This window comes from Sphingobacterium sp. JB170 (genome assembly GCF_900163865.1).
Taxonomy (GTDB): Bacteria; Bacteroidota; Bacteroidia; order Sphingobacteriales; family Sphingobacteriaceae; genus Sphingobacterium.
The window spans coordinates 57,672-173,014 of sequence record NZ_FUKU01000067.1; the positions used below are offsets into that span (position 1 = coordinate 57,672).

At 42.8% G+C, this 115,343-nt stretch carries 105 protein-coding genes, 7 tRNA genes, 1 pseudogene and 1 riboswitch (2 of these 114 cut by a window edge); of the genes and pseudogenes, 67 read left to right on the forward strand and 46 right to left on the reverse strand.

Features of this window, described 5'->3' with window-relative positions; all coding sequences use genetic code 11:
* Window positions 1-1,290, forward strand: partial view of a prolyl oligopeptidase family serine peptidase gene (locus tag FM107_RS17155; RefSeq protein ID WP_086949714.1) — the end only. It extends 1,518 nt beyond the left edge of the window; 1,290 of the gene's 2,808 nt are visible here — the last part of the coding sequence; its start codon lies off the left edge, out of view; its stop codon occupies window positions 1,288-1,290.
* A 104-nt stretch (window positions 1,291-1,394) separates the two neighbouring features.
* Here the strand turns inward: FM107_RS17155 and FM107_RS17160 are convergent, their stop codons facing one another.
* Window positions 1,395-4,250 carry a pitrilysin family protein gene (locus FM107_RS17160; RefSeq protein WP_086949715.1) on the reverse strand — a complete coding sequence of 952 codons (2,856 nt, stop codon included), beginning with the start codon at window positions 4,248-4,250 and terminating at the stop codon, window positions 1,395-1,397.
* A 125-nt stretch (window positions 4,251-4,375) separates the two neighbouring features.
* Between FM107_RS17160 and xerD the strand changes: the two genes are divergently transcribed.
* From xerD to FM107_RS20065, 5 genes are all read left to right on the forward strand, one after another.
* On the forward strand, window positions 4,376-5,269 hold the full coding sequence (gene xerD / locus FM107_RS17165) for a site-specific tyrosine recombinase XerD (protein ID WP_086949716.1): 894 nt from the start codon (window positions 4,376-4,378) through the stop codon (window positions 5,267-5,269).
* Window positions 5,270-5,414: 145 nt separating this feature from the next.
* Window positions 5,415-6,338, forward strand: a complete 924-nt coding sequence (locus tag FM107_RS17170) for an OmpA family protein (protein ID WP_086949717.1) — start codon at window positions 5,415-5,417, stop codon at window positions 6,336-6,338.
* Window positions 6,339-6,808: 470 nt separating this feature from the next.
* Window positions 6,809-6,964, forward strand: a complete 156-nt coding sequence (locus tag FM107_RS19605; RefSeq protein WP_179204535.1) for a hypothetical protein — start codon at window positions 6,809-6,811, stop codon at window positions 6,962-6,964.
* 143 nt (window positions 6,965-7,107) lie between these two features.
* Entirely contained in the window at window positions 7,108-7,749 is a 642-nt protein-coding gene (locus FM107_RS17175) for a DNA alkylation repair protein (protein WP_086949718.1), read from the forward strand.
* A gap of 67 nt (window positions 7,750-7,816) precedes the next feature.
* Window positions 7,817-7,951, forward strand: a complete 135-nt coding sequence (locus FM107_RS20065) for a hypothetical protein (protein ID WP_256959611.1) — start codon at window positions 7,817-7,819, stop codon at window positions 7,949-7,951.
* Window positions 7,952-8,512: 561 nt separating this feature from the next.
* Here the strand turns inward: FM107_RS20065 and nhaA are convergent.
* From nhaA to FM107_RS17210, 6 genes are all read right to left on the reverse strand, one after another.
* A complete protein-coding gene (gene nhaA / locus FM107_RS17185) occupies window positions 8,513-9,691 on the reverse strand; it encodes a Na+/H+ antiporter NhaA (RefSeq protein WP_086949719.1) in 1,179 nt (392 codons plus the stop codon).
* Window positions 9,692-9,820: 129 nt separating this feature from the next.
* Window positions 9,821-9,892: transfer RNA gene (locus tag FM107_RS17190), tRNA-Arg, on the reverse strand.
* 114 nt (window positions 9,893-10,006) lie between these two features.
* Window positions 10,007-10,633 (reverse strand): hypothetical protein, encoded by a 627-nt coding sequence (locus tag FM107_RS17195; protein ID WP_086949720.1) that lies wholly within the window; start codon window positions 10,631-10,633, stop codon window positions 10,007-10,009.
* A 14-nt stretch (window positions 10,634-10,647) separates the two neighbouring features.
* Window positions 10,648-12,969, reverse strand: a complete 2,322-nt coding sequence (locus tag FM107_RS17200) for a TonB-dependent receptor (RefSeq protein WP_086949721.1) — start codon at window positions 12,967-12,969, stop codon at window positions 10,648-10,650.
* 39 nt (window positions 12,970-13,008) lie between these two features.
* The gene (locus FM107_RS17205) at window positions 13,009-13,317 is read right to left on the reverse strand and encodes a hypothetical protein (RefSeq protein ID WP_143559521.1); all 309 of its coding nucleotides are present in this window, start codon (window positions 13,315-13,317) and stop codon (window positions 13,009-13,011) included.
* A gap of 189 nt (window positions 13,318-13,506) precedes the next feature.
* Window positions 13,507-14,532, reverse strand: a complete 1,026-nt coding sequence (locus FM107_RS17210; RefSeq protein WP_143559522.1) for an endonuclease/exonuclease/phosphatase family protein — start codon at window positions 14,530-14,532, stop codon at window positions 13,507-13,509.
* 169 nt (window positions 14,533-14,701) lie between these two features.
* On the opposite strand from FM107_RS17210, the gene FM107_RS17215 reads away from it, so the two are divergent.
* The 5 genes from FM107_RS17215 to FM107_RS17240 all read left to right on the forward strand — a co-directional run bounded on the left by FM107_RS17215 (window position 14,702) and on the right by FM107_RS17240 (window position 19,035).
* A complete protein-coding gene (locus tag FM107_RS17215) occupies window positions 14,702-15,877 on the forward strand; it encodes a glycosyltransferase family 1 protein (protein WP_086949724.1) in 1,176 nt (391 codons plus the stop codon).
* Window positions 15,871-16,890 (forward strand): lysylphosphatidylglycerol synthase transmembrane domain-containing protein, encoded by a 1,020-nt coding sequence (locus FM107_RS17220; RefSeq protein WP_086949725.1) that lies wholly within the window; start codon window positions 15,871-15,873, stop codon window positions 16,888-16,890. The genes FM107_RS17215 and FM107_RS17220 overlap by 7 nt, the downstream gene beginning before the upstream one ends.
* Window positions 16,871-18,082, forward strand: coding sequence for a glycosyltransferase family 4 protein (locus FM107_RS17225; protein WP_086949726.1), 1,212 nt, complete (start codon window positions 16,871-16,873; stop codon window positions 18,080-18,082). The genes FM107_RS17220 and FM107_RS17225 overlap by 20 nt, the downstream gene beginning before the upstream one ends.
* A gap of 251 nt (window positions 18,083-18,333) precedes the next feature.
* A tRNA-Arg gene (locus FM107_RS17235) sits at window positions 18,334-18,407 on the forward strand.
* Between the two features lie 543 nt (window positions 18,408-18,950).
* Window positions 18,951-19,035, forward strand: a tRNA-Ser gene (locus tag FM107_RS17240).
* Here FM107_RS17240 and FM107_RS17245 read toward each other — a convergent pair.
* The 3 genes from FM107_RS17245 to FM107_RS17255 are packed head-to-tail and all read right to left on the reverse strand — an operon-like array spanning window position 19,001 to window position 20,740.
* Window positions 19,001-19,900 carry a recombinase family protein gene (locus FM107_RS17245; protein WP_086949728.1) on the reverse strand — a complete coding sequence of 300 codons (900 nt, stop codon included), beginning with the start codon at window positions 19,898-19,900 and terminating at the stop codon, window positions 19,001-19,003. The genes FM107_RS17240 and FM107_RS17245 overlap by 35 nt on opposite strands.
* A 20-nt stretch (window positions 19,901-19,920) precedes the next feature.
* On the reverse strand, window positions 19,921-20,544 hold the full coding sequence (locus tag FM107_RS17250; RefSeq protein ID WP_086949729.1) for a recombinase family protein: 624 nt from the start codon (window positions 20,542-20,544) through the stop codon (window positions 19,921-19,923).
* Window positions 20,495-20,740: a hypothetical protein gene (locus FM107_RS17255; protein WP_218779037.1), complete on the reverse strand. Its 246-nt coding sequence runs from the start codon at window positions 20,738-20,740 to the stop codon at window positions 20,495-20,497. Before FM107_RS17255 ends, FM107_RS17250 begins: the two co-directional genes overlap by 50 nt.
* A 325-nt stretch (window positions 20,741-21,065) precedes the next feature.
* Between FM107_RS17255 and FM107_RS17265 the strand changes: the two genes are divergently transcribed.
* The 9 genes and pseudogenes from FM107_RS17265 (at window position 21,066) to FM107_RS17315 (ending at window position 27,131) form a co-directional block, all read left to right on the forward strand.
* A complete protein-coding gene (locus FM107_RS17265) occupies window positions 21,066-21,902 on the forward strand; it encodes a sigma-70 family RNA polymerase sigma factor (protein ID WP_086949731.1) in 837 nt (278 codons plus the stop codon).
* A 72-nt stretch (window positions 21,903-21,974) separates the two neighbouring features.
* Window positions 21,975-22,319, forward strand: coding sequence for a YciI family protein (locus tag FM107_RS17270; RefSeq protein ID WP_086949732.1), 345 nt, complete (start codon window positions 21,975-21,977; stop codon window positions 22,317-22,319).
* A 46-nt stretch (window positions 22,320-22,365) separates the two neighbouring features.
* A pseudogene (locus tag FM107_RS17275) lies at window positions 22,366-22,686 on the forward strand (relaxase); the annotation flags it as partial.
* A gap of 160 nt (window positions 22,687-22,846) precedes the next feature.
* Window positions 22,847-23,647: an AraC family transcriptional regulator gene (locus FM107_RS17280; protein ID WP_143559523.1), complete on the forward strand. Its 801-nt coding sequence runs from the start codon at window positions 22,847-22,849 to the stop codon at window positions 23,645-23,647.
* 9 nt (window positions 23,648-23,656) lie between these two features.
* Window positions 23,657-24,241, forward strand: a complete 585-nt coding sequence (locus tag FM107_RS17285; RefSeq protein WP_086949734.1) for a Crp/Fnr family transcriptional regulator — start codon at window positions 23,657-23,659, stop codon at window positions 24,239-24,241.
* 455 nt (window positions 24,242-24,696) lie between these two features.
* Window positions 24,697-25,161 carry a hypothetical protein gene (locus tag FM107_RS17295; RefSeq protein ID WP_086949736.1) on the forward strand — a complete coding sequence of 155 codons (465 nt, stop codon included), beginning with the start codon at window positions 24,697-24,699 and terminating at the stop codon, window positions 25,159-25,161.
* 72 nt (window positions 25,162-25,233) lie between these two features.
* Window positions 25,234-25,737: a DUF1772 domain-containing protein gene (locus tag FM107_RS17300; RefSeq protein WP_086949737.1), complete on the forward strand. Its 504-nt coding sequence runs from the start codon at window positions 25,234-25,236 to the stop codon at window positions 25,735-25,737.
* A 16-nt stretch (window positions 25,738-25,753) separates the two neighbouring features.
* On the forward strand, window positions 25,754-26,386 hold the full coding sequence (locus FM107_RS17305) for an NAD(P)-dependent oxidoreductase (RefSeq protein ID WP_086949738.1): 633 nt from the start codon (window positions 25,754-25,756) through the stop codon (window positions 26,384-26,386).
* Window positions 26,387-26,888: 502 nt separating this feature from the next.
* Complete coding sequence (locus FM107_RS17315) at window positions 26,889-27,131, forward strand: ATP-binding protein (RefSeq protein ID WP_086949740.1); 243 nt, start codon at window positions 26,889-26,891, stop codon at window positions 27,129-27,131.
* Between the two features lie 404 nt (window positions 27,132-27,535).
* Here the strand turns inward: FM107_RS17315 and FM107_RS17320 are convergent, their stop codons facing one another.
* Both FM107_RS17320 and FM107_RS17325 read right to left on the reverse strand, forming a co-directional pair.
* On the reverse strand, window positions 27,536-28,024 hold the full coding sequence (locus FM107_RS17320; RefSeq protein WP_086949741.1) for a GNAT family N-acetyltransferase: 489 nt from the start codon (window positions 28,022-28,024) through the stop codon (window positions 27,536-27,538).
* A 479-nt stretch (window positions 28,025-28,503) separates the two neighbouring features.
* The gene (locus FM107_RS17325) at window positions 28,504-29,241 is read right to left on the reverse strand and encodes a hypothetical protein (protein WP_179204536.1); all 738 of its coding nucleotides are present in this window, start codon (window positions 29,239-29,241) and stop codon (window positions 28,504-28,506) included.
* Window positions 29,242-29,383: 142 nt separating this feature from the next.
* Here FM107_RS17325 and FM107_RS17330 point away from each other — a divergent pair, with 142 nt between their 5' ends.
* The 8 genes from FM107_RS17330 (at window position 29,384) to FM107_RS17365 (ending at window position 42,928) form a co-directional block, all read left to right on the forward strand.
* Window positions 29,384-29,575: a hypothetical protein gene (locus FM107_RS17330; RefSeq protein ID WP_086949742.1), complete on the forward strand. Its 192-nt coding sequence runs from the start codon at window positions 29,384-29,386 to the stop codon at window positions 29,573-29,575.
* Between the two features lie 125 nt (window positions 29,576-29,700).
* Entirely contained in the window at window positions 29,701-32,562 is a 2,862-nt protein-coding gene (locus tag FM107_RS17335; RefSeq protein WP_086949743.1) for a triple tyrosine motif-containing protein, read from the forward strand.
* Window positions 32,563-33,000: 438 nt separating this feature from the next.
* The gene (locus FM107_RS17340; RefSeq protein WP_086949744.1) at window positions 33,001-36,102 is read left to right on the forward strand and encodes a TonB-dependent receptor; all 3,102 of its coding nucleotides are present in this window, start codon (window positions 33,001-33,003) and stop codon (window positions 36,100-36,102) included.
* A gap of 19 nt (window positions 36,103-36,121) precedes the next feature.
* Window positions 36,122-37,546, forward strand: coding sequence for a RagB/SusD family nutrient uptake outer membrane protein (locus FM107_RS17345; protein WP_086949832.1), 1,425 nt, complete (start codon window positions 36,122-36,124; stop codon window positions 37,544-37,546).
* Between the two features lie 129 nt (window positions 37,547-37,675).
* On the forward strand, window positions 37,676-39,049 hold the full coding sequence (locus FM107_RS17350) for a glucoamylase family protein (RefSeq protein ID WP_086949745.1): 1,374 nt from the start codon (window positions 37,676-37,678) through the stop codon (window positions 39,047-39,049).
* Window positions 39,050-39,118: 69 nt separating this feature from the next.
* Window positions 39,119-41,401, forward strand: a complete 2,283-nt coding sequence (gene bglX / locus FM107_RS17355) for a beta-glucosidase BglX (RefSeq protein WP_086949746.1) — start codon at window positions 39,119-39,121, stop codon at window positions 41,399-41,401.
* Window positions 41,402-41,571: 170 nt separating this feature from the next.
* Complete coding sequence (locus FM107_RS17360; RefSeq protein ID WP_086949833.1) at window positions 41,572-42,096, forward strand: YceI family protein; 525 nt, start codon at window positions 41,572-41,574, stop codon at window positions 42,094-42,096.
* 307 nt (window positions 42,097-42,403) lie between these two features.
* Window positions 42,404-42,928 (forward strand): YceI family protein, encoded by a 525-nt coding sequence (locus FM107_RS17365; protein ID WP_086949747.1) that lies wholly within the window; start codon window positions 42,404-42,406, stop codon window positions 42,926-42,928.
* Window positions 42,929-43,043: 115 nt separating this feature from the next.
* Here the strand turns inward: FM107_RS17365 and FM107_RS17370 are convergent, their stop codons facing one another.
* From FM107_RS17370 to FM107_RS17385, 4 genes are all read right to left on the reverse strand, one after another.
* A complete protein-coding gene (locus tag FM107_RS17370) occupies window positions 43,044-43,757 on the reverse strand; it encodes a pirin family protein (RefSeq protein WP_086949748.1) in 714 nt (237 codons plus the stop codon).
* Between the two features lie 77 nt (window positions 43,758-43,834).
* Entirely contained in the window at window positions 43,835-44,740 is a 906-nt protein-coding gene (locus FM107_RS17375; RefSeq protein ID WP_086949749.1) for an aldo/keto reductase, read from the reverse strand.
* The gene (locus FM107_RS17380) at window positions 44,727-45,413 is read right to left on the reverse strand and encodes an FKBP-type peptidyl-prolyl cis-trans isomerase (protein WP_086949750.1); all 687 of its coding nucleotides are present in this window, start codon (window positions 45,411-45,413) and stop codon (window positions 44,727-44,729) included. Before FM107_RS17380 ends, FM107_RS17375 begins: the two co-directional genes overlap by 14 nt.
* Complete coding sequence (locus FM107_RS17385) at window positions 45,410-46,396, reverse strand: glycosyltransferase family protein (protein ID WP_086949751.1); 987 nt, start codon at window positions 46,394-46,396, stop codon at window positions 45,410-45,412. The genes FM107_RS17380 and FM107_RS17385 overlap by 4 nt, the downstream gene beginning before the upstream one ends.
* Before the next feature lie 207 nt (window positions 46,397-46,603).
* Between FM107_RS17385 and FM107_RS17390 the strand changes: the two genes are divergently transcribed.
* The 11 genes from FM107_RS17390 (at window position 46,604) to FM107_RS17440 (ending at window position 57,066) form a co-directional block, all read left to right on the forward strand.
* Entirely contained in the window at window positions 46,604-48,463 is a 1,860-nt protein-coding gene (locus tag FM107_RS17390) for a TonB-dependent siderophore receptor (protein ID WP_086949752.1), read from the forward strand.
* Between the two features lie 232 nt (window positions 48,464-48,695).
* Complete coding sequence (locus tag FM107_RS17395) at window positions 48,696-49,226, forward strand: hypothetical protein (protein ID WP_086949753.1); 531 nt, start codon at window positions 48,696-48,698, stop codon at window positions 49,224-49,226.
* 3 nt (window positions 49,227-49,229) lie between these two features.
* A complete protein-coding gene (locus tag FM107_RS17400; RefSeq protein WP_086949754.1) occupies window positions 49,230-50,183 on the forward strand; it encodes a DUF4407 domain-containing protein in 954 nt (317 codons plus the stop codon).
* A 39-nt stretch (window positions 50,184-50,222) separates the two neighbouring features.
* The gene (locus FM107_RS17405) at window positions 50,223-50,528 is read left to right on the forward strand and encodes a DUF4342 domain-containing protein (RefSeq protein ID WP_086949755.1); all 306 of its coding nucleotides are present in this window, start codon (window positions 50,223-50,225) and stop codon (window positions 50,526-50,528) included.
* Window positions 50,529-50,601: 73 nt separating this feature from the next.
* Window positions 50,602-51,147, forward strand: coding sequence for an NADPH-dependent FMN reductase (locus FM107_RS17410; protein WP_086949756.1), 546 nt, complete (start codon window positions 50,602-50,604; stop codon window positions 51,145-51,147).
* A 216-nt stretch (window positions 51,148-51,363) separates the two neighbouring features.
* Window positions 51,364-52,146: an N-formylglutamate amidohydrolase gene (locus tag FM107_RS17415; RefSeq protein ID WP_086949757.1), complete on the forward strand. Its 783-nt coding sequence runs from the start codon at window positions 51,364-51,366 to the stop codon at window positions 52,144-52,146.
* Complete coding sequence (locus tag FM107_RS17420) at window positions 52,133-53,971, forward strand: flavohemoglobin expression-modulating QEGLA motif protein (protein ID WP_086949758.1); 1,839 nt, start codon at window positions 52,133-52,135, stop codon at window positions 53,969-53,971. Before FM107_RS17415 ends, FM107_RS17420 begins: the two co-directional genes overlap by 14 nt.
* Window positions 53,972-53,980: 9 nt before the next feature.
* Window positions 53,981-55,009: a glutathione synthetase gene (locus tag FM107_RS17425; protein WP_086949759.1), complete on the forward strand. Its 1,029-nt coding sequence runs from the start codon at window positions 53,981-53,983 to the stop codon at window positions 55,007-55,009.
* A 125-nt stretch (window positions 55,010-55,134) separates the two neighbouring features.
* A complete protein-coding gene (locus tag FM107_RS17430; protein ID WP_086949760.1) occupies window positions 55,135-55,530 on the forward strand; it encodes a MauE/DoxX family redox-associated membrane protein in 396 nt (131 codons plus the stop codon).
* A gap of 73 nt (window positions 55,531-55,603) precedes the next feature.
* Window positions 55,604-55,996: a barstar family protein gene (locus FM107_RS17435; RefSeq protein ID WP_086949761.1), complete on the forward strand. Its 393-nt coding sequence runs from the start codon at window positions 55,604-55,606 to the stop codon at window positions 55,994-55,996.
* Between the two features lie 182 nt (window positions 55,997-56,178).
* Window positions 56,179-57,066 (forward strand): dienelactone hydrolase family protein, encoded by an 888-nt coding sequence (locus FM107_RS17440; RefSeq protein WP_086949762.1) that lies wholly within the window; start codon window positions 56,179-56,181, stop codon window positions 57,064-57,066.
* Window positions 57,067-57,138: 72 nt separating this feature from the next.
* Here the strand turns inward: FM107_RS17440 and FM107_RS17445 are convergent, their stop codons facing one another.
* From FM107_RS17445 to FM107_RS17460, 4 genes are all read right to left on the reverse strand, one after another.
* On the reverse strand, window positions 57,139-57,645 hold the full coding sequence (locus FM107_RS17445; protein WP_086949763.1) for a thioredoxin family protein: 507 nt from the start codon (window positions 57,643-57,645) through the stop codon (window positions 57,139-57,141).
* A 59-nt stretch (window positions 57,646-57,704) separates the two neighbouring features.
* The gene (gene ggpS, locus FM107_RS17450) at window positions 57,705-59,978 is read right to left on the reverse strand and encodes a glucosylglycerol-phosphate synthase (protein ID WP_256959615.1); all 2,274 of its coding nucleotides are present in this window, start codon (window positions 59,976-59,978) and stop codon (window positions 57,705-57,707) included.
* The gene (locus tag FM107_RS17455) at window positions 59,975-60,964 is read right to left on the reverse strand and encodes an NAD(P)H-dependent glycerol-3-phosphate dehydrogenase (protein WP_086949764.1); all 990 of its coding nucleotides are present in this window, start codon (window positions 60,962-60,964) and stop codon (window positions 59,975-59,977) included. The genes ggpS and FM107_RS17455 overlap by 4 nt, the downstream gene beginning before the upstream one ends.
* 290 nt (window positions 60,965-61,254) lie before the next feature.
* A complete protein-coding gene (locus FM107_RS17460; RefSeq protein WP_086949765.1) occupies window positions 61,255-61,698 on the reverse strand; it encodes a hypothetical protein in 444 nt (147 codons plus the stop codon).
* Window positions 61,699-61,829: 131 nt separating this feature from the next.
* Window positions 61,830-61,926, forward strand: a riboswitch (TPP riboswitch).
* Window positions 61,927-61,994: 68 nt separating this feature from the next.
* Between FM107_RS17460 and thiS the strand changes: the two genes are divergently transcribed.
* The 8 genes from thiS (at window position 61,995) to thiD (ending at window position 68,624) form a co-directional block, all read left to right on the forward strand.
* The gene (gene thiS, locus FM107_RS17465; protein WP_086949766.1) at window positions 61,995-62,207 is read left to right on the forward strand and encodes a sulfur carrier protein ThiS; all 213 of its coding nucleotides are present in this window, start codon (window positions 61,995-61,997) and stop codon (window positions 62,205-62,207) included.
* A gap of 22 nt (window positions 62,208-62,229) precedes the next feature.
* Window positions 62,230-64,053, forward strand: coding sequence for a phosphomethylpyrimidine synthase ThiC (gene thiC, locus FM107_RS17470; RefSeq protein WP_086949767.1), 1,824 nt, complete (start codon window positions 62,230-62,232; stop codon window positions 64,051-64,053).
* Window positions 64,031-64,672, forward strand: coding sequence for a thiamine phosphate synthase (locus tag FM107_RS17475; protein WP_086949768.1), 642 nt, complete (start codon window positions 64,031-64,033; stop codon window positions 64,670-64,672). Before thiC ends, FM107_RS17475 begins: the two co-directional genes overlap by 23 nt.
* Before the next feature lie 3 nt (window positions 64,673-64,675).
* On the forward strand, window positions 64,676-65,308 hold the full coding sequence (locus FM107_RS17480; RefSeq protein ID WP_086949769.1) for a thiamine phosphate synthase: 633 nt from the start codon (window positions 64,676-64,678) through the stop codon (window positions 65,306-65,308).
* Window positions 65,301-66,074 (forward strand): thiazole synthase, encoded by a 774-nt coding sequence (locus FM107_RS17485; protein WP_086949835.1) that lies wholly within the window; start codon window positions 65,301-65,303, stop codon window positions 66,072-66,074. Before FM107_RS17480 ends, FM107_RS17485 begins: the two co-directional genes overlap by 8 nt.
* The gene (gene thiH / locus FM107_RS17490; protein ID WP_086949770.1) at window positions 66,075-67,208 is read left to right on the forward strand and encodes a 2-iminoacetate synthase ThiH; all 1,134 of its coding nucleotides are present in this window, start codon (window positions 66,075-66,077) and stop codon (window positions 67,206-67,208) included. It abuts the gene before it with no gap.
* 167 nt (window positions 67,209-67,375) lie between these two features.
* The gene (locus FM107_RS17495; RefSeq protein WP_086949771.1) at window positions 67,376-67,777 is read left to right on the forward strand and encodes a hypothetical protein; all 402 of its coding nucleotides are present in this window, start codon (window positions 67,376-67,378) and stop codon (window positions 67,775-67,777) included.
* A complete protein-coding gene (gene thiD / locus FM107_RS17500) occupies window positions 67,770-68,624 on the forward strand; it encodes a bifunctional hydroxymethylpyrimidine kinase/phosphomethylpyrimidine kinase (protein WP_086949772.1) in 855 nt (284 codons plus the stop codon). The genes FM107_RS17495 and thiD overlap by 8 nt, the downstream gene beginning before the upstream one ends.
* A 50-nt stretch (window positions 68,625-68,674) precedes the next feature.
* On the opposite strand, the gene FM107_RS17505 is transcribed toward thiD, so the two are convergent.
* Together FM107_RS17505 and FM107_RS17510 are read right to left on the reverse strand one after the other, a co-directional pair.
* The gene (locus tag FM107_RS17505; protein WP_086949773.1) at window positions 68,675-69,190 is read right to left on the reverse strand and encodes an OmpA family protein; all 516 of its coding nucleotides are present in this window, start codon (window positions 69,188-69,190) and stop codon (window positions 68,675-68,677) included.
* Between the two features lie 69 nt (window positions 69,191-69,259).
* Window positions 69,260-71,470 (reverse strand): glucoamylase family protein, encoded by a 2,211-nt coding sequence (locus tag FM107_RS17510; protein ID WP_086949774.1) that lies wholly within the window; start codon window positions 71,468-71,470, stop codon window positions 69,260-69,262.
* Window positions 71,471-71,653: 183 nt separating this feature from the next.
* Here FM107_RS17510 and FM107_RS17515 point away from each other — a divergent pair.
* Both FM107_RS17515 and FM107_RS17520 read left to right on the forward strand, forming a co-directional pair.
* A tRNA-Gly gene (locus FM107_RS17515) sits at window positions 71,654-71,726 on the forward strand.
* Between the two features lie 5 nt (window positions 71,727-71,731).
* A tRNA-Leu gene (locus FM107_RS17520) sits at window positions 71,732-71,816 on the forward strand.
* A 600-nt stretch (window positions 71,817-72,416) separates the two neighbouring features.
* On the opposite strand, the gene FM107_RS17525 is transcribed toward FM107_RS17520, so the two are convergent.
* Both FM107_RS17525 and FM107_RS17535 read right to left on the reverse strand, forming a co-directional pair.
* Window positions 72,417-72,857: a hypothetical protein gene (locus FM107_RS17525; RefSeq protein ID WP_086949775.1), complete on the reverse strand. Its 441-nt coding sequence runs from the start codon at window positions 72,855-72,857 to the stop codon at window positions 72,417-72,419.
* 401 nt (window positions 72,858-73,258) lie between these two features.
* Window positions 73,259-74,275 (reverse strand): LLM class flavin-dependent oxidoreductase, encoded by a 1,017-nt coding sequence (locus FM107_RS17535; protein WP_086949776.1) that lies wholly within the window; start codon window positions 74,273-74,275, stop codon window positions 73,259-73,261.
* Between the two features lie 114 nt (window positions 74,276-74,389).
* Here FM107_RS17535 and FM107_RS17540 point away from each other — a divergent pair, with 114 nt between their 5' ends.
* Window positions 74,390-74,767, forward strand: a complete 378-nt coding sequence (locus FM107_RS17540) for a helix-turn-helix domain-containing protein (RefSeq protein WP_086949777.1) — start codon at window positions 74,390-74,392, stop codon at window positions 74,765-74,767.
* A 355-nt stretch (window positions 74,768-75,122) separates the two neighbouring features.
* Here the strand turns inward: FM107_RS17540 and FM107_RS19610 are convergent, their stop codons facing one another.
* Window positions 75,123-75,278: a hypothetical protein gene (locus tag FM107_RS19610; protein ID WP_179204537.1), complete on the reverse strand. Its 156-nt coding sequence runs from the start codon at window positions 75,276-75,278 to the stop codon at window positions 75,123-75,125.
* Window positions 75,279-75,521: 243 nt separating this feature from the next.
* Between FM107_RS19610 and FM107_RS19425 the strand changes: the two genes are divergently transcribed.
* The 10 genes from FM107_RS19425 to FM107_RS17585 all read left to right on the forward strand — a co-directional run bounded on the left by FM107_RS19425 (window position 75,522) and on the right by FM107_RS17585 (window position 90,923).
* Window positions 75,522-75,719, forward strand: coding sequence for a hypothetical protein (locus FM107_RS19425; RefSeq protein WP_143559524.1), 198 nt, complete (start codon window positions 75,522-75,524; stop codon window positions 75,717-75,719).
* A gap of 420 nt (window positions 75,720-76,139) precedes the next feature.
* Complete coding sequence (locus tag FM107_RS17545; protein WP_086949778.1) at window positions 76,140-79,250, forward strand: TonB-dependent receptor; 3,111 nt, start codon at window positions 76,140-76,142, stop codon at window positions 79,248-79,250.
* A 27-nt stretch (window positions 79,251-79,277) separates the two neighbouring features.
* Complete coding sequence (locus FM107_RS17550) at window positions 79,278-80,768, forward strand: RagB/SusD family nutrient uptake outer membrane protein (RefSeq protein WP_086949836.1); 1,491 nt, start codon at window positions 79,278-79,280, stop codon at window positions 80,766-80,768.
* A gap of 299 nt (window positions 80,769-81,067) precedes the next feature.
* Complete coding sequence (locus FM107_RS17555; RefSeq protein WP_086949779.1) at window positions 81,068-82,234, forward strand: Pycsar system effector family protein; 1,167 nt, start codon at window positions 81,068-81,070, stop codon at window positions 82,232-82,234.
* Window positions 82,235-82,245: 11 nt separating this feature from the next.
* Entirely contained in the window at window positions 82,246-83,106 is an 861-nt protein-coding gene (locus FM107_RS17560) for an SdiA-regulated domain-containing protein (RefSeq protein ID WP_086949780.1), read from the forward strand.
* Window positions 83,103-84,206 carry a metallophosphoesterase gene (locus tag FM107_RS17565; RefSeq protein ID WP_086949781.1) on the forward strand — a complete coding sequence of 368 codons (1,104 nt, stop codon included), beginning with the start codon at window positions 83,103-83,105 and terminating at the stop codon, window positions 84,204-84,206. Before FM107_RS17560 ends, FM107_RS17565 begins: the two co-directional genes overlap by 4 nt.
* A gap of 12 nt (window positions 84,207-84,218) precedes the next feature.
* Complete coding sequence (locus tag FM107_RS17570) at window positions 84,219-85,592, forward strand: hypothetical protein (RefSeq protein WP_086949782.1); 1,374 nt, start codon at window positions 84,219-84,221, stop codon at window positions 85,590-85,592.
* The gene (locus FM107_RS17575; protein WP_143559525.1) at window positions 85,517-86,539 is read left to right on the forward strand and encodes a hypothetical protein; all 1,023 of its coding nucleotides are present in this window, start codon (window positions 85,517-85,519) and stop codon (window positions 86,537-86,539) included. The genes FM107_RS17570 and FM107_RS17575 overlap by 76 nt, the downstream gene beginning before the upstream one ends.
* Before the next feature lie 9 nt (window positions 86,540-86,548).
* Window positions 86,549-89,113, forward strand: a complete 2,565-nt coding sequence (locus tag FM107_RS17580) for a BamA/TamA family outer membrane protein (RefSeq protein WP_086949837.1) — start codon at window positions 86,549-86,551, stop codon at window positions 89,111-89,113.
* Between the two features lie 292 nt (window positions 89,114-89,405).
* Window positions 89,406-90,923: an arylsulfatase gene (locus FM107_RS17585; RefSeq protein WP_086949784.1), complete on the forward strand. Its 1,518-nt coding sequence runs from the start codon at window positions 89,406-89,408 to the stop codon at window positions 90,921-90,923.
* Between the two features lie 600 nt (window positions 90,924-91,523).
* Here the strand turns inward: FM107_RS17585 and FM107_RS17590 are convergent.
* Window positions 91,524-91,790 (reverse strand): hypothetical protein, encoded by a 267-nt coding sequence (locus FM107_RS17590; RefSeq protein WP_086949785.1) that lies wholly within the window; start codon window positions 91,788-91,790, stop codon window positions 91,524-91,526.
* A gap of 133 nt (window positions 91,791-91,923) precedes the next feature.
* Here FM107_RS17590 and FM107_RS17595 point away from each other — a divergent pair, with 133 nt between their 5' ends.
* A complete protein-coding gene (locus FM107_RS17595; RefSeq protein WP_086949786.1) occupies window positions 91,924-92,643 on the forward strand; it encodes an acyl-[acyl-carrier-protein] thioesterase in 720 nt (239 codons plus the stop codon).
* 95 nt (window positions 92,644-92,738) lie between these two features.
* On the opposite strand, the gene FM107_RS17600 is transcribed toward FM107_RS17595, so the two are convergent.
* From FM107_RS17600 to FM107_RS17640, 9 genes are all read right to left on the reverse strand, one after another.
* Window positions 92,739-93,305, reverse strand: a complete 567-nt coding sequence (locus FM107_RS17600; protein WP_086949787.1) for a gluconate 2-dehydrogenase subunit 3 family protein — start codon at window positions 93,303-93,305, stop codon at window positions 92,739-92,741.
* A gap of 15 nt (window positions 93,306-93,320) precedes the next feature.
* Window positions 93,321-94,748: a Gfo/Idh/MocA family protein gene (locus FM107_RS17605; protein WP_086949788.1), complete on the reverse strand. Its 1,428-nt coding sequence runs from the start codon at window positions 94,746-94,748 to the stop codon at window positions 93,321-93,323.
* A gap of 38 nt (window positions 94,749-94,786) precedes the next feature.
* Window positions 94,787-96,469, reverse strand: a complete 1,683-nt coding sequence (locus FM107_RS17610) for a GMC oxidoreductase (RefSeq protein WP_086949789.1) — start codon at window positions 96,467-96,469, stop codon at window positions 94,787-94,789.
* A 24-nt stretch (window positions 96,470-96,493) separates the two neighbouring features.
* On the reverse strand, window positions 96,494-97,741 hold the full coding sequence (locus FM107_RS17615; protein WP_086949790.1) for an MFS transporter: 1,248 nt from the start codon (window positions 97,739-97,741) through the stop codon (window positions 96,494-96,496).
* A gap of 88 nt (window positions 97,742-97,829) precedes the next feature.
* Window positions 97,830-98,741 carry a hydroxypyruvate isomerase family protein gene (locus FM107_RS17620; RefSeq protein ID WP_086949791.1) on the reverse strand — a complete coding sequence of 304 codons (912 nt, stop codon included), beginning with the start codon at window positions 98,739-98,741 and terminating at the stop codon, window positions 97,830-97,832.
* 11 nt (window positions 98,742-98,752) lie between these two features.
* Entirely contained in the window at window positions 98,753-99,739 is a 987-nt protein-coding gene (locus FM107_RS17625) for an FAD:protein FMN transferase (RefSeq protein ID WP_256959618.1), read from the reverse strand.
* Window positions 99,740-99,743: 4 nt separating this feature from the next.
* Window positions 99,744-101,057, reverse strand: a complete 1,314-nt coding sequence (locus tag FM107_RS17630) for a Gfo/Idh/MocA family protein (RefSeq protein ID WP_086949792.1) — start codon at window positions 101,055-101,057, stop codon at window positions 99,744-99,746.
* Between the two features lie 30 nt (window positions 101,058-101,087).
* Window positions 101,088-102,071 carry an SUMF1/EgtB/PvdO family nonheme iron enzyme gene (locus FM107_RS17635; RefSeq protein ID WP_086949793.1) on the reverse strand — a complete coding sequence of 328 codons (984 nt, stop codon included), beginning with the start codon at window positions 102,069-102,071 and terminating at the stop codon, window positions 101,088-101,090.
* Window positions 102,072-102,153: 82 nt separating this feature from the next.
* Window positions 102,154-103,065: an AEC family transporter gene (locus FM107_RS17640; protein WP_086949794.1), complete on the reverse strand. Its 912-nt coding sequence runs from the start codon at window positions 103,063-103,065 to the stop codon at window positions 102,154-102,156.
* 122 nt (window positions 103,066-103,187) lie between these two features.
* Between FM107_RS17640 and FM107_RS17645 the strand changes: the two genes are divergently transcribed.
* Entirely contained in the window at window positions 103,188-104,324 is a 1,137-nt protein-coding gene (locus tag FM107_RS17645) for an acyloxyacyl hydrolase (RefSeq protein WP_256959619.1), read from the forward strand.
* A gap of 79 nt (window positions 104,325-104,403) precedes the next feature.
* Here the strand turns inward: FM107_RS17645 and FM107_RS17650 are convergent, their stop codons facing one another.
* The 4 genes from FM107_RS17650 to FM107_RS17665 form a co-directional block, all read right to left on the reverse strand.
* Window positions 104,404-105,006 carry a hypothetical protein gene (locus tag FM107_RS17650; RefSeq protein WP_086949795.1) on the reverse strand — a complete coding sequence of 201 codons (603 nt, stop codon included), beginning with the start codon at window positions 105,004-105,006 and terminating at the stop codon, window positions 104,404-104,406.
* A 5-nt stretch (window positions 105,007-105,011) separates the two neighbouring features.
* Window positions 105,012-105,764: a hypothetical protein gene (locus FM107_RS17655; RefSeq protein ID WP_086949796.1), complete on the reverse strand. Its 753-nt coding sequence runs from the start codon at window positions 105,762-105,764 to the stop codon at window positions 105,012-105,014.
* Window positions 105,765-105,845: 81 nt separating this feature from the next.
* Entirely contained in the window at window positions 105,846-106,679 is an 834-nt protein-coding gene (pyrF, locus tag FM107_RS17660; protein WP_086949840.1) for an orotidine-5'-phosphate decarboxylase, read from the reverse strand.
* A gap of 113 nt (window positions 106,680-106,792) precedes the next feature.
* Window positions 106,793-107,536 (reverse strand): RluA family pseudouridine synthase, encoded by a 744-nt coding sequence (locus FM107_RS17665; RefSeq protein ID WP_086949797.1) that lies wholly within the window; start codon window positions 107,534-107,536, stop codon window positions 106,793-106,795.
* A 113-nt stretch (window positions 107,537-107,649) separates the two neighbouring features.
* On the opposite strand from FM107_RS17665, the gene panB reads away from it, so the two are divergent.
* The gene (panB, locus tag FM107_RS17670; protein WP_086949798.1) at window positions 107,650-108,465 is read left to right on the forward strand and encodes a 3-methyl-2-oxobutanoate hydroxymethyltransferase; all 816 of its coding nucleotides are present in this window, start codon (window positions 107,650-107,652) and stop codon (window positions 108,463-108,465) included.
* Window positions 108,466-108,475: 10 nt separating this feature from the next.
* A complete protein-coding gene (locus FM107_RS17675; RefSeq protein WP_143559526.1) occupies window positions 108,476-109,081 on the forward strand; it encodes a hypothetical protein in 606 nt (201 codons plus the stop codon).
* Between the two features lie 66 nt (window positions 109,082-109,147).
* Here FM107_RS17675 and obgE read toward each other — a convergent pair whose 3' ends face one another.
* The 5 genes from obgE to FM107_RS17700 all read right to left on the reverse strand — a co-directional run bounded on the left by obgE (window position 109,148) and on the right by FM107_RS17700 (window position 111,896).
* Window positions 109,148-110,146 carry a GTPase ObgE gene (gene obgE, locus FM107_RS17680; protein WP_086949800.1) on the reverse strand — a complete coding sequence of 333 codons (999 nt, stop codon included), beginning with the start codon at window positions 110,144-110,146 and terminating at the stop codon, window positions 109,148-109,150.
* A 20-nt stretch (window positions 110,147-110,166) separates the two neighbouring features.
* Window positions 110,167-110,736, reverse strand: coding sequence for an adenylate kinase (locus FM107_RS17685; protein ID WP_086949801.1), 570 nt, complete (start codon window positions 110,734-110,736; stop codon window positions 110,167-110,169).
* 72 nt (window positions 110,737-110,808) lie between these two features.
* A tRNA-Arg gene (locus FM107_RS17690) sits at window positions 110,809-110,882 on the reverse strand.
* A 320-nt stretch (window positions 110,883-111,202) separates the two neighbouring features.
* Entirely contained in the window at window positions 111,203-111,652 is a 450-nt protein-coding gene (locus FM107_RS17695) for a KTSC domain-containing protein (RefSeq protein ID WP_086949802.1), read from the reverse strand.
* Window positions 111,653-111,822: 170 nt separating this feature from the next.
* Window positions 111,823-111,896: transfer RNA gene (locus FM107_RS17700), tRNA-Arg, on the reverse strand.
* A 532-nt stretch (window positions 111,897-112,428) separates the two neighbouring features.
* Here FM107_RS17700 and FM107_RS17705 point away from each other — a divergent pair.
* A complete protein-coding gene (locus tag FM107_RS17705; RefSeq protein ID WP_086949803.1) occupies window positions 112,429-113,256 on the forward strand; it encodes an alpha/beta fold hydrolase in 828 nt (275 codons plus the stop codon).
* Between the two features lie 188 nt (window positions 113,257-113,444).
* On the opposite strand, the gene FM107_RS17710 is transcribed toward FM107_RS17705, so the two are convergent.
* Entirely contained in the window at window positions 113,445-113,822 is a 378-nt protein-coding gene (locus tag FM107_RS17710; RefSeq protein WP_143559527.1) for a hypothetical protein, read from the reverse strand.
* Between the two features lie 132 nt (window positions 113,823-113,954).
* Here FM107_RS17710 and FM107_RS17715 point away from each other — a divergent pair, with 132 nt between their 5' ends.
* The gene (locus tag FM107_RS17715) at window positions 113,955-114,560 is read left to right on the forward strand and encodes a TetR/AcrR family transcriptional regulator (protein WP_179204538.1); all 606 of its coding nucleotides are present in this window, start codon (window positions 113,955-113,957) and stop codon (window positions 114,558-114,560) included.
* A 1-nt stretch (window position 114,561) separates the two neighbouring features.
* Complete coding sequence (locus tag FM107_RS17720) at window positions 114,562-115,194, forward strand: NAD(P)H-dependent oxidoreductase (protein WP_086949806.1); 633 nt, start codon at window positions 114,562-114,564, stop codon at window positions 115,192-115,194.
* Between the two features lie 82 nt (window positions 115,195-115,276).
* On the opposite strand, the gene FM107_RS17725 is transcribed toward FM107_RS17720, so the two are convergent.
* Window positions 115,277-115,343 carry the 3' end of an aminoacyl-histidine dipeptidase gene (locus FM107_RS17725; RefSeq protein ID WP_086949807.1) on the reverse strand. Its footprint extends 1,397 nt past the window's final position, so the window shows 67 of its 1,464 coding nt (coding positions 1,398-1,464); the start codon falls outside the window, past its right edge; it ends in the stop codon at window positions 115,277-115,279.

The window sequence follows — 115,343 nt, forward strand, 5'->3', positions numbered from 1 at the left end:
ATCTACGTGAACGACCGATATGACATCTGGAAATTCAGCCTTGATGGTCGTAAGAAGTCTATTCTTACCCAGTCCCATGGACGGCAGCAGCAAATCGTTTATCGTCTGCAAGAGCTTTATAAGAATGACGACCCTCGTATCACTCAAACGCTCATCAGCGAGCGTGAGCCTATTTTCCTAAATGGCTTTAACGAAGAAACGAAATACCAAGGACTGTACCGTCTGAATGGCCGCCGCATCAAAGAGCTTTGGTCTACACCACACAGTTACAGCATGGTTTCGGCGGACAAGAACCTAAAGAAAGTCATCTTCACGCGCGAAGACTATCAACACGCTCCAGATCTTTATGTTTCACAAAACTTCAAAGACCAAACACGGCTAACACATATTAATGCCCAGCAAGAGGACTATAACTGGGGAACTGCCGAACTTATTTCCTGGACAACACCCAACGGATTCCCGTCCCAGGGTATACTCTACAAGCCTGAAGATTTCGATCCAAACAAAAAATATCCGATAATCGCATATTTCTACGAAACGCTCTCAGATGGGCTGTATAAGTATCAGGCTCCTGCGCCAACCCCTTCTCGACTAAACATCCCTTATTTCGTTAGTAATGGCTACCTCGTATTTGCACCAGACATCCACTACCAAACAGGGTACCCAGGAAAAGCAGCCGAAGAGTTTGTCAATTCGGGCATGCACTATTTGGCACGCAACAACAGTTGGGTAGACTCCACTAAGATGGGAATCCAAGGGCAAAGTTGGGGCGGATACCAAGTGGCCCACCTTATCACACGCACAGATATGTATACCGCGGCATGGGCGGGCGCACCGGTTGTCAACATGACATCGGCATATGGAGGGATTCGCTGGGGATCTGGTATGTCCCGCCAATTTCAGTATGAACGTACGCAGAGCCGTATCGGAAAACCACTCTGGGACGCCAAGGAGCTCTACCTGGAAAACTCCCCACTCTTTTACATGGATAAAGTAAATACCCCCGTGGCGATCATGCACAACGACAACGATGGCGCCGTGCCTTGGTACCAAGGTATCGAATTCTTCACCGCCCTGCGCAGGTTAAGTAAACCGGTGTGGCTTCTAAACTACAATGGCGATAACCACAACTTGATGCTAAGGCAAAACAGAAAAGATATACAGATCCGTGAAGCTCAGTTTTTTGACCACTTCCTCAAAGGAGAGCCAGCAGCAGACTGGATATCACGCGGTGTTAAAGCGATCGACAAAGGGATCGATTGGGGATTAAACATTTCGCAGCCCGAATAAAGAACGATCCTCGTTAAGTGATATATACTAATAAAACAATGCCCCTTGCGCTAACTTCACTTACGTTAGAACAAGGGGCATTTTTATGCGTACGCTAGGAACCACTACTTCGCTTGGTCGGGAAGCAAAATAAATTCAAAGCGACGGCTATCTTGGAGATACTTGGCAGCTACCCCTTTAACCGATTCTATAGTTACCTTATCGAGCTCCTGCAAATAGCGTGTGATGTATGTTGGATCCTTCTGGTTCATATAAGCACTCGATATCTGCCCTAACCAAAAGCCATTTTCCTTCAACGAGAGTTCCAACTGCCGTCTCTCCTCAATCTTGAATTTCTCAATATCGGTTGCGAGCGGACCGTTCTTTTGCACCTTACTGATCTCGTCCAAGGTCGAGGCAATAAGACTTTCATATTTATCTACGCCTGTTCCAAATTGGACGCTAAAGCTGAAACGACCTTTAGGAAACTTACTCATCGAGGCGCGTGCTCCCGTACCATAAACACCACTCTCATCCTCGCGTAAACGCTCGATAAGTTTAATAGAAAGCACGCTCTCGAGTGCCTTCATATTTAAGTTTTCCTGTTCGTTATAGTTAAAATCACCGTAATAAGTAATCACGACTGAAGCCTTATCCTCCTTACCTTTATGGACAATTTTCTCAAACCCTTCTCCAGGTTCATAAATGCCTAAATCCTTCGCTTGCTCGCTACGACTTAAATTGGGTAGCGAAGCGATATACTGCTCCAAATACGGTTTTATCTCGTCAATATTGAACGAACCGACAATGGTGAAAACAAAATCGGAAGCATCGGCAAAACGCTCTTTATAAATTGCAAGAGCCCGCGCCTGGTCTACCTTATCATAATCGGCCACGTCGAAAGACTTGCGCCGTATGTTACCACCGTAAAGAGCATCGGTTACCTCCTTGCTAAACACAAAACTCGGGTCGTCCTCTCTATTGGCGCGCATCGATTTATTTTTGGACATCGTGCTTTGAAAAATATCATCCTCAATTCTAGGAGCCGTAAAATAAGCGTGGATCATTTCGAAGGCAGTTTTCAATCCCGATTTATCCGTATAGCCACTCAATCCTTCGTTACGCTCACCTAAATAAGGACTGATATTCACATTCTTCCCCGATAGATATTTCTGCAGCTCGATGGTCGAAAGTTGTCCCACACCACTGCTGTTGACAAGCGTTCCTGCTTGTGCGGCGGAATAATAATCTGCATCAGGATAAAGAGAGGTTCCCCCCGCGCTGAAAGCATTAATCAATATTTGATCGTTTTTAAAACTCGTCGGCTTGAGAATTACCTTCGCCCCATTGCTAAGGGTGAGCTCAGTTGCCTCAATGGCCTCGATAGCTTTACTTGAGCTGATACTGCCCGTTTGTGGTTCGGCTTCTAATAGCGGCAGCTCGGACACTTTATCGTCGTAAGGAGTGATTTCCTCCGATTCGACCTCCTTAAACCAGCCGTTTACTGCCTGTTCATCAGGTAAAGAGTCTTTTTCATTATCAGGTGCCATGATCACAATATCACGGTTGGTATCCCGGTAATACTCTTTACCAATCGCTTCCACCTCTTTTAGAGTTAATGTCGGTAATAGTTGTTTATAAAGCCTATACGTATCTTCATCACTTAATGCCGCCGCCTCATTTAAAAAATGCCCAAGATATCTATCTACATAGCTACTCGATTTTTTCTTGTCGCGCTCAATGTACGATGTTTCTACGCCCTTGTCAATTGTCGCAATAGCGCGCGCAAACTCGGTATCGGCAAACCCGTGACGCTCCACACGTTCAAGCTCCTGCACCAAGGCCTTAAACCCCGTTTCAAAAGCCTTAGGCTTAGCTACGAAGAAGGCATCAAATGTCTCGAGGCTACCAATAAACTCGCCAATTGAGACGCCTGCCTGAACATATGGCGAAGTAGCAGATTGGCCGAGCTCGCTGAGACGCGCATTAACCATCGAGTTGTATACCACTTTGAGAAGACTCGTGCGTAGGTCGCCGACCGTTTTCACCTTCTTCTCGGGGTGCTTGACCGTAATCTGTCCTATGGTGTAAGTCATCTCCGGATCTGTTATCGCGATAAACTGATTTTTATCCAACAGAGGTACTTTATATTCCTCACGATTGGGTGAGTTCGCAGGTGCATTTAAATCGGCAAACAAGCGCTTCACCTCCGCCTCCATAGCCACTACGTCAATATCGCCAACAATTATAATCGACTGCAAATCCGGACGGTACCAATCGGTATGAAAATCGCGTAAAGCGTCGTACGGAAAATTAGTGATGCTCTCTTTGGTCCCAATCGGTAAGCGTTTTGCATATCGCGAATTATTAAGCATCACCGGAAGAAATTGATCACGCATACGCTGCATAGCCCCACGACCGCCGCGCATTTCCTCTAGCACAATGCCGCGCTCTTTATCAATCTCCTGTTCACTTAACAGCGCATCTTGCGCCCAATCGCGCATCACCTGCAAACCGTTCGTGAGCAACTCCGGGTCGTCAGAGGGGATCGGTAACTGATACACCGTTTGATCGAAACCTGTATACGCGTTCAAGTCGCTTCCAAATCGCACTCCTGCCTTTTGCAGGTAATCAACAAGCTCGTTTTTTGGAAAATGTTTCAATCCATTGAAGTTCATGTGCTCCATAAAATGGGCTAAGCCGAGCTGTTCCTCGGTCTCGAGGACCGATCCAACCTTCGTCGCTAGATACATAGTCACGCGGTCTTTAGGTTCGACGTTCTTTCGGATATAATACTGGAAACCATTATCTAATTCCCCCCTTTTAACCTCTTGATCAAAAGGAAGCTGCGTGTCCCAAGCGGATGTATCGGTTTGTAAAAATAGCGACGAATTAACATCCATACCCATCGTGCTGGCATGACTGATCTGCATCAACGCTGGAAGCAGAAAAGCCAATGTTAGAGGTTTTATGACTTTCATTATTAGGTGTAATTTAAAATCTGCGATAAACCTACAAAAATTTCATTACAGACTGAAAAACACCACGTATTTTAACTTATTTTAAGTAGCACGCAAACAAACAGAAATTCGGTATCTTTACAGCAATGAACTGGGAGAACGCCAAACGAGACTTTAAACGCTACCTTCAACTTGAACGTAACCTATCGCCCAATTCTATTCATGCCTATTTAAATGATGTGCATAAGCTCGAGGTATACTGCGGTTACAAGGACATCGCAATCTCACAAATAAACACCCGCATTTTGCAGCTATTCCTGATATATATGAGTGAATTTGGCATTTCAGCACATACCCAGGCGCGCCTACTATCGGGACTTAAAACATTTTTCGGTTTCCTGCAAATCGAATACGATCGCAAAGATAACCCTGCCGAGCTCATCGAGTCTCCACGATTATCGCGTAAAATTCCCGGTGTGCTCAGCCTAATTGAGATCGAAGCTCTCATCGACGCAATTGACCTTTCTACGAACGAAGGTATGCGCAACAAAGCGATCATTGAGATGCTCTACGGATCTGGCCTGCGAGTGTCGGAACTGGTAGGATTAAAAATATCAAACCTCTTTCTAGATGTAGAATTCATTAAAGTGGAAGGTAAAGGTAGTAAAGAGCGCCTCGTGCCCATCGGGCAGCAAGCCATGAAGTTTTTAAACATTTATCTCGAGCAGATACGGCCCCATATTCAGGTACAACATGGACATGAAGATTTCGTCTTTTTAAATCGCCGAGGCAAACAGCTCACGCGCGTGATGATTTTCATCATCATTAAAGATCTAGCAAGAAAATCTGGCCTGCAAAAAAGCATTAGCCCACATACTTTTCGGCATTCGTTTGCCTCTCACCTAATTGAAGGTGGAGCAGATCTGCGGGCTGTACAAGATATGCTCGGCCATGAAAGCATTACCACGACCGAAATTTACACACATGTCGATAAAGAATATTTACAATCTATTATCACTCAATTCCACCCGCGTTCTTAACGAAAACACTCCAAATAAACAACAACCATAAACCACTACAACACAAGTAACTACAACTTAAAATCCACTTGTTTAACATTAATTAATGACCTATCATAAATGCTTAGGCATAACTTTTGCATCTGCTTGAATAAATTACTATCGTATGATACAAAGAAAAATATTAGTCATGGGACTTTTCGTGTCGGGTTTACTACTTGCAAGCTGTGGAGGAAAGAAGAAATTTGCCGCTTTGCAGACCCAACATCAAGAACTGGCCTCTAAATACCAAGAAAGTCAGATGGAGCTGACAGAGGCACGTGCAACGATAACAAGCTTGGAACAGCAGCTTGAGCAAGAACGTAAAAACAACGAGTCACTTAAAGAGGCTCTCACGCGCTTGCAAGGAACGCTCGATGCAAGTATTAATTCAAGTGCGCAAGGGAATGTTAACATTTCCAAATTAGTAGACGAGATTAATGCATCGAACAAATACATCCAACATCTGGTGAACACCAAAGCAAAAAGTGATTCGCTTAATATGGTGCTAACAAACAACTTGACACGCTCGCTTAGCCGAGAAGAATTACAAGATGTGGACGTACAGGTATTAAAAGGTGTCGTTTATATTTCACTCTCGGACAATATGCTTTATAAGTCTGGTAGCTACGAGATTTCGGATCGTGCTGGGGAAACCTTAAGCAAAATCGCGAAAATCATTCAAGACTACAGAGACTATGACGTGTTGATCGAAGGTAATACCGATACTGATCCTATTACGCAGAAAAATATCCGTAACAACTGGGACTTAAGTACTCTACGTGCTTCATCAGTTGTACAGGCTTTACAAATGCAGTATGGCATCGATCCGCAACGTTTAACCGCGGGTGGACGTGGCGAATTCAATCCAATTGCCGAAAACAGCACGCCTGAGGGGAAAGCGCGCAACAGACGTACGCAGATTATCATTACACCGAAACTAGATCAGTTTATGGATCTTATTGATAAAGCGCCGGAGTCTTCAGAAGAAGCAGATAGTGGAATGACAGAAGGTACAACGCAACCGCTCGAAACAAATACAAGTTTCTAAGCTAACACGTACCGTTAAACTTAATAAGGGGCTGTCTCGCAAAAGGTAGCCCCTTATTTTATGCATTTAAAACTCCAATAATAAATGAAGAAAACTCCTGTTCGAATTATGTTATTACTACATCACCATATAATACATTCTTGTAGTTTGCCGATTTGGCTTTGTCGGATACAGCATCTGCACTATCCAACTTTATTTTCAAGGAAAAAACATATTTTTTATCCGCAAAAATCGCTTACTTCGGACGTATCAAATGAAAGACGTAAAATGCCAATAGAATAAAAATAAACAAACTAACCAAAATTAACGTCCCCTCATAATTTGGAGAAATAGTTCAGAATTGCTAAATTAAATGTTTGTGCTTCTAAAGCCATCTACTTCACTGATACCGAGTTTCGCCAGCGGTCATTGATAGGAACCTTCCGCGTGCGAGAACAAATAGATTTAATAACAAAGAAAATAATTAGAAAATGGAATTTTCACCATTCAATAAAATTGTTAAACTTTTTCTTCAAGGTATGGACATGGAAGAAAATGCAAAACCAAAACAAGCACTCCAGCTATTTTTGCAAGGATGGAACGCGGCGACAAACGACTTTAAAAAATATCTTACCGAAACAGCTTAGATCACCTATACGCTAGCACGCGCCGGTGCTTCGGAAGAAAGGAAAGTGCTATATTTAAAGACGGCTATTCGTAGGAAGTTAGTTAACTCTCTGCCTGCTTATCGCCGATAACGATTACACGAAAACACAAATAAATAACCGAAATGAAACTTTCATCAAAAGCAGAAAACATACTTAGTCAGATAACTGACAAGACGACCAAACTTGGTGAATTGCGAACAATTGCTAAGATCATCAAAAAAGACCACCTGTTGGCGTTAGAGCTTTGGTCATCCAATCAATTTTTTGCACGACAATTGGCAATCTTGATTTTGGACAAAAAACTCCTAACCGAAGAAGTGATTGATAATTTAATCAGTGACATTAACCTACACAAAGGTAATGAGAAACTTCAACTCACTGATTGGCTAATGGCAAATCAACTCACCAAAGACAAAAAGACAATTGGTTTAATGGACAGTTGGGATAACAGTCAATCTCCACTAAAAAGACGAATTTACTGGTATTATCAAGCTCGTTTGCGGTGGACCGGACAAACACCAGACAAAAGTGAAATACTGCTTTCTAAAATTGAAAATAGAATTGAAAAAGAAGAACCAGAAGTACAATGGGCAATGAATTTCACGGCAGGTTGGATTGGAGTTTATGAGAAAAAGCATCGAAATCGTTGTATCGCACTCGGAGAAAAAACCGGTTTGTACAAAGACAAAATGGTATCAAAAGGGTGTACACCAGAATATTTACCCGAATTCATCGCGATCGAAACAAATAAACGAAATTTATAAATTTGAGAACAAAACGATTGACAAGATCGGCTGCTTGTAACAACATGTATTTTAAATATCAAAAATTATGTTGACAGAAATCTATTCAAAACTTCCAATGCGTGACAAAGTCCTAACCAAAGCCATTTATCTGAACAAACTAGATTTCATAGAATTTGGAGATTATGGTGATGATTTTATAGTCCGGAAAGACAACGTATAAATTCATTTATTTGAATTTAAAGGACTTAACCAAAAAAAAACTATGGACAAGTTTATATCAGAACTGACGACATAGACGAACTTTATAAATCATTTCTGGAAAATGAAGCACGTATTCATCCAAATGGGCATTTAGAAATCAAGGCTTGGGGACAAAAGGAATTTGTATTACTTGATCCCGATAACAATTTGCTATCATTTGAGCAGAATATTTTAGAAATTGGGCGGTAATCCATCACCGAGATAGCCTCCCGTAAACTCGGGTTATCAACACTGGAAGGATTATATTCTATCTATCGTAAGCTACCCAATGACATCATATAACAATACCTGATGTCAGAACGCTCGCTGAACACACGTCGATAGTCCACCCACTTTTAGGTCTTCAACCAACGAACAATTTCTCTTTTTTCCCTAAACTCAGACGAACAAAGCTACGGCGAGACCATGTACGGATTAGTATGTACTGTTTAGTAGCATGTATTCGGTCGGTGATTTCGTACGATCACCGATTGACCTTGGTTGTAATTCGACCATTGACATTTACAAATCCAGCGACAAGCTAATTTTTCGCGCGCTTTGTATGCAATGCATTCAAGAACAAATAGCCCGAAACACCTGCTATTAGAGATCCTACTAGAATCGCTAATTTCGCTTCCTCAATATGCAATGCATCGCTAAAAGATAACAACGAAACAAAAATCGACATCGTGAAGCCAATACCACCCAGCATTCCCACACCAATGATATGATTCCAGTTCGCAAGTTCCGGTAATTTAGCAAGTCCTGACTTGACGCAGATATAACAAGTAGCTAGGATACCGAGGGTCTTACCAACAACAAGCCCAACAATGATACCCAGCCCCATATTAGAGGTGAGGCCACCAATCATCTCACTTTGAAACGTGATATTGGTGTTCACCAGTGCAAAGATTGGTACGATAATGAAGTTCACTGGTCTAGCTAAAAGATGTTCCAGCTTTTCCAGTGGCGACTCTGTCGCATCTGGCGTCGTAGGAAGTGTCATCGCTACAAGCACCCCTGCAATGGTCGCGTGAATACCCGAATGATGGATAAAATACCATATAAATAAACCGGGAAGTAGATACATCCACAATGATTTTACCCCAAAACGGTTGAATAGCAATAGTAACGCAAAAATTGCTCCCGCATAAAGAAGATAGGTTGTATGCAAATCGGTCGAATAAAAGAAGGCGATAACAAGGATCGCTAACAAATCATCGACAATTGCTAAAGCAGCGAGAAATATCTTCAGACTAGTCGGAACCCTATTTCCGAGCATACTAATTACCGCAAGGGCAAACGCGATATCAGTAGCCATTGGAATACCCCACCCATGCTGGGTCTCCAAACCAAAATTAAAACCAACGTAAATGATGGCGGGCACGACCGCACCACCCACGGCTGCGAGAATCGGCAGCGCCGCTTGACGGGGCGAGGAAAGCTCTCCTTCCACAAGTTCACGCTTAATTTCCAGACCTACTAGAAGGAAAAAGATTGCCATTAACCCGTCATTAACCCAAAGGGCTACGGAGTATTTCAAATGGATGGATTCGTTTTCAAATCCAACAACGGTTTCCAATAGATTATTAAACGGTACTGCAAGTGGCGTGTTCGCTATTATCAGCGAAATAAGAAGACATGAAAATAGAATAATACCGCCACCAGTAGATGAATTAAGAAACTCTTTAAAAGTTTTCAGATTGATCAATTGAGCCATGCTGCGAAGATATTGAAAAATGTTTATTTAGAAGGCACGAAATTGGTATAGATGTAAATAATATGAAGCCACAACGGCAAAGGATACAATGCTAAAAGAGGTTTCAGCAGTGCTGAAACCTCTTTTTAGTGTCCCCGGCGGGGGTCGAACCCACATCTTCAGAACCGGAATCTGAAATTCTATCCATTGAACTACGGAGACCTCGGCTGCAAAAATAACACTTTTTACCTTACTTCACGTGCTTATTACAAAATAATATTCGCGCGTGCCGAAGGATAAAACTGGGCGCTATTTTAACCTACTGAAAACAACTACTTAATGCCCGTGACCATCTTCTGTAAGGTGTATTTCGAATTTAAGATCAAGGTCATTGTCGCCTGTAAACTTCGTATAATCTTCATTGTTCCAGTCCTGCGCACGGATACCTTCTTTGACTCCCGGGTTCAAATGGCGCATCACATAACGCAAAGCAAACGTATCGGCATGTTCAAGCACTGTTAAGTACCCTGTCACGCCCACATTTACCGTGTTTCCGTTTGCATCAACGTCGGCATATTTGTAATCTAGCGTCCCTGTTGGGGCACCCAAAATAAACGCCTGATGCTGGTCAGCACGGGAGACAAACGTTTGCTCCGTCGGGCGTCCGGCGAAATCGGTCGCAAGTAAATGTACACGATAGCTTTCGCCGACCTCCAGATGGTAATGTTCACCTACTGGTGGCAGAAGCGTTGCGCCATCGAATACAATCTTGATTTCTTCGGCACCCTCGACATCTTCGTAATTTACCTGCCCGTCTTGATCAATAGCTTGCACCGGAGTAAATACGAGCGTCGCACCACCGACCTCTTCCTGGTCAACTTCAGCAATGGGATCATCTTTCGAGCACGAAAAATTAGTTAATATTATACTACAAGTAAATAAACCTAAAATAAACTTTTTCATATTGTTATACGTTTTTAAAATTGAAAAGAAAATTTGATATTAATGTTGCGTCCCATTTGGTGAGCAAAGTAGCGAAACCTGTCCATGTAATCTTTATAACTCGTATTTAATAAATTATTAACCGACGCTACCACGATTAAAGACCGGTGCTGCCGGGTAATAAATTGCTTGCTCGCGATTACATCGAATAAATGGTAACCTGCTGGCGGCGCTGCATAATCGGTTTCTGGCTGGTATCTCGTTTGCCGCCTAACTGCACGATGCGATAGCTTCAGGTACGAACCCACCTGTTGCTCCGTAGCGTATTGCCAACGGAGGCCATGACTTAGCCGATCAGCAGGAATATATGGTAAATAGCTGTCCAGTTCCGTGTTTTTTGCGCGAACCATTGAAGCTGATAATTCATAGCGAAATACCTCGCTTAAGTCATAGCTTGCCATAAAATCAGCCCCGTAAAAGAATGCGTCATGCTGCTGGTAGGAGAATAATGGAAAAGTACCCCGTATAGTCTGACGGACAGAGTCAGGATCGGGCTGCGCGTAGATATAGCCGCTTAGAAACTGTCCATAGACTTCTAGACTCGCTCGTAAACGATCGGACTGCCACAACAACGTGTTTAACCACTTTATCCCTTTCTCACTTTTAAGATCCTTATCACCCACTTCATATGTGGCGCTCCCGTGATGTAGCCCATCGCTGTAAAGCTCGTTCACCGACGGCGCCCGCCAGGCCAGCCCCAGATTACTTTTCCAATTGACTTTATCACTTAAATGATAAAGTATCCCTATAGATCCCGAAACATTATGAAATGTGCGTGAATCAGTTAATAAATATTGCGTAAGGTCTCCCTCCTGTAGGTTATCCCGCTGATAACGGTACCCCGCAATGTCTAAATACTTATAATCATAACGCGCCCCCACTTCTGCATGTAGCCGGCCGATATGAAACTGGTGGATTCCGAAAAGACCGAAGGAGTAACTATCGTAATTGGGGATAATTGGCGTGGTACCTGTTCCTGGCGTGTTGTTATTAACCTGCATCATCCCCTGCACGCCGAGTGTACTTTTGTCGTTTTGAACAGAAAAATCTAGACTGTGCGTGGTCAACACCATATCGGCCATCGGCAGATCATCCGACTCTACGCGGCGCATATCGTATTCCCGTCGATGATTGCGCTGCAGGCCATACTGCGCTGAAAACGATCTTCCTTTTGTTAGCCGGCGCTTCCAGCTGAATTTAGCCAAATCATGACCTACACGTTGACTAGGTGCATTGATACCATATTGGAAGTCGTACGATTCAAAAGGGCGCCCGTTGGCGATACGCGCCTGAATATCTTCTATCGTGCTGACATGTGCTCCTTGAAAAATACCCATTTCGGTGCCGAAATGGCTATAGTACAATTCTAAATCATCCCTTTCTCGCTTATACTGTAGCATACCCGCGTAGTTAAACTCCTGAACGCCGGTATTGCCTAAATAATAGTCTGCCGTTTTATAATTACCGAGTTTCTTACCACTAGCCTCCACGCGCCAGGCGAGTCCAGAGAACGCACTTACCAACCCCTCAAGTCGACCGTGCGTCGCGCCCCCACGACCGTTGGTTTGTCCTGTGAGGTCGACCCGACCACTAAGAGCCCTCTCGGTATTAATGTCTTCGGGAGAAACAACAACAACGCCACCGAGTGCGTCCGCACCATAACGAACGCCTTGTGCACCTTTAATAACCTGAAAACGGTCGGCAAGAAAAGGATCGATCTCTGGCGCGTGTTCCGCGCCCCATTGCTGACCTTCTTGGCGAATGCCATTGTTTAGAATAAGAATCCTGTTGCTGTGCATTCCGTTTATAACCGGTTTTACGATATGAGCCCCATTACTCAGCGTAGATACACCTACTATTCGACTCAAAGACTGGGCAAAGTTCTCGCCCTTACTTTCCTGTTTTTGCTGAACGGACAAACGATGGGTATTGACCGATAATGATCCCGATTTTTCGCCCATAATCTCTACATCTTTAATATGTATGGGATCATCTTGTAGAGTAACACGTAATGTGGTGTCTCCAAAGACACGGTAAGTCAAGGTGACCGAAGTATAGCCTATATATCGGAACTCCAGTGCTAGATCGCCAGTACAAACCTGGGATATCCTAAAAGCACCACGCCGATCGGAGACGATTTGTTCCCCAGCTTGTGGTGTTATAATAACCCCTTGGAGTGGATTTCCATCAGAGGAGTAAACATGTCCTTTAATCTGTAAAGTACATCCCTGTTGTCCTTTCGAGGTCATTCCATAAAAAAGAAATACCGAAAGAAACAGTATACGCCATTTTCGCATCTATACTCTGTAATAAAATAATTGTATTGTGTGTTGAATCTACGCTAATAATATCGTCGCGAAAGGAGGCGCTCGACCGTTGCGTATCCAAAGAAGGGGCCGAATAGATTGGACAACTACTGCTGTTTCACCAAGAGAATAAACAGCGTGTTCACCGGCGTGTGGCAGATAGCTGCTAAAGCAGAACTCATCGGTTAATTGATGAGCGACAAACCAGCATAATGCACATACTTCATGGTGATCGGTCGAATCTGCAGGATGCTGCGTGCATTTCTCGTCTTTCAGGTGTTGCAAATCATGCGTATATTGCAATGCGCTAGTTAGCGTCAAGCTAACTAAACTTATCATTACAAATATATACCGCAAAACCTGTCCCACCATAAAGAACCCCAAAGATAGGGTAAATGCAATATTATTGCAAATAAAAAAGACCTGCGCCGGGGAGACTCAAGTCTTAGTTTTGTTAAAATAGCTTAACACCCAACAGTATAGACCGTAATTAATTTATACTCTTGTAGAAAAACACTACAACCATTACTATAGTTGAGCCGTGCTAAGCTTTTTCGACAGTTGACTTTTTCGCCAACCAAGGTTCAAAGAAACGGCACAATGGTCAGAAAGGGCCTGCCCCTGTCCGTTTTGAAACTGCCGATTTTCAACTTTATACGAGCGTGGAGTAAATTCTATTTCTGAACTACCGCGAAAGAATATCTTATCAATACTCTCACAGGTATCTGTTAATGTCAACTTTTCGCTAGGCGTGAAATCTTCGATGACCGCCGGAGTCACGCCTTGCTTCTGCAGCACGACCCATGCATCCTGCAAACCCAATGGCTCATAGAATAACGGTAGTTCGTCCCAGTGGGCAGCATAATGGGCATTAAAATCCCCCATCACTATAACCGCCTGCTTATCGGAGTACTTCTGGATATAGCGCCCCAACTGCAGAAGATTATTGTTTCGCGCCTGCGCAGCTTGTTCATTGTCTGCGGCCGTTGCATGGATGTTGTATACGTCAACAAAGATATCCTGTGCGATTTCTAAGCGCGTATACAAAAATCCCTTGGCCGCAAAACAGTCCGCACCGTGGCAATCGGTCCAAGGCACGCGATCTGCCTTTAACACCGGGTATTTAGATAATACATTTAATCCATCGCCAAACGGAATACCAGTTTTCTCCCTTGTTCGATAGCGATGCATATTCCCTCCATTATAAAGCTCCCGGTGGTAATAAAAATCTTCCTGCACGTTTACAATATCGTATGCATTGATGCGCGTTGAGATTGCCTTCATGCTTGCCACGCGGCGACTTGGCGCGGAAGAAATTATTTCTGGAAGTCCTGCAACGTTATAAGTTAACAACGATAGCTCACCGGATGTTGCCGCTACCAGATCATAGCCGAATGTACCCTGGAAAACTGGAGTAATACTGGCCGAGTGACTCCATTTTATAGAATGCGCAAATAAGGCTACTATCCCCAGAACGGCTAATGGACCGGTCAATTTCTTCGGTTGCTTCCAGATAACTTGTGCGTGCATCAGCTTTAAATTCTTGTTACTCAAAGCTAACGCCTTAATATTACCCCTATATCAATTGTAAATTAATCTTTAGTGACGGATATATAAAATAAACATCCTACAACCTATCATACTTAACGAAACGTTAATAACCTGATTACTTGCACACAACATATTTTTTCTACTTTAGCAGAAGTAACATAAACGACAGTGTATGATAAAAGTCGCTTTTTTCGCGGAAATACTAATTGAAGACTTTGATGGCGCTTCAAGAACAATGTTTCAGATTATTAACAGAATCAACCCCGCTCATTTTAGTTATTTATTTATACATGGAAAAGGCCCCACACGCTTAAATGAACATAAAGCGGTGTGCATACCGACCTTGAATTCCGTACTTAGCAAAGAATATAGCATTAGTGTTCCCGCATTCGGCAAGGAGCAACTTAATAAGACGCTTAATAACTTTCAACCGGACGTCATTCATATCTCGACTCCTTCGTTACTCGGCTTTTTCGCATTGCGGTATGCCCAAAAGCATAACATTCCCGTAATTTCAATTTACCATACGAATTTCATATCGTACGTGCCTTACTACTTCCGAAAGTTCTCTGCACTAATAAATCCAATCCAGCGCTGGATGCGTGGAACGCTGACGAAATTCTACAATGCGTGCGACCAAGTGTATGTTCCTTCGCAAAGTATGATCCTGCAGCTAAAAAGCTTTGGGGTGGAAGACACGAAAATCAATCTTTGGCAACGTGGAATAGATCTGAACGTCTTCAACCCCAAAAAGCGAGACAAAAGCCGTATCCAACAGCGTACCGGTAACAATAAACCAAATGTACTATTTACGAGCCGTCTTGTTTGGGAAAAAAATTTAGAGACCCTAATAGCCATATATACGCGGTTGCAAAAGCAAGATATCGACCATAATTTCATCATCGCCGGTGATGGTCCTGCAAGAATCGAAATGGAGCGGCTCATGCCTGATGCTATTTTCTTGGGAAGACTCGATCATCAGGAACTAGCGACCGTATATGCCTCATCCGATGTTTTCGTATTTACATCCACCTCGGAGACGTATGGAAATGTCGTGGTTGAAGCGATGGCCTCGGGCCTACCGTGCGTAATAGCGGATGCTGGTGGAAGCGCAGACCTTATCAACCATAGGCACACCGGATATAAATGTAGCGCAAATAACGCGGAAGATTACGCAATACATATCAAACTGCTTTTAGCCGACCCCGAGTTGCACCACGTTATTCGAAGTGCTTCACTTCAGCAAGCACAGTCCTTGGACTGGCAAAAGCTCACAGAAAAGTATTTCCAAGATATCCAGCGTTTAGCGCAGCAAACGAGCAGAGATTTAATCTGGGCCGCATGCTAAACCGCCCGCTATCGCGCTGGTTAAAGTTGGTAATAATCCTGGGAATTCTCATTCCGATTTTAATATTTGTAGGATATACAGATTTCCAGCTCGTACGGATCGAACTCTCGAAAATCGGGTTTAACTTTTTTATTTTACTAGTTAGCACCTTTATCGCCTACGTACTGGGTACTTTAGGCTGGTGGGTTTGCCTTGGCAATGAACGGCATGCGATCAAAATTCGACAACTTTTCGCTATCCGACAAGTCGGCGAGACAGTAGGTCTATATAACCCGGCGAGTGTCGTTGGTGGCGACCTACTTAAAGCGAAGTTGCTATCCTCCCACGGCGTAACCAGACGAAAAGCAACCGAATCGGTCGCCGTTTCCCGTCTGAGCGCGATGATCTCCCAAGTCGTGCTCTTAATTATTTCCGCAATATGGTTATTAATACGCCAAGGCGAAAAAATAGCGACCGTCACAACCATTGCTTTAGTCATTCTGATCACCCTTCTACTTGCAGTCAGCCTCATTACAATTCGATTGCTCAATAAAAAAACGACTAGTGAAAAGCTGCAGAATCCAAATAATACAACCCTATTTCAAAATTTGCAAACACGCATTCGTAAACTACTCGGACAGTGTCAACAATTCTATCAACATCAGAACCGCGCGTTTTGGATGTCATTCGGACTCTATTTTCTTCACTGGATAGCGGGCAGCATGGAATTTTACCTCATTATGCATTTCACCGGATATGATATCACACTCATGCATGGCGTTCTTATGGATATGGGGGTAGTCATAATTAAAAGCATTGCGGGCTTCATTCCTGGTCAGATAGGAATTGAGGAACTCGCAAACCAACTTGTACTTCTGGCAGTCGGAATCGGTACAGGATCTCTGTGGATCACTGTTTCGGTTCTCCGCAGAGCACGGCAGTTATGCTGGCTCGCCCTGAGCGCACTTTTGTACCTGACGATACCAAAAAAAATAAAAACAAACGTTTCAATAAATGGAAATTCTATTTGTTAGCCATAAATACCCTCCAGCAATTGGGGGGATGGAAAACCAAAGTTATGCGCTTATCACCGGAATGGCCCAACATGCGAAGGTTCATAAGATCATTTATACTGCCAATGAAAGCCACTTCCAATTTTTCAGAAAGCTTAACAACAGGATCTTACAAATGGTCAATTTACACCCCGACATCGAAATCATTCATTTTAACGACGGTCTGATCGCAAGTGTTAGCCTGCTTCATAGCGGATACACGCATATCAAACGGGTAGTTACAGTTCACGGGCTCGACGTTGTTTTTCCGTTATGGATATACCAGCGTTTAGTTGTACCTCAGTTCAATAGCTTTGATCATATCATTGCGGTGAGCCAGGCAACCGCGCGGGCACTTAGAGAAAGAAAAATCCATCCTGAAAAGATATCAGTCATTAATAACGGTATCGATCACGGATTAAACGGTGAAACCACCGACGATCAGTGGACAAACTTCAAGAGCAAATACAGCGTTCCAAATGAAACAAAAGTTTTGCTAATGCTGGGCCGGGCAGTGAAACGAAAAGGCTTTTCCTGGTTTATATCCCAGGTGTTACCGTTATTATCGCCGAACATCTTTGTCGTCATAGCCGGCCCCTTTGCACAAAAACCAACAAAAACAGATCGTCAACTTCGCCTTCTACCTCGCTGGCTCGCTAACCTTTATATGTTATTTATGGGCTATCCCTCGGATCAGCAGGATCTGCGTACCCTACTTAGATCCCCGGGAATACGCCAACGAGCTGTACACTTAGGGAAACTACCAATCGAGGACCTAAAGATACTTTTAAGTTCAGCCAGCATATTCCTCATGCCGAACATTCCTGTAACAGGCGACATGGAAGGTTTCGGCTTGGTTTGCCTTGAAGCGAGCATCGCTGGATCAACCGTTCTCGCTTCGGATATTGAAGGAATAGCGGATGCAATTATCGATAAAAAAAATGGTCATCTAGTTCCTTCAGCCGATCCGGGCGCGTGGAAACGAAAGATCGAAGATATACTACAAGACGAGAATACGGGCTTTCACGACCGAACCCGATTCCGCAAATATACAATCGAGAATTACAGCTGGCTGAAGATGACAGCACAATATGCCTCGGTATTTGAAACACTTCTTGTTAAAAACAAATTTCCTTCGCGCAATGAGAATATCCTTGAAGCTGACCACCCATAAATAATTTCAGTTAAACATCGCTTAATGGTCGTTCTAGCGGCAGCACAGGGTGGTTCTTCGATCACCGTCCGTATTAACGGGAGTAATCTCCTTGCAAATCCTATCGTCGATTTCCAATTCCATCCGATAGTGAATCACAAGATGCTAAAATATATGTTTGTACTGCAATCAGTTATTCTATATGCTCCAAAAAAAGAGTTTTTTATTTTGCATAGTTGCACTAAATAGCTACTTTTGTAGCACAAAATGACGCGCCAATAGCTCAGCTGGATAGAGCAACGGTTTTCTAAACCGTAGGTCTCAGGTTCGAACCCTGATTGGCGTACTGAGAACCCCTTTTTTAAACAAAAAGGGGTTTTTTATGTTTAGCACAGACCATTTTAAATGTTACATTTTAAGGGGAGACTTGGTGTAATGATTTGTATAGTTAGAACATCATCCAAGTTTGCTTCACAACCGACGTTTAGACTTTTAAATATTAAATAATAAAACTTCTCAAAATCCAAGTCTTTTATTCAAAAAGCGTAGTCAGGTTGTCACCGATAAACTCCTAATCAGCCACCCTAAGCGATCAGTACAATAGGAGCTGGCGATTCACTAACATCAGATTTTCTCTTACGCAAAAGACAGAAAACAAGAATTACAACCTATTGCATTGGCAGACACACTCGAACAATAAAGCACGGGGCCATCTATAGTTGCCCGCTCGATAAATTATTCTTCGCACCCCCGGCAAGTACTCAAAAATATAAAAAAGCGAAGGGTTCACTACTCTTATATTCAAGACACTAACGAACAACAACAATCTCATTCCGAAGAAATGTAAAATAAAATTTTGAAGAAATAAGAAAATTCGTACTTTTGTCGCGGAGAGTTGGCAGAGTGGTCGAATGCGGCGGTCTTGAAAACCGTTAACTGTCACAGGTTCGGGGGTTCGAATCCCTCACTCTCCGCTGAGAGGATCTTCATCAAGAAGACCCTCTTTTTTTCGTATATAAACAATCCTTTTTCTTTCATTTTCAGATGGTTAGGCGACAATAAACCGAACATGGTAGGTGTTCGATAGATGCCGTTTTCATAGTACAGATTGCTGTCGAACACCCTGTTCACAAATTCCCTTTTTTGCAGGGTGTTCGACTTGGAATAAACATGACGCAAATCCGTTAAAAGGTTCAGATTATCTTCCAAGATGCTGAACGCCTTGCTTTGGTCGTTACTCAACCTTTCGATTGCCCCTGTGAGGTTCAGTATTTCGTTATTGTATATCGAATACCAACGGTCATAGGTATCTTTATTGATTTCGTTCTTTATCCATTTCTCCTCGACAGAAAACAGTTTTTCCTCGACTTGCTGCAATTGGGTTTTCTTTTCGATTACCTTTTTACGGTTGCCCTCCATTTCCAAATCGAGGGAGCTTTTGGTCACTGTCCTGATGTTCCTTAGCCTTACACTCGGCAGGCCCATCAGCTCACAGGCTTCCAAAAATTGATTGTGGGCTTTTATTGCACTGATATTATTGTGTTTGGAATGCCTGCACTTGTAGTAATAGAAATACTTGCCCGATTTGCCCCTTGACGGTGCACACGATAAGGGGTTTCCGCAATGGCACTTCAATACGCCACGCAATGGGATTTCGTCATCGGTGACCGTCCTTGTTTTTTCGGGGCGTTTCATTTTCTCCTGTACCATCATCCACGTAGTCTTGTCAATGATAGGTTCGTGGATGCCGTCAAACAATCCACCTGCGTAGTCCTTGTAGGTTTCCACTTTCAGCAAGCCTGCATAGGTCGGGTTTTTAAGCACCCGTTCGATAGCCATATTACCCTTTGTCGGAAAGCCTAACCGCCCCGTTCCTTTATCAGATAAAGCGGTGTATTTCTCAAATAAGCATCGTAGATGAACCGTACTATCTTGGCTTCGGTTTCCTCTACAACCAATCGTCGGTCTTTTCGTTCGTCTTCTTTTCTATACCCAAAAGGTGCGTTCTTGTAAACATATCTTCCCTCTTTAGCTTTTGCGGTATAGATACCGCCCTTGACCTTGATACTCCTGTTGATGTTATCCTCTTCGGCAAGCAACAACTGCAATCCTGAACGGAAGAAACTCCCGGGCGTTTCATAATCAAAGGTAATGCCCTCGGTCACGCTTACCACCTGTATGCTGTATTTCTGTTGCAGGAGCTTGACCATGCTCATCGCTTCCCCTGCATCACGGCTGAAACGGTCGAGTTGGTCTACTAAAAGGTAATCTACCGTCCTGTGGTGCTTGGTTATGAACTCCCCCAGCTTGATGAAGTCGGGTCGGTCGAATGTCCGTGCGCTCTTGCCCCTATCAACAAAGGTATCCACCAGTTCGACATCATTGAATTTAAGCCATTGGTCGGTATAGAGTTCTTGTCTTTCGATTGAACCGTTACTCTGTCCGAGTTGACTGAACCGCAGGTATCTTATCGCTCTTTTCATAGTATTCCCTTAACGTTGCTGACACAATAATCTCAATGATTAAATTCACAAATTTCTCCTCTTTTTCACGCTCCCTTTGCACGTTAATTTCCAAAATGGTCTTATCGATTTCGGGAGTTTCCTTGTTTCTATCACTGTTTTCCATCGCTATACTCCTTTGCGTTAATAAAAAAATGAAGCTGATTATCTGCTTCATTTTTAAAACTACCCTGAAAAGAGAGTCGACCTTCCAATGTTGTAGTCAAAGGGTTGCATTTGGCGTTCAGATGCTAAATACTCAGTTTGGGATTATTATGTTTTGGGCGCGTCCCTTTGCATTTTTGCCAACGCTTAACAGCCAACGCAAAAAATGTAAGCGGGTCGGGCTATCCGCTACAAGTCTTCGCTCCGTTGCACTTCATTGTGGGCTTTCCGCTTCTATCCCTCACGCAAACCGAAACGCAAAAACAATACAGTTGAAAAATTTTCTCAAAACCTGTCACATTATTACCTTTGAAATTGTCTAACTCTAAAATCAACAAATGAACGATTTAAACACATTGAACAAAAAACTATTTCCTTATGCTTACAACATTTTGGGAAATATTGACGATTGCCAAGACGTAATTCAAGACGTTTTAATAAAATTCAATGCAAAAGAGGTCAGTTCAATTTCTAATCCAAATGCGTATCTGATTAAATCGGTCATCAACCAAGCCATAAACCTAAAAAAGAAAAACAACAGAGAAAGGCAACATAAAATTGTGTTACCCGAACCCATCGTTACCAATCAAGGCGAAAGCAAAATTGAATTAGACGAAATACTTAACTATTCAATGTTCGTTTTACTCGATACTTTGAATACCAAAGAAAGAGCCGTTTTTTTACTCAAAGAAGCGTTTGATTACGAACACGATGAAATCGCTGAAATATTAGAAACTTCGGTAGAAAATTCTCGACAAATCCTCACAAGAGCCAAAAAGAAACTGAAATTGCGGAAACCCGAAATCGCAACTTCATCTGCAAAAGACCGAAAATATTTAGAAAAATATGTGTCCGCAATCCGTAAAGGCGATGTAAAAACGTTGGAGCAAATGCTATCTGATGAAGTGCAGGTTTTGGCAGATGCAGGAAATAAATTACAGGTCATTGCTGAACTGACTTCGGGAATTGACGACACCATTAACCTGATGACCTACGTTTATGAAAATCATCAAAAAGACCTTGAAATCAAAATCGAAGAAATCAATCATCAATCTGCATTATTGTTTTATAGAGGTACAACCTTGATAAACTGTCAGATATTTGAGCTAAACCCATACGGAAAAATCACAAGTATTTTTTCTGTCGTTGACCCCGAGAAATTGATGAAAATTTAAAAACTTCTCTACTTTCTGTCACGTTCCGAAATTTGAAATTGTCTTACAAGAAATAATTAAATTTTATAGACAATGAAAGAATTTGTATTGATTTTCAGATTAAAAGACATTTCCGATTTCAGACCAACACCTGAACAAATGCAGGAACGTATGAATTGGTTAACAGGAATTGCGTCACAAAGCAAATTGGTGGACAAAGGCAACACGCTTTTGCCATTTGCAGGAAGTGCAAAAATCGTAAAGTCCAACAAGGAAGTAACTGACGGAGTTTACACCGAAAACAAAGAATTTGTTAGCGGTTATGTTGTAGTAAAATCCGAGACCATTGATGAAGCGGTCGAAATCGCAAAAGCTAATCCGATTTTTGACCAAGTAGGCGGAAATATTGAAATAAGGGAAGTTTTGAAAAGAGATTAGCATTTAACAAAACAACAAATCAAGCCCCGAAAAAAAACGGGGCTTTTTAACATTTATTGACCACGAAAGCCGTACCGTTTGGAATGGTTCGGCTGTAGTAGATAGAAACTTGTCGGCAAATATGTTTAACGATTGGTCGAACAACGGAAATAAACCTGAATTGAAGATACAGGACAGCCCAGTTTCCAATACCAACATAATAGACAACCAACCAAAAGACCTTTTCGAGTTTATCTCGCAGGAACATTCTCACAATTTCGATATGGGATTGTTTAGCCTGCTACCCGAAGCGCAGGGAGAAGATTATGAGGAAGAACAGTTTGCTAACCGAATGAAGAAGAAAAAGAAGACGCGAAGAAGGTTATAAGAACACTTGTTTTTGTAATTTTACATAAATCCTAATTAGATATCATAAAACCGTTGTTTTAAGGCGATTGACATTGAAAAATACCGAGACCACATTTAAAGAATTCACAAAGACATATATCAGGAATTTTCCTAATAAGTTTCGGTATTTAGAAACGCCTATGCAAATCTATAACGTAGATGATTTATTTACTAAAAACATTGTTACACCGACACCGCTATTAAAAGCCAATTTCAATTTTATTGTATTTCCTACAAACGGAAATTTTGAACAGCAGGTTGGAAATGAAATAAAGAAAGTGTCGGCAAATCAGGCTTTGTTAGTAATGCAAGGCGAAGTAACATCACTATTGCGACAATCTAAAAATGTCAAAGGCTATTATATCACTTTTGATGATAAGATTTTGCAACAATTCAAAGACCAGAGTTACTTTATCAAACTGTTTACCGTTACACCTATCATTCAGCTAAACAGCAACGACAGTAAATTTTTAGAGCAGGTTTGTAAACTGATTATTCAGGAATTAGAAACACCGAAACCTGATGAACAAATTGTACTGTATCTTTTTCAATCGTTATTGCTGAAGCTCTTAAAATCATCGGAACTGAAAAAAGGATCGTCAAGGCAGTTTGATATAGCTATCTCTTTTAGGGAATTGGTGTACAAGCACTATTCAGAGCATTACAGTATAAACGATTATGCCGAACTACTTCATATTTCTTCCAACTATTTAAACCGCTGTGTTCAGAATGTTTGGAACAAATCAGCCAAACAGTTTACACAGCAGTTTATTATTCTCCAATCCCAAAATTATTTACAGGATTTTTCCGAGCCTATATCGGGTATTGCTTATCATTTGAATTTTAGCGATCCCTCTTATTTCGGCAGGTTATTTAAAAAACTGATTGGTATTTCGCCACAGGAATACAGAATGAGGTTAAGCGATATAAAAGATAATTGAGGTAAAGAAATGGAAAACGAACAAGAGCAAATAAAGGGATTTTTAAAAAGTTCGGGTATGCTGAACGAAGAAGATATTAATTACTTTTTGGAAAATGGTAAAAGGGAACAGATTTCAAAAGGCGACTATTTAATTCGGGAGGGGCAAATATGTAAAAAACTATATTTTCTTCATAACGGTGCTATCAACATTTTCATTTTAAAAGACGGAAACGAACACGTAAAAGATTTTTCGCTCAACAACAAGTTCATTACATCTTATACGAGTTTCCAAACTGAAAAACCATCTTTGATATATCTACGAGCAGAGCAAGACTGCAAACTAACATCGTGGAACAAATCCTTTTTAAATTCATTGACGAGGAATAGCATTCATTGGGCTGAATTTGCCAGGAATATGGCTGACTATCTGCTTATGCGAAAGGAAAAAAGAGAAATCAGTTTGCTGTTGGATAGTGCCGAAACTCGTTACCTCAATTTTCTAAAAGAATACCCACAGGCATTCCAAGCATTTCCGCAATATCTTATTGCAAGTTATTTAGGAATAAGACCACAATCGTTAAGCCGAATACGGAAAGTTTTAGGTACGAAATAGCCTTTATTAACCTATGTGAATGGAATAGCCCTTTTCCGTCCAGACCTTTGCAGGATAAATAGTTAAAAATCAATGCAAAGGATTATACATATTACAGCGAGGTTTAGCTTTAGTTTTGTTCTGATATTTTTTGGTCTAAATCAGTTTTTTCATTTTATGCCCAATCCGAATTATCCGACTGAAGCACAGAACTTGATTGATGCGTTTCAGCATTCGGGGTATATATTTTATACAGTGGGAACAACACAGATTGTGTTGGGGATTACGTTGCTTATCAACAAATATATCCCTTTGGGATTGCTACTTTTCGCACCAATATTGGTTAACGTTTTATTATTCCATTTATGCGTTGATATTGCAGGATTGTCAAAGGTTCTGCCGACTTTATTGTTATACACATACTTTATTTTTAGACATAAATCCCTTTTCATTTCAATTTTTAAATGCCTATCTCTATGAAAGATTTCAGCAAAAGATTTCAGTATACGTTTACCGTTATTTCGATTTTTACAATCATTATCACTTCCGTAATGGACTTGAATGAAACGCATATGACCAATCAACTATGGACACCACACGCAAGGTTTCATTGGGCTTGCCAATACTTCGCATCCATCGTTGTAAGTGTAGTTTCGCTTTATTGTCTTTATGGAAAATACAAGGATAAAGGAAGTGTGTTTTCAAAATTATTTATCGGGTTAAGTCCATTGTACTTTTGGGGAATGTTCATCCCTGCATTATTGATGCCCGATACAAGCACAGCACCAGATGGCATAATATTGCCACCAAACTTTCCTAAAATATTTACCATTATACACCCGAATTTTATTATCGCTTGTATCCTTAGTGTTATTTCGATTATAATAACGTCAAAAGAACTTAACAGACATATAAAACCAATGCACGATGTGTCCGAGTAATGGAACTGTCAATCCTTATCTGTTCGCACCAAAACAGTCAATTTTGCAGTATTAATTTTAACAAAAGGTAAGATGAAAAATACATCGGTTTACATTTCGGCAATCACATTATTAGGACTTTTTGCAGGAGGCAACATTATTATTTGGTTTATAGTCCTTCCATTTTGGCAGTCGTTACCAGCAAATGAGCTTATGCAATGGTTCAACAATTATGGTCCACGAGTAGGCATCACAATGTTACCGATGCAGATTATACCCCTTAGTCTTTCGATTTGGGTTTACAATTTAGCACTAGAAAGAAATGAAGAAAGCAAAGGCTTGTGGCTTTGGGTAAATGTTTCTAACATTATTATTCTGATTATGTTTCTGACGTATTATCTACCGGTCAATCTACAATTTGTCAATCAGACAATGAACCCAGACAATGTTCCGTCTGAATTGATGCGGTGGGAAATAATACATATCGCAAGAACTATCCTCGCTGTTTTGAGTACGGCTCTGGCAATCATTGCATACTTCAAATTGGTAAGAAACTTTATATACATCAATATAAAGCAGCCATACACTATAACTTAATTTCTCTTTACACAATATGAACATCTTTCTATTTGGAGCAACAGGCGGAACAGGAAAAGAAATCCTGATAAAATTGTTAGAGCGGAAACATCAGGTATTTGTTTTAGCCCGAAATCCCGAAGTGTTGAACATTACAAACGACAATCTAAAAATAATCAAAGGCAGTATTTATAATCCCGAAACGTACCAAAACGAGTTAAGCCAATGCGATCTTGTTATTTCTGCATTGGGTACAGGAACATCAAGAAAGCCGACAGAGATTTACTCAAAAGGCGGACAGCAGATTATTACAGAAATGCAGAAAGCTAACGTAAAAAGGCTAATCACATTGACAGCAGGGGCATTTGACCATACAGATCCTGCAACCCAAAGTTTCATTGTAAAATATATCGTTCAGCCATTGTTTAAAAACATCTATTCCGATATGCAAAAATGGGAAACCATTTTAGAAAACAGCACGGGCATTGATTGGACGATTGTTCGCCCAAGTCGATTAATGAACGGAAAAGAAAAAGGTAAATATCGGGTACAGCTCGACCATTGCCCGAAAGGAGGCAGAAAAATCAACCGAAGTGATTTAGCACACTTTATTGTTAAACAAGTCAATTCCAACCAATACGTTCATAAAAAAGTTGCAATTGCTTATTAGTTATGAAAATCGTTGAAATCTTTAAGACAAACGTTCAGAATGATAAAGATGCTGATAAAATAATAACGTTTCTTTTAGCACTGTATCCTGTTTATAAAATCAATTTTGACCTCGAAGATGAAGAAAACATCCTTAGAGTTGAAGCCAATAAGCTTTACATTGAAGCAAACAAGATAATCAATTATATGATTCGGTTAGGTTACAATTGTGAGCGAATAGAATAACTTTCAGAGTAACCTGATGGTACAATTTTACAACGAAATACTGAACAAATTGGAAATTGAAACTGATATCTTTTACAGTGCTTGTCTTTGGGGTTCAGAGATTGCAATGGTCAGCATAGTATATTAGAAAAGAATAATAAATGAACTATCTGAAATGGCATCTTCATTAAGTTGCCCACGTAAATAATACCAAAATAAAAGCTTCCGAATTGTTTAGCAGCATAAGTGAATTAATGAAACCTTCTTTGGAGTAAAAAAATGTTGACCTTGTTTTTAAATTGAAAGACCCGAATTGGGTATTTGAAATAGACTCCTTCCTTATTGAGCAAGTTATCAACCTTATTTTGAATGTTATCGAAATGGTTTCTAATCCGCAGATTGTTGTTTCGGCAACAATAAGCCATAAAGGAACGACCCAGATTCGGGTTACGGACAACGACGGAGGAATTCCAGCTGAGATAGTGGACAGAATTTTTATACCGTTTTTTAGCACCAAAAAACCGGAACTGGTATTGGTCTGAGTCTTTGTAAACAGATTATGCTATTACACGATGGTAAAATACAGCTGCGTAGTTCTGAAATAACGGGACAGAAGTGAGTTTTGTCTTTTAAAATTTATCAGTTTTAAAAAAACTTTTGGTGTAGCTTTTCTAATCTTCAGATCAGTGGTGAAGATATATTTCATCAAGATTCCAAAGTTTTGGATAAAAACACGTAATCGAAAACCTATGTGGTATTAGATCGTTGGGTACTTTCTTTCGAATTCCGAATCGTTGATCTTATGGAGAACAACGGTTAATAAATCTTCCGGATCCACTCCCTGGTGTTTACAGCTACCAAATAACAGAAATAGTATGGCTGCATCCTTCACGTACCGCTATTTATTAATTAATATCTTAATTACCTAACACTACTCTTAAGTTGCTTATATCGATTTTTCGTAGCAGTTGAAAACTCCTTTTCTAAAACAGACAGTTCCTACGAGGTTATAACCTTTTTTTAGATAAACTGCATTAGCTGTTTCATTTAATGAGAAAGCGTCAAAGCGAATGGATTGATATTTATGTTCATGTGCATATTGCTCTGCATACCGAATCATCTTACTCGAAATTCCGCTTCCTTGAGCGGTTGGTTTTACATACAAACGATGAATGACAAGAAAGGGAATATTTGTATGCCAATTTAAGTCATTATATTCCTCATCACATTTTTCATTGAGAGCCATATACGCTAGCACCACTCCATGCTCTTCATAAATATATGCTTGTCCTTCATCAATATCTTGGTTCAGAACTATGTTGTTGGGATATTCCTGATCCCACTGATCGATCCCTTCCCTCAACATATGACTTTTTACATTCTCCAGTACTTCTGACGCCTGCATAATATCTTTTCGGATCGCTTTTCTTATCATACAATTACATATACTTAAATTTTTTCAAAGGCCTAGTCATCCCTAACGATCATTGAATATTTTTGTCATCTAGTATAAAAACAGGGCCGGTCCGTTCAGACAAAACTCGTGAAATTTTGTCAGTATTCATACGGTAAAAGTAAATACAGACGCGTCCAAATCAAGACACAACTTGGGCGGGCGGATACAAAACAAAAAATCCTGCAAAACTGCAAGGCCCGTGTAAAATTGGTTTGCGATGTAACCTCACTTTATTTTGTGGCGGATCCTCTCAAAATTTCTCTATATCCCTCATTTTCGACCCTCATTTTTGACAGCTAATATGTCAACGCCAATTCGAGACATCGTGCATAGGGAATTGACTCGGAAAAAAATTAGGATAAAATTATTCGCAATTTTCAAGATAGACAATTGAAAACCCTCATCCGAATTTTGCTCTTTGTGGAGGGACCTAATGGGGCGTGGTCGTATAATGCATTTCAACCGGCCTGGCCGAAAAAGTACATCGCTATAATCATCACAACAATGATCAAAATCCATAAAAGAATAAATTTCACGTTTGGAATTGGTTTCGACTTCAATAGCTTAACACCTAGCGGAAAGAGCGCTACACAAAGGCCACCGGTAGCAATTATGGATACAAAAGACGCTCCTTTAAGTACACCAAGCATCAACGCCGACATAAGCCCCAAACCGATTGATCCGATTATCGATAATGCACGGGATCGATATGCACCTATAGCCAGGATTACCCAACCGAACATAATAGCAGCCGATAACGTGGAAACGATGTGAAAAGCGCCATAAGCGTCGCCTACGGCTTTAGTTGCTAGTTCTACGTTCTGTACTCGCGTCAATTGAAAAGCCAAGTGATTAACACCATAATGAAACGTTCGCGCAAATAAGCCCAATATAACGAATGTCCCGCCTAATCGCGCAAGGCCGGGTTCCTTTTCTCCAATCAAATTAGATAACGCAGTAATTGCCGGCCAAAGCAAAATATTGCCGGCCAAAAACAGACTGTATGAAGCCACTAAGCGCGTCGGGTGATCTACAAATGCCTGCAATTGTTGTGGGTAGAAAAAATCGAATTCAATGCGTAGTACTTCCGATAGCACAAGCAAAGCTGGCGCGACGAGCATCGAAATCCCGCTTATCCAACGGCCTGGAAACCAAAAGTTGGCCGGTTCCTTAGATTCACTTTGTAATGACACCATTAATTTTGAAAGTTTGTATTTCAGATGTGAGCTAATTAAAGATAGGACAATAAATTTAAATATCTCTGGTTATGGGACATAAAAAACGATCAAATCTAAAATTATACCGTGTTTACGATCGATACTTTCATACCTTTGCAATATGAAAACAAATTCATTCAGCAAAAAAGGTAAGCCAAAAGCCCCTTTCTTAAAACATGTCCGTGCGCATGCAGTAACCATTGCCCAACTCATGTCGCTTGAGTATGGGATTCGCCATATCCAAGAATCATTAATCGATTACCCGCACGTCATTGACGATGAGATCGAACTCTTAAAAAAAGCGCTAAAGTAAGCTCCCCCGACTTACTGTAAAGTTCCTACCTAGAAGGCGGACGCACATTTTAGACCAATTAAAACGAGTCAGCAGTACACCGTACAAAAAAACAGAGGAACCTTTTGTATATTTGGGTGTTCGATATGTCAAAATTAATCCGTGCGCTCATAATGTTTAGTCTGGTCCTAGCGGGCGCAGTAATCTCGCGGGGCCAAGATATCCCCCGAGTGGGCACACCATTCGTTCAGCAATATGATAAGTCGAGCTATCACGCCGGAAACCAAAACTGGGGAATGTCCGTGAACCGCGACGGGTTCGTGTATGTAGCAAACACGGAAGGGCTTCTTGTTTTCGATGGACAGCGGTGGAAACTGCACCCTATGAAAAACAACGTGACACTTCGAAGCGTCAATATTGATCAATCAGGGCGCATACTTGTAGGAGGTGCCGGCGAGTTCGGTTATTGGACCGTCCACCCCTATGGCAAGATGGAATACACGAGCCTAGCACCACTAGTTAAAGACCAACGAAACTTAAAGAACGACGAGATTTGGCGTATCGTAATTGACGATGACAAAGTCTATTTTCATACTTTTTCAAAAAGCTACCTGTACCACGACGATAAAATCACGACCATCACTGCTGACGGCGAGCCTTTCTTATTTAGCTTCAAGGTCAACGGGAAGCATTATTTCGAACAAATTCCCTCGGGGTTACACGAACTCAAAAATGGAAAGTTAGTACAGTTGCCAGAAGCTAACAAATTACATGGAATGAATATTTTATGTATGGTTCCATTCGCACAAAACGAGATACTCATCGGCACCGCTAAAAATGGCCTTTTTCGAATGCAACCGGACGGAAAGATCAGTCACTGGCGTACGCCAGCGGATGACTTCCTCAAAAAGTATCAGCTAAACAACGGTGTAAAGCTTTATGGCGAGCAGTACGCCTTTGGGACAATCCAAAATGGCGTAGTCATCCTGAATGATCAAGGAGAAATCATCCAACATATAAACAAAAACAATGGGCTACAGAACAATACGGTTCTCAGTCTCACGCTCGACAAACAGAACAACCTTTGGGCTGGATTAGACAACGGAATAGACCGTATTGCTATCAATAGTCCACTCTATTATTATACCGATATTACCGGAAGCTTAGGCACCGTTTATACTTCTAAGATATACAATGATAAAATTTACCTCGGGACAAACCAAGGGTTATATAGGAGTGATTGGTATGGAGATACCAAATATAATGCGTTAAAATTTTCGTTGGTACCCAATTCGGAAGGCCAAGTATGGACCCTGGAAAATATTGATGGAAAACTCGTCTGCGGGCATAACAACGGGACCTACCTGCTCCAGGAGGGAAAATTAGTCCGAATATCCACCGTTACCGGCGTATGGAAATTCCAACCAATCAAGGGCAGCAGTTATTGGCTACAGGCCAATTACACCGGCGTGGGACTCGTGTCTACCCACCCCACTATTACCCTCAGCAAACAATTTGGGGAACATAAAACACCAATCCGCTACATTAAACAGGCAGGCAACGATCAATTCTGGTTAAGTAATCACCAAAATGTGTTTAACTTTAAACTAGACACCCTTACTCAATCGGGCTCCGCATTCACCAACATCAATACAGGGCTACCTGCCAATACAAAGCTCTACGGAATTTACAACTTAGAAAACAACATTGTGTTTGCCTCGGACTCGGGATTTTATCTCTTCGACAATATCTTACGTTCCTTTAAACCCTACCAAGAGCTAAACAACCAGCTCGCCACCTTTGCTAGTGCCAACAAGATTATCCCTATCAAGAAACACGCTTACTGGTTTATCAAAAAATCGCACATCGCCAAAATAGAAATTTCAGTAAACGGCCAGTTGGAGATTGATTCCTCGTCCTGGAATACACTAAAAGGTAAGCTCATGAACGACTACGAGCATATTCTAAACGTGGACGATAAGTTATCACTGATCGCCCTTGATAACGGATTCGCGCTGTATTCTCACCAAAGAACAAAATCTGAAAGCATTCCTCCGCCTATTATCACTAATATCTGGAACACGACGACGGAAGTCTCGCCGGTTTATGATAATTTTGATTTTCCGAAAAATCAAAACAATATACGCATCGCATTTTCTAGCTCCTGGTACTCATCCACTCCCCTGCGTTACCAATATCTGCTAGAAGGTACTAATCAGGGCTGGTCTGTATGGGAGGAAGCGTCATTCAGGGAATTTACAAACCTATCCTACGGAGATTACACCTTTAACGTGCGGGCGATAAGTCCCGATGGTACGCAGTCCGAGATAACAAGCCTGTCCTTTTCGATTCAAGCACCATGGTATTTCAAGTGGCCGATGGTCGCTTTCTATATATTTGTCGTTATCCTGCTACTATATTTCGCCAACAGACACTACGAGCACCGATTGCATACACAGCAGCAGAAATTAAAAGCTAAATTACTCACCGAGCAGCAGGAGCACCTTGCCAAGGAGGTCGCAGCCAATGAGAAGAAACTTATATCCTTAAAAAATGTCCAGCTCGAACAGGAGCTAATCAATAAAAACAGAGAGCTAGCGAACTCGGCATTAAATATTGTTTATAAAAACGAAATGCTTAACACCTTACACCAAGAGCTCAGAACATTGAATGATTCATCGGGTAATAAGCTGAGTTCAGACCAGTTACGCAGAGTAAATAAACTCATTGAAGAGGCGCATAATGACGATCGCGATTGGGATATTTTTGAAAAGAGTTTTAACGAAGCACACGAAAACTTCTTTAAAAAGCTAAAAGCAGAATACCCTGCGCTCGTGCCGAACGATCTCAAACTTTGCGCTTACCTGCGCTTAAATATGTCGAGTAAAGAAATAGCATCGTTACTCAACATCAGTATACGTGGAGTCGAGATTCGTCGTTACCGATTGCGAAAAAAACTTAACCTCCAAACCAGTAAGAATCTTTCCGAATTCCTGCTTGAATTTTAATATTCACTCGGCCCAGGGTTCGCCCTCATCGTTCATCTAGCCTATGGAACGCCAGCCGCTTTCGGACCTAATTTTGGCAGATTTGCATAGAAATGCCCCATTAAGAATGCGATAAACACCTACAAAATAATGTCTTTTTAAACTATTTTAATGCCGTTTACTACTACATTACTACTACACATAACCCTTTTTTAACATGTGTAAAAACAACACTATCTATGCATTTATATAATCAAAAAAAAATACATAAATAATTATTAATAAGAACATTACAATAAAAATAAACCAGAGTTGAGCAAGTATTTTTAGCTTGTAGTAGTAATGTATATCTATTTAATTTGTCCCGCCAACCATTACATCACATCTTTGTTATAGTAGTTACTCACTTACTAATAGGAGAACTACAGATTCATTAACAACGAAAAAACCAATACTATAATGAGGAAGTTACTAACGCTGACCATTGCTTATCTATTAAGTCTATCATGGCTTTATGGTCAAAGTAAAAACGTATCGGGTACTGTAAAAGATAGCCAAAATTTGATGGCGATCCCGGGAGTATCCGTGTCCATTAGTGGGCAAACAGCAGGAACGCAAACGGACGAGGCAGGCCGTTTCAGCCTGGAGGCCACTCCTACTGACACTTTAATTTTCACCTTTATTGGCTACAATACGCAATCTGTCCATGTAGGGGACCAAACCGAATTAGCTGTTTTTCTGGATAACCAGAATACCGCGCTCGAAGAGGTTGTCGTGGTAGGTTATGGGGTTCAGAAAAAAGTAGACCTTACGGGCGCCATTGGTAGTGTCAAGGCTGACGAGATAGCCAAGCAGCCGGCCATGTCGGCTATGCAATCCATACAAGGTAAAGTCGCCGGGGTGAACATCACCGCATCCGAAGCACCCGGATCAACACCACAAGTCGTTATCCGTGGATTAGGTACCGCTCTTGGTGGACGCGATCCGTTGTATATTGTCGATGGGTTTCCAATGGACAATATCAACAGCATTAATCCGGCAGACATCGAGTCAATCGACGTACTGAAAGACGCTTCTTCAGCTTCTATATACGGGATACGTGCTTCCAACGGGGTTATCATGGTAACCACAAAAAAAGGTAAAGCTGGTACGGTGAAGATTGGCTACGAAGGTTATGTCGGCATAAAAAATATGTTGAACCGTGTGGAAATGGCCGACGCTTCACAATACGTGAACTACTACAATGAAAATATCGCAGGCATTGGGAACGGAACATCGCTTGCTACCGGTCAACGGTACAACACCGATTGGTTCGATGAGATACTAGAAACCGGTGTAGTATACAACAATTCGGTAAATATATCAGGCGGTTCGGAGATTGTCGATTATTTCCTCAGTGCCAACAATTTTACCGAAAACGGTATTATCGATGGATCAAAGCACCAGCGTAACACAATACGCAACAACAACGTCTTTAAATTTTTAGACAACAAACTGAAATTCACCCAAAACTTGAATCTAAGTTTTAACAAGTCCACGCCAAAGCCTTACAGCGCGTTTAACGATGCATACCGCCAAACACCACTCAGCCCCGTACTTTTTGACAATGGACGCTATGGTACGTCGATTTATAACAGCACAACAGGCATGGCTGGCTACGAAACCGCAGCGGGAGAATCGACCGGTAATCTAAATTCAGCTGGTAACCCTGTCTACGAGATACTTCGCCAAAACCAACTTCAAAATTCTACCCGTATACAAGGCGGCATCGAGGGTGAGTATCAAATTCTTGACTTCTTAAAGATCAATTCCAGAATTGGTGCAACCAAGGTGTTTGAAAATGACCGTACGTACTCGGACGTTAAAGACGCCTGGTTACAAAGTAATCCCCTTCGGACCAATGCAGAATTTGAACAATTAAAAGCCGACAACCCTACTTCGCTTTCGTATGTCAACAACTCGCTTTCTTACGAGAAAAGAGAAGACTATCGCTGGTTGTGGGAAACATACTTGTCATTTGACAAAGAGTTCAACGGCCACCACATTAATGCGATTGCCGGTTTCTCGCGCGAGAAATTCGACATCAAGAATAGGATCAGCGGCCTGGGGTATGATGTATTGCCGCAGGAGCAATACTGGAATATCAATAATGCCTCGCTAGACTACGATAAAGTACTTGAACAGACCTACTCCACGCCAATCGCGCTAGCCTCCTACTTTGGACGCTTACAGTATAACTACAACAGTAAATATTACGCCACTGCAACATTTCGTCGTGATGGTTCTAGTGTTTTTAAAAGCACCGGGAAATATTTCGACAACTTCCCTTCAGTCGGCCTAGGATGGACAATTTCAAACGAAGACTTCATGCAAGACAATACGGTGCTGAACTTTCTGAAGCTTCGCGCGAACTGGGGTGTGCTGGGTAATCAGGGGATACCATTAAACGTATCGCAGGTATTATCCTCCGAGGGTAGTGAAAACTACAACTACGTATTTGGTCCCGGACAAAACTTAGCTCTGGGTGCCGCCTTTGGTAGCCCTGCGCTCAACGTCTTTTGGGAAAAAACCTATGAAACAGGCGTAGGATTGGATTTCGAAATGTTAGATCGAAAGCTATCGGGATCGATTGATTACTACAACAAGACAAATTCAAATGTAATCATGAAGGTGCAGCCGCTATTAAATTCACCTTTTGCGAACGATTTTTATGATCACGGTGGTAAAGTAAAAAACAACGGTTTTGAGCTCATTTTAAACTGGAGGAACTCTATTTCAGAAGACTTCAACTACAATATTGGCGTAAATTACGCCTACAACCACAACGAGCTGACTGAGGTTAAAGCCGCATACGATGGCTCCATAGGTGGTAGCTTAGCAAATGGCGAGGTTACAAAACGTATCGAATCTGGTCAACCATTATACGGCTGGTGGTTATGGGAAACTGATGGCGTATGGCAAAATACGAGCGAGATCGCCGAAAATGCCGCATACGGATCGCCACGTCCTGGTCACCTTCGATACAAAGATCAAAATGATGATGGCGTGATTGATGACCGCGATAAAGTGTTCTTAGGTTCCTTTATGCCTACTTCGACGTATGGTATTAACCTGGGAATTACATACAAAGCAGTAGATTTCTCTCTTGCTGGTTTCGGCGTTGCGGGCAATAAAATATATAACGGATTAAAAGGAACGCGCGTCAATGGTGGTGAGAATATCACGCAAGACACGTTCAACGAACGCTGGACGGGCGAAGGTAGTTCTAACACAGATCCCGGCGCGGACAGAGATGCCTATGCGTCAAGCTACTATTTAGAGCCGGGGGATTATTTCCGTATCAATAACATCACCTTAGGTTATACGTTCAAAAAATTATATAACGAAACATCAAACTTAAGGGTATATTTTACCGCGCAAAATCCATTCATGTTTACCAACTATTCGGGGTTCTCTCCAGAGATACCAAGTGATGGCGATCCGCAGTTGACCTCTGGTATTGAGCTTTCTGCTTATCCGACGACTAGAAACTTTTTGTTTGGTATTAACGTTCAGTTCTAATCTATTAACGCGCAAAATCATGAAAATAAGAATATTAAATATAACACTTTTAACGGCTGCCGGACTATTATTTAACGGCTGTGCGGAAGATTTTTTGGATGTTCCCTCACAAGAGGTCGTAGAGGCCGACGATAGCGGCGAGAATTATACGCCCGAAACATTTGTAAATGGCATTTACGGCATGTTTACCGATTGGAATTATGCCTTCTCCTATCTAGGTATCACAGAAATCATTTCTGATAACGCCGATAAAGGATCAGCCGCTACCGATTCAGGCGGAGACAAAGATATTTTAGATAATTTAACATACACAGCGACGGCAGGCTCCTTTAGCTCATTGTGGGAGCATTGGTACAAATCTATAGGCAGGGCGTCACAAGCAATCACCTATATTGAAGAGTACGGGCTTACCGACCTGACGCTCCAAAAACGGTTGATCGCCGAGGCCCGGTTCCTGCGTGCATTGAACTACTTCTTCCTGGTTCGTGGATGGGGGGATATTCCAATACAGGATGAAGACCTCACGCTTCGAGTTCCACAAGATCAGGTGTACGGTTACATCGAGACAGACCTGCAATTTGCGATCGACAACTTGCCATTGAAATCCGCATATGCAGACAAAGATCTCGGCAGGGCAACCAAAGGAGCAGCTCAAGCTTTAAAAGCAAAAGTACATCTATACCAGGGGGAATGGCAGCAGGCGTACGATCTAGCGCAAGAAGTGTTGAGCTCGGGCGAATACAACCTGGAGAGCGATTATGCGAAAATATGGCGTCTAGCTGGAGAGAACGGTCCGGAATCCATTTTCGAATTTCAAGCGCGCGGCGTGTCCATCGCTCACGGGATCCATCAATATTCGCAAACTCAAGGTCCACGCGGTGGCGCGGCGAACCTCGGATGGGGATTTAACACGCCCTCGGAGAACCTGCTGAAAGCTTTTGAAGATGAAAATGACGATATCCGTAAGGATGCCACAATAATCTTCCGCGGTGAAACGATGTACGACGGCCGCGAAATTGGCTCGAGTGAAAATGCAATGTACAACGAGAAAGCCTACTCCTCAGCCAATGGAGGAGCAACCGACACGGATAAAAACCTACGTTATTTACGTCTTGGGGAGCTCTATCTCATCAAAGCCGAAGCCGCGAACGAATTGGGCAATACCGCCGAAGCGCAAACGGCACTCAACACGATACGCAGCCGGGTAAAACTGCCCAATACGAAGGCATCTTCACAAGACCAGCTGCGTCAGGCAATCTGGAAGGAACGTCGGCTAGAACTAGCCTTTGAGCACGATCGCTGGTTTGATTTAATACGTACCAAACAGGCCGAGGCAGCGATGAGCGCTGCCGGAAAAACGTTTCAAGACAAACAATATTTATTTCCAATTCCAAATGCGCAGCTCATTCAAACGCCCGAGCTCGGACAAAATAACGGTTGGTAAAAAAAGTCAAATTTGGGGAAGAGCAGTTACTCTTTCCCTATTTTAAAGTTCTTATGCACGCTCGAGCTATCTTTTCGAGTTCTCCCTTGCGTGAAATTAACGGAGACAGTCTCCTTTTATATTAATTAAATGACAAATTTACAAACAATAACGACTACAATTTTAATAAGCACATGTTGCTTTATCAGCTGCCAGAACAATAATCAAAAGAACGCCGCGGACACCAACACGGCACGAGGCAGCAGCACATTGACCGAGGATTCCTTATTAAATACGATTCAGCAGCAAACCTTCAAATACTTCTGGGACGGAGCTGAACCGACCTCAGGGCTCGCCCGCGAGCGTATACATATCGACGGCGAATACCCCGAGAATGATCAAAATGTCGTCACCATCGGTGGGAGTGGCTTTGGGATAATGGGGATCGTAGTCGCCATCGAACGAGGATACATATCTCGGGAACAGGGCGTACAGCGACTGGACCAAATCATCGATTACCTAGGTAAAATACCTCGTTTTAATGGCGTGTGGTCGCACTGGTACCATGGAGACAAGGGGACAGTGAAAGCCTTCAGTGAACAAGACAATGGCGGAGACATTGTGGAGACAGCGTTCTTAGCACAAGCTTTAATCGTTGTGCGCGAATACCTAAAAGGTGGTAATGAACAAGAAATAAGGGTCGCCGAAAAGACAAATGAATTGTGGCATGGGATCGACTGGAATTTTTACACCAACGGACAAAACGTCCTTTTTTGGCACTGGAGCCCTTCCCATAGCTTTGGGATGAACCACCCCGTGCGAGGATTCGACGAATGTTTAATTTCCTACGTTTTAGCCGCATCCTCGCCTACTCACCCTATTGATACCGCTGTATATAACCAGGGATGGGCGCGTAACGGCGCTATTAAATCCGACGCCTTGAAGTTTGACATCCCCACGGTAGTTAAACACAACGCTGCCTCAGGCGAAGTAGGTCCCTTATTTTGGGCACACTACTCTTTTCTAGGATTAAATCCTACGGGCCTCAAAGGTCCATATGTGGATTACGGCCAAGCGGTGATCAATCACAGTAAGATCAATATTGCATATGCCGAGCAAAACCCTCATCAATTTAAAGGCTACGGTGCAAATAAAGGATGGGGACTTACCGCCTCATACACCATCGACGGATACAGTGCGCACCATCCGGAGAACGACAAGTCGGTAATCAGCCCCACCGCCGGATTATCCTCCATGCCTTACACGCCAAAGGAAAGTATCAGCCTTGCCCGTTATTTATACTCCAGCTTAGGCGATAAATTATGGGGTAAATACGGTTTCTACGACGCCTATAGCGAAACAAAGGAATGGTTTCCGCAGCGTTACCTAGCGATCGATCAGGGGCCCATCGTCGTGATGATTGAAAATTACCGGACAGGTTTGATATGGAAACTATTCATGCAAGCACCTGAAATCCAACAGGGTCTTAAGAAGCTAGGCTTTGAGAGCCCAAATATAAAATAATTGGTGGTTAGTGAATCGGCTCAATTCATCATTTAGAATTGGGCCTTTTTTTTAAAAAAAATAGTTACTATGAAAACTTTTAAAATATTCGTTTGCGCCTGTCTACTGGGAAGCGTCAATTTCACCTCGGCGCAAAACGATAAAAAGATGAATCAGTACATCGATGCGCTCTTAGCAAAGATGTCACTAGAGGAAAAAATTGGGCAGTTAAATCTGGTTACCGCAGGCGAGGTAACCACCGGCACAGCCGTCTCAACAGACGTCGAGTCGAAAATAATGTCAGGGAGCATTGGCGGAATTTTTAGCATGACCTCTCCCCAGCGCATACGGCAAGCCCAGGAACTAGCGGTTAACCATTCCCGGCTTAAAATACCGATTATCTTCGGCATGGATGTGATCCACGGTTACAAAACAATATTCCCTATTCCACTTGGGCTGGCAGCAAGCTGGAACATGCCCCTTATCCGGCAAACCGCACGCGTAGCCGCTATCGAAGCGACCGCCGACGGATTGAATTGGACGTTCTCGCCTATGGTTGATATCTCTCGCGATGCACGCTGGGGCCGTATTTCCGAAGGTAGCGGTGAGGACACATACCTCAGCGCCCGAATTGCAAAGGAGATGGTTATAGGTTACCAGGGAGACGACTTGCGTAAGAATAACACACTACTTGCGTGTGTGAAGCACTTCGCACTTTATGGTGCGGCCGAAGCGGGGCGCGATTACAATACGACCGATATGAGTTTGCACCGCATGTACAATGAATATCTCCCACCCTACAAAGCAGCCATCGATGCGGGCGCTTTGTCGGTGATGACTTCCTTTAACGATATCAATGGTGTACCCGCGAGCGCAAACCACTGGTTGCTCACCGATCTGTTAAGAGCGGATTGGAAGTTTGACGGTCTGGTGGTCACGGATTATACTGCTGTAAATGAACTCGTCGACCACGGCCTGGGCGACTTACAGCAAGTATCTGCTCGCTCGCTCAAAGCAGGCGTTGACATGGATATGGTAGGCGAAGGTTTTCTGACCACCCTTAAAAAATCCCTTGCGCAGGGAACCGTGCGAACGCAAGATATCGACCGGGCCTGCCGCAATGTACTAATCACGAAATACAAGCTTGGCCTATTTGACGACCCTTTCCGCTATTGTGACCCTGCGCGTCAAAAAAAAGAAACATTAACTGACGAACATTTATCCTTGGCACGGAAAGCAGCAGGTGAGTCATTTGTGCTTTTAAAAAATCAAGCGCAAACCCTTCCCTTAAAAAAACAAGGGACCGTCGCGGTCATCGGGCCCCTAGCCAATACCGGCGCCAATATGCCGGGAACTTGGAGCGTGAGTGCGGACCTTGAAAACACAGCTTCGCTCGTTGAGGGCATGAGGGCGGCATTAGACAGCAAAGTAAAAATTGTAACACATTTGGGAGCCAATCTGACGGACGATAGCGCCTTGCAGGAAAGGGCTACCATGTTTGGACGAACTATTCCGCGTGACGAGCGTGCGCCGGAAGTGATCATTGATGAAGCGCTCCAAACTAGCCAACAAGCGGACGTTATTGTGGCCGCACTTGGCGAGAGCTCCGAGATGAGTGGCGAGAGTTCCAGCCGCACGGACCTGAATATCCCCACCTCGCAGCGCAGGCTGCTTGAAGCATTAATTAAAACAGGAAAACCAGTTGTGCTGGTGCTTTTTACCGGAAGACCACTTACACTTACTTGGGAGAACGAGCACCTGCCCGCCATATTAAATGTATGGTTTGGCGGTACCCAGACCGGTAACGCGGTAGCGGACGTACTATTTGGAGACATTAACCCATCGGGCAAACTACCAGTCACTTTTCCGCAAAATATCGGACAGCTACCCCTCTATTACAGCCAAAAGAATACGGGCAGACCCCTTAAACAAGGTGCATGGTTTCAAAAATTTCGTTCTAATTACTTGGACGTGAGTAATGATCCGCTCTACCCCTTTGGTTATGGTCTTAGTTACACGACATTTAGTTATTCCGATATCCACCTCAGTAATACCAAAATTAACTCCGGTGAATCACTCACCGCTTCGGTACAAGTAACCAATACGGGAAAATACGATGGACAAGAGGTTGTACAACTCTATATTCGTGACCTCGTTGCCTCACAAACACGCCCGATCAAAGAGCTAAAAGGATTCAAGAAAATTGCGCTTAATAAAGGGGAATCCAAAACCGTCGAATTCACAATTTCGCCTGAGGATTTAAAATTCTATAATCAACAGCTGGAATTCTCTTCGGAACCCGGCGTATTTAAAGTATTCATCGGTACGGACTCCCAAGACCTCCAAGAGACTGAATTTGAATTAACTATTTAAAAATAGCCCGTGGGGCAATGCCGTTCCACGGGATTTAAATTCTCACCACCTCCCGTTCTCCTAAAAACGCAAAATTTTAAGGGTTTTTCATTTGTTAACATACATCAATGTCCCGCACACAATTCCTCGCTACCTTTGTTATATCAAAAAATAAAACTAAAAAAAAAGATATGGCAACTTGGAATTTAGACAAAGCGCACAGCGAAATTGAGTTTAAAGTGAAACACATGATGGTTTCAAATGTAAAGGGACAATTCAAAGATTTCGACGTTATATTAGCGAGTGATAGCGATGATATTACGCAAGGGAAAGTTAACGTAGATATCAAATCTGGATCGATCGACACCAAAAGTGAACAACGCGATCAACATTTGAAAAGTGAAGATTTCTTCAACGTTAGTGCATACCCTGCAATCAAATTTACATCTACAGAAATTAAAAAGATCGACGATGAGAGCTACGAAATAACCGGTGACTTAACGATTAAAGAGGTTAGCAAACCCGTTACATTCAAAGCGGAATTCGGCGGCATTGCAAAAGATCCGTGGGGAAACCAAAAAACAGGTTACACCGTTACAGGCAAAATTAACCGTCAAGAATTTGATTTAACCTGGAATACGGCGCTAGAAACTGGCGGGGTAATGGTCAGTAACGACGTTAAAATTCAAGCAGAAATACAATTTGTTTTAGCATAATTTCAATTTCTTCAAAAAACAAAAAAGCGGTAGACCCTAGAACTTGATTTACCGCTCACGCGGGGTCGCATAAGATCAAGCAAGTTTTCAAGGGAGTCCAGCGAAAGACTCCCCTTTCTATTGGGACAACGCTCGTGATCGAATAAAAATAGAAGACGCCAGGCAAGACCCGATATGTCAAAAATATACCCGGCTAAAATTTTAACATATTTTTAAGGATTTTAATAGCATTTATTACCGTAAATCAATGTATTTTAGAAAAAAACAACGTAAATTGGATTATTAAAATAACGTACAAACAAGAGATATGGCAAGCTGGAATTTAGACAAAGCACATAGCGAGATAGAATTTAAAGTAAAACATTTGATGATTTCAAATGTGAAGGGTCAGTTTCAAGAATTCGATGTCAAAATTAATAATGGGTCGGACGACCTTTCACAGGCCCAGATCGATGTAGAGATCTTAACAAGTTCCATTACCACGAAAAATGAACCGCGTGATGAACACTTAAAAAGTAACGAGTTTTTCAACAGTGCGACCTATCCACTGGTCAAGTTCAGCACGACGCAAATTGAAAAATTAAATGATAAGGACTATAATTTAATGGGTGACCTTACCATAAAAGAAGTGACGCAACCGACCGTACTTGCTGCTGAATTTGGCGGGATTGCGAAAGATCCCGCGGGTAATAAAAAGGCTGGCTACACGGTCACCGGGAAGATCAACCGCCAAGATTTCGGACTCACTTGGAATGAAGCGCTGGAAACCGGTGGTGTTATGGTTAGCGAAGATGTCAAGTTTCACGCTGACATTCAGTTCGTCCTCAAATAATGCGCCATCAAGCATAAATCACGACAGGTCAAAACATAAGACATTCGCTATTCAGAAATGCCGGTTGCATGAAACATGCATCCGGCATTTTTTATTTCAAATCGGTGCCCCTCACCTAGGTCATAGCGACTTCCATCAACAGAAATTCAGTCTCACTTTTTGCTTTAATTTCAACGGATCTCGCTCCCGTCACCCCTACAGCATCACGCGCATGGAGTGTCTTGGAGTCAACTTCGATTTCCCCACTCAGATTAAAAACATAAAGGCCCGTTCCCGTACCTTTAAACGTGTAGGTTTTCTCGATCCCGGGGTTAAACTTGGACAAGCTAAACCAAACGTCTTGATGAAGCCATAGACCATCAACCTTTGGCCCAGGTGAAATCACCTCCTGAAACGTATTTATCCGGTCGTTTGGATCTAAGGTTAGCTGATCATAGCGAGGTTTTACATCTCGAACTGCCGGGATTACCCATATCTGAAGGAAGCTAACTTCTTGATCTTGATTTGCATTATATTCACTGTGCGTGACACCTGTTCCGGCACTCATCACCTGAATATCTCCCTGACGGATTGTCCCTTTATTGCCCATGCTGTCTTGGTGCTGCAAATCTCCTGAGAGGGGAATACTAATAATTTCCATATTATTATGGGGGTGGGCCCCAAATCCCTGCCCCGCCGCCACGCGGTCATCATTGAGTACACGCAGTACGCCAAAGTTCATCCGCTGGGGATCCATATACTGCGCGAAGCTGAATGTGTGTTTGGAATGTAACCACCCGTGATTCGCATTGCCACGCGAGTCTGCCTTGTGAAAAACATAATTTGCCATGATGTATCCTTTCTTTTATTATACAACAAAGTTCGGATTTATCAGCCCGCCATACATTGACCTAAGTCAAGAACGATCTATATCAAATGGTCCGTGTATCCCAATTCCCTTAACCCGTGTTCGAGGGCATGGCGCTCTGTGTCACATAGCGGGCGCAGAGTTTCAAGGATATTCTTCATCTCCCCAAGCTGCGCTAAGGTTCGAATACCTAGGGCAATCGAACTGACCGCGCTTCCGCTTAAAGCGTAACTCAATAAGACTTGCATTTTCGGAATATTTAATTCTGCAGCCAGTTTATCCACACTCCGATTAGCGTGACCAACCTCGCCCGCAGTAAGCTGTAAATAACTAACGACTGGCTTATCGATGAGTATCCCCTGGGTGAGCGCACCACGGGATATAACTGAGATATTATGCCTTTCCAGCAACGGAAAGACCGACTCAGGTCTTCTATCTAGTAAACTGTATTGCATCATCACGCTCACAATGTTCGATTTACGAACATACTGCTCTATCACATTGGGACGGATCGAAGATATACCATAATAACGAATGTGTCCTGCCTTCACGAGTTGCTCGAACGCTTCGATAATCTCGTCGATAGGATCGTCAATCGTACCGCCATGTAACTGGTACAAGTCAATTCGATCTGTCCTCAGGCGTGAAAGTGAGCTCTCTACATTCTTAATGATATGCGCCTTGGACGCTTTCCAATCCCAAGAGTTCCCATCCGATCGCCACTGGTTCCCTACCTTTGTGGCGAGCACGACCTGATCGCGATAAGGTGCCAGTGCCTGGCCAAGCAGGTCCTCGTTCATACCACGCTCGTAAAGGTCAGCCGTATCAAAAAAGTTTATACCCGCATGAACGGCCTGTTGAAGAACCTCAATATTCGTTTTTGTCGGTCCACCCTTCAACGACATTCCGCCGATGGCGATAGGTGAAATCCTTAAATCTGAATTACCTAAATTAGTTGACTGCATTTTCTTTAATCCCTATTAATTCTATTTCAAACACCAAAGGACTGTGTGGAGGGATATCTCCTCCCGCTCCTCTTTCACCGTAGCCTAAAGATGAAGGTATGTAAAACCTATATTTGGACCCCACGGACATAAGTGGGATTCCTAGTTGCCAGCCGCGGATCACCCGGTCCAAGCCCAACTCCATCGGCTCTCCCCGGTCGTAAGAGTTATCAAAAACTTTACCGTCAACGAGCGAACCTTTATAGTGTACAGTGACTTCGTCGGTTTCCATCGGCTTAGTGCCGGTCCCCTCCCGGAGTACTTCATAGTATAAGCCGTCGACAGCGGACTTAAGATTGGGTTTGCCTTGGATACTCGCAAAAAAATCCGATTCCACTTCCTTCATTTCTTCGGCCCGCTGCTCTGCTGCCTTATTGAACGCATTTTTTATAATCCGAATACGCTCTTCTTCATTGAAAAGCTCACTATTACCAGCTAATGCATCGGATACTCCGCGTTGAAACTTTACATCATCAATTTCCATCCCACCTTTTAAAAGAGATGCACCTACATCTAAACCTAAAGCGTAAGAAACTGAATCCAGATTACTCGTTAGCTCTTGAGCTTGGCTATTGTTAACATGCCAAAACAGTAACGTTAGGCCTGCGTATCCTATAATTTTACTTTTTATCATTTGTGTTTTTCAACTATACTTGTTACTATTTCTTTCGTGATATCCGGGTAATCAACCACGACTCTACTTTTACTATTGAGCCAGGATTCGATGTCGTAATCGAACTTCTTTTTTAAGCTGTGAATGACCGGTACCCCCATCTGCTCAAGTGCAGCGGCATTTAAGTGCTGCTCGTACTGATTTTTCATGGGAATCACCAAAAGCTTTTTCTCCAGGAATAACGCCTCGGCCGGTGTCTCAAAGCCAGCACCACATAGTACACCTGCCGAGCTTGCCATGCTGCGCACAAATGTCTCACTTTGAATGGGGTTGATCGTAACATTTTTCACGACAAACTTTTGCTTGTTATGCTTGGAATAAACGTCCCACTGCACATCTGGAAATTTCGATAAATTTTTCAATAGATGTGCATCGTCGTAGGAAGGTAAGTATACGGTGTAATGCCCTTTATCGGTAGGCTCTAACTCACGAATAGACTGCCGGATGACAGGTGTAAATACATTATTGTTAAACGCCTTAAAGTGAAAACCGTACGAAATGCTTGATGGTGCATAGTTTTTCATAATAAAACGGCCTAGCATATCAGTTTCCTCAGGTTTCGGACTCGCCGGATCCAGTGCACCAATTTGATGACTGAGGCCAATACAGGGAACGTCTCTAGTCTGGCATGCCCAGGCAGAAATAGGTTCGAAATCGTTGATAATCAAATCGTAAAACTCGACCGGTAGAGAATTTATTTCCTGAACAAACTTACGCACTGTCGAGCTCATAAATGTACGCCACAGGTCCACACCACCGGATTTACCGAAAATAAAGCTCAAACCATGTAGCCTGTATTTAACAGGAAAAGGGAGTTCGATATCGGCCTGTATTCCACTGACCAAAACATCAACTTCTGCAATTTGTTTTAAAATTGGAATGATATCTAACGCGCGACATAAATGTCCATTGCCTGTTCCTTGTACGGCATACAATATCCTCATGATTCACCAAAAATTATGCGGCCAAATTACTAATTTTCCTGCGAATTGGCGGCACAGATATGTCACTTCTTTACTCCCCATTACAATGCCAAGACGTTATTAAAAACAACATCTGCCGATAATAAAACAGTCTGGAGCGAAAAGGTCGAGGCGAGCACTGTGTTTATTCATCATAAATTTCTAGTTTTGCCAATCTAAAATCTACTCATGCAATTTAAAACGATAAGTTTATTGGTGCTATTTCCTTTGCTTTCTCAAGCACAGGACACAACCAATATACGGGAGGTAATCGTTAACCAAAATAGGTTACAAATTCCATTTCACCAAGACAACCGTAATATTGAAATAATTACTGCCGAGCAGATTAGCCGTCTGCCGGTAAAAAATATTAATGAAGTATTAGGGCTTTTAAACGGTGTCGATCTACGTCAGCGCGGTCCCCTAGGTGCGCAAGCAGACATCAGTATCGATGGCGGAAGCTTTGATCAGACTCTCGTGCTTATAAATGGCGCAAAAGTTTCCGATCCCCAAACCGGGCACCTCAGCCTAAACCTGCCCGTGCCGCTCGATGCCATTGAGCGCATCGAAGTGTTACGCGGAGCTGCAGCACGTATTTATGGCGCAAATGCATTAACGGGAGCCGTGAACATCATCACTCGCCGGGTGGACGGCACCTCGGTTCAAGCTAACGTATACACCGGATCTTCCTTCAAAGAGCGCGAAGAAGAAGGGAAAAGCGGCATATACCATCACATTGGTTCACAAATCGGGATGAGCTGGCAAGGAGAACGGCAACAACACCAGGTATTTTACAATAAAGAAAAAACCAATGGACAGCGCTATAACACCGCCGCGGAAATCGATAAAATATTCTACCAAGGACAGACTACACTAAATCCGGCCAACCAAATTGAGTGGATGGGAGCCTATATTTATAATGACTTTGGTGCAAACGGGTTTTATGCCTCACCCGGAGATAAAAATTCCAGAGAGATTGTCGAAACCATATTTACCAGTATCAGCTCTAACCACCAGCTTAACGACCGCTTATACATCAGCCCGCGAATAAGCAACCGTTACAATGAAGACGATTACCGCTACAATGACGCGGATATCAGCACCGGACGCTCCATCCATTTTAACAACAGCTTCGCTACAGAGCTAAATGCCCGTTATACGACAGACTTTGGTGACTTCGGACTAGGGCTAGAGTCGCGCTTTGAAAAAATAACTAGTTCGAATATGGGTCGATACGATCGGGATAATTACGGTGCCTACACGGAATTCACGACCGATAAAATCGCGAACTTAACCGTAAACCTAGGCGCCTATTTAAACTACAACAGTCAATTTGGATGGCAACTCTATCCGGGATTCGACCTGGGGTATAATGTAAATAATCAGTGGAAAATTATTGTCAACGCCGGATCAAGCCAGCGCATACCGACCTTCACAGATCTTTATCTTCAGCAAACTGGAAACATCGGTAATCCTATGTTGATGAGCGAGAATGCGTGGCAAATTGAGGGAGCCCTCAAATTCGAGAATGAGCATATTACTGCACATGCGGGCTATTTCTATCGCGATATAGACGACTTCATTGACTGGCTGCGCACCAGTGAGCAGGAACCCTTCCAGCCCTTTAATATGGGACAAAACAAAGTAAACGGTATCAATACCAATTTCAGCTATACGCTAAGGGCGCCCGAGGTATACTACAGCGCGACACTAGGTTATAGCTATCTGGATCCCGCGCTAAAAACAGACGATGGCTTCATATCTAAATACGCACTGGAAAATTTAAAGCACCAAGCCAAGCTTTTGCTAACGGCAAACAGCGCAAGCTGGAACATTGCCCTGGCTAACCGCTTCAACCAGCGCATCTCCCATAATTCCTATTTTTTGAACGACATCCGTTTAGGCTATAATTTCCCCGCGCTCACTGCATATGCTGATGTACAAAATCTATTTGATGTGACCTACGTTGAGTCGGGCGCAATTCCGATGCCTGGCCGTTGGTATTCGGTCGGAGTAAAGTACCGCTGGCACCAGCAAAAATCACATTAATGGGACGTATGTAACAAAAGCGCGCGTGACCTAGCAGTGCATCCCATTTATATTAAATATTTTTGTAGGGCGCTAATACCCCCAGTCCTCATCCGATTACCCTTGCCCATAATTTAGATTTTTTTTACCGAGAGAAGTGGGTAGTTTACCTATTTTCTTTGTTCATTCACCTAATAGCACTGACAACAATCGACTCATTATCTTTCCTTTGCAATACACTAAACAATGAGCAATGGGATGGTTTACTTCATTTAAACGAAAAAATGACACCAAGCTGGTTTTGACGGAACAGGCGCCGCAAGCAGTGCCTCAGGTCGATCAGTCGCAACTTAATGGGTCCTCGGTACACGATAACCAAGGGGTATTTTTAATATACGATTTCTTGCAACAGAACTTCGAAGAGCGCGGGTTTAACGATGCGCTGATCAGTGCAGACGAAGGCTATAAGAATGATAATATAAGACTCATAAAGTACGATCTAGAGATACTCATCCAGCAAGTCAAAACATACCATCAATCACTGATGAAAGACATGCAATTTCACATCCAGTCACGCACCCGGGCCGGACTTATCGATTTGGTCGACGAACTCAAAATAAAACAAACCGACCTGCAGGCACACATCGAAAAAGTGCATGAGATCGAAGAGGCGCTAAAGACGGATTATGGCTTGTGCGAACGTGCTATTCTTGCCTATAAACGAGGATTTATGAAAGGTATGGCATCGATTACTCAAACGAATCTACTCACAAAAAAGTTCTAAAAAATGAAAGATTGGTGGTTAAAATTCGGATGTTTCCTAACAGGATTTAACTATACCCTTGTTAAAAATTCCAGTGAGCAGTCATCCAAAAATGTACGTAAATACACCTCGGTGATGCTCCTGATCATCTTAGTATGGTTTTTTATCGGCTTTAGCTTCGCTACCCGATATCTGCATCTGCAACTACTGGGTGGGTTACTTGGGGGATTGATCATGAGTTTTGTCATCATCCAAATCGAGCGTATTATAATACTTTCAACAAAAGTAAGCTCCTGGTCGACCCTATTTAGGGTAATATTGGCTATTGTTATGTCCGTGCTCGGCGCGTTTATCATGGACCAGATCACTTTCAAAGATGATATCGAGCTACGCAAAACGCAGGTGATGGATGAACGTGTCAAAGTCGCTGTCAAACAATCCGAGGACGACTTGCAAAAGCAGATCGACGAACTCGACGGGCACATTCTGTCAACCACAGACAAATACGAACAGGTCAGTAAAGAGCTGCAAAAGAATCCCGTAATTGTGACCAGCTACACCAATCGGAGTGTGACCACAGATAACCAAGGTAAACCGATAAACAGCACACGTTCAACGAATAAATCAGTCATGGAGAACCCCAAGAAGTTAGAAATGGAGCAACTTCATAAACAAATCGAAACTCTCCAAACAAAAAAATTTGAACTCTCCGCATCAATCACCACCATAAAGGAACGCAAAGAGCGGGAACTAAAAACGAAAACAGGATTCTTAGATGAACTTAACCTGCTGCACGATGTCGTAACGTCATCCACTATTGGAATATTCGTATATTTACTATTCCTATTGTTTTTCCTCGCAATAGAATTGTTCGTTCTCGTTATGAAGATTACCGACAAAGAGTCCGACTACGACAAACTCGTTCAGCACCAGACGGCAATTCGCATCCAGATGCTCGACAAACTAGGTACTAAATAATTGTTAAGGTTTAATCAATTCACTATAAAAAACAATCTCATGTCAATCAAAGAAACATTTATCGTTAATGGCGAAAATCTACTTAAAAAAGTCAAAGAAATCATCGCCGAGGGAAACGTAACAAAAATCAGTCTTTCCGACAAATCAGGAAAAGAGATCATGAGCTTTCCCGTTACCATTGGTATTGTGGGAGTAGTATTCGCGCCAATATTCGCCGCTGTAGGCGCCATAGCGGCCCTATTAACCGAATGTAAAATCACGGTCGAAAAGAAAAAAGACAACGATCAAGAGCCGAAAAACCCTGAGCCACCGGCAGAAAGCGGCACGACGGTCGAAGTTAAATAGTGCTCTATGCTAAGGCATTGCAAACCAAACGCATTGAATTTTGTTCTTTTATTATAAAAAAATTATAATCGTTATGGCAGGCACAATTGGCGTGATCATTGGATCACTACGGAAAGAATCGTTCAGCAGGAAAATCGCAAACTTTTTAGTCGAGAATCCTCCGGTAGGTCACACGCTTGAAATTATCGAGATCGGAGACCTTAATATGTACAACCAAGATTTCGATGAGCAAGAAGCACCAGATAGCTATGGACCATTCCGCGAGAAAGTGAAGTCCATGAAGGCCATTATTTTTGTGACCCCAGAATATAATCGTTCGGTTCCCGGCGTGCTTAAAAATGCGATTGATGTGGGTTCACGTCCATACGGTGAAAGTGTGTGGGACGGTAAACCAGCATTGGTTGTATCTAATTCGATAAGTGGCCTTAGCGGATTCGGAGCAAATCACCACTTACGGCAGTCACTGGTTTTTCTAAATATGCCTACAATGCCGCAGCCTGAGGTATACCTCCCATCGGTACAGGACTTTTTCGACGGCAACGGCAAGCTTACAAAAAGCGATACCGGAGACTTCTTGAAAGATGTGCTCAAATCGTTTGTCGCTTTTGCGAACCGGTAAAATTAGTTCAGTAAGCGCTTTAAATTCAAGATCGATTAATACGCACGATTGAAAATATTTTCAACGAAAGCTTACTTCCTCTCAAAATTTTTGAGACAAATGGAAGTAAGCTTTTTGTTTGTCAGCAACCAACACCTAAATGGCGAGACCCCTCCTCTATATCAAACTATTTGCAGTCGAAAGTGTTATTATTCTGAACTAAAGAAAGATTTTTATATGGGTAATTTATTTGAGTTCAGAGTAAACAAAACGGACAGCCCTTACTGGGCTTTTGCGATTCATGACAGTCATCAAATTGACGAGCGCCTGATCCCCTATTTACAGCTCAATGAACAAATACGCTTTCGTGAGGAAGATCCCCATACGGGCTGCATGGCTGAGCTACCGATGAACCAATTATTGGTCAGTACTTCTCGCTTCCAGCTGGACATAAACAGGAAAATCGAAGACGCCATTTACCTGCATCCCGATCAAGCATGGGGACTGACAGTATGGAAAGATCTCCCCGAGGAAATGATTCGTGCCCTTCAATCGGTACATACAGATACCTATATGCAGATTGATGCGCTCATCGAGGAAACGATCTGCAAATATGGTTTCTTCATGATATGGGACCTGCATAGCTACAATTCGAAACGGGCCTCGCCGGACGAAGTACTCAATACAGCGGAAAATCCGCAAATAAACTTAGGAACGTTCTATAATCACCCTGAATGGCGTCACGTGATTGACCAGTTTATCCAGAGCGTCTCTACTCAGAAATTTAGGGATATGCCTATCGACATCCGGGAGAACGTAAAGTTTAAAGGAGGCTATTTAGCCCAACATATTCTAGCCAAGTATGGCGATAAGGGGTGTGTATTGTCAATTGAATTCAGAAAGGACTTTATGGATGAATGGACAGGCGTTCCTTATATGCCCTTAATACAATCATACAAACGCCTTTTGCTACACGTACTTACGGATTTCAAAACCGACCCTATATATGCCGCAGGATAAAATATTAAAACAAATCTTAAAGGCGATCGCTGCACGAGAACCAATTCACAAACAGGTCCCCAATAAAGGAAGAATAGTATTCAATAAAATTGTTCCTTATCTCTTTATATACCGAATTCCCCAAACAGGGAAAGATAGGATGCTCTCGGAATTAGCTAAATCAGAACAGGCAAGCATCATATTTGATCCACAGGCAGAAGGAGCTGATTTGATCCGATGGATTCCCGTTATCTCCGAAGCGCTCGCAGATGAATTTGGCACTTGTTTAATTGTCGAGGTATGGACCGCATCGGAAAAGCAAACCGACGATATCACGATTCATCTCTCGCAGAAAAACGCACTCGGTCTTGCCGAATACCTTGTCAAAAATATCCATAATGAAGCTCATGAATTGTTTGTCGATTTGAAGAAGATAAGTAAACTTCCATGTCCGCCGGAACAGGTTCCCGTTGTGGTGCCCGCCGCTGCAAAAGCGAATATCGTGATCCTACTTGGAATTTCCATTCGAAAACGCTACGAGAGTACCGAAGGCAAACACCTCCCACTGCTCGCTCGTAGCTTTCGCGAGTCGTTGGCAAAGAGCCTTTCACGCTTATTCTTTGAATTCGTTCGTGTACACACAAACATCCAGGCAGCACATTTTAAGATGAAAGTTCGTGAGCGGCTTAACGAACAGATTTACGAGATCGACAATGTGTTGCTAAAAGAAAGTATGAAATTCGACTTTTTACTGCTCACAACACCAATCAACACCCATGAAGCTTGGCTGGAGTTCCAAAAAGACGGCTACCGCAAGCCCCCTACTTTCCACTATCGCCCGATACCCGTAGACCCCGATCTAGTAAAACGAAATCTATATAACCTTCGTATCGAGGATATCTACGATCCGACGATTGCTTACTTGTTCCGCGACAAACGGCGTGAACTCGATGATATGATGACCATGCTAGCTTCGCGCAATACACCGGACTTTAAATACGGTAGTCTCATGGTATTTGGGAACGTCAGCGATGACCTCTATGAAACCGCAAAAGCCCTACTGATTGCGATTGATGCAACACCGAACCCCGACCTAATAGAGGACGAATACCTGTTGGCGCCTGAATTCGCACAACTTGCCGAGCAAGAATTCCGCTACTTACAAGAGCAGTGCTCAAAATTCAATAGCTCGGTGCGTATACGCGACGATATTTCAGGGGTGATGGTCAACCATGGTGTACTTAATATCAGCAAGCAATACAAAATAGCGCGCCGCCGCGCGCTCGCCTTGATACAGCACGAGGTGGGTACCCATATTATCACCTATTTCAATGGCAAAGAGCAAAAATTCAGTATCTTCCGTCAAGGTGTTCCGGGTTACGAGCAGCTCCAAGAAGGGCTCGCTGTGTTGGCCGAATTTCTAGTCGGCGGCCTCACAAATGAACGTTTAAGAACTCTCGCTGGCAGAGTACTTGCAGTACGTCACATGCTGATGGGACACAGTTTTACTGACACCTTCAGTATGCTTCATGAAGACTTTAATTTCGGCATAAACGCATCCTATAGCATGTCCATGCGCGTCTACAGAGCCGGTGGGCTCACCAAAGACGTGGTATACTTACAAGGTTTCATTGAACTCATACGCTATATCCAAGATGGAGGAAATCTCAATATTCTTACCATCGGCAAGATAAGGGAAGATTATCTACCGATAATCCAAGACCTAATGCAACGCGGTATTCTACAGCAGCCCGCCCTTATACCACGGTATTTACAGCCGCCATACGTTGACAAGCTAAAAGACGCGCAGCATTTTAGCAGCGTATTTAAAATGATAAATTATTAAAAACGACATATGACTATAGCATTTTTAATCAACCAGACACACAAGGAACTTAGCGAATATACTACGACGCTACTGGCATTGACGGCCCATCGGCGTAGCCATAAGGTGCTCTACATCGGCGTAGCAGACTTCGCCTACCACGACGAGAAAACGGTGGGGGCCCACTGCCGTGTGCTCGAATCTTCCGAACGTGTCTCCGACGAAAAAGATTTGATGCGTATCGTACGTAAGAAGGACAAACAATTCGTCACCTCTGATGAAATTGATCTCCTCTGGATACGTCACGATCCGGTTACCGATATGATTTCTAGGCCCTGGGCATCGTCCACCGCGCTACAGTTCGCGCAGCTGATGAAACGTCAAGGCACATGGGTAATTAACGATCCCGATCAATTGATGCAGGCAACAAACAAAATGTATCTGGAGTATTTCCCAAAAGAAATCCGCCCGAAGACGCTGGTTACACGTAGCTATGAAGATGTACTTAATTTTCTGGGGCAGCAGAATGGCAAGATTATACTGAAACCGCTCACAGGGTCCGGAGGGAAAAATGTTTTTATGGTCAAAAAAGGCGAAAAGCACAATTTAAAACAAACCGTTGAAGTCATTGCGCGAGACGGCTACCTGCTCGCCCAGGAATATCTCCCAGCGGCTGCCAAAGGCGATATCCGTTTTTTTCTTCTTGATGGTGAACCAATCGTCATGGACGGTAAGTATGCCGCTATTTCACGCATGCAACAAAAAGGTGAGATCCGCAGTAATATTCATCAAGGCGGTAGCGCAAAGGTGGCACGCATCACCAAAAAAATTCTTGCCACAATCGATAAAGTTAGCCAGAAATTGAAAGATGACGGCATGTACTTCGTTGGTCTGGATATCGTGGGTGATATCATCATGGAAATAAATGTATTTAGTCCGGGCGCTTTGATTCACGCAGGTCGCGTAAATGACACCGATTTTATTAAATATGTTATTGCACACCTAGAAAAAAAATTCGCCGAGCGACAAAAAGAGGTAAAAAAGGCGTATAAAAAGTAAATGGAGGTAAACCCTGAAACACAAAAACTTGCCCTGTGACATCGAATCGTTCAATAATTTTATTTAAGGAAATAAGTTCTTAGATTCGAATTAGAAATTCACATCGTCAATTTACTTATTCAATCATGAAAACTCTAAAATTTATCATTTGCCTGCTATTTGGATTAATGTTGGTTTTCGCCGGAGTGACAAAATTTATCCCTAACATGCCCAGCCCTGAACAAACGGCCGAACAGCTTAAAATACAAGAAGCATTCTTAACACTCAAGTGGATTACGCCTCTGGTAGGTTTATTTGAGATCATCGGCGGCGTCTTGTTCATCATCCCGCGCACACGTGCCCTGGGGGCGTTAGTATGCTTACCGATCGTAGTGGGAATCTGCGTGCATACCGTAACTTTCACACCGGGTGGTATAGCTTTCGTGCTTCCATTATTACTGATCAATCTTTGGGTTATCTGGGACAACAGCAAAAAATACATGGTTTTATTGCAAAACAGTAGTACGCCATCCGGATCCTAACATGCCGGTGGCCGGAAATATTTATATATAGCCCCGAACAAGTAGCTTAATCCACCTATTATTAATATTTACAATGCACAAGACGATAATTATTGACGGCGAAAAGATACACGATATACCATCCTTTTACACGCATATAAACGACATCTTTATGCAAGACGTGGACTGGAAATTAGGACATAGCCTGGATGCGTTCAGCGATTTGCTCTATGGTGGATTCGGACTTATTGAAAGCACGGAGCCAATCGATCTGGTTTGGTTAAACTTCGAAAAAAATCGAACGGATCTAGGACGCGAATTAACGTTGAACCACTACCGGCAGAAGCTTTTAAAACCTAACATTTTTAACATGGAAATCATAGACGCCCAAATTGATGAATTGGAACAAGGTCGTGGCAAGACCTATTTCGATATCCTTCTGGAAATTATCGGCGAGCATGAAAACATCACGCTTATTCCCCGCTGAGAAACTGAAATTGACCGTTGATAAAATCCGTTTTTGTCCCGACATTTTGAGCCAGCCTATCCGATCGGCACATCGTCGTATTTGATATTTATGGGGCGCGGATAGCTTAAGCGTAACAACCTGATCGATTCCAAGTAACAAATAAAAACTGTATTTTTAAATGATCTTTAAATTTATCGATTATGCACAACATCAAAAAAGAGGACATCAATGACGAGGTATTTGTCATTTATAATGACTACGCCCACAATCGCATCTCTCGACGAACATTCATGCAAAAACTCTCACTCTACGCAGTAGGAGGTTTAACGGTTACTTCTTTAATGGGCTTTTTAAGTCCGGATTACGAAAATACGCTGCAAGTAGCGAAGAACGACCCCGCAATTAAGAGTAGCTACATCACCTATCCTTCTACCAAAGGTGGCGGCCAAATTAAGGGATTACTGGCATTCCCTACCGACAACTCAGATAAAAAAGGAGCTATCGTGGTGGTTCATGAGAACCGAGGACTAAACCCGTACATCGAAGACGTCGCGCGGCGGGCGGCGAAAGCAGGCTTCCTCGTTCTAGCACCCGATGCGCTCACGCCACTGGGCGGGTATCCCGGTAACGACGATCAGGGACGCCAGATGCAGGCAAAACGCGAAGGCGACTCCATGCTTGAGGATTTTATCGCGGCCGCTGAATATTTAAAAGTCCATGAACAATCAAACGGTAAAGTAGGCGTCGTTGGGTTTTGTTTCGGTGGATGGATTTCCAATATGATGGCTGCACGTATTACAGAACTCCAGGCCGCCGTACCTTTTTACGGCCGACAGGCACCCCTGGAAGAAGTACCCAATATCCAAGCCCCTTTATTGCTGCAATTTGCTGAAGAGGACGAGGGCGTAAATAAAGGCTGGCCAGCCTACGAAGAAGCGCTCAAAGCAAACAACAAAAAGTATACAGCACACACTTATCCGGGTACGCATCATGGTTTTCACAACGACAGTACGCCGCGTTTTGATTCCGATGCAGCGAAATTAGCATGGAGCCGAACGATCGAATTCTTCACGGAACATTTAGTATAACGAAAGCGGCCGAAATTCTTCGGCCGCTTTTCTTTAAATTATGTTATAGTAGCATATACCACTGTTAGTCGCTTATTCGCCTTTAGGAATATGTTTCCCGAAGAAGCTAAGTACTTTTTGTTTTGCATACCCCTTACCGTCTTCCAGAGAACCGCTATCATGTACCTCCAAGACCTCGCCTTTTTGATTCATAACAATAAAAAAAGGATACCCTAATTTCGATCCCTCAGGGGCATACTTTTTAAAAACTTCTTCATTCTTATTCTCTTTCGAGAAGTTTAAATGATAATAAAGGAAATTATCTTCCAAAAGCGTGGCAACATCTGGATCACCTTGTATATAGTTATTGAACCGTAAACACCAGATACACCAGTTTCCTCCGGCTTGCATGATAATGTTTTTCCCTTGCACCCCAGCCTTTTGTATAAGGTTGTCAATATCCGCCTGCGCATCAGCTTCTGGATGATATGGCTTGCTCAGCGAATCGCGCTCAACTACGGCCGCTACACGCTGCGCGTTAACGGGTAAATACAGCCCAAGCCCTACGATACATAAACATATTATAATTATCTTTCTCATTTCGATATAACCATTAAAATCAATCAAAGGTACCAATTGCCTGCAGGATTTCACGTAAACTAGCCGATTGTTTTACTGATACTTTTTTTGTTCTCTCGAGTTCGCTCAAGTTCTTTCACAAAATCTCTACCCCAGTAATGCACGTCGAAATTCTTCACCTGATCGTACAGGCGCATAATACGTGAAGATCGCTCATCGGAAGGCATTAGCAACGCACGCAGTAGGCTTTCCTTCATACTCTTCAAATCGTACGGATTTGTCAAAATCGCATAGGGAAGCTCCACCGACGCCCCCGCAAATTCCGAAAGTACCAGTGCGCCATCGCCACCGATTTGTCCCTGGACAGCTACATATTCCTTGGCAACTAAATTCAAACCGTCACGTAGCGGCGTGATCCAAGCAATATCGCTCGTAGCGTACAAGCTAACCACTTCTTCAAATGGTAGTGCTCGATAAAAGAACTGGATAGGTGCCCAGTCCATTGTCGAAAACCGCCCATTTATCTCTCCTACTGCACGGTTCACCTCGTCCCGAATTTCATCGTAAATGTGCATCCCTTGCGAGGGCGGTGTACAAATGTTTATGAGCTCGACTTTCCCATGATATTCTGGATATTCTTCCAAAAACTCGCCAAAAGCCTGTATCTTTTCTAATGGTCCCTTTACATAGTCTAACCGCTCCACCGAAAGTATGCGACTGACACCCGTCTCCGACTTACGGAACAAGTTATCTTCTATTTTTTCGCGAATCTCCGGAGCCTTTAAAATACGCTGTATCTTCTCCATATTCACGCCAACAGGTTGTGCACCTAATCGTATTTGGCGACCATCAATTTCGATAAGCTTCGTCATCTGGTCAACCCCCAATGCACAGCTATAGGTAAGAAACTGTTTGGCCGCATTAATCTTCTTGATAACCTTGAAAGGCGTATGGCTGCGCAGTACATCGATGAAGTTCTCTACATATCGCGGTATATGGAAACTGATAAAATCACAAAGCAGTAAACTGCCGATAATCTCTTTGCGCCAAGGAATAATATTAAACACATCGGCTGCCGGAAAAGAAGTGTGGTGGAAAAAGCCAATCTTCAGGTCAGGACGTAACGGCTTCAAGAAGGCTGGAACCATCCATAAATTATATTCATGGATCCACACAAGTGCATTTTCATCGGCCTCTTTGGCAATCCGCTCGGCAAACATCTTATTAATCTTCAAGTAGTGTCCCCAGTCTTCGTGGTTAAATTTCGCTTTGTCCACAAACGAGAAAATCATCGGCCACAATGCTTCTTTGGAAAATACACGGTAAAATTGATCTATTTCATCTTTGGGAATGCTGATCGTTGCGGCCACCAAATTGGGGTAACGTTCCTCATCAATAAGTTGATTAGGAATCTCCGGACGATCACTTTGCTGTTCTTCTTCCCCAATCCAAATACCGGAGCGCCCCTTCTCGAAAAGCCCAAGCAAGGATGGAATTATCCCGTTAGGACTCTTAGGTGCTACGCGGATAGATTTTCCGTTGACGACTTCCTGTTCGAAGGGTAACCGGTGGTAAACCATTACCAGCTGGTTGGCCCCCACACTGTTTTGCTTCTTTTTACGAGTAGCGACCTTTTTGGCAAACTTTTGAAAACGCTCAAAATGTGCCATAGACTCTAAAATCCCGCCAGCACCTGCTTCAACAGCCTGATAAACGTTATCCATGCCCGCGGTCTGGTCCACCAGCAGCTGCTCCGCTTTACCAACAACTACGCCTTTATATCCTGTTTGATAGAGAGAAAAATCATTAAGCGTGTCACCCGCCACGAGTACACAATCTTCATCAACATGAAGCATTTCCACTAACGAATTTAACGTGCTACCTTTATTCACCCCACGAGGAAGCACATCCAAGTACTTGTCCACCGAGGTAATCACATCACAATCAAAGTTCTCGGCCACTTCCTTGATGGCTTCTAAATTAGCGGAACCGTCGTAATAGAACGAGCAGCGCCGCTGCTGTGGCACCTCTTGGAAGGTAACATCGGCAATTTCGAGCACTTTAGCACGTACCGCGTAGGTCGAGGGCCAACGGCTTTCGATCTCTCCTTGTATAGGTTCCACTGACTCAAGCGTCATTCCGTTTACCACCGTGGCACCGACATCCGCAATAATATAATGCGGCGTAGGAATCAACGGGTCATTTAGCAAAGGAAGTACAGACTCCACTCCGCGTCCCGTTACAAAGACCAACTGTATATCTGTATTTTGTTTGATTAAACGGTACAGCCGTAAGCGATTTTCCATGCTACCTCCTAAAAATGTTCCGTCTAAATCCGTTGCTAAAAGCATCATATTATATTCCTTTCTAATAGTTTAAATTCTGTTGTTACCGCCATGTGATTATACAGTATTCTATACGCTGTATTAACAATAGGCAAGTTTATGTTGAGATCCTTGGCAGTCTTGTAAAGACCTTTTGTCGCCATATAACCTTCCGCAACCATATTCATTGTATTCTGTGTCTGCCCGACACTATACCCTCGTCCAATTAGCTCACCAAATGTGCGATTGCGGCTATGCGCGGAGTAGGCTGTCACAAAAAGATCGCCCAGATAACTCGAACAGGAAATACGCTTTTGCTTCACGTGCAAAGCTTGAAGCAATGTTTCGAGTTCATAAATTGCATTAGAGACCAAAACAGCCATGAAATTATCACCATAGTTTAGACCCTTCGCCATTCCACACACTACGCCCACGACATTCTTAAATATCGCTGCATATTCGGCTCCACTCATATCTTCCTGGGTGTTAACGGTCACATAATGGGATGAAAAATAAGGCGCTAATTTGTTTAATATCTCGACATTGGGCGAACCGATCGTCATGTATGTTTTCTTCGTCATGGCAATCTCCTCGGCATGGCAGGGACCAGCAATAATGGCCTGGCTTTCTTCGTCAATACCGAAATTGCGGGCAACGAATGACGAGGGCAACATATTGTGTTCGCCCACGGTACCCTTGATCGCTGTTACGACAACTTTACCTTGTATTGCCGTTACGTCGAGGTTTTCACATAAACTTCCAAAATGTGCACTGGGTACAGCAAACAGTATAATAGGTGAATTTTTCACACAGAAATCAAGATCGTTTGAGACTTCAAGAAATGCCCTATCCAATTTAACAAATGATAAATAGTCAGGATTATTACCCTCTTGTTTTATAAATTCAACCTGTTCTTGTCGTCTTAAATACCATGAAATTTGGATCTTATTTTCTGTCAATATTTTCACTAAAGCTGTGGCAAAACTACCACCACCTATTACGCTCAAATCTGTCAAATCGTTGTAGTTTTATTTTGATGAAAATGAAGGGGATTCCATCTTCTTAATTTATCTAATACGACACAAATATAAGTAAAAATAAACTAATAAGCAAACTAAATCAGCACTTTACGGCTTAAAAACGACTAAATAGATCGCTTAAGATTTTAAAAGCCATATGGTTTCACCATTATTAGCTCCATGGATACAAACAACAGCTTTTAGTAAAAAAAGAACGTTATTGCTATAAAGAAAAGAATGAATTATTTATTACAATTTTCGCGCTAATTCGCTCCTGATTAATGGCTCTATTTCAACACCGAAATTAATACGATATAGGTAACAGGATTGAGGGACGGTTTCTCCGATACCGGATAGGGATTAAGCGTTTCCAACTTGATACGATGATTTGCAAAAACGGTCGATCGCGAATAACCCATCTTTGCGACCTGGGAAGTGGAAAGGGTATCCAGCGAAGTCTCCCCGTCTTCAGCCGTGAGTTCGATTTCCACCAACCCAACTCCAGCCCATATACAGTGTACGCCTTTCGGACAACGGCTATCTTCAAGAACTCTTTTTACGGCAATACGTACGCCACTAGTCGGTAAAATATGTGCCTGTCCTTCCTTGAGGGAGAGCACCGTGCTGTCCGCGCTATCGTATTGAACCGCATCGATGACACCTGTACCATCACTTATTTTACAGCAGACGAGCAGCATCGTAAAAAAACAAAAAACCAAATATTTGAACATTATAATTGACGTATAAAACTATTAACGCAAAAATCCTGCCCAGATCCTCCCGGGCCGTTTATGCTCGTACAACGATTAAAAAATAACTAGAAATAATTTCGTTTCTTAAAATATATCCCTATCATTGTAACATAATGCTTTAGGGGTGTCTGTAAAAAAACAGGCTGAGATTTACCCTTGGAACCTGATCTAGTTCATACTAGCGTAGGGAAAAGTAAGACGAACTTCAACTTCGGCCGATTCTGGCCTATCGTCAGCATTCCTAAAGTGTTTTAAACAAGTAAAAACTTTAGGATATGTATATCAAACTCAATAGTAAAATTTACGAATTAGAAGCGCCATTTCCCGAAAATTTGGAGCAAATGCTCGTGCGCCTGGTCCCCAATATGAAGCCAACGGGTATAGCCGTAGCGCTAAATAACACCGTGGTGCCTCGCGAACTATGGACTAAAACGCCTGTTGCTACACAATCTGAAATCACACTTATTACCGCTACCCAAGGCGGTTAACCCGCTTTTTAAAACCAATGCTATGAAAAATTCACATTCTAAAATTTCCAATCAACCGTTCCCCAATTCTAGTAAAGTGTATCTGGAAGGAACAATGTTCCCGATTCGTGTTGCTATGCGCGAGATCAAACTCTCGCCGACCCGCTTAGCGCAGGATCAGCTTGTGCAGAACCCACCCGTCACAGTATACGATACCTCCGGCGTACATACCGACCCCAATGTGCCTGTCGACATACGTCAGGGAATCCCTCGATTGCGAGAAAGCTGGATTGAAAACCGTGGAGATACCATTCAGCTTCCCGCGAGTAGTTCGAACTACGGTAAGGAGCGCCTCGACGATAAATCGCTAGACGAGCTGCGCTTTCAACATATAACCAATCCGAAAATTGCGCGCAATAACGGCAACGTCACCCAGCTGCACTACGCAAAAAAGGGTATCATCACGGCGGAGATGGAATATGTCGCGATTCGTGAAAATCAACGTCTGAGCAATCTACGGAATCAAGAACTTTCCGAACTGCATGATCAACATCCGGGCGACAGTTGGGGCGCAAACATCCCAAGCAACGAGATCACGCCCGAGTTTGTACGTGAGCAAATCGAATCAGGCAAAGCGATTATCCCTTGTAATATAAATCACCCTGAATGCGAACCGATGATTATCGGTCGAAATTTTCTCGTAAAAATAAACGGCAATATTGGCAATAGCGCTGTCTCATCGAGCATCGAAGAAGAAGTGGAAAAATCTGTTTGGGCGTGCCGCTGGGGCGCAGACACTATCATGGATCTTTCAACAGGAAAAAATATTCATGAAACACGAGAGTGGATCTTACGTAACTCCCCCGTGCCAATTGGAACGGTACCTATCTATCAAGCGCTGGAAAAAGTTAACGGTATTGCGGAAAACCTTACTTGGGAAATTTTTAAAGATACGTTGATTGAGCAGGCCGAACAAGGTGTATCGTACTTCACTATCCACGCCGGCGTCTTGCTACGTTACATACATCTGACGGCAAAACGTGTAACGGGAATCGTCTCACGCGGTGGCTCGATCATGGCTAAATGGTGCCTTTTTCATCATAAAGAGAACTTCTTATACACACATTTCCAGGAGATCTGTGAAATCATGAAACAGTATGATGTCGCCTTCTCACTTGGGGACGGCCTACGGCCGGGTTCGCTGGCTGATGCAAACGATGCGGCGCAATTCGCAGAACTCGAAACACTCGGCGAACTCACAAAAATTGCCTGGAAGAACCATGTACAGGTGATGGTCGAGGGGCCTGGTCATATCCCTATGCACATGATTAAAGAAAACATGGATAAACAACTTAAAGAATGTGATGAAGCTCCATTTTACACCCTCGGACCCCTAACCACAGATATTGCGCCTGGATACGACCATATTACCTCGGGGATCGGAGCGGCAATGATCGGCTGGTATGGGTGTGCAATGCTGTGTTACGTGACACCAAAAGAGCACCTGGGCCTGCCTAATAAAAAAGATGTTAAGGATGGAGTAATTACCTATAAAATTGCTGCCCACGCGGCGGACTTGGCCAAAGGTCACCCTGGCGCTCAATACCGCGACAACGCTCTTAGCAAAGCGCGATTTGAATTTCGATGGGAAGATCAATTCAATTTATCCTTGGATCCGGATACTGCGAGGGAGTTTCACGATGAAACGCTGCCGGCAGAAGGTGCAAAAATTGCTCATTTCTGTTCGATGTGCGGTCCAAAATTCTGCTCGATGAAAATAACGCAAGAGATTCGAGCAAGCGTTGAATCAGGCATGCAAGAAATGTCAGCCGATTTTATTGAAAATGGAAAAGAAATATACCTCTAAAATGCATATTCTTACCCTGCCTGGATTCGTCCACGCCGAACTAAAGGTACTCCGAGAGATGCTGAGTTGGCCACAGTTAACGGTTCATATCCGAAAACCGGAGCTATCGCCGGGTGAACTCTGCGAATACTTAACACAATTCACGCCAACGGAACGCGAAAAGTTAATCCTTCACGGCGACCCCGAAATTGCTCGTGCGTTTGGGGTATCCAAAATACACTACGGGGCATATTTGCGCAATAAATACGCTCCCGGAGAACCTATAGACACCTCGGTAAGAAGCACCTCGACCCACAGCTGGGCAGAGTTTAATCGATTAAATTCACCAATCGAAATGGCGTTTATCGGGCCGCTGTTCCCCAGCATTTCCAAACCGGGCTATAAGCCCCATAACAACCTTGAGTCTGCAGTCCGGAGCAATTTCCGGGTAAAGGCGATTGCATTAGGTGGACTGACCTGTAGAAATGTATCGCTGCTCGCGCGGTCAAGTTACGATGATTACGCATTTTGTGGTGCTATATGGCAAGCAGACTCGCCGATCGAACAAGCTCAGCGCTGCTACGAGCAAGCATTGAAAATACAAAATAGCGGGTACATGAATTTTTCTAACACAGACTAACAAATGATAGACAAACGATTACAATATATTTCATCGGGAAGCACCGCAAAGGAGCAGTATGCCAACATTCTAGGAGCGCTTGCCCTTGGTATTGAGTGGATACAATTACGTTTTAAAAATGCATGCGTGAGTGATTTGTTAGCGCTTGCGGCAGAAGTCAAGAAGTTAAAAGAACGTTATGACTTTACACTAATCGTTAATGACCACGTTAAGGTCGCTTATGAGCTCGATCTGGATGGCGTGCACCTAGGTTTAAACGATACCCCAGTACGTGCCGCTCGAGCGTTAATTGGCAACCATAAAATAATTGGTGGCACGGCCAATACACTTGAGCAGGTGATGCAACGTGGCCTTGAGAAATGCGATTATATAGGTCTTGGGCCGTTACGCTTCACCAAAACCAAGGAAAATTTAAGTCCCATTATAGGTTTTTCAGGGTACGCAGAAATTCTAGAAAGCATCCAACATGAGCTTCCCCCTATTTTCGCTATCGGTTCCGTTATGACACAAGACATCGCTCCATTACGCCGCCTCGGTGTCTTTGGAATAGCAATGTCAAAAGACATCGAATCACAGTTTCACGAACGGAATTACATCAACACTGTAAATAAATTTCTTTATGCAAAATATGCTTAATATTGCCGATCATACATTTGATTCCAGACTATTTTTGGGAACCGGCAAATTTAACTCAGCCCAAAGCATGTGTCAAGCGATCGATGCTTCGCGAACACAAATGGTCACCGTTGCCTTAAAACGCATTGACTTGGACAGCCACAACGACGATATCCTCGAACATATCCAACGTAAAGCGGTCCGGCTCCTGCCCAACACCGCCGGTGCGCGCAACGCTAAAGAAGCCGTGCTCGCTGCACAGCTTGCCCGTGAGGCACTCCAGACAAATTGGATTAAACTCGAAATACATCCCGACCCCAGGTACCTGCTACCCGACCCGATCGAGACGTTGCTAGCGTGCGAGATATTAGCAAAAGACGGCTTTATCGTGCTTCCCTACATCCATGCTGACCCCGTTTTATGTAAACGTCTAGAAGAGGTCGGAACAAGCGCCGTGATGCCCCTGGGGTCACCAATTGGTAGTAACAGCGGGTTAAAAACACTGGACTTTTTACGTATCATCATCGAACAAAGTACCATACCAGTTATCGTCGACGCCGGAATAGGTAGTCCCTCCGATGCTGCGCTAGCAATGGAAATCGGTGCGGACGCTGTTTTGGTCAATACCGCAATTGCCTCCTCAAGTAACCCAGCGCTAATAGCAGATGCATTCGCGATGGCAACAATTGCCGGACGAAAGGGTTTTGAAGCTGGCTTAGCGCCACGTTACAACAAAGCTGTAGCGAGCAGCCCATTCACCAAGTTTTTACAACAAATAACCCCCTAAATGGAACGTACATTCAACGATATATTAGATAAATACGAGTGGGAGGATGTCAAGGAAAAACTCGCTAAAATAACGAAAGACGACGTCGTCAATGCTTTACGAAAAGACAAACGCAGCCTAACGGATTTTCTAGCGCTCATATCGCCAGTCGCAGCACCCTACATCGAAACCATGGCTGCGATGTCTAGTGAATTAACGGCACAGCGCTTTGGCAAGAACATACAACTTTATGCCCCCCTATACTTGAGCAATGAATGCAACAATATCTGCACCTATTGCGGCTTTAGCGTAGACAACGGTATACGCAGGCGCACACTTTCGCCTCCCGAGATAATGATTGAAGCGCAAACCGTACGATCGATGGGTTTTCAACATATCCTGCTCGTATCGGGAGAGGCAACCCAAAAAGTAGGTGTCGATTATTTCATCAAGGCAGCCCGACAAATCAGCGATGTCTTCCCACAAATATCGATCGAGGTACAACCGTTGGACCAGGACGATTACCACCGATTATCAGAAGTGAACGTTAACGCCGTACTTGTATATCAAGAGACCTACCACCGTCAGGCGTACAAAACGTACCACCCAAAGGGTAAAAAATCTAACTTCGATTACCGTTTACAAACGCCGGATCGTATTGGCAAGGCTGGCATTCATAAAGTTGGATTAGGTGTATTACTAGGGTTAGAAGATTGGCGTATCGACAGCTTTTTCACTGCGCTGCATATTGAATATTTACAACAAACATACTGGCGGACCAAATACGCGGTTTCCTTTCCGCGCTTACGGCCCGCAGCTGGGGCGGCAAAGCCTAATTTTGATATGAGCGAACGGGATCTGGTCCAACTCATTTGCGCCTACCGATTATGGCATCCGGATCTAGAGTTATCTTTATCGACCCGGGAACACGAAGCGTTTCGCGATCATGCGCCGCTCTTTGGCATTACCTCTATGAGTGCTGCTTCAAAAACAAACCCTGGAGGATATTCGGTAGAACCACAATCACTTGAACAGTTTGAGATAAGCGATGAGCGATCCGTCGAAGTTATTATCCAAAAGATACGCGATGCGGGGTACCAACCCGTCTGGAAAGATTGGCAACCTGAATATGCAAATGCCCCCTTACACACATAGATTTATCACATAGCAAAGAATATAGATATACCAAAAACAAAACAGGTAACTACAACACATTCATCCGCTTTCTATCTATAATTAAGGCTTATTTAAATGCATTTATATTGAATATTGTTGTGAATGTTTTTCAATATTTATATATTTAGCCTTCTATTCATAGAATTATGCTTACGAAAATTATCACCGTTGATCAGCAAAACATTGGAACTGTAAAGTTTCACGCTTATATTGTTGTTATGCCAAATGATGAAATAGGTTTTGCAATTTATCTAAATGACTTCAGTGGACCGCTTATATTATTCGTCCAGGAGGAAGCAAATCGAGTAAATTTCAGGGTAGACGACGATCAGTTTTATTGGATCGTAAAAAATAGCAAATTTAAGAAAGCGGACCGCCAACAATTTTACGATGAATTTGAAGTATTCATGCGCAACATGGAATATCGCGCTAAAGTTTACCTATTCCAAGACAATACAATAAACTATATATCCGCCTCGCGCGAGATCATCCGTTATAAAAATGAATATATCGACGGACAGCTAAAAGCATCTTGCGCAAATGAATAATGCAAGAATCATCAAGATATCGACACAAATGAAAATTCTAAGGCCTCAAAAAATTCCGACAGTATTGTCAATCGGGGGATTTGACAACATCGGTGGAGCCGGCATTCAAGCGGACCTTAAAACGACCTCGGAACTGGGTTGCCATGGAATGAATGTCCTCACTGCCCTTCCGATTCAAAACAGCCTCGCCGTACGTTCTATCTATCCGATTTCCTCCTCATTAGTAAAAATGCAGCTAGATACCGTATTAGAAGACATCTATCCGGATGTCATAAAAATTGGCATGCTCCACTCGGTGGCGAATATCAAAGTCGTCGCCGAAGTATTAAAAGACTATTCGGGTGATATTGTAATCGATCCGGTGTTAAAAAGCACGAGTGGCACAAAACTTTACCGCGGCAATTTTAAAGCAGCATTGCGCGACAGATTATTCCCATTAGCGAGCCTAATTACACCAAATATCCCTGAAGTATACGATTTAATCGGGCAGACAGTAAGTGATGCTGAGTCAATGTATGAAGCGGGTATCGAGCTCTTAAGATCAGGTGCCGGTGCCATTTTGATCAAAGGTGGCCATCTAAAGTCAAACACTATGTTTTCTTCGCTCGTTACAGCTGACCGGCAAGCAATGATATATAATAATACAAGAATCGAAACCAAGAATACGCGAGGTACAGGCTGCACCTTAGCTACTGCAATCGCTTGCTATCTTGCAATGGGTAAACCACTTAATTTGGCATTCCCACTGGCCATGGATTATGTTGCGAGCCGTATTCGTGCAAGCGTGACAGCTAACTTAGGAAAAGGAAACGGTTGTTTAGCGCCGAGCGCAAAAAAAAGACATTAGCGGATCATACTGCTAATGTCTTTTTCTAGTGTATATATTAATTAAAAATATTAATCTAATATCACAACTTCAACACGTCGGTTTTGCTGACGTCCTTCGGAAGTTTTGTTGGTGGCTACAGGTTTTGTTTGCCCTAACCCTCTTGTGGCGATACGTGCTTCTGAAATACCTGCATCTTCCAAGAATGTTTTAACCGAATTGGCGCGCTTTTCAGACAACCACAGGTTATAGTTTTCTTCCCCCGTAGCATCGGTATGTCCGTCGACACGCACATTTTTACTTTTATCCTCTTTCATTAACTTAGTGAGTTTACTAAGTTCTATTTTCGCTTCGTCCGTTAAATAAGACGAATTGATTGGAAACAAAAGATCCGAAGATAAGGTGAACTTGATCCCTTCATCCGTACGAGATGCGTCTTCGAACTCACCTTTCACATTTGTCAGACCATCATCTGTGCCGTCTTTTGACACGACAGCCCCCTTGTTTACCACGATAGCCTGTTGTTTACACGATGTTGCTCCTAAAACAGCAACAAATAACAACGTAACTGTACCTAAATGTCTCATGAAATTTGCTTTAGTATGGGTGTAAAGATAACAATTTTCATGGTTATCACACGTTAATAATTCGTCTTTTTACTCCGGTGGAAATAGGTTTTTAAGTAATGCTTTAATTTCGGGAATCTCCTTATATAAATTCCACAATAGTCCCGATCGCGCATTTTCTATACAAAGAATGATCGCCGCCTGATTCGTTGCAAAATACTCATCGGACACATCATTATTTCTCAAATCTAACCATGCGCGAAAACCGTACTCACTAAAAAAATTCTGTCCATAATTTTCATACAACGCCAGCACCGCCTTTTTACCTTCATTTTCTAACAGAAACATCGACGCGGGTGCAATAGCAGGGTTGATACGATAATTACCTACCGAGTCATTCAATTGATAAAAACCCCATATATCAGAATTCGTCGACCCTACTCCTATTTCATTATCCTTTCTTTTTCGAACCAACACATAGTCTCGAATCGAATTTTCCCAATCCATATTGGGATCTTGTAACAGTTTGGGATCGATCACAAAAAATGGCTTATAGAAGTCTATCAAACTTCTACGTTCACTCCCAAAACGAAGATCCTTACCAAACATTGCTGTATCCTGCCGCACTGGTACTCGAACAGCACGACCAGCATCTTTATCTTTGGTAATGAGATCACTATCAAAAACATTAAAAGCAATCCGGAACGATTCTTTAACAATTGCCAAAGAGTCACTCGCACGATTTTCGAATTTATTATACTGCGAGGCGTATCGTTCGTCTTGATATTTAACACCATTTTCGTAAGCCGAAAGGGGTAAGTTATGTTTGGGAGCAGCCATGGCTAAGAAGTAAGCGTTTAAGGACTCGTTCACGCCACCTAATGTCACTTCGCTATTTGTGGAATCAACATTGGAAATTTTCTCAACGAGTACGTCTGAATACCCTTGAGCCACTAGTTTATCCCACTCCACATTCTCCCATAACTCCGTTATTCGGTTTCTTAGATCGGTCTCCGCATCGTCCTCTTTATTAAAATATTGCCGAGCGACTAAAAGTGCTTCAATCATCGATGACGTCGCTAGCACGTCATACCCTGCATCGGCACCCCGATAATCGGGCAATCCGGTTCTGCCTTCAAAATAGGCTGGAAAAATACCGTATCTTTTTTGCGCTTTAGAAAGAAAATACACCATCCTAGAGATCCGTCCTAACGCTACCTGGCGGTTTACCGACTCCTTTTCTACTCCCACAATTAAGCTCAGCACGGCATTGCCACTTTCTTTAAGAGACACCACTGCACGTTCTTTCTTCCGAAACGGAAGGTACATACCGCTATTAATATCAAAATTTTCCACGAAATAATTCACATGAGCCCTCTGAACAAGGTTTAGCAGCTCATCATCTTCGAGAACTTTGGTTGTAACTTCTTTTACTTCGGAAAAGGGAGATTCGATATAATTGTAATCTACCCAAGCTATCTTATAATAATAGGTCTTATTTGTTCGAGGCACATAATCTAAGCAACTTTGCATCGAAATCGGTCGAATAGATACCGGAGTAAAGATTTCGTTATCTTCCGAGCGATAGATCTTAATATATCGAATTGACGGCGTAAGCGGTAATTGCCACTCTAGGGCTACCTGATTATCGAATGCCGTAGCTTTGGATAATATAGCCGGCGAAGACAACTTCACATTAGACACATTTTTGGGTAAAAATTCGACTTGATCTATAAAAAATTGATGTGTTCGATCGCTCGTTTGATTTTGCGACAAGATAACTGCACGCACTTGTTCTTCTGGAACAAGGTTTTTGAATCTTGACACTGGAATTTTGACATTGAGCCATGTGTTATACTCAAAATCTTCCATAAACGACGCTAGTTCCAACGAGTCGGTCTGTGTATCGCGTTGTTTGATTCCGATTCTAGGTAAATCTCCTTTCCGTGTATGTTCGGTTTTAACGAACACCTTCATGACTAAAAACTCGTCGCGATCAACCTTATAATTCAACTTTTGGCGACTGTATTGTAAGTCCACTTCCCAGGTACCCGCAACACTGGATTGATATTGCAACGACAGTGCATTTCCAGGAGTAAAAAAAAGCGTATCTGAAACGAGTAAATGTTTATTTAAATTTTCAACCCAAGATTGTCCCGTATAACTGACCTTACTTTTAGCATACACACCCTGCACTAAACTGTTATCAAAAATAACCTCAGGATAAGTATCAGCGATTACAGTACGAACCGAACCGTAAGCAGCTAAAGCACATACAACAAATTGGTAAATAAATTTCATACTTAAATATTGATTCATGGCAAAGCTAAGCAATTATTGAACCATCCGAATACAATGCCCACAAAATCCTAATTCGTGAGAAAAATATTACGCACATTTTTAGATTGTTACACATCCCATTCTCGAAAAAACAAGAAATTATTTTAAGAATAGGATTTTCTATATATATTTGCAGCACGTCAAGCGAAAGTAGCTCAGCTGGTAGAGCACAACCTTGCCAAGGTTGGGGTCGCGAGTTCGAATCTCGTCTTTCGCTCAGTTGCCTAGGTGGTGGAACTGGTAGACACGCAGGACTTAAAATCCTGTTCCCGTTAAGGGAGTGCGGGTTCGATTCCCGCCCTAGGTACGAACGAAACCGCTTCTATAACTCATAGAAGCGGTTTTTTCGTTAGTGGGATTCAGGTCCCATCAAAAGTTCCACCTAAAATTGGGGCCGGTAAATTCTTTAGAACTTGTGTGAGCACAACCATAATAGAAGATCAATCCAAATTCTTTTTTGGGGGGAATTATATTGCATGGCCTTCCCCCCAACCCAATGGACAGGACTACAAAAGGTTTGAGTTATCAGGGGGTATTGATTATATTAAAGATTTGATTCCCCGCGAAAATATTTCGTCGTAGAAAAACTTCACGATTGTCAGTTGTTTCACCCAATTTCTCCAACAATTGAGGATGCTCGAAAAACTGCGCCCGGACTGATTCATGTGATTCAACTTGAAAATGTAGGTCACTGGGTTCAATACGAAGCAACGACAATAGTCAATAATGAACTAATCAAATTTTTGAATACAATTAAATCATCCAAAGTATTTAACTAGAAATAAAAATGTTGAAAATAATATTTAAGGCCCGAATCGTCATGGATCCAGGCCTTATTAATATTTAAACTATTTTAAATGGGTTTTCATCGCTAATCATAATGAAAACCATTAAAAATCCATGACAATCAGTTTATATCGATATGCTCATTAGCCCATTGTTCTATTCCAACCGTTGGAATATTATTGCGATGATTAAAAGTAACATGCATGGGCCATGTCACACCAGGATGTGTAAATACTAACCGATACCGGTTAAATATATTAGCGGAATCATCCTTCAATTTCTTTTTCAGGAATTGGTGATCCCACAATACGCGTTCGAACTTATGATTAAACAATCTATCCATCTTATCTCCAATTTCTTTAAAGGATGCTGTTTCTCCGGCGACAAACACTACTTGATCGAATATTTCCGGTTGATGGAATAAAACTTCAACAGAAACGGCACCAATATCTTCACAGGATGTTAACGTTAACGAATGCTGCCAATCCCCTAGCGCATGTATTACCTTATTTGGCAAATCTATAACGCCGAAGTCTTCACGAAACAAGAAGCTAGTTATCATTCCTGTCGATATTATTATCCAATGGGTTTTTTGTTGCCCCCGATTATTTTTGATCAGGAGTGTTGTTTCGCTTTCGCCAAAAGGTAAACCACGTTATCAATTTTGATAAACCACGGTTTTGGAAAGCGGGTCCCTGCCTAATTTAAAAGAGTTGCCCGGTGCATCTGGATCAGCATAACCGAAAGAAATCCCAAATAACATTTTAAGCTCGACGGGTACATTCAGGATTTCCCTAATGGTATCAGCGAAAAAACCCAACGCTGTTTGCGGAATTCCCGAAAGTCCATGAGCGGTATTCGCTACTTAGGTTTTTTCCTTTAGAGATTTCAATTGGAATCCTATGGATAAATAAGCAGCATTTAGGAAGACCTGTGTAACTGTATCGGTTTTCCCTATTCCAATTAGTGCTTCCCTTGGTTGATTTCCTTCATAATTTCTCCAAATAATCGAGTAGATTTTAATCGGTCTTCCAAACCATACATGGTTGATACGACGATGAGTTCATTCGCTTCGGTGTCATTAAGAAACTCCCTTATTTGTGTTTTTACGGTTTGTTTACTTCCCACAAAAGAAAATTTTAGCATCTGGTGAACAGAAGGATGGTTAAACATTCCGTGAATTTCTTCCGTCATCTGGGTGGGCGGGAGTAACGGCTCTTTTCCACCAGTAAGAACTCCCACGAACATTCTGATTAATGAAGTGAAAAGTTGTTGGGCTTCTTCGTCAGTATCTGCCACAATAACATTTACGCCAGCAATTGTGTACGGCTTTTTTAAAAACTCTGAGGGTCGAAACTCCTGTTTATAAATTCGTAATGCATTATACAAATGCGTTGAAGCAAAATGGCTGGCAAAAGCATAAGGTAGCCCCTCTTTAGCGGCCAAATGCGCACTGTCTGTACTCGAACCAAGAATATAAATAGGAATTCCCGTACCTTCAGCAATTGGAACACGCACTTTAGCCTTTTTATTTTCTGCTGAAAAATATTGTTGAATTTTGGCTACTTCCCGGGGAAAAGAATGGGCTGCCTGCATAAAATCGGGGCGTATTTCGCGGGCGGTTTCTTGGTCTGTTCCCGGAGCACGTCCTAATCCCAAATCTATTCGCTTAGGATATAAGCGTGCTAATGTACCGAACTGTTCTGCGATGATTAATGGAGCATGATTCGGAAGCATAATTCCGCCAGACCCCACCCTTATTCTTTTCGTGTTTTCTGCAATATATCCAATAAGTACAGCCGTAGCGCTACTCCCAACATTTTCAGAATTATGATGTTCCGCAAACCAAAAGCGCTCGTAATCTTGATTTTCAGCTTCCTTGGCCAATGTCAAAGAGTTGTTTAGTACTTCTTTAAAGGATTGTCCCTGCGAAACCATAGAAAGTTCGAGAATGGAATATGCAATTTTTTCAGAAACCATATTATTGTACTTGTTTAAATTATGTGTAATAACTCTGCCAAAGATCTGAAAAATATACTTTACTTTGTATAGTGCTTTCCCAAAGGAAAGTCAAATTATTAAACATTGATTAAAATGGCAGCAAAAAAAATGCACACCGAATGCATAAACACAGTAAAACCAGTTCGGGATACTTTAGACGTAATCAGTGGAAAATGGAAATTGCCCATCATCATTTCTATAGGTGTAGGCAACGAGAGGTTTACGGATATCCAGGAGAGTATTCCGGGTATTAGTCCTAAAATATTGGCAAAAGAACTAAAAGAACTAGAACAGAATCAACTCATCAAACGAACAGTTGTAGATGATTATCCGATAAAAATATCCTATACCCATGAACCTTACGCAAATACCTTAACGCCTATCATTTATGCCATGAAGGATTGGGGAATTAAACATCGAAGGAAAATTATAGCAAATAAACAAACGGTGGAGAAACAAATCAAAAGTTAAGCAAACGCTCAATTGTAAATAAAATAATGTAGTGCTATTAAAACGGATTTAAAATAAATTAATACAGAAAATTAGAGTTTTACCAATTTCATTTTTACTGACCGCAGCTCGTGATTTGGTGTCAGTGAAATGAAAAAATACTACCAATTTATTGGTTAAACAGTTGATCAAAAAAGTACTGGAGAAAAGAGGTACCCCTCCCTGAAATCCTACAAAAATTTAAAACCTTCGCACCGTAAAAACTTGTAACATTAAGATCTAATTCCCATATTTGAGTAATCATATTTTAACAAAAAAAAATATTTACCTACGTCGAACTTATGAAAAACACACATTCAAGCAAGGCATTCTACAATTAATAAACATTTTTTTTAGAATAATAAAATTCAAATGTGCTGTAAAAAGGGATATCAAGTAGCGCATTCTCTAGTACGCCTACATGAAAGCATATTTCTTGTCCTAGGGACACAATCGGATCGACGCCGAGCTTGATTGTAAAAAGTTCACGCATAATAACAAGGGTTTATCGGTCTACGCAATCGGTATTGAGTCATGAAGGAATCTTCACGTTACCAACAAGCCCAAGTTTACGAATTTGAGGATAAATATGATACCACACGAATGGAAAGTTTACACTAACATCACCCGAGCGTGTAAAGATTGGATAATTTAGCGACTAACCGCGCCAAAAAGACGTTAAGGAAAAACGAAATCTAAAACATACACGAAGGGCGAAACTTAAATATAAGAAAAGATGATAAATTTCTATCTGGTTGTCGCCATATTATTTACCGTGGCAATTATTGGACAATACAGTATAAAAAAGATGGAGCGCGATGAAAATGTCGACATTAAATCGTTAAAATTAGTTCAATTGATAACCATGCTTTGCTTTTTTAGTGGTGGAGTTCTTTGCTTGATCCAGCTATATAGGACATTCGTAGGAGCCTAAGCGATTTTCACCGCGTTTGCCAATTAAAACCCTAAAGTCAACGTTGCATTGCGTTCCGATATGTGCCGGGTATAAGAATCCGTGTGCATATCACCATCGGGGCTTCCAAGACTTGAATACGGCGATAATCTTTGTGCTATATTTTTTATCATTTACCCCGCGAGTATAGAAATGAATCACTTTAAAAGAATAAAATAAGATGAAAAATGATTTAAGATCTTTGTACATTTCGCACACGTGCAAATGGTGATATTAAAATTACAAATCAAAAGTCCACTATATCTATATATTATATATATTTGCGCAGTTTTATAGAGATAAGCCTCTTTAAACGAAGAACAATTTCTAAATACAAACAGATCCTCACCTGCGAATATTTAAAAATTGCGGATGTATTAAACAACTAAATCAATATGTTAAATGAGTAAAGTCTATATCAAAACTCAACTCTTTGCACTGGCTATATTTTGTTTGGCCTTGGTGCAAACCGCGCAAGCCCAAGAGGAAAAAGTCATCACCGGCGCAATTACCGATGCGAACAGTCAATCACCGTTGGTAGGTGCAACTATTCAGGTTGCTGGGCAAAATCTCGTCGCTACTACCGATGAAAACGGGAACTACAGCATCAATGTGCCTTCTGGAGATGCGGAACTAATTTTCACGTATATTGGGTACGGAACCGAACGAGTTCCCGCTTCTAGTGCGACGATCAACATTTCACTTCTACCCGCCAGTAAGGATATGGAAGAGATCGTAGTTGTCGCATACGGTACGAACAAAAGAGCCAATATTACCGGATCCGTATCCACAATCAGCAATAAACAAATAGAAAATCGCCAAGTGTCCAACCTTTCCAAAGCGCTAGAAGGACAGGTTCCGGGATTGCAGTCGGTTTCATCTTCGGGTCAACCGGGAACCGATTCCGAAATTCGTATCCGTGGTATAGGCTCAATCAATGCATCCAGTGCACCGTTGTACGTGGTGGATGGCAATCCCTTTGCTGGAGATATCAATTCCCTAAACCCGAATGACGTCCAGTCAATTTCAGTCTTAAAAGATGCGGCATCGAGTGCTTTATATGGTTCACGCGGTGCAAACGGGGTGATCATCATTACAACCAAAAGCGGCCGCGCAGGAGATCAAACAGCGATAAACTTTAATTTTACGCAAGGGATGTCAAATCGGGCAGTTCGCGATTACGATCAGGTATCAACGGACAATTACTTTGAACTTTACTGGGAAGCTTTACGCAACAAAAACCTTACAAACGGGCAAAGTCCAGAGAACGCGGCCAAGAATGCTAGTGAAAATATTTTAACGGATTTAAACATCAATCCCTACGGTTCTGAGTTCCCATTACCCGTCGGAGTGGATGGGAAAATAGCATCCGGGGCCGTAGCGCTGTGGGATGACGATTGGGCCGATGTACTACAACGCACTGGTAAACGCACGCAAGCGGACTTGAGCTTTAGCGGAGGTGGCGAAAATCACAATTTCTATATTTCGGGCGGCTATTTAAACGATCAAGGTATCGCTATTGAATCTGGCTTTAAACGGTACAACCTAAGGGCTAATATCGATGCCAAGGCACGTCCATGGCTAAATGTAGGGTTAAATGTCGCCGGATCAAGTACGTTGCAAAAATACCCGCTATCCGAAGATAGCGACACCGAGAACATCATCAATTTCACTCGACTAGTACCCTCGTTCTACCCTTATTATGAGCGTAATGCCGACGGAAGTTACACCGTAGATGCTAGCGGCAACAAAATTTACGACTTCGGAACATACCGGCCAAGTGCTGCGATCCCAAATCATAACTTAGCCGCCTCCCTGCCCTTAAATTTAAACGATATACGTAGAGAAAACATGTCCGCTAGAGCATACTTGGAAGCGGTATTCACACCGGAATTGAAGTTACGCTCTACCTACAGCGTCGACTATATTAACAGCAATAGACATGATTATACGAATCCTTTACTAGGATACGGAGTTGAAACGGGAGGCTACGTAAGCAAAACAAACGTACGAACCGTGGGACAGACATGGAACAATATACTAACCTTCGATAAGCAGATTGATGAGCACCATATAAACGTGCTCGCGGGCCAAGAGTATTATGATTTTAATTCGGGCGACTTTAACGGAAGCCGGCAACAATTCGTCCTACCGGGATTCTACGAACCAATTGCAGCATCACAGTTAAACGACTTCACGGGATCTTCCGTAGATTACCGCCTTTTGAGTTTCTTGGGACGAGCGCAATACAACTATGCCAACAAATATTACCTCTCTGGGTCCCTCCGTACGGATGGGTCATCACGATTCGCTAAAGACACCAGATGGGGAACATTCTGGTCGATCGGCGCTTCCTGGAGATTGATAAATGAGGAATTCTTGCAAAATCAAACCACATTAAACCAGCTTACGCTGCGGGCGAGTTACGGCGGACAGGGGAACGATAACCTAGGAACATATTACGCCAATCAGGGTCTTTATACCATCGCAAATAGCTTAGGTGAAGGTGGAACCTATACGCAGCGTCTTGCCACTCCGGGACTGAAGTGGGAAACCAACCTCAACTTGAACGTGGGAGTGGATATCGCCGCGTTTGAAAACCGAGTTGCACTATCGGTAGAGTATTTCAACCGCCAAAGTAAGGATCTCCTGTTTACCATGCCAATGGCTCTGTCTACAGGATACGATGGTTATGATGCGAACATTGGTTCTTTACGAAACACGGGAATCGACGTCGACATCCGAACGATCCCAATTCGCAACGATAACTTCCGTTGGAATCTTGATTTGAATCTATCACATTACAAAAACAAGATTACCGAATTACCGACGGGAAATGACATTCCTCGAGACAATAAGCTACTCCGTGTCGGGGGATCAATTTACGATTTCTATATCCGGGAATGGGCTGGCGTGAACCCTGAAAATGGAAACCCGCAGTGGTACTTGGCCGATGAAAATGGTAATAATTCTGGAAAGAAAACAAGTGTGTATGCCGATGCAGGACAATTTATTGCGGGAAGCTCCCTACCTGATTTGGTGGGAGGTATCAGCAACAGCATAACATACAAGAACATCGACTTTTCAGCGCTATTAAGTTTCAGCCTTGGCGGAAAAGTTCTGGACAGAGACTATACGCAGTTATTACACAATGGTAATAATGTTGGTCGCACCTGGTCTACCGAGATCCTGAACCGTTGGACGCCCGAAAACACAGATACCGACGTACCGCGTTTGACCACGGATAACCTCAACTGGACGTCGGCCTCTTCAAGATTCTTGTACGATGCGAGCTACGCCCGATTAAAAAATGTTAGTATCGGTTACACCCTACCACAAACTGTAGCTTCGCGCATAAAAATTGCTAGCGCGCGGATATTTGTGACTGGCGAGAACCTTCTTACGTTTTATGGGCATCAAGGAATGGATCCCGAGCAAACCGTCGACGGTAGCACCTATTTCAGATACCCAGCGATCCGTACATTCTCGGCAGGCATTCAATTAGGTCTCTAAAAATATCACATATTAATGAATCGAACAATGGAGAAAATACATATATATATATTACTCGCACTGACACTGATCTTTGGATCATGTAGCGATAAATTGGAACTCGATCCCACAGACGCAGTATCGGACACAGAAATTTTCAAAACCACAACCGGTATAGAAACCGTCGTTAATGGGACATGGGGATATCTTAACGATACCTACTTCACATACGCTAATCCTGGTTATAGCACCGTGATGCGCACCAGCGACGCGATGGGAAACGATGTCGCCGTAACGACCAAATATGGGTATCGTGACCCTTATGCTTTTACAGACCTTAACAATAAGACAGCGACTCGTGTTCGTGCAGTCTGGACCTTGCTGTATAAAGTTATTGACAATTCAAACAACGTGATCGCCAAAGTGGATCAAGCGGAAGGGTCGCAACAGCAGAAAGATGTTTTGAAAGGGCAAGCGCTTACGCTCCGCGCCTTTGCCTATCTTAATCTGGCTACCTATTACCAACTCAGTTACTTGAAGGATAAAAATGCATTATCGGTACCAATCTATACGGAACCGAGCACGATCGAAACCCAAGGAAAACCAAAGGCCAGTCTCGAGGAGGTCTACACATTAATTAAGTCTGACCTTAATCAGGCGGACGGGCTCTTAAAAGACTATGTGAGAGACGCTAGTAAAAAATACAAGATTGATCAACATGTCGTAAATGGGCTGCAAGCAAGAACATACCTGAATACAGGCGAATGGGAAGAAGCAGCACAATCGGCAAAACAAGCGCGCGAAGGCTATCAACTGATGGCCGAAACAGATTACCTAGGCGGGTTTAATGATATCCAAAATACCGAATGGATTTGGGGCCATATCCAAACCACCGAACAAAGCGAGGCCAGCTACACGTTTCATTATCTAGATGTCTCCTCGCCTGGATCATATTATTATAGCTTTATGGCAGACCCATACTTCAAAGATCTGTTCGACACGCAAGATATCCGCAACGAGCTTTTTGAATGGGACGGAGAAGATGGTCGAGAAGGATTCTTACGCTATAAAAAATTCAGATTCAAATCGAACCTGATCGGAGACATCGTGTATATGCGCTCGGCAGAGATGCTTTTGATCGAAGCCGAAGGGTACGCTCGAGCAGGCAACTCGAATAATGCGATCGCCGCATTGAACAGCCTGCGTTCCGCGAGAAAGGCAAAGTTATTTAACGCAGCAGATGGCAAGAATATTATCGATGAGATTCTACTCGAGCGAAGAAAAGAACTTTGGGGAGAAGGATTTGCACTCTCCGATATTCTACGTACGCAATCAAAAGTCGAACGGAAAGAATTCAAAAATGCTGACGGATCGAGTATTCAAGTGACCGTCACCAAACCAGACGGCACGAAAAAGCAAGCGTCAGCACAAGGACACCGGGTCGTTAAATTTCCCGATGGAACCGATTTTATAGAAAACAGCAGGTATTATATCTTCTCAATTCCGCAGTCCGAGGAACAGCAAAATCCAAACCTGTAACGCGAAATAGATTTACCGTGTACTTTAAAAACAATAAAGTTGTAAATGCACTCCGGTGCGACAGCTTTATTGTTTTTTGTAATTTTCTAACACCCTTTGCAGCTATATCCTTAGTGCGAAAACACGTCCAAAAGACCGCGGATATTCCGATTGTTATCCCCAAAAAGTATGACGAGTCCCTCACCTCGAAGCGAAATCGAACAAGAAAAACCGCAAAACCAGCTAGCAAGCAGACATATGAATTTTCTCCACTCATTCGCTTCATTTTTTTTCTGTAAATTGCAGGTAAAATATTAAGTATGGACTACACACTGTTATTAGAAAAGACAAGGCAATACGTTTTCAACTTCCTACGTGAGAACAAAGCGGGCGCCTATTGTTTTCATGATAATGTGCATACAGACGATGTCGTTGCAGCCACCAAGGAGATTGCCACGCATTACGATCTGACTGAGGAAGATCGGTTTGTGACACTATGCGCAGCATACTTTCACGATACCGGGTATTGCTCCCGACAAGGTTCAAAACAACACGAAGCACGTAGCGCGGACCTCGCTGATAAATTCTTGAAAGAGCACCACGTAACAGAAAGCGTTCGTCAGAAGGTTGAAGGCTGCATCATGGCAACTCGCATGCCGCAATCGCCCAAGAATCTTTTGGAAGAAATCGTTTGTGATGCCGATCTATTTCATTTGGGAAGCGATGCTTTTGATCGACGTAATAAACTTATGCATCAAGAAGCAGAGCAGCTGGCGAACTTTAAGATCCCAAAAAGCGTTTGGCGTCCACTCACGATACAACTCTTAACAGGCCATAATTACCATACCGAGTACGCTAAAAGTAAATTGGACAAAGAGAAATCAAAGAACCTCAACAACCTGGAGAAAGAGGAGGAAAAATACCACGCAAAAAAGGATAAAAATGATTCTGTTAAAAAGCGGCCCAACCGCGGGATCGAGACGATGTTCCGCGTATCAACGACTAACAGCCAGCGCCTAAGTGATATGGCTGACAATAAGGCCAATATATTACTGACAGTCAATTCCATTATTCTTTCGGTTTTAGTGGCAGTACTCGTCCAAAAACTAGACAGTAATCAGCACTTGGTATTCCCGACGGTCATGCTATTAGTCGCAGTCGTTTCCACGATGGTGCTCGCAATTCTTTCAACAATACCCAAAGTGAGTGACGGACGATTCAAACCTGAAGATGTCGACAATAAGAGCGTGAATCTCCTTTTTTTTGGGAATTTTCATCAAATGTCCTACAGTACCTACGAGGAAGCTATGAAAAAAGCAATGGGTGATTACGACTTCTTATACAGCATGCTCACGCGCGATGTGTATTCACAAGGCGTCGTGCTTGGTCGTAAATACAGGTTGCTTCGCTACGCTTACGGCGTTTTCATGTTTGGGCTAGTTGTCTCCGTATTTGCATTTATCGTAGCAGTAGCTTTTGTAGTCTAAAAATTTAAAAAATGAAATATTTGCTAATATTCAGTATATGGCTCGCAGCAGCAAGCTGCCAATCACCGGCGCGCAAAGCCGCCGCTTCAGCACCGTCAAACGGTAATTTCCCCTATAGCCTTAAACCCAGTGCTAGCTTTACGATGCCGCCTGAGCTGAAAGAAATATCAGGTATTACTTTTTTACAAACTCGGCCCAATACAATATATGCTATTCAAGATGAAAACGGCATCCTTTTTCAGTATGATTTGGTGGCCAAAAAGATAACAAAGGAAAGCACCTTTGCCGGAAAAGGTGATTACGAAGAGATCGCCGCGACCGACGATTATTTTTATGTACTGAAAAGTAATGGTGTTATACATAGTATTCCCGCGAACGCTAAGGTAGATGCAAAAAATACGTTTGTGAACAAAAAACTAGTACCCAAAGGTGAATATGAATCGTTGGCCTTCAGCCCATCGCTCAACAGTCTTTTTCTATTATGCAAAGACTGTGAAGTAGACAAGAATGAAAAAACAGTCTCTGGATATATTTTGAGCATCGGTGCGGAAGGTAAGCTCGTTCTCGATCGTCCATTCAGCGTATCCATAGAAGCCCTTTCAGCACATGATAAAAATATAAAAAAAACCTTTAATCCCTCAGCTATGGCTTGGCGCCAAAGTAGCAATGAATGGTATATTCTTTCCTCCATAGACCTGGCGATCGTCGTCACCGATGCCAACTTTAACCCTAAAAGCGTCATCCCCCTAGACAGGAAGAATTTTCCGCAGCCCGAGGGAATTGCATTTGATACCCAGGAGAATCTCTATATTAGTAGCGAAGCGGGTAAAGAAAAGCGTGGAATGATTTTTAAATTTAACCATTCACGATGACTTTGCGCCTCCTACTGCTAGTACTTTACATTTATCCGTTCCTGGTATCGGCCCAAGATATTCAACAACGAATAATTTTAATAGGTGATGCTGGGGAGATAAACCAGGACCAAACCATCTTGATTCCTGCTGCAGCAGCGCTCGTACTGCCCGGACGAACAACAACCTACTTCCTCGGTGATAACATCTACCCGGACGGCATGGCTCTGGACAGCAGTGGTCGCGAAGTATCGATCGGTATCTTAAAATCGCAGTACACTCCTTTTTTGGAACGTCAGGTCCCAGTATATTTTATGGCCGGCAATCACGACTGGGATAAATCTGGCCCCCAAGGATTGCTGAAAGTTGAACAACAGGCGGCGTATATAAACAAGCTAAAAGACAAAAATTTACACTTTGTTCCTGCTGCAGGAACCCTAGGGCCTGTTGTAACGCAAAGCAGTGGCAAGCTGCTCACGGTGGTATACGACAGTGAATACTGGCTATACCCACATCATGAGAAATCAAAAGCGGTTATCCAAAGCGAAAAACAGCACTTTTTACATTCTTTAGACAGTATCACTAGTACATATTCTGACAAGATTTTATTACTTTTGAGCCATCATCCCATGCGTTCCTATGGTGAACACGGACTTCATTTTTCGATCACAGACCATATATTTCCCTTACGTAAGTTATGGAAAGGACTATATCTACCTTTGCCGATTGTCGGATCACTATACCCCTTACTCCGGTCCTCTATTTTTAGTTCGGGGGAAGATCTAACGCATCGGCAATATCGCGAACTGATCGACTCGGTCACGACCCTGATGGCCAAGCGTAATAATGTCATATACGCCTCAGGACACGACCATGGGCTGCAGCTTATTCGAGAAGGTAGCTTTACGCAAATAGTAAGTGGATCGGGCGCAAAAACGTCATCTATTGGACATGCGAATGATTTGCACTACAGACACGGAGCACAAGGATTTACGGTGGTTGACGTATATACAGATGGCCGCGCGAAGATCAGCTATTTTATTAACCAGGCAGGTGACGTCAACAAAGATTATGAAGATTGGTTAATAGAAAAACCAACGCCATCCCAAACGAAGAATTAAATTGAATAACACATGTTGTTGCAAAGTATCAAAGTAAAGAGTTTAGAGGAGAACACGTACGGAACAGGAAACCTTGACCTTACCCCCTTGATTTCTTTCCTGCAGAAGATCCTTTTAAAGAATGGCGAGAAACTAAAACGTCTTCCACAATCGGTTCTGGAATTGATCCAAGAGACGGAAGAGGCATTCTCGAGCTTAAATCAAGATAATCTAGCATCCTACAAAGAGGTGTTTGAAATGATTTACTTATTCGAGAATGGATTACGCGTAGAGGAGAAAGGGATTTGGGCACTGGGTTATCCAGTTCCGCAAGAGGTATTCTATGGAACAGAAGACTTCTATGGCCTTTTTGATTATAACACCCAGCTTGTACCCAAAACAAAGAATAAAAACGTTACACCAATTAAACAACTCTTATATAGTGTTATTTTGGAACGTTTTTATGGAGTACCTAATCGTAACAAAATACTAACCTACACGGTGACCAAGGATCAAGTAACTTATTTTTATGAATTATCCATCGACTTTACCTTCGTCGACATCACTCGGGTTAGTGAGCTTCCGATTATCAATCTGGCTTCGCTGCGGGATAAAGAAGAGTATTCGCCCGAAGATCTAGAACCAATTTTCGAAGTATTAGACCCTAAAAAATTTGAATTCACCGGATTTACATTACTGAAATTCCAAGACAAAACACAGGCCTATAATGCAGAAAGGTTGCGCACGCTGACGACAGAACTATCGGATACCGATCCGGAAATATTTTTCGATAAATTGCATAAAGCCCTTTCCGATATTACGCAGAACTCGAAAATAACCTGTTCACTGTTACCATTAGGCAAATTAAACGGTTATCCAATAGCCTCCACAGGGTGTGATATCAACAGTATATTTTTTCGCGAGATTCAAAAAAAGTTAAAGACCGGTGATTTAGATCAAGATATAACGGCTTACTTAGAAAACCCTTTTCCCATCATCTCTGGCGTAGAGACATCGCTTGACACCGAGCATCCGGTATTTCGCAAAATTATTGAACGTAAACGCTTAGCCTCTTATATTTGTATTCCGCTGCGTCACCGCAAGGATTTAGTCGGTTTCTTAGAACTATACAGCATCATTCCAGACCTTTTAGGTAAGAAAAGTCTATTGATGTGGCATGAATATTTACCACTATTGACCCATCTCACCGCAGAAATACTCGCGGTTTTCAAGACGGAACTAGAGCGCGTCATACTCGACAACTTTACGGCGCTAAACCCAGCAGTACAATGGCGCTTTAATGAAGTGGCTGCAAATCACCTTACTCCTGCATGGCTACGACCGCCACGTCTATCGGGAAGGTTAAGTTCGAAAAGGTCTACCCCATCTACGGTGCCATTGACGTGAAGGGTTCCACCGAGCTGCGAAACGACATTTACCGTAACGATAACATCGCCAAAGTAACGCTCTTGGACAAGTTCTTAGAACGCCTATCTTCCCAGAAGAGAAACAAAAAGATAAATCAACTCGCAAAAAAGTCCACAACCATCAGACACTGGTTAGAAGGCCCTGCTTATGAACGCTATCTGTTGGATACATATGTCTTTCTAAACGAAGAATTACATGTCCACCTAGAAGAATTAAAATCCGACAACAACGAACTCACCGATGAAATAGACAACTTCCTAGCCATCGTAAAAAAATTACAGGGCAAACACAGCGATAGATTCGAGTTGTCGCTGCAGCAGCTCAATAGATTGATAAAAGAAGAAGTGCAATTTTTCAATGCTACTGTACAGGAAATTTTCCCATCCTATTTTGAACTGTTCCGTTCAGATGGAATTGAATACGATATGTATGTCGGGCAATCGATTACACCGACCCAAAAGTACAATACGTCATTTCTTCATGAAATCCGAAAACAACAGATTATCTCAATGGCACGCATCGCTAGACGTGCAGCACGGGAAGCAGAGACACTGCCGATACACATGCAAGTTACATTGTTGATGTTTGTACACGGCTCACCGATCGATATCAGTTTTCGAGAAGATGAACGCCGCTTTGATGTTGAGGGTGGATATAACATCCGCTATCAAATGGTGAAGAAAAGAATAGATAAAGCCCGCATAAAAACCAGTGGCGAACGTTTAGTGTCCCCCAACACAATAGCAATTGTATTTCAAGGAAGCGTGCTGGAGGAAGAAATAACGAAGCTCCTTTCTCAGGTCGCAGCAGAAGGGTACGTGAAAACAGATTTTAGCTTTTCCACACTCGAGGAGATAAAAGGCGTGAGCGACCTGCGAGCAGTGCGGGCTGAGGTTCTTTTAGATCAAATTGAAACTTTAACTTAATCAATGCGTATGGCTTTAGGGAAAATATCTTTATTAACTTCCTGCTTTACAGCACTCTCCTGGTTAAGCTATTCTCAGACGCCCGACAGTGTAACAGTCGCTGTCGCGCCGCAATACGATGACGTCGGTATGGTGCATCGGTTTTGGCTTGGTGACAGTTACAGGCAGCTCTACAGCACTCCGGTAAAGATACGGGTCATGGAGCTCGGTAAAGAAAAAGGTGGCCTCAAAGTGGTAAAGCTCGGTGGCGGCATGCAGACGCAATCCTTACGCTTGGTGGACAGTACCGGACGAGAATGGGTGCTGCGCTCTATCCAAAAATTTCCTGAACGCAGCCTGCCCGAAAGCCTTCGTAAAACAATTGCAAAAGACATCGTTCAGGATCAGATATCTATTGCACATCCCTTTGGTGCATTAACCGTCCCTCCATTTAACGAAAAGCTAAATCTTCCCCACGCTGCTCCTCAACTGGTGTATGTAGGGGACGATCCCGGACTCGGCGAATATAGAGAGCTCTTTAAAAATAGGTCTTATATGTTTGAACCGCGCATGCCCGATCAAGAAAGCGACACCGACAATACGCTCAAGGTTATTCGGAAACTCGTGGAGGATAATGATAAATGGGCCGAGCAAAAATTGACGCTGCGCGCCCGCTTACTTGATTTCGTCCTAGGTGATTGGGACCGCCATGAAGATAATTGGCGCTGGGAACCTCGTAAAGAAAAAGGCAATAAAATTTATACGCCTGTGCCGCGTGATCGTGATAAAGTGTACTACAAGACCTCCGGCGTGTTTCCTGTTTTGCTCTCCTACCAATGGCTTAAAGCAAATGTACAGCCATTCGGTCCGAAAATTAGAAATGTCGCCCATTGGAACTTCAACGCTCGGAATTTCGATCGTTTTTTCTTAAACAGGTTAAGCAAAGATGACTGGCAGCAAGAGGTTACCTTGATACAGAATACATTGACGGACTCCTTGATCGATTTCGCTATGCGGCAGATGCCGGATACGATTGTCGCGCTGAGTGCACCGGAGTTGACCACTAATATACGCGCCCGGCGGGATGGCCTGATGGAAACATCACTGAGTTACTATGCGTCCCTAGCGCGCATTGTGGATATACCGTTCTCGGGAAAGAATGAGTTCGCAAATATCCACTACCAAAATGACGGGCGCATAACGCTAAATGTCCATAACAAAAAAAAGGACGGTACCGAAGGACGCTTACTCTTCGAGCGGACTTTTCTTCCCCAAGAGACCGAGGAAGTCCGTGTATACGGAATCGCCGGTCAGGATGTGTATAGCTTGGAAGGCACGGGCAAATCACCGATCAAACTGCGCGTGATCGGCGGAAGTGAATACGACCAGTATGCCAGCACTGAGAACTTTCAAAACCGACGTAAGGTATGGCTTTACGAAAATAAGGACACCGCCGCGAACTCATGGAATGATCTTGCCCACGTACGCATGCAACTAAAAAAAGATAGCGCGGTACATGATTACCAGTATGACAGCTTCGTCTACGACCGGAAAGGGACGTTACTCAACCTCAGTTATGGAATCGATCGCGGACTAATTTTCGGTTTAGGCTACCTGATCGAGAACCAAGGATTCCGTAAAACGCCCTTTGCGTACCGTCACGAATTTATAGCAAGCTATCTCACTAGGCGCGAATCATTTATATTTAGCTATTCGGGTATTTTTAAGGAGCTCATCGGATCACATGACCTAACAATCAACCTCTCCTCATTAGGCCCCAAGAACCTGAGTAATTTTTTTGGATACGGTAATAAAACCATTTATGAAAAGAGCGAGAAAGGGATCGGATTTTACCGTAATCGTTATGATCTGGTTGATGCGGATATATTGTTAGAAAATAATTTTAGCGATCATTGGAAAATATATTACGGATCATCCGCTCAGTTTTACACCAGTAGAAGGGAGAATAACCTAGGCCGATTTTTCGAGGAGTGGTACACGCAGAGTCCCGATGAACAACCCTATGGTGATAAATTCTTCACCGGAATAAGCGTGGGAGGAGAATACGATAGCAGAGATCATGTCGCAAATGCTAAAAAGGGAATATGGTGGACTACTAGATTGAATTGGAATTCGGAGCTCGGGGGACAGCAACAGCAGCACACTTCTTTACAGTCATCCTTTAGTTTCTACAAGTCGATTGCAAATGAAGGGATGACACTGGCCAACCGGACCGGTTTTGAAACCGTCTGGGGCGATCCCTATTTTTTTCAACATGCACAAATTGGTGGGGAGCAGAGCTTGCGAGGATTTAACTCGCAACGGTTCACCGGCAAAACGGCGTTATATAACAACCTAGAGCTTCGTGTAAAGATGCTCAGCTATGCTTCCTACCTTCTCCCCGGAACACTTGGGGCAATCGGGTTTTATGATGTAGGCCGTGTGTGGATGACTGGCGAATCTGCCAACAACTGGCATATGGGTTACGGCGGTGGACTCTACTTTATGCCGGGAGACTTATTAACAATTCAAGGACTGGTTGGCTTTAGTAAAGAAGCGACCTTACCTTATATTAGTGTAGGGCTAGCATTCTAATCGCTACCATCGTGCAGCACGTAGATAAAGCGGTGTTTTAGACCTCTTAACCTGTTTGTTTAGTGGTCTAGAAATAGGTGTCCTAAGAATTTCTTAAAACGGCCGCCCAACCGACAAACAGTGCGAAAGTTATACCGTTAACCGGTCTTCAAGTCCTTTAAACAAAAAAGGAGAAAGCATTACATCGCTATTGGCTAACGCGCGCATTGGAGAGATATGAACGTCGTGTGCAACGATTATAATTCTTTTAAGTATCTTCAGTAATACAAATCGACATCTAGTATTATTATCAATGACGAAATCAACCACATGCCGGATCTTATTTGTCGCGGTGTTATTAACTGCGATGACGAGTGTCCTTTTTGGGCAGGAAAAACCAAACGTAGTACTAATTTATTGCGATGACCTGGGTTACGGTGATCTCAGTAGCTACGGGGCAACAGAAATCGCAACGCGCCACATCGATAAATTGACACAAAACGGAACGAAATATACGAACGCCCATAGTACATCTGCGACATGTACTCCCTCCCGTTATGCTTTAATGACCGGCATATACCCATGGCGTAAGCAAGGGACGGGCGTGCTTGCCGGCGATGCTAAATTAATTGTGCCCACAGATAAAGTCACGCTACCAAAGGTGTTTAAACAGGCTGGGTACAAAACGGCAATCGTCGGTAAATGGCACCTGGGCTTGGGAGGTTCGGTGACCAAAAACTGGAATCAGCCAATACGTCCTGGCCCTAATGAAGTAGGTTTCGATTATTCGTTTATATTTCCCGCTACCGCGGACCGGGTCCCTACGGTATTTCTTGAAAATCACTCCGTTATTGGCCTAGAGGCGCAGGATCCTATCATGGTGGATTACCAAAAGAAGATTGGCCAGGAACCAACAGGGGAAGAAAACCCCGAATTACTTAAAATGCAGGCATCACCAAACCACGGACACAACAATACAATCATCAACGGTATTGGCCGTATAGGATTTATGACCGGTGGTCTCCAGGCGCGGTGGGTAGATGAGGAAATCACTCCCACATTCTTAACGGTCGCCAAAAATTTCTTGGAAGAAAGCAAAGAAGATCCTTTCTTCCTATTTTTCTCTATGACAGAACCACACGTCCCTCGAATGCCCTCGACGTTGTTTAAAGGAAAAAGTGATTTAGGCTATAGAGGCGATGCAATCCTACAATTGGATTGGACTGTAGGGCAAATTCTAGACAAATTAGAAACGCTAGGCATAGCGGAAAATACGATCATCATTTTCAGCAGCGATAATGGCCCCGTTTTGGATGATGGTTACCTCGACGGCGCTGCAAAATTCAAGAACGTCCATAAACAGTCCGGTCCGCTACGCGGAGGGAAGTACAGTATTTTCGAAGCGGGCACACGCGTTCCACTTGTCATTTCCGGTCCTCAAATTCCTAAAAATAAAACTTCCGACATTCTCGTTTCCCAAATTGACATCCTCGCATCAGTTGCGCAACTCCTCAACCTGCCCAGCCCAGCGGATGCTCGCGACAGTCATCCGCTGGCCACTTCCCTTTTTGGAGCGGCCGAAATCGGTCGCCCTTATTTGATCGAGCATGCAGGTTGTTTAGCCATCCTTAAGGATGACTGGAAATATATAGAACCAAGCCATAGACCTGCCTACAACAAGCTTACGGATATTGAACTTGGAAACAGCACGCAGCCGCAGCTATACAACCTACAGCATGATATAGGAGAAACAAAAAACATAATCAATGAGCACCCAGAGATAGCCAAAGAGCTCCAAGAAATATTAGAAAATGAAAAATTGAAAAAGTAGTATAATACGGCGCTCCGTTTCGCAGAATTACTTCAACGTTGGCCTTAATAGTTTACAAATGAAAAAGACCCCAGATACATTACACCTACCTTCAAAGCAAAAGTTACTAATTGGAGGGAGCTGGCTCCGGGCATGGGCTAAATTGCACATAGGTTAATACGTGGACAGAAGAATTTCGAGCCAATGCCGAGTCGGCATTTCTATCCAATAAAACTGTTTCTTAAAAAACGCAGCAGAAAAGAAGCTGCATTCGCAGATCGAAAAACTAGAAGTTGAAGGTGAATTTTAGAAAAGGACGTGAGAAAACAGTTTATCGCATAAGTTGTCTCGTTATTTCCCCTCCCCTGAAATCTTAAGCATCGATCCCGACGGAACCTCCCGTTTTCTGCTCCGTAGAAAACTAGAAAATATTGTGGGCACCACTATCGATCGTATAAAAATGGTAAGCTTTTAGAGGGTTGAACAATCGACATACCATTCGCGAATATCTAAGAGGCGTTCCCTATTTGACACGGTCCCTACATTTCAATCACCAGATACGGAACATATTAGCCGGCTATCGTTAAAATCAGGCTCGCTCCTCCCCTTCATTGTTTATATTTATAGTTCTACTTCAACGATCGACTTTAAGGGAATCAAAACGCCGCTTTTTATTTGGACATATTGCTCGGTCAATGACCAAACCGTTGTCTCAATACGTTTTGGTCCGTCCTCGGTCTGAAATACGATAGTTGTTTTAGACTTAAATTCGTTTCCTAATCGTTGAGCAGAAAGCAATTTCTCACGTAATGAAATAGACTTATCTTCATCCGCGGGAATAATCCTGTATTCATTTATATGCTCCTTTTCAATAATCTGACCTACCATATTTATTTAAAAATTATAATCTAACCAATATCTAAATTCCACAAATTTGTGGTTAAAGATAAAAAATAGCAATCTTTGTTTTATATATAACACCAAATTCATTACATTATTGCAAATTTAGGACATTTACCCTATGGAGTCACCAATTTTTTCAAGTCGCTACAAAATAAACTTTACGCAGTGTTACGCGAACGGCTTATTAAAATACAGTGAACTCAGTAATTTGCTGCAGCTCACTGCTTCCGAGCATGCCGAAGAGCTGGGCTTTGGCTACCGAGAAATGGCTAAAAAATCACAATCGTGGGTCCTGAGTAGGGTGCGCATAGAAATAGTGAAATTGCCCCAGTTTCTCGAAGAAATAACAATTAAAACGTGGATTCAAGACTTTAAGGGAAATCGCTCGGTACGGAACTTTGAAGTACTTAAGGGTGATGTTATAATCGCAGCAGCGAGCAGTTTTTGGGCTGTCTTTAATACCAAAGAGCGCAAATCAGAACATTTAGCCATCGAAGTCGATCCGGCAATCATCTTGCCGGAGAAAACAGCCACAAAGAATCCTTTCAAACGGATCGAAATGGCAAAAGAATTCGATATGCGAAGCGATTATGTACCTAAACTCTCCGATTTAGATATCGTCAATCACGTCAATAACGTAAAATACACCGATTGGTGCTTGGACTGTCTACCTCCAGAGGTCGTGCTCCAGCAGCCTTTCAAATTCATTGACATCAATTACCTTAAAGAATTAAAACTCGGTCAATCGGTCACTGTGCATACCCTGATGCGGGCCGGGCGAGTCAATTTCGTTATTAAGCGCGAAGATAAATCGATATTCACGATGGAGCTGTCCTAATTGCATCATCTACGCCCCGCAAATAATGACTACCAAAAGCAAAAAGGCCAGCTTCCAATAGGTGAACTGGCCTTTTAGATACAAAAAGCAAACGCTTATGCGAACGCTCTCTCGCCTTTTTTATACGGGTAGTTTCCGTCAAATTTCCCCGGAATTTTAACATACCGTAAGGCTTGGGTCATTCCTACTTCCGAGGTAAAGAAACCAGTCAACGTTAATTGTTTCAACAAGTGGAAAAAATGATTTGCATCACCCTCTTTCCGCGCTTTTTGATATTCGCCAGCTTCTTTATCGTATGTATTTACAAACTGTAGTTGTTCTTCCTTGGAAAGCTCTTGGAATTTTTTACCAAAATCTTTGTTCGCACGATCGTCAACTTCGGATAGCCCTTTTAAGAACGCATCTTGATCAACTTTATCGTAACAGTCGCGAATCATTACGGGAATAAACTCACCTACCCCAGCCTCTTTCGCGCCAGGAGTCGATGTCTTAGGTAAAATAGCTTCCGCTAGATCACCTAAAAAGTTTGTTGAATCGGCTTCAAACAGTGTCGCCACATCCTTGCTAGCCGGGCGTGTACACCCTTCTAGAAATAGATTAGCACCAACTACCGAACCTCCGATCAACATCGCTACACGTTGAATTGCTTCTCTTCTGTTCATCGTTAATTTCTTTTGTTATAAACTATATTTAACATCCCAACCTTGTGGGTATTCTCTTTTCACGAACTGGTTTACAACATCAAAGTTCGTTACTTTCATCTGGTTGTTGTCCCAAAGTAGTTTTAAATTTCTACCAGGATAGTTTCCATCAATACGAAGATCCGCGCCACGAATTGCTAAGTTCGCCATTAGCAATGCTTCAGTTAGTGGTCCCGAGATTTCAAATGGTGCACTAACCTCTTTGTTACCGTACCCTGCAAGACATGCCTCAACCCACTGTCCATAATGTCCTTCGGACTTACCTGGAACGCGGTCATATTTCTGCTCCACTTGTTCTTTTCTAGAAGTCGGCAACAAACGTGCATTCTCTCCGTATGTATCAGCAAGAATTTTACCTTTGCTACCAATCAGCAAAATACCGTTTCCACCATCACCAAAGATTTCATTTGGACCTAATTCATCTGGACGCGTCGGTTGAATACCACCATCCATCCAGTGTAAAGTTACAGGACCTGTAGTCTTCGGCGTTTTAGGGAAAGTCATCGTTACGTGGCTTGACGGCGGGCAGCTCTCTGGGTTGTATCCACGTTTGAATTCATCCACGTAAACCGTTCCTACCGTAGCCTGTACATCCTGCACATATTGTAAGCCTAATACGCTAAAAGGAACTTCTAGTAAATGGCACCCCATATCGCCTAACGCACCGGTACCGTAATCCCACCAGCCTCTCCAGTTGAATGGCACTAATTTCTCAATATAGTCTTTGCGCGGAGCAGTACCTAACCATAGATCCCAATCAAGCTCTTTTGGCACGGGAGCTGTTTCTTTCGGCCAAGCGATACCTGAAGGCCATACAGGTCTGTCAGTCCAGCAATATACTGTATGTACGTCGCCAATTAAACCCGCTTCGACCCACTCTTTAATTTCGCGAGGACCATCGTTCGAAGAACCTTGGTTTCCCATCTGCGTTACGACTTTATGTTTTTTCGCTAAATCCGTTAAAACACGTGCTTCCCATACATCATGCGCAAGTGGTTTTTGAACGTACACGTGCTTATCAAGCTGAATTGCAGCCACACTTTGAATAGCGTGGTTATGATCCGGTGTAGAAATAGAAACCGCATCGATATGTTTATGCTCTTTATCGAGCATTTCACGATAGTCTTTGTAATATTTTGCTTTAGGAAAATTCTTTACAGAAGTAGCTGCGCGACGATCATCTACATCACAAAGGTAAGCTATTTCCGCTTTTCCGCTTTTGTAAAAGTTAGCAATGTCACTCTGTCCTTTTCCACCCGCACCGATACCGGCAATTACTAATTTGTCGCTGGGGGCGATAAAACCAGCACCACCTAGTACATGACGAGGAACAATCATAAAACCGGCTGCCGCTAACGCCGCGCCTTTTATAAATTCCCTACGTGAATTCTTATTCTCTTCCATTCTTTTTTAGTTTATGTTTTGTGTTTTTAAATGATTGTTTATAAGTTACCCTTTTTAAGCTCACTTACTGCAAAATCAACCGCCCGTGCTGTAAGCGCCATATACGTCAACGATGGGTTCACGCAGGCTGCTGAAGCCATTGCAGCCCCATCGGTTACAAATACATTCTTCGCATCCCACACCTGGTTATGTTTGTTAAGAACGGAATTTTTCGGATCTGTTCCCATACGTGCAGTACCCATTTCGTGTATACCCATACCAAAATGATACTCGTTATCGTAAGTGTATACATCTTTGACACCTATTTTCTCGAGCATTTCCTTCATTTCGTTCTGCATGTCACCACGCATTTTCTTCTCATTGTCTTTGATTTCCATGTCCATAGATAGCACAGGGAGACCCCACTTGTCCTTCTTGTCTTTATCTAAGAAGATTCTGTTTTCGTGATATGGAAGTATCTCGCCAAATGCGGTAAACCCTACGGACCAATCACCCGGTTCCAACATCGCATCTTTCCAATCGCCGCCAACACTCATCTCAGCAACCTCTCCGGACCAACGGCCTCGACTAGCGGCGCCTTGATAGCCAAATCCACGTACATAGTCGCGTTTTTTATCATCTCCAGGGATATTTTGGAAACGCGGCACATAAAGTCCTGTTGGACGGCGACCAAAGACATATTTGTCTTCATACCCCTCGACCGTACCACCTGCTCCACAGCGGAAATGGTGATCCATTGCATTATGACCTAATTCACCAGAGCTACTTCCTAAACCACCTTCCCATACGTCAGTAGCCGAATTCATTAACACCCAGGTCGAGTTAAATGCTGAAGCACAAACAAATACAACTTTCGCAAAAAACTCATACGTTTGTCCTGTTTCAGCATCAACGATCTCTACGCCTTTTGCTTTTTGGGTATCCTTATCGTAAATTATTTTCGTAACGATAGAAAACGGGCGTAACGTCAAGTTTCCTGTAGCCACCGCTGGCGGCAACGTCGAGGACTGCGTACTAAAATATCCACCAAAGTTACAACCCAACCAACATTGATTTTGATATTGACAGTTGATACGTCCCGTGTGTGGTTTAGTAATATTCGCTGTACGTCCCATAATAAAGTGACGTTTACCTCCGTATTCCTTCTTCAAACGGTCAGCGAGGTCCTTCTCAACAATATTAAAATCCATTGCTGGTTGAAAATCCCCATCAGGAAGAACGTCTAACCCATCTCTATTTCCCGAAATACCTGCCCATTTCTCGGCATAGCTATACCACGAATCGATATCTTTATATCGAATCGGCCAGTCGGTTCCATGACCATCCTTTAAGTTTGCCCCAAAATCAAAATCCGACAAGCGGTAACTTTGGCGTCCCCACATTAATGAACGACCGCCGACATGATATCCGCGAAACCAGTCAAATCTTTTTACCTCGGTATATGGACTTTCCTGTTCATTCACCCAGAAATCTAAGTTCTTCTCGTTTAATGGATAATCACGTTTCAATACCGGATAATCTTCTTCCATTTGTTTGGTTCTACCACCGCGATGCGGGTATTCCCAAGTGTTCTTATTTGCGTGATAGTCTTTCACATGCTCGACATTGCGACCACGCTCCAACATAATTGTCTTCAGCCCTTTTTCAGTTAATTCTTTGGCTGCCCAACCACCACTTATTCCGGATCCAATTACGATCGCGTCATAAACATTATCTGCCATATCTCTTCTTATTAGTTTGTTTAATTATACTGTTTTGCTCTCTACTTTTTCGTCCTTGAATAACACAAGGAATATAATCATCACGATGAAGGCAATTCCCGCAGGTACTACCCATGTATGTTGCCAAAATCCAGCGACATCTGTTGCTTTAAGGTCTTGGTATTGCTCTCCAACAAAACCAGCAACCCAGAATCCAATTAGCTGACCTACACCGTAAGTTGCTAATGTGATAAGCCCCTGTGCTGCATTCTTATACTTAACGCCAGCTTTACTATCGGTATAAATTTGCCCCGACACAAAGAAAAAGTCATAACAGATACCATGCAGCGCAATACCGATGATCAGCATAAACGATAAGTCACCTGCATTTCCGTATGCGAACAATAAGTAGCGTACGACCCAAGCTACCATCCCGATTAGGATTGTTTTCTTAAACCCAAATTTGGTAAAGAATAGTGGTAATAACAAGAGGAACGCAGCTTCAGACATCTGTCCGATAGTCATCTTAGCTGTTGGATTAGCGAGCCCTATCTCCGACAAGAACGGATTGGCATTGGCATAATAAAATGCTAAGGGAATGCAGATTAATATCGAGGAAATAAAGAATACCAAGAAGTTCTTATCCTTCAATAATTTTATCGCGTCCAGACCAATAATGGATGCAAAAGATGGTTTTTCATCACCCTCTTTAGATTTCACCGGCGGTGTCTTCGGCAATATAAATGAGAACAACCCGAGTATTAAGGATGCAATTCCGGCCATAAGAAACGTATTCTTAAGTGCACCACCTGCTGCGTTTTCAGCTGAATCCCATTGAAACATAAAGCTAATTGCTAATCCAGCGGCAATCCATCCTATTGTACCCCACACCCGAATCGCGGAGAATTGCTTTTCAGGGTTTGCGAGCTGCCTAAAGGAAATCGAATTCGCCAAAGACAATGTTGGCATGTAAAGAATCATATAGCTCAGTACATAGGGGTAGAAAACGGTCATGTCGGTCGCACTATACATCTGATACATCAAAAATGCACCGGCAATATGTAAGATTCCTAGAATGCGCTCTGCATTGAAATAGCGGTCGGCAATCATACCGATAATAAATGGTGCGATAATCGCTCCCAAGGATTGCGTTGAAAACACATTGGCACGTTCAAATTCAGAAGCTTGTAGGTTCTGAATAAGAAAAGTTCCCAAGGTTACGAACCATGCTCCCCAAATAAAAAATTCGAGAAACATCATGAAAGAAAGTTTAAATCTTATTGATGTTGACATTTTACGATAGGTTTAACATATAAATATATCACTTCTGGATATAATACAAAAATAAATTGCAGCTAAATTGCTGCTAAATTCTTTTAGCTTAAAAATTATCCACTTCTCTGTAAGCGGCCACGAGCGCTTTTTCTCCCTCTACTCCTTTCTTTGACATGCCATGTTCCATACCGATTATTCCGGTATAGCCCTTTTCTTTTAACCATTTAAAGACATTTTTAAAATTGATCTCCCCAGTTGTTGGCTCTAGCCTTCCCGGATTGTCACCAACTTGAATGTAACCAATCTCACTCCAACACAGGTCCATCAAATTAATTAAATTACCTTCATTCTTTTGTTGATGATACGCATCATATAAAATTTTACACGATGGGCTCCCTACGGCTTTACAAATTTCATAAGTCTGATCAGTAAAACGCAAAAATAAATTTGGTGTATCGCTCAGCGGCTCAAGCACCATAGTGATCCCATGCGGCTCTAATATCTCCGCTCCACGCTTAAGCGCCTCTATTACATTCGCTGTTTGAACGCCGATTGGCAGATTGCGCTGGTAGTCTCCGGGTACGACGGTGATCCATTTAGCATTTACACGTTTAGCGACCTCCAGCGACTCGTTAACACCTTTTAAAAAGATATCGACATGCTCCTGCTTGCCCGCGGCCAGGGTGTTCGCCCCGTTGCCTCCTTTAGGAACTACGAAAACACCCATACGCATATTTAATTTCGCGAGAAGCTCACCGGCTTTCGTTTGTTCATCGATTGAACGACCTGGCATTCCGTTGTCCTCTAAACTACGAAATCCTAAATCGTGCATGTACTTAATTTCATCCAATAAATCCTTGCCGGCACTTGCAGAAAACATTCCTTGGTGCGGTGCATAATCTAATTGAAATGTTGATCCTTGTTTTGTTTGTGCATTAAAAGCCATCGCGTTGTTACTTGAAAGAACCGTACCTCCAACTAGAGCGGCCCCACTTTTTATAAAATCTGATCTTTTCATTTTTAAATTGCTTAAGTTTTAATGTAACGAGAAAAACCCTTCGAAAATACTTCTTTGTAGCCCTTCTCATCCTTATAGATGATATATACCTCAATGCCTTTTAGACGATTGGCAAGTGCGATCCCCTCGTGAGGAGGTAGCGCCATAAATACGTTATCATATCCATCTGCATCCATCGCTGTATCCGCGATGACCGTCACGCTAGCCACATTATTCTGTAGTGGATAACCTGTAAACGGGCTGAGGTGGTGATGCACTTTAATACCCTCTTTATCAAAAGAATGTCGATAATTACCTGAAGTAGTAATTGCTCTATCGGTGAGCTGAAGGCGAAAACTGTTTTGCTCAGCGCCCACAGGACGTTCAATGCCAATTTCGAAAGGCGCACCCTTCTCTTTGTGACCTTTTGCGCGGATCTCGCCACCAAGCTCCACAATATAATTTTTAATGTTGTTCGACGCTAAGAAGTCAGCCAGCACATCGACGGTATAGCCCTGGGCTATTCCGTTCAAATCGATTCGTATTCCTGGTGTTTTTTTCTTCAGTGTATTTCCGTGTAAAGCGAGCTTTTCCATACCTACGTACTGCAGCACACTATCGATAGTAGGCTGGCTGGGCATTTTAGTAACCCGTTTAGGTCCAAAGCCCCACAATGAGACGAGCGGCTGCACGGTAATATCAAAAATTCCTCTGGATTCTTTAGAAATCGCAAAGGAACGTTTAATTACTTTTTGCATGTGCGCGTCCATAGTGACCATGCCCTGCGCTGTACCGTTGAATTTGGAGATTATTGAAGATTCTTTATACAGGGACATCGAGTCATCGATCTTCGCTAGAATACTATCAATTTGCTCACGGGTAATCATGCTCCGCTCAGCATAATATTTTAAATGATAGGTTGTACCTTGTCCGCGTCCATCAATAACGAAGCTAGGTTGCTGCGCATATGCGCTACAACCTAGGCTTAGTATTAATGATATTACGATTCGGTTTAACAAAATACTATATAAATAATCCCGTATTTTTACCTGGGACAGCTACCGGATAAAACCCATCAGCATTAGGTGCTGGTTTCGGTGCCGCATCCCAAGCGTAAGATGCTGGTGACAGGTCGACCGTCGATTCCAGCGCTTTGTCCCACTTGATTACTTTACCGGTGTAACAAGCAATACGTCCAATAATCCCCGTTAAGGTGCTATATGCGCCGTACTCAGCATTATCAAATTTATACTCATTATTGGCGATCGCTTGGAAAAGTTCCTTATGCTCTTGCTGATATGCATTTGGATTTCCCTTAGGGTCATGTCGATAGATCTCATTGCCCTGGGTATCCCACAATACCGCTTGATTGTTTGCCGAAAGAAATGCACGCCCTTTTGTAGCTTGAAAAGTCTCATCCACACGATTGGAGATCCCTTCAAAATGCCGGCACTGGCTATACACCACTGACCCATCATCATAGGTTAATTCGAGAGCAAAGTTATCGTAGATCTCGCCGTACTCCTTGGCCGTACGATGTGCGCGGCTTCCGGTTCCTTCGATCGATATCGGGTATTTCCCTTTAACCCAATTGGCAATATCGATATTATGAACATGCTGTTCGACGATATGATCCCCGCATAACCAATTAAAATAATACCAGTTACGCATTTGGTATTCCATTTCAGTTTGCTCTGGTTTTCTCGGACGTACCCAAACACCACCACTATTCCAATATACTTGTCCGGAAACAACATCGCCAATAGCGCCGTCTTGAATGCGCTTAATAGCTTCGCGGTAATTCGTCTGGTAACGACGTTGCAAGCCTACAACGACGTTTAATTTTTTTGCTTTGGCTTCAGCAGCCGCTGCAAGCACGCGACGTATCCCCGGAATATCAACCGCTACCGGTTTCTCCATAAAGATATGTTTACCTGCTTTTACAGCTTCTTCAAAATGAATCGGACGGAACCCTGGGGGCGTTGTAAGCAATACGACGTCTGCATCTTTGATCGCAGCTTTATAAGCATCAAAGCCCACATATTTACGGGAATCAGGCACATCAACCTTATCGCCAAATTTTTCTTTTATTGTTTTGTATGTGGCCTCAAGGTTATCTTGAAAAGCATCAGCCATGGCAACAAGCTTAATATTTTGTCCAGATGCAAAAGCATCAAACGTAGCACCCGTACCACGTCCTCCACATCCAATTAGTGCGATTTTAATTTCATCCGTCCCAGCGGCAAATGCGCTTGTAATCGGACTTGAAGCTAGCACAGCCGCGCCAGTAAGCGCCGACCCTGCTTTGATAAACTCTCGTCTTTTTAAATTATTCATCAGTAAATAGGTATATAGGTATATATTGTGTTAAAAATCTTTAATTGGAGCCTTATCATAATAATCCATTATCTCTTGATGTGATGGTGGAGTAACAGGACGAACAATCCGAAGACCAACAAACGGTGCTTCAGGAAACCACCAATTGGACTTAGGAATTTGAGGGTCTAGTTGTTTCCAGTAGGGATCGGATTGCATCCGCGCTGCAGAACGCAGATCCTCAGACTCACTCTCAAACGAGCCGCCACGAACACTATGCGGGTAAAGGGTGGTCGGAACAACGACCGGATTATCAGCTACTTTATTCTCGAATTTCGCATAGTAATCCTCCATATATTGATCATAGGTCCATTCCGCAACATTCCCCATCATGTCGTAGAGTCCCCAAGCATTCGCTTTTTTGGAACCTACAGCTGCCGTCTGCTCATCGCTATTACGAGCAAACCATGCGTAATCTTCAAGCTGCGCAGCGTCATCACCGTAATAATAAGTACTCTCACTGCCGGCGCGACAGGCGTATTCCCATTCCGCTTCGGTAGGCAAGCGGTAAAAAATACCTGTACGAACGTACAGCCACTTACAAAACTGGATCGCATTATAATGCGTCATCGCTAAGGCAGGATGCCCCTCCTTCCCCATACCGAAAGTCATGTCTAAATAAGGTTTCGTGGGACGCGTTAATGCATCAACTTCTTCGGGCACAGCACCATCCTGGGACTGGCTTACCTCCAAATCCTTATACACAAAGGGCTCATAAATATCCCAGGTAACCTCATAGGTACTCATCCAGAAAGGATCAATCTTCACCGAATGCACAGGTTTCTCGTCCGCTTTATCAGATTTGTCACTGCCCATCTGGAACTCGCCCCCTGGAATTGCTTCCATCGAAAACGTTAATTTTGTTCCATCCAACGTTTGTTCGTAACGTTCATGTTTCTCTTGCGCATGACCGCATAGACTATATGTCGTTAGGGCGACAAGAAGTGTACTCTTTTTTAAAATTTCAATCATCATTAATTCAGATTTTTACAAATCGGAATTAAATATAGAAAATATAATGTAAAAAATACACTAAGTCAGCTAAACAACAATCAAGTTACAAAAGATAGGTTATTAAAAAGTAGGCTAGATAAGTCGTAATGAGCCCGATCAATATGCTCAACCCGATCACTGAATTGCCTAGTTTAGAGTTCAAACGAAACTCTTGGAGCACCAAGCTCGTAGCAACCAAACTAGGCATGGCCATTTCAAAAATTGCAACCTGGGTAACTTCACCCTTTAAATTTAAAGCGTAACAAAGCAGGATCAAAAATCCCGGACCTACAATAAGTTTATAGAATAACGAAAGACTGATTGCAAAAACCTCCGATCGATAGAAACTGAACGAAAGCTGCATACCGATTGAAAACAACGCTAATGGCGATACAGTGGAGGCAAGCTGCGAAAAAAAAGGATCCAGAGCGCGCATATCGACCACGCGCGAAAAAACAAGCGCCAGCACGCAGCCAATAAGCGGCGGGAAACGAACAATTCTTTTCGCAGTTTGTCCAAAGCCTACCGAGAGCGGTTTACCCAGACTGCCCTTGATCGCGATATAGGTGCCTATCGAAGAAAGCAGAAAAAAAGTAGACTGATCACTAATTATCGCCCATTTTATCTGCTGCTGACCGAAATAAGTAGCCACCAAGGGAAACCCTACAAAAGAAGTGTTAGCAAAACCCGAAACAAGGATCAGCGTGTGGGAGCTTCTAGCGGACAGCCCAAGCGGCCTTTCAAGACACTTAATAAACAAATAAGCGCCAGCGAACAGAACTGCGGGTGACAACAATGCGACAAGCAACGTATTATCCCACTGCAACCCAGGAAGATATTTAAAGGAGACGGCGGGAAGGCCTATATAAAGAATCCAAGTATTAATTGCTTTATACCCATCGGATTTGACAACCTTCGCTCTTCGAAGTAAGTAGCCTGCAAATAGACAGAAAATAATAATTAAAAAATTTGACATGCTAGCTTCTCAAAAATCGGGAAAAAAATATAGAAATTGTGTCATAAACTATAGAAATAAAACTATATTTCATTTAAATTAATAACTTTGGGGCCAAATTTATACAATATTCAGTGTTGCAATTGAAAAAACTTCAACTTATCTACGTTATGCTCCTCATGGGGCCCGCTATAAGCTATTCACAAACAGATAGCATACCCCTGAAAAGTAATTCAAAAAACCCCTTGGTCATCGAACTAGAGGTGGAAAACGGGGGAATACTGGCCGAAAAAGAAATCAAAAAGACGACTTTTGACCGCGCTTACTATAATGGTGTAAACCTCAAAATAGGTTGGAAAATCCAAAATTCAGACGATCAATATTTCACATTGTATAACAATCCGATCTATGGAATTGGTTTTTATAGCAGTACCTTCAACACCGACATCATTGGTAGTCCCTACGCTGTTTATGGTTTCGTACAATCGCCGTTTGGCAATCTTAGCAACAAACGGTGGGCATTTGACTATCGGATAGGACTGGGTATTTCGGGAAACTTCCGGCCGTACAATGAGGAGAACAACCCGCTGAATGTTGTCATCGGCGCTAAAAACAACGTATATATTGACCTGGGTATCCGCACGCAGTACAAATTAAGCCCTCAGTGGAGAGCCGGTCTAGGTTTAGCTTTCCATCATTTTTCAAACGGTGCGATGCGTTTACCCAACAAAGGTGTCAACTTAGTACCCGTTACAGCGTCAATCACCTATCAACCTCATCCATCGGAGGTGCTGCCAGATAAAAGTCATATTCTTCCTCCGAGCCGCAAAATATTGTACCACATCAATTACGGAATGGGCTGGAAACAGCTACAACGCGACAAAAAACGCCGTTTCTTCAAAACAACGCTGAGCGCCTATGCCAGCACCCATGTGTCACATAAATGGCGTATGGGCGGAGGATTCGATCTATTTTACTCCGCATCGGGGAACAATGACGAAATTGCTGGTGAACAATCTGGTAAATTAAGCGCTAAATTATCGGGTGGACCCTCCTTCTACCTAGTCCACGTGCTTAATAAAAAACTGGTGCTAAACGGCAACATCGGCTATTACCTGCACAAAGAATACTTCAACGGTGAAATCGAACGCGTGTTTTTAAGAGCCGGAGCACGTTACTACGTCTACAAAAACATCAATGCCGGTATGTCTATTAAAGCGCATAAAGGCAAAGCGGACTTTATCGAATGGACAGTAGGCTATACATTTAACAGAGATTAATACCCCTTATAACTAAAACCGCTTCAAGAGGAACATTCTCTTAAAGCGGGCATATAACTACTATACAGCCTAAAGAAACCTACTTTACAAGTTTACCGATGCTCTTAGCTAAGTTACGGTCTACCGTGATATAGCCCGGGTAATAAATATTACTACCACCGATCTTCATGGAGGGTTTAATTTTAAGAACCAAAAAGCCCTCACCTTCTTTGGTGAATATCTCGTTCAACAAATTTTCTAATCCCTTCTCCTTCGCCGCGCCAAAAATATTGGCTTTAAAAGTTAACGGTACTACGGCACTTTCGCCGGAATTCAAATTTAAGTTCTCGTTTACCGTCCCTTCAAATAGCGGCTTACCTTGCAGCTCAATAAGGTATTTGAACGAGTTCATTGCCGTACGCTGGGGAGTCGGGTTACTAACCTTCATATTAACTTTCGCCTCAAGTGGCAGATCCTGACTTAACATAGCTAGGGCAAGGCCGGGCAATGAAGATAGATTCACCCCTCCACCATCGGTAAAGCCTGCCACCGAACGACCTGCAAGGCGTACATCATCTAACGACTCTACGGAATAGTCGCATTTAGCAAGCGCCTCGACTTGGTTTTTAGAGATTGCGCAGCTTCCCAGCATCAAAGCGATTAAGCCAATGATACTATACATTCCTATTGTTATTCTTTTCATTCCGCTTATTTTTTTACTTTACCACCAAATTTATAGGTCAGACCTAAGGTAAATACTGCATTACCGGCCTTTAAATACTGATTATCCACCACATTAAAATTAAATCCATTCGTATATTGCAAATGCAAGTAGTTTGTTAAACCGAGTCTAGTATAGAACAAAGGCTCAATAAAAAAAGCTTCCTCCTTTTGACTCGGCAAATCGTTAATTGTAAAGTCTCGCATAGCAACTCGGCTTGCGCGAATAGCCGTTCCGTAGCTTAATTCTCGCTTCTTGCCCAGCAAAATCAGTTTTTTCTGACGTGTGGAGGAATAATTGACCTGCACAAATATCTTATCAAATTCCATCTCTCGCGTTTCTACCGGCTCCATTCCTGTTACCTGTGCACGCCGATCAACTGCTTTGCTGCGACCGATACCATACCCACCATACACCTCCAGCACTTGTAGTTTTTGCTGACCAATAGTCGAAAAATAACCCAAACCACCTTCAACAAGGTGTTGCTTAAAAAGCTCGTTACTTCTTGAGTTCCCTCGGTTAATATATGCGCCATTGGCTATTAATGCCATATGTTTCCCAAAGGCGACACCCGCATTAGCACTGATATTCCCCTTGAGATTCGCATGCGCGGCTAGATAAGCCTCGCCTTGCCGCTTAAACATCGGCGTTGCCGGCACATTGGGCATATAGAGGGAGCTACAACCAGTAGCAACTAATAAAAGAACAAAAGAAAGTAGCTGAATCGCCCTGAGTTGCATATTGAATTAATTTCAAATATACATCTAATTATTGTGCCAATCTTCCGCTTAATAGAATAAAAGCTAGCTTTCTCCCGCTTTTTAAATGACCGCTGCTTTTTCGAGTTCTATTTGCATTAGCTGCTGTAATTTGAGCGCTTCACGCCGCGCACATTCGGCAAAGTCTTTACCTGAGGACGCATATATAATCCCGCGGGTGCTATTGACGAGTAAACCACAATCTTTATTCATCCCATACTGACAAACCTCTGAAAGCGAGCCTCCTTGCGCTCCAATGCCAGGAACGAGCAAAAAATGATCCGGTGCATATTTACGTACCCTAGCAAACCCTTTCCCCCGCGTAGCCCCCACCACAAACATCGTGTTTTCAATGGATCCCCAACTAGCAACCTTTTCCAAAACGGACTCGAAGAGTTCCTGTCCGTGCTCATCGCGGAAATTCTGAAAATCCAAACTACCTGGATTTGAGGTTAACGCAAGCACTATCGCCCATTTGCCTGGAATATCTAGAAATGGAGTGACCGAATCGTGTCCCATGTAGGGAGCGATTGTAATCGAATCAAACCCTAATCCCGATACCTGCTGGTCAAAAAATGCCTTTGCATAACGTGTTGATGTGTTCCCAATGTCGCCGCGCTTGGCGTCTGCAATGCTTAAACACGATTTAGGTATCGCCGCCCATGTCTTCTGCAACGACTGCCAACCGCGCACACCATAGCACTCATAAAAGGCGATATTTGGTTTATATGCGACACACAAATCTTCCGTTGCTTCAATGATCGCTTTGTTGAAGGTATAAATCGGATCTTCTTCATCGCGTAAATGCTGCGGAATTTTTTCAATATCAGTGTCTAAACCAACACACAAAAAGCTCTTCTTCGATTTGATTTGCCGAATTAATTCCGCTCGTGTCATATATTTTTTATTAATCATGTTTTCTAAAGCAATACAATCAGCAACAAGCTACCCTATACATCCCTACAGATACTTGCTGCTCCCCAACGGGCTAACCTATCTTAAGCGTAGGTCTAGCTATCAAATTTTTCGAGTAACCGAATCAACGTCGCGAAATCTTTCGAATAAGGCGCCTCAAATGCATAATCCTTACCGTCAATGGCAAAACTCACACTGTGCGCATGTAATGCGAAGCGCTTCATAATAGGCGTTTCCTCTTCGCCTTTTGAGAGCGTATATCCCCTTTTCTTGATTTTTGACAAGAAAACCGGTTTTCCGCGGTACATCTCGTCGCCAACAATTGCGGCACGCTGGGTAGCTAAGTGAATCCGAATCTGGTGCATACGCCCCGTAATCGGTTTACATTCGACCAAGGTATAGTTTCTGAAAAACTGTATCGAATTGAAAATGGTTTCGGCAAGCTTACCATTAGCTCGGTCAATTGATACATTTTTATTACCTTGATTTAATATCGGAAGATTAACATGTAAGTCATCAAAGCGATGTGTTCCTTCTATAACCGCATGATACACCTTATTTACGCGGCGACGTTCAAATTCTATAGATATCAAACGGTAAGTTTCCGGATTCTTGGCGATCAACAGTATACCCGAAGTATCCTTATCAAGGCGGTGACAGATCTGTGCATCAGAATGGTATTTCTTAGCTAAACGGAGAATATTTACGCCTCCTCCGGCTCGATCGTCTAGCGAAGCTACAAATGGTGGTTTATTGATAACGATTAAATTGTCGTCCTCAAAAATGATTAAATCCTTAAAATTGGGAATTTTAAACAAACGGCTTTCGTTTTCCTGCATGACAACAAAAATAACAATTATCGCCTAGATTTACCACGCCACGCTCGCAATCTCGAATAATTACGACGTTTTATGTTTTAATTAATTAGTTTTGCTATACCAAAACATTTAAAATGTCAGTACATAAAGTTATCAAGCGGGTTACTACAAATACAATTCTCTCTATGAAAACAAAGGGAGAAAAAGTTACAATGCTCACGGCCTATGATTTTTCCACCGCCAAAGCGCTGGACGAAGCAGGGATCGATGTATTGCTTATTGGCGATTCGGCAGCAAACGTATTTGCAGGGTACGAAACTACGCTACCGATCACACTGGACAATATGATATACCATGCAAGCGCCGTCGCACGTGGCACCAAACGTGCTCTGGTGCTTGCGGACTTGCCCTTTGGCGAATACCAGGGGACAGCGGAGGACGCATTTAAAGCCGCCGTGCGCATGATGAAAGAGTCTGGTGTGCATGCTTTAAAACTTGAAGGAGGAATCGAGATTATAGATAATATAGCCAAAATCATAAACGCCGGTATTCCCGTATGTGGGCACCTCGGCTTAACTCCGCAGTCGATCAATAAATTTGGGACTTTCAGCGTACGTGCACAAGAGGATGCTGAAGCCCAGAAACTAAAAGCAGATGCATTAGCGCTTCAAGCAGCAGGATGCTTCGCGGTCGTGCTGGAAAAAATTCCAGCTAAACTTGCGCGCGAAGTGTCTCAGTCGTTAACAATACCAACAATAGGAATCGGTGCCGGCGATGGCTGCGATGGTCAAGTCCTCGTGGTGAACGACATGCTCGGTTTTACCAAAGATTTCAAACCTAAGTTCCTACGTCAATACACGAATATGTATGAGAGCGTCGTGGAAGCTGCTTCTCGGTACGCGGCAGACGTGAAATCAGGGAATTACCCGAACGAGTCGGAACAATACTAGAAGCACAGCAATGAAGGTACTCCTATTGATAGCGCTGATTGGCACTTTACTATACCTATTTTGGAGGCGTTTCTCTATGACTGGGCCGCAAACCACCCTATCAAAAATCCGCAGACCAAACACCTTTTTACCGGTCGAGAGCTGTAAGTCGGTCATCATGCAGGCAACTAGCGGTACGTTGTGGACCGTGATCTCCGGTTTTGTGTTGCTTATTCTTATACTCATAATTGGAATAAAAATAAAAGTTTTATGGATTTTACTTCCACTTAGCCTTTACCTTATTGGCCAGTTATTTGTTTACACCAACCACGTACGCACAGCGAAAGACCAACAAATATTTTACGACCCAAAGACCGGTGAAGTGCTCGTCGACTATATAAAAAAAACGGGCTTCGCTTTCAACATCAAACACGACGTTGTCTCTGTAAACGAGGTCCGATCCATACAGAAAAACAAAGGAATTGTGTTCGGGTACTATAAACTAAACACAAAAAATGGTGTGGTTATCCTACCGTATCTGCTCGAGCAAAATAAATCGGAGGCTAACAATCTTTTCTTCCAACAGATTCATACCCACAAACGAGCGGTAGAGACAAAGTTATTCGCTATTATTTAATAACTAAAAAAGCGATGTGCCTAGAGAAAGACCATCGCTTTGTAATATATATTTTTTTAGCCGTCCTTAGCTATTAACCGCTTTCCAGATCATGTCTTTTAATTGCTGGATATTTTTCCCAGCAACCGACGATATAAAAATGGAAGGGATACTTTTAGGAACTGTTAATGCCATCTCCTGTTCGAGCTCATCATCAAGCATATCCGACTTGGTAATGGCCAGCAAACGCGGCTTATCAATCAATTCCGGATTATACAGCGTCAGTTCATTCAATAAAATAGCGTACTCCTGCTCGATGCTCCGATCGGTGTCCGCAGGAACCATAAAGAGTAACACTGAATTACGCTCAATATGCCGTAAAAAGCGATATCCCAACCCTTTACCTGCCGAGGCGCCCTCGATAATCCCCGGAATATCCGCCATTACAAAAGATTTACTATCCCTGTAACTCACAATACCTAGGTTTGGTACTAACGTCGTAAACGGATAGTTGGCAATCTCAGGTTTCGCTGCAGAGACTACGGATAGAAGCGTCGATTTACCCGCATTAGGGAATCCGACCAACCCGACGTCCGCAAGTACCTTAAGTTCCAAAATAATCCACTGCTCTATGCCTGGACGACCGGGTTGAGAAAAACGGGGTGTCTGCTGGGTGGGTGACTTAAAATGCCAGTTGCCTAGCCCCCCTTTACCGCCGGCGGTTAAAACTTTCGTTTCGCCATCTTCGGTGATCTCAAACAGTATCTCGCCGGTTTCCGCATCCTTCGCTATAGTACCTAATGGCACTTCCAGCACTTCGTCTCTACCCATAGCACCCGTCGACAAACCGCTACTACCAGGCTGACCGTTAGGAGCAATGATATGCTTTCTATACTTTAGATGCAATAGTGTCCAGTGATTGCTCGACCCTTTGAGGATGATATTCCCTCCACGTCCACCATCACCACCGTCAGGCCCGCCTTTTGCCGTTTGCAAGTCGCGGTGCAAATGCGCTGAACCAGCGCCACCGTGTCCCGAACGGCAACACACCTTAACATAATCTACAAAATTCGAGCCTTGGGCCATAATACTGCTTTACTATTTATTTAATATTTGTCAATGATGGCCGTCAAGTCATCAAAAATGGTTTCGATTTCACCAATACCATTGACTTTTGAAAGTTTTCCTTGCCCCTCATAATACGGTAAAACATGTACCGTCTTATTAAAGTACTCTTCGATGCGCTTGGTCAATTTATCAGCAGCATCATCTGCCCTACCGGATAACTCTTGACGTTTTGCAATTCGTTGTTTCAACTCCTCTTCGGTTACATCCAATGCCACCACGCCTGTAATTTGCTCGCCAATGGATTGCAAAAATACATCAAGTGATTCCGCTTGCGCTACCGTGCGTGGAAAACCATCAAATATAAAACCTTTTGCTTGAGGGTTCTTTTTAATTTCTTCCTCTAGCATGGCAATTGTTATCGAATCTGGAACAAGATTACCGTTTGCAATAATCTGGCTGACTTGTTTGCCAAGCTCCGTTTGATCTTTGATATGTGCACGAAAAATATCACCTGTAGAGATATGTACTAATTGGTACCTCTCGATTAATTTTTCGGATTGAGTACCCTTACCAGCACCTGGAGGACCGAATAAGACAAGGTTTAGCATAAGTGTAGTATTGTTTTTACTATGTTCAAAAAAAAAGCCTAATCCGATGAGAATTAGGCTTCGTGTACTAAGTGCGCTCAAAGGGAGTCGAACCCCTAACCTCCTGATTCGTAGTCAGGTGCTCTATCCAGTTAAGCTATGAGCGCGGGCAACCAACACATCATTAACATCTCGGTCGTTCTGTTTTGGTGATGCAAATATAGGTAAATCGGGCGGCTATCCAAATATTTTTTTATTTTTTTAACCCCGTCTAGGCCTAACCAGCTTGCTATCAGCCTCATTTTTAAAGTATTTTTTCGGGGACTTCAAGTAGATCATCGCGTAGCACCGCTCTCCGGTAAGCACCGGCATAACAATATCCGCAGTAAAATCTGAAATGCACCGGCCCGCGTGGTAGCGCTCAATTTTGAACACGTGAGAAACCTAACGTTGCTACATTTGAAAAGCGGCACCATGCCCGTTCAAATTAAACGGCAGCGGTTGTCTTTAGGACGTTCCTATATGTGTATTTAGGGTAAATGTGACGTTTTGCAAACCGCGCTGGTGAGTCGGCATTGATAAATTTCACGTACTCATTTCGAGGGACACCAAAATACTCGTATTGACTTCCATCGAGAAACGTAATAGTCATCACCTGTGCTTTCCAATCAAAATCCAAAATAACAGATGTATCGATCGTGTTTTTATAAACAGGACGCTGTTTATCTAACGTTTCTGGGCAAATACTCACAAGAAAATGGTACGCTTCGATCATCTCCTTGCTTTTGGCTTCTGCCGCGATCAACCCTGGTTCGTCGTTAACAAACTTGTCTGGATGACACTCCTTCATGATTTGGCGATAAACTGTTTTTAAGGTACTTAGGTCAGCCGATTTGTCAACCTGAAGAAGATTTCTGTAGTCTGTTATTTTTTTCATCGGCGCGAAGGTACACATTCTAAATCCTTTATTTACAAAAACATTATCGCCCGAGGTTATTGGGCAGCTAATTGGTCATCACGCTGCTACGCCTGTAGGAATACCCCAAAAATTTCTAATACGGTACTATAAAAAGTGTGAAGTGGATTTTAATTGGAGAATTTAAAAAGTGCGCTCAAAGGGAGTCGAACCCCTAACCTCCTGATTCGTAGTCAGGTGCTCTATCCAGTTAAGCTATGAGCGCATTTTTGAGTTATCAATAACTATTCGTTTTTGATGTTGCAAATATCGACACTTTTTCTATTTTTTCAAATTTTTTTATGATTTTTCCAGCGAACAGCACCAAATCCATTTACTATGAGCGAATTAATTTATCCAAAAACAACTCTCCGCTACTGACTCCTTGGCAAAGAATCGTAAGAATGCCTGACACATCCATATGAAAAGTAAAGAAGCTGCAGAACTGATGCTATTTATTTTGCAGATGTTGTTGGACGAGATCAAGTAGTTGAGGAATTTCACAATGGCCTTATACGTTTCCCACGCATGCAAAGGACAGAAATTACCATACAAGATGGATATACCAAAAGAATAGCTACCTACACGTGTTGAAGGTAGGATAGCAATACCTCACCCAATTTGCTGATGATCGTTTATTTTTTTATAGCCTGTCGTCGGTATTCCATTTCATGCTTTGAGCGGAATAATACTTATCTTTAGCAGATAAACGAAAACAAACACTGCCTTTTGGGCATTTTACACTTAATCAAAGCTATATGAACGAACGCGTTATAAAAAGTAATAAAATACGAATTGGCGATATCAGCATCTCTTACTACATCAAAAAATCGAAATCCGAAGAATTGAATACAGTTATTTTTCTACACGGTTTCCCTTTTAACAAAAACATGTGGCGGGCACAGCTCAACGCCCTACCTGATCATGTAACAGGTATTGCGGTCGACATACGCGGTCATGGAAATAGCACCTCAGGGCATGGTTTCCTTTCCATCGACGTATTTGCAAAAGACTTACGCGTATTTATCGAAAAATTAGCTATTCCACACGTTACGCTATGCGGAATCTCCATGGGCGGATACATCGCACTGCGTGCCTATCAACTTTTTCCGGAGACAATAAATGGGCTTGTGCTGTCGGACACGCACGCCAAAGCTGATACCGATGCGGGCAAACAAAAGCGCTTCGACAGCATTCAGGCGGTTTTAAAATATGGACGCCGGCCGTTTGCAATAGGTTTTACCGAAAATGTCTTTTCGCCCGAGAATATTGAGGAAATACCCGAAGCAGTCGAATTGATAAAAAGTAGTATACGCCGCAACAGCCTACGTACAATTTGTGCAACACTACTAGCTCTAGCAGCGCGTACCGATACCAGCGAAGTCCTCCCTTCCATTACAGTCCCTACCCTAATCCTTCGTGGCGCGAATGACCGCATCACAGCGGATAAGGATATGCAAGACTTAGCCAATGGGATCGCAGGTTCTCGCTATACGCAAATCGACAACGCCGCCCACCTACCAAACCTAGAGAATCCCGAGCGTTTTAATCAACTCGTTAATGAATTTTTAACGACGATCATTTAGCTCACGCCTCGGAGGGTTTAAAACACGCACTATAAATTCAATAGGCTCTTTGCGAGCTGATAGTCGCAGCGGATAAATTCATTTAAGTGATGAAACTCCCATAATCCAGCACTATCCTGCTGGACGTTCATGACATAATCCCGTTTAAAGACACCACGATTCATAGCAGTCCTCTTGCCTCGCATGACCTAATAGGTTCCTTGAAGCAAACCGATTACCCTCATCGTAAGTATCGGGTCGCTTTTTTGCTCAGGCAGACCGTCGAGGTTTATTGCTATAATCAGGCTATCATTGTGCAATACGGATACATAATTGACGCCTCCGCTGTTAACGAGGAAACGATCAACCGCCGTGACGCCTGTAAAAATTCCAGGTACGGCAATTGAAGGACCGGCATAAAGGCCGCCCACGCGAAATATCAACTCTTCTTCACTCTTAAGATCCGTTGCGGTAGCGGTAAACCGGTTGGGCAATTCCTCGTTATTCGTATCGGAAAATACCTCATATAAGCGCCCCAGTACACGATCACCTTTAATAAGACCAAAGTGCGATTTTGCAAAATCCATCAATCGGAATGCATCTCTTTTGGCCAGTGTCCCTACGCAATTGTCAGGTTTATGTTGATTTATTTATTTGCATTATCTAGTAATAAAATAATATTGTTACTTTTGTTAACACTGTTAACTAAATATAAAATAATGGGAATCAGCGAACGTAAGATTAGGCAACAAGATGAAGTTCGAAACAACATCATCGAGCAATCATGGACCATCATTAAAAATGAAGGGTGGAACGCCTTGTCAATCCGCCGCATCGCAGAGGCTATTGAATACAGCATTCCGGTTATTTATAAGCATTTCGAGAACAAAGAAGCTATACAAGAGTACTTTATAAAAGAAGGGTTCTGCGCCTTAACCGAGCATTTACAAAAGGGGCATGAACAAGCTTTGAATAGCGAGCAGACGATACGCAACATCGCGAATCGCTACTGGGAATTTGCCGCACAGCAAACAGATTACTACCGCATCATGTTTGGCCTGGGAATCCCAACCTGTGAGAAGTTAAATAGCGTTACCGAAATGCAGGAAGTCTCCAACATTATGGGGAACGCAATACTAGAAACATCAAAAAAAGATGGAATATCGAATATTGATATCCATTTAAAAATAAAAAGCTTTTGGTCGACCCTACATGGGTTTATCGCAATCGAACTACTCTCGAATAATATTATTCCACAAGGGCCGAGTCCGATATTCAACGATGCGATCGAAAGCTATGTATACACCTTAACAAACAAAAGATAGAATGAGCCTATTACAAGATTTAAACTGGCGCTATGCCACAAAGAAAATGAACGGAGAGTCCGTTCCGCAAGAAAAAGTAGACTATATCTTGGAGGCAGCGCGCCTCGCGCCTACTTCCTCAGGCCTGCAACCATTCAAGGTTATTGAAATCACCAGTCCGGAACTTAAAGCTAAAATTCAGCCAATTGCTTTCGGACAAAGCCAAATTGTTGACGCTTCACACCTACTGGTGTTCGCTGCTTACGATGAATACACTAAAGAGCGCGTCGATTCGGTATTTATCCAACAAGAGCTCGAACGAGCGCTACCGAAAGGATTTGCAGATGACTACAAAAACAACCTTTTTAGCTCCTTCCAGCAAAAGACTAAAGATGAACACTTTGAACACTCGGCACGTCAGGCCTACATCGGTTTTGGCTTATCGATTGCCGCAGCGGCCGAGCAGAAAGTTGACGCTACGCCAATGGAAGGGTTCAACAATGCGCAGCTCGACGAACTTCTAGGCCTTCCAGCGCAAGGGTTAAAATCCGTCACCATTCTCGCACTAGGTTACCGCGACACCGAGAACGACTGGTTGGTAAGCATGAAAAAAGTTCGCATCGCAAAACAAGATTTTGTTATCCAACTTAATTAAAAAACTATTTTGAAACAAATGAAGAGGGGGCAGTCATAGCGATATGAGCCCCCTTCTTTTTTATGGCTCGTCCCTTAAAAAACTACTTTGTGGGAATACGTATTAGAATTTCCTTTAAGTAGGTCCAAAATTTCTGTACCGAAGAAATG

Excerpts from the sequence above, each read along its gene's own strand:
- FM107_RS17160 (WP_086949715.1), bottom strand. The coding sequence starts at position 4,250 with ATGAAAGTCATAAAACCTCTAACATTGGCTTTTCTGCTTCCAGCGTTG.
- xerD (WP_086949716.1), top strand. The coding sequence starts at position 4,376 with ATGAACTGGGAGAACGCCAAACGAGACTTTAAACGCTACCTTCAACTT.
- FM107_RS17170 (WP_086949717.1), top strand. The coding sequence starts at position 5,415 with ATGATACAAAGAAAAATATTAGTCATGGGACTTTTCGTGTCGGGTTTA.
- FM107_RS19605 (WP_179204535.1), top strand. The coding sequence starts at position 6,809 with ATGGAATTTTCACCATTCAATAAAATTGTTAAACTTTTTCTTCAAGGT.
- FM107_RS17175 (WP_086949718.1), top strand. The coding sequence starts at position 7,108 with ATGAAACTTTCATCAAAAGCAGAAAACATACTTAGTCAGATAACTGAC.
- FM107_RS20065 (WP_256959611.1), top strand. The coding sequence starts at position 7,817 with ATGTTGACAGAAATCTATTCAAAACTTCCAATGCGTGACAAAGTCCTA.
- nhaA (WP_086949719.1), bottom strand. The coding sequence starts at position 9,691 with ATGGCTCAATTGATCAATCTGAAAACTTTTAAAGAGTTTCTTAATTCA.
- FM107_RS17195 (WP_086949720.1), bottom strand. The coding sequence starts at position 10,633 with ATGAAAAAGTTTATTTTAGGTTTATTTACTTGTAGTATAATATTAACT.
- FM107_RS17200 (WP_086949721.1), bottom strand. The coding sequence starts at position 12,969 with ATGCGAAAATGGCGTATACTGTTTCTTTCGGTATTTCTTTTTTATGGA.
- FM107_RS17205 (WP_143559521.1), bottom strand. The coding sequence starts at position 13,317 with ATGATAAGTTTAGTTAGCTTGACGCTAACTAGCGCATTGCAATATACG.
- FM107_RS17215 (WP_086949724.1), top strand. The coding sequence starts at position 14,702 with ATGATAAAAGTCGCTTTTTTCGCGGAAATACTAATTGAAGACTTTGAT.
- FM107_RS17220 (WP_086949725.1), top strand. The coding sequence starts at position 15,871 with ATGCTAAACCGCCCGCTATCGCGCTGGTTAAAGTTGGTAATAATCCTG.
- FM107_RS17225 (WP_086949726.1), top strand. The coding sequence starts at position 16,871 with ATGGAAATTCTATTTGTTAGCCATAAATACCCTCCAGCAATTGGGGGG.
- FM107_RS17245 (WP_086949728.1), bottom strand. The coding sequence starts at position 19,900 with ATGGCTATCGAACGGGTGCTTAAAAACCCGACCTATGCAGGCTTGCTG.
- FM107_RS17250 (WP_086949729.1), bottom strand. The coding sequence starts at position 20,544 with ATGAAAAGAGCGATAAGATACCTGCGGTTCAGTCAACTCGGACAGAGT.
- FM107_RS17255 (WP_218779037.1), bottom strand. The coding sequence starts at position 20,740 with ATGAAGCAGATAATCAGCTTCATTTTTTTATTAACGCAAAGGAGTATA.
- FM107_RS17265 (WP_086949731.1), top strand. The coding sequence starts at position 21,066 with ATGAACGATTTAAACACATTGAACAAAAAACTATTTCCTTATGCTTAC.
- FM107_RS17270 (WP_086949732.1), top strand. The coding sequence starts at position 21,975 with ATGAAAGAATTTGTATTGATTTTCAGATTAAAAGACATTTCCGATTTC.
- FM107_RS17280 (WP_143559523.1), top strand. The coding sequence starts at position 22,847 with ATGCAAATCTATAACGTAGATGATTTATTTACTAAAAACATTGTTACA.
- FM107_RS17285 (WP_086949734.1), top strand. The coding sequence starts at position 23,657 with ATGGAAAACGAACAAGAGCAAATAAAGGGATTTTTAAAAAGTTCGGGT.
- FM107_RS17295 (WP_086949736.1), top strand. The coding sequence starts at position 24,697 with ATGAAAGATTTCAGCAAAAGATTTCAGTATACGTTTACCGTTATTTCG.
- FM107_RS17300 (WP_086949737.1), top strand. The coding sequence starts at position 25,234 with ATGAAAAATACATCGGTTTACATTTCGGCAATCACATTATTAGGACTT.
- FM107_RS17305 (WP_086949738.1), top strand. The coding sequence starts at position 25,754 with ATGAACATCTTTCTATTTGGAGCAACAGGCGGAACAGGAAAAGAAATC.
- FM107_RS17320 (WP_086949741.1), bottom strand. The coding sequence starts at position 28,024 with ATGATAAGAAAAGCGATCCGAAAAGATATTATGCAGGCGTCAGAAGTA.
- FM107_RS17325 (WP_179204536.1), bottom strand. The coding sequence starts at position 29,241 with ATGGTGTCATTACAAAGTGAATCTAAGGAACCGGCCAACTTTTGGTTT.
- FM107_RS17330 (WP_086949742.1), top strand. The coding sequence starts at position 29,384 with ATGAAAACAAATTCATTCAGCAAAAAAGGTAAGCCAAAAGCCCCTTTC.
- FM107_RS17335 (WP_086949743.1), top strand. The coding sequence starts at position 29,701 with ATGTCAAAATTAATCCGTGCGCTCATAATGTTTAGTCTGGTCCTAGCG.
- FM107_RS17340 (WP_086949744.1), top strand. The coding sequence starts at position 33,001 with ATGAGGAAGTTACTAACGCTGACCATTGCTTATCTATTAAGTCTATCA.
- FM107_RS17345 (WP_086949832.1), top strand. The coding sequence starts at position 36,122 with ATGAAAATAAGAATATTAAATATAACACTTTTAACGGCTGCCGGACTA.
- FM107_RS17350 (WP_086949745.1), top strand. The coding sequence starts at position 37,676 with ATGACAAATTTACAAACAATAACGACTACAATTTTAATAAGCACATGT.
- bglX (WP_086949746.1), top strand. The coding sequence starts at position 39,119 with ATGAAAACTTTTAAAATATTCGTTTGCGCCTGTCTACTGGGAAGCGTC.
- FM107_RS17360 (WP_086949833.1), top strand. The coding sequence starts at position 41,572 with ATGGCAACTTGGAATTTAGACAAAGCGCACAGCGAAATTGAGTTTAAA.
- FM107_RS17365 (WP_086949747.1), top strand. The coding sequence starts at position 42,404 with ATGGCAAGCTGGAATTTAGACAAAGCACATAGCGAGATAGAATTTAAA.
- FM107_RS17370 (WP_086949748.1), bottom strand. The coding sequence starts at position 43,757 with ATGGCAAATTATGTTTTTCACAAGGCAGACTCGCGTGGCAATGCGAAT.
- FM107_RS17375 (WP_086949749.1), bottom strand. The coding sequence starts at position 44,740 with ATGCAGTCAACTAATTTAGGTAATTCAGATTTAAGGATTTCACCTATC.
- FM107_RS17380 (WP_086949750.1), bottom strand. The coding sequence starts at position 45,413 with ATGATAAAAAGTAAAATTATAGGATACGCAGGCCTAACGTTACTGTTT.
- FM107_RS17385 (WP_086949751.1), bottom strand. The coding sequence starts at position 46,396 with ATGAGGATATTGTATGCCGTACAAGGAACAGGCAATGGACATTTATGT.
- FM107_RS17390 (WP_086949752.1), top strand. The coding sequence starts at position 46,604 with ATGCAATTTAAAACGATAAGTTTATTGGTGCTATTTCCTTTGCTTTCT.
- FM107_RS17395 (WP_086949753.1), top strand. The coding sequence starts at position 48,696 with ATGGGATGGTTTACTTCATTTAAACGAAAAAATGACACCAAGCTGGTT.
- FM107_RS17400 (WP_086949754.1), top strand. The coding sequence starts at position 49,230 with ATGAAAGATTGGTGGTTAAAATTCGGATGTTTCCTAACAGGATTTAAC.
- FM107_RS17405 (WP_086949755.1), top strand. The coding sequence starts at position 50,223 with ATGTCAATCAAAGAAACATTTATCGTTAATGGCGAAAATCTACTTAAA.
- FM107_RS17410 (WP_086949756.1), top strand. The coding sequence starts at position 50,602 with ATGGCAGGCACAATTGGCGTGATCATTGGATCACTACGGAAAGAATCG.
- FM107_RS17415 (WP_086949757.1), top strand. The coding sequence starts at position 51,364 with ATGGGTAATTTATTTGAGTTCAGAGTAAACAAAACGGACAGCCCTTAC.
- FM107_RS17420 (WP_086949758.1), top strand. The coding sequence starts at position 52,133 with ATGCCGCAGGATAAAATATTAAAACAAATCTTAAAGGCGATCGCTGCA.
- FM107_RS17425 (WP_086949759.1), top strand. The coding sequence starts at position 53,981 with ATGACTATAGCATTTTTAATCAACCAGACACACAAGGAACTTAGCGAA.
- FM107_RS17430 (WP_086949760.1), top strand. The coding sequence starts at position 55,135 with ATGAAAACTCTAAAATTTATCATTTGCCTGCTATTTGGATTAATGTTG.
- FM107_RS17435 (WP_086949761.1), top strand. The coding sequence starts at position 55,604 with ATGCACAAGACGATAATTATTGACGGCGAAAAGATACACGATATACCA.
- FM107_RS17440 (WP_086949762.1), top strand. The coding sequence starts at position 56,179 with ATGCACAACATCAAAAAAGAGGACATCAATGACGAGGTATTTGTCATT.
- FM107_RS17445 (WP_086949763.1), bottom strand. The coding sequence starts at position 57,645 with ATGAGAAAGATAATTATAATATGTTTATGTATCGTAGGGCTTGGGCTG.
- ggpS (WP_256959615.1), bottom strand. The coding sequence starts at position 59,978 with ATGATGCTTTTAGCAACGGATTTAGACGGAACATTTTTAGGAGGTAGC.
- FM107_RS17460 (WP_086949765.1), bottom strand. The coding sequence starts at position 61,698 with ATGTTCAAATATTTGGTTTTTTGTTTTTTTACGATGCTGCTCGTCTGC.
- thiS (WP_086949766.1), top strand. The coding sequence starts at position 61,995 with ATGTATATCAAACTCAATAGTAAAATTTACGAATTAGAAGCGCCATTT.
- thiC (WP_086949767.1), top strand. The coding sequence starts at position 62,230 with ATGAAAAATTCACATTCTAAAATTTCCAATCAACCGTTCCCCAATTCT.
- FM107_RS17475 (WP_086949768.1), top strand. The coding sequence starts at position 64,031 with ATGGAAAAGAAATATACCTCTAAAATGCATATTCTTACCCTGCCTGGA.
- FM107_RS17480 (WP_086949769.1), top strand. The coding sequence starts at position 64,676 with ATGATAGACAAACGATTACAATATATTTCATCGGGAAGCACCGCAAAG.
- FM107_RS17485 (WP_086949835.1), top strand. The coding sequence starts at position 65,301 with ATGCTTAATATTGCCGATCATACATTTGATTCCAGACTATTTTTGGGA.
- thiH (WP_086949770.1), top strand. The coding sequence starts at position 66,075 with ATGGAACGTACATTCAACGATATATTAGATAAATACGAGTGGGAGGAT.
- FM107_RS17495 (WP_086949771.1), top strand. The coding sequence starts at position 67,376 with ATGCTTACGAAAATTATCACCGTTGATCAGCAAAACATTGGAACTGTA.
- thiD (WP_086949772.1), top strand. The coding sequence starts at position 67,770 with ATGAATAATGCAAGAATCATCAAGATATCGACACAAATGAAAATTCTA.
- FM107_RS17505 (WP_086949773.1), bottom strand. The coding sequence starts at position 69,190 with ATGAGACATTTAGGTACAGTTACGTTGTTATTTGTTGCTGTTTTAGGA.
- FM107_RS17510 (WP_086949774.1), bottom strand. The coding sequence starts at position 71,470 with ATGAAATTTATTTACCAATTTGTTGTATGTGCTTTAGCTGCTTACGGT.
- FM107_RS17525 (WP_086949775.1), bottom strand. The coding sequence starts at position 72,857 with ATGATAACTAGCTTCTTGTTTCGTGAAGACTTCGGCGTTATAGATTTG.
- FM107_RS17535 (WP_086949776.1), bottom strand. The coding sequence starts at position 74,275 with ATGGTTTCTGAAAAAATTGCATATTCCATTCTCGAACTTTCTATGGTT.
- FM107_RS17540 (WP_086949777.1), top strand. The coding sequence starts at position 74,390 with ATGGCAGCAAAAAAAATGCACACCGAATGCATAAACACAGTAAAACCA.
- FM107_RS19610 (WP_179204537.1), bottom strand. The coding sequence starts at position 75,278 with ATGCGTGAACTTTTTACAATCAAGCTCGGCGTCGATCCGATTGTGTCC.
- FM107_RS19425 (WP_143559524.1), top strand. The coding sequence starts at position 75,522 with ATGATAAATTTCTATCTGGTTGTCGCCATATTATTTACCGTGGCAATT.
- FM107_RS17545 (WP_086949778.1), top strand. The coding sequence starts at position 76,140 with ATGAGTAAAGTCTATATCAAAACTCAACTCTTTGCACTGGCTATATTT.
- FM107_RS17550 (WP_086949836.1), top strand. The coding sequence starts at position 79,278 with ATGGAGAAAATACATATATATATATTACTCGCACTGACACTGATCTTT.
- FM107_RS17555 (WP_086949779.1), top strand. The coding sequence starts at position 81,068 with ATGGACTACACACTGTTATTAGAAAAGACAAGGCAATACGTTTTCAAC.
- FM107_RS17560 (WP_086949780.1), top strand. The coding sequence starts at position 82,246 with ATGAAATATTTGCTAATATTCAGTATATGGCTCGCAGCAGCAAGCTGC.
- FM107_RS17565 (WP_086949781.1), top strand. The coding sequence starts at position 83,103 with ATGACTTTGCGCCTCCTACTGCTAGTACTTTACATTTATCCGTTCCTG.
- FM107_RS17570 (WP_086949782.1), top strand. The coding sequence starts at position 84,219 with ATGTTGTTGCAAAGTATCAAAGTAAAGAGTTTAGAGGAGAACACGTAC.
- FM107_RS17575 (WP_143559525.1), top strand. The coding sequence starts at position 85,517 with ATGGCTACGACCGCCACGTCTATCGGGAAGGTTAAGTTCGAAAAGGTC.
- FM107_RS17580 (WP_086949837.1), top strand. The coding sequence starts at position 86,549 with ATGGCTTTAGGGAAAATATCTTTATTAACTTCCTGCTTTACAGCACTC.
- FM107_RS17585 (WP_086949784.1), top strand. The coding sequence starts at position 89,406 with ATGACGAAATCAACCACATGCCGGATCTTATTTGTCGCGGTGTTATTA.
- FM107_RS17590 (WP_086949785.1), bottom strand. The coding sequence starts at position 91,790 with ATGGTAGGTCAGATTATTGAAAAGGAGCATATAAATGAATACAGGATT.
- FM107_RS17595 (WP_086949786.1), top strand. The coding sequence starts at position 91,924 with ATGGAGTCACCAATTTTTTCAAGTCGCTACAAAATAAACTTTACGCAG.
- FM107_RS17600 (WP_086949787.1), bottom strand. The coding sequence starts at position 93,305 with ATGAACAGAAGAGAAGCAATTCAACGTGTAGCGATGTTGATCGGAGGT.
- FM107_RS17605 (WP_086949788.1), bottom strand. The coding sequence starts at position 94,748 with ATGGAAGAGAATAAGAATTCACGTAGGGAATTTATAAAAGGCGCGGCG.
- FM107_RS17610 (WP_086949789.1), bottom strand. The coding sequence starts at position 96,469 with ATGGCAGATAATGTTTATGACGCGATCGTAATTGGATCCGGAATAAGT.
- FM107_RS17615 (WP_086949790.1), bottom strand. The coding sequence starts at position 97,741 with ATGTCAACATCAATAAGATTTAAACTTTCTTTCATGATGTTTCTCGAA.
- FM107_RS17620 (WP_086949791.1), bottom strand. The coding sequence starts at position 98,741 with ATGAAAAGATCAGATTTTATAAAAAGTGGGGCCGCTCTAGTTGGAGGT.
- FM107_RS17630 (WP_086949792.1), bottom strand. The coding sequence starts at position 101,057 with ATGAATAATTTAAAAAGACGAGAGTTTATCAAAGCAGGGTCGGCGCTT.
- FM107_RS17635 (WP_086949793.1), bottom strand. The coding sequence starts at position 102,071 with ATGATGATTGAAATTTTAAAAAAGAGTACACTTCTTGTCGCCCTAACG.
- FM107_RS17640 (WP_086949794.1), bottom strand. The coding sequence starts at position 103,065 with ATGTCAAATTTTTTAATTATTATTTTCTGTCTATTTGCAGGCTACTTA.
- FM107_RS17650 (WP_086949795.1), bottom strand. The coding sequence starts at position 105,006 with ATGAAAAGAATAACAATAGGAATGTATAGTATCATTGGCTTAATCGCT.
- FM107_RS17655 (WP_086949796.1), bottom strand. The coding sequence starts at position 105,764 with ATGCAACTCAGGGCGATTCAGCTACTTTCTTTTGTTCTTTTATTAGTT.
- pyrF (WP_086949840.1), bottom strand. The coding sequence starts at position 106,679 with ATGACACGAGCGGAATTAATTCGGCAAATCAAATCGAAGAAGAGCTTT.
- FM107_RS17665 (WP_086949797.1), bottom strand. The coding sequence starts at position 107,536 with ATGCAGGAAAACGAAAGCCGTTTGTTTAAAATTCCCAATTTTAAGGAT.
- panB (WP_086949798.1), top strand. The coding sequence starts at position 107,650 with ATGTCAGTACATAAAGTTATCAAGCGGGTTACTACAAATACAATTCTC.
- FM107_RS17675 (WP_143559526.1), top strand. The coding sequence starts at position 108,476 with ATGAAGGTACTCCTATTGATAGCGCTGATTGGCACTTTACTATACCTA.
- obgE (WP_086949800.1), bottom strand. The coding sequence starts at position 110,146 with ATGGCCCAAGGCTCGAATTTTGTAGATTATGTTAAGGTGTGTTGCCGT.
- FM107_RS17685 (WP_086949801.1), bottom strand. The coding sequence starts at position 110,736 with ATGCTAAACCTTGTCTTATTCGGTCCTCCAGGTGCTGGTAAGGGTACT.
- FM107_RS17695 (WP_086949802.1), bottom strand. The coding sequence starts at position 111,652 with ATGAAAAAAATAACAGACTACAGAAATCTTCTTCAGGTTGACAAATCG.
- FM107_RS17705 (WP_086949803.1), top strand. The coding sequence starts at position 112,429 with ATGAACGAACGCGTTATAAAAAGTAATAAAATACGAATTGGCGATATC.
- FM107_RS17710 (WP_143559527.1), bottom strand. The coding sequence starts at position 113,822 with ATGGATTTTGCAAAATCGCACTTTGGTCTTATTAAAGGTGATCGTGTA.
- FM107_RS17715 (WP_179204538.1), top strand. The coding sequence starts at position 113,955 with ATGGGAATCAGCGAACGTAAGATTAGGCAACAAGATGAAGTTCGAAAC.
- FM107_RS17720 (WP_086949806.1), top strand. The coding sequence starts at position 114,562 with ATGAGCCTATTACAAGATTTAAACTGGCGCTATGCCACAAAGAAAATG.